The sequence below is a fragment of the Caballeronia udeis genome (assembly GCF_044909315.1).
In the GTDB taxonomy this organism is placed as follows: domain Bacteria; phylum Pseudomonadota; class Gammaproteobacteria; order Burkholderiales; family Burkholderiaceae; genus Caballeronia; species Caballeronia udeis_A.
In genome coordinates this window covers 171,853-287,195 of record NZ_JBIYEB010000003.1, presented here as the reverse complement: position 1 = coordinate 287,195, position 115,343 = coordinate 171,853, and the positions used below count along the sequence as shown (strand labels likewise).

105 protein-coding genes and 1 pseudogene (1 of these 106 running past the window's edge) are annotated in these 115,343 nt (G+C 59.7%); 50 read left to right on the top strand and 56 right to left on the bottom strand.

The window, feature by feature from the left end:
• Window positions 1-7 precede the first annotated feature (7 nt).
• From ABH944_RS06465 to dnaK, 3 genes are all read right to left on the bottom strand, one after another.
• Window positions 8-1,051 carry an NAD(P)-dependent alcohol dehydrogenase gene (locus tag ABH944_RS06465; RefSeq protein WP_404605001.1) on the bottom strand — a complete coding sequence of 348 codons (1,044 nt, stop codon included), beginning with the start codon at window positions 1,049-1,051 and terminating at the stop codon, window positions 8-10.
• Between the two features lie 310 nt (window positions 1,052-1,361).
• A complete protein-coding gene (locus ABH944_RS06460) occupies window positions 1,362-1,901 on the bottom strand; it encodes a hypothetical protein (protein ID WP_404605003.1) in 540 nt (179 codons plus the stop codon).
• Window positions 1,902-2,083: 182 nt separating this feature from the next.
• Window positions 2,084-4,063, bottom strand: a complete 1,980-nt coding sequence (dnaK, locus tag ABH944_RS06455) for a molecular chaperone DnaK (protein WP_404605004.1) — start codon at window positions 4,061-4,063, stop codon at window positions 2,084-2,086.
• A 347-nt stretch (window positions 4,064-4,410) separates the two neighbouring features.
• Between dnaK and ABH944_RS06450 the strand changes: the two genes are divergently transcribed.
• A complete protein-coding gene (locus ABH944_RS06450; RefSeq protein WP_404605006.1) occupies window positions 4,411-4,968 on the top strand; it encodes an Hsp20/alpha crystallin family protein in 558 nt (185 codons plus the stop codon).
• 613 nt (window positions 4,969-5,581) lie between these two features.
• Window positions 5,582-5,878: a hypothetical protein gene (locus tag ABH944_RS06445; RefSeq protein ID WP_404605007.1), complete on the top strand. Its 297-nt coding sequence runs from the start codon at window positions 5,582-5,584 to the stop codon at window positions 5,876-5,878.
• A gap of 135 nt (window positions 5,879-6,013) precedes the next feature.
• On the opposite strand, the gene ABH944_RS06440 is transcribed toward ABH944_RS06445, so the two are convergent.
• Both ABH944_RS06440 and melA read right to left on the bottom strand, forming a co-directional pair.
• Window positions 6,014-7,096: a LacI family DNA-binding transcriptional regulator gene (locus tag ABH944_RS06440; RefSeq protein ID WP_404605008.1), complete on the bottom strand. Its 1,083-nt coding sequence runs from the start codon at window positions 7,094-7,096 to the stop codon at window positions 6,014-6,016.
• 10 nt (window positions 7,097-7,106) lie between these two features.
• Window positions 7,107-8,522, bottom strand: a complete 1,416-nt coding sequence (gene melA, locus ABH944_RS06435; RefSeq protein ID WP_404605009.1) for an alpha-glucosidase/alpha-galactosidase — start codon at window positions 8,520-8,522, stop codon at window positions 7,107-7,109.
• 277 nt (window positions 8,523-8,799) lie between these two features.
• On the opposite strand from melA, the gene ABH944_RS06430 reads away from it, so the two are divergent.
• The 4 genes from ABH944_RS06430 (at window position 8,800) to ABH944_RS06415 (ending at window position 13,308) form a co-directional block, all read left to right on the top strand.
• Complete coding sequence (locus ABH944_RS06430) at window positions 8,800-9,771, top strand: carbohydrate ABC transporter permease (RefSeq protein WP_404605010.1); 972 nt, start codon at window positions 8,800-8,802, stop codon at window positions 9,769-9,771.
• A 64-nt stretch (window positions 9,772-9,835) separates the two neighbouring features.
• Window positions 9,836-10,756: a carbohydrate ABC transporter permease gene (locus ABH944_RS06425; protein WP_404605012.1), complete on the top strand. Its 921-nt coding sequence runs from the start codon at window positions 9,836-9,838 to the stop codon at window positions 10,754-10,756.
• Window positions 10,757-10,831: 75 nt separating this feature from the next.
• Window positions 10,832-12,148 (top strand): ABC transporter substrate-binding protein, encoded by a 1,317-nt coding sequence (locus ABH944_RS06420; RefSeq protein ID WP_404605014.1) that lies wholly within the window; start codon window positions 10,832-10,834, stop codon window positions 12,146-12,148.
• Between the two features lie 8 nt (window positions 12,149-12,156).
• The gene (locus tag ABH944_RS06415) at window positions 12,157-13,308 is read left to right on the top strand and encodes an ABC transporter ATP-binding protein (protein ID WP_404605015.1); all 1,152 of its coding nucleotides are present in this window, start codon (window positions 12,157-12,159) and stop codon (window positions 13,306-13,308) included.
• A gap of 116 nt (window positions 13,309-13,424) precedes the next feature.
• On the opposite strand, the gene ABH944_RS06410 is transcribed toward ABH944_RS06415, so the two are convergent.
• Window positions 13,425-13,844, bottom strand: coding sequence for a hypothetical protein (locus ABH944_RS06410; RefSeq protein ID WP_404605017.1), 420 nt, complete (start codon window positions 13,842-13,844; stop codon window positions 13,425-13,427).
• Between the two features lie 364 nt (window positions 13,845-14,208).
• Here ABH944_RS06410 and ABH944_RS06405 point away from each other — a divergent pair, with 364 nt between their 5' ends.
• The 8 genes from ABH944_RS06405 to ABH944_RS06370 all read left to right on the top strand — a co-directional run bounded on the left by ABH944_RS06405 (window position 14,209) and on the right by ABH944_RS06370 (window position 21,786).
• The gene (locus ABH944_RS06405) at window positions 14,209-14,736 is read left to right on the top strand and encodes a 2,4'-dihydroxyacetophenone dioxygenase family protein (protein ID WP_404605019.1); all 528 of its coding nucleotides are present in this window, start codon (window positions 14,209-14,211) and stop codon (window positions 14,734-14,736) included.
• A complete protein-coding gene (locus ABH944_RS06400; RefSeq protein ID WP_404605021.1) occupies window positions 14,733-15,482 on the top strand; it encodes an SDR family NAD(P)-dependent oxidoreductase in 750 nt (249 codons plus the stop codon). The genes ABH944_RS06405 and ABH944_RS06400 overlap by 4 nt, the downstream gene beginning before the upstream one ends.
• Before the next feature lie 69 nt (window positions 15,483-15,551).
• The gene (locus ABH944_RS06395; protein WP_404605022.1) at window positions 15,552-16,853 is read left to right on the top strand and encodes an MFS transporter; all 1,302 of its coding nucleotides are present in this window, start codon (window positions 15,552-15,554) and stop codon (window positions 16,851-16,853) included.
• Window positions 16,854-16,871: 18 nt separating this feature from the next.
• On the top strand, window positions 16,872-17,600 hold the full coding sequence (locus ABH944_RS06390) for an SDR family NAD(P)-dependent oxidoreductase (RefSeq protein ID WP_404605024.1): 729 nt from the start codon (window positions 16,872-16,874) through the stop codon (window positions 17,598-17,600).
• Between the two features lie 91 nt (window positions 17,601-17,691).
• Window positions 17,692-18,510 (top strand): IclR family transcriptional regulator, encoded by an 819-nt coding sequence (locus ABH944_RS06385; RefSeq protein ID WP_404605026.1) that lies wholly within the window; start codon window positions 17,692-17,694, stop codon window positions 18,508-18,510.
• A 212-nt stretch (window positions 18,511-18,722) separates the two neighbouring features.
• Window positions 18,723-19,463: an ATP-binding cassette domain-containing protein gene (locus ABH944_RS06380; protein ID WP_404605027.1), complete on the top strand. Its 741-nt coding sequence runs from the start codon at window positions 18,723-18,725 to the stop codon at window positions 19,461-19,463.
• A 112-nt stretch (window positions 19,464-19,575) separates the two neighbouring features.
• Window positions 19,576-20,601, top strand: coding sequence for an ABC transporter permease (locus ABH944_RS06375; RefSeq protein WP_404605028.1), 1,026 nt, complete (start codon window positions 19,576-19,578; stop codon window positions 20,599-20,601).
• Window positions 20,602-20,793: 192 nt separating this feature from the next.
• Window positions 20,794-21,786: a sugar-binding protein gene (locus ABH944_RS06370; RefSeq protein WP_404605029.1), complete on the top strand. Its 993-nt coding sequence runs from the start codon at window positions 20,794-20,796 to the stop codon at window positions 21,784-21,786.
• Window positions 21,787-22,049: 263 nt separating this feature from the next.
• Here ABH944_RS06370 and ABH944_RS06365 read toward each other — a convergent pair whose 3' ends face one another.
• The 7 genes from ABH944_RS06365 to ABH944_RS06335 all read right to left on the bottom strand — a co-directional run bounded on the left by ABH944_RS06365 (window position 22,050) and on the right by ABH944_RS06335 (window position 28,856).
• The gene (locus tag ABH944_RS06365) at window positions 22,050-22,334 is read right to left on the bottom strand and encodes a DUF4148 domain-containing protein (RefSeq protein WP_404605030.1); all 285 of its coding nucleotides are present in this window, start codon (window positions 22,332-22,334) and stop codon (window positions 22,050-22,052) included.
• Window positions 22,335-22,532: 198 nt separating this feature from the next.
• On the bottom strand, window positions 22,533-23,918 hold the full coding sequence (phaZ, locus tag ABH944_RS06360) for a polyhydroxyalkanoate depolymerase (protein ID WP_404605031.1): 1,386 nt from the start codon (window positions 23,916-23,918) through the stop codon (window positions 22,533-22,535).
• A 504-nt stretch (window positions 23,919-24,422) separates the two neighbouring features.
• A complete protein-coding gene (locus ABH944_RS06355) occupies window positions 24,423-24,554 on the bottom strand; it encodes a glutathione S-transferase N-terminal domain-containing protein (RefSeq protein ID WP_404605033.1) in 132 nt (43 codons plus the stop codon).
• Window positions 24,555-24,570: 16 nt separating this feature from the next.
• Complete coding sequence (locus ABH944_RS06350) at window positions 24,571-25,644, bottom strand: porin (RefSeq protein WP_404605035.1); 1,074 nt, start codon at window positions 25,642-25,644, stop codon at window positions 24,571-24,573.
• 183 nt (window positions 25,645-25,827) lie between these two features.
• Complete coding sequence (locus ABH944_RS06345) at window positions 25,828-26,544, bottom strand: maleate cis-trans isomerase family protein (RefSeq protein WP_404605036.1); 717 nt, start codon at window positions 26,542-26,544, stop codon at window positions 25,828-25,830.
• 74 nt (window positions 26,545-26,618) lie between these two features.
• Complete coding sequence (locus ABH944_RS06340; RefSeq protein WP_404605037.1) at window positions 26,619-27,968, bottom strand: MFS transporter; 1,350 nt, start codon at window positions 27,966-27,968, stop codon at window positions 26,619-26,621.
• Between the two features lie 285 nt (window positions 27,969-28,253).
• Complete coding sequence (locus ABH944_RS06335; protein WP_404605039.1) at window positions 28,254-28,856, bottom strand: TetR/AcrR family transcriptional regulator; 603 nt, start codon at window positions 28,854-28,856, stop codon at window positions 28,254-28,256.
• A 238-nt stretch (window positions 28,857-29,094) separates the two neighbouring features.
• Here ABH944_RS06335 and ABH944_RS06330 point away from each other — a divergent pair, with 238 nt between their 5' ends.
• The 11 genes from ABH944_RS06330 to ABH944_RS06280 are packed head-to-tail and all read left to right on the top strand — an operon-like array spanning window position 29,095 to window position 37,436.
• Window positions 29,095-30,408, top strand: a complete 1,314-nt coding sequence (locus ABH944_RS06330) for an aromatic ring-hydroxylating oxygenase subunit alpha (RefSeq protein WP_404605040.1) — start codon at window positions 29,095-29,097, stop codon at window positions 30,406-30,408.
• An 11-nt stretch (window positions 30,409-30,419) separates the two neighbouring features.
• The gene (locus tag ABH944_RS06325) at window positions 30,420-30,818 is read left to right on the top strand and encodes a hypothetical protein (RefSeq protein WP_404605041.1); all 399 of its coding nucleotides are present in this window, start codon (window positions 30,420-30,422) and stop codon (window positions 30,816-30,818) included.
• Between the two features lie 31 nt (window positions 30,819-30,849).
• Window positions 30,850-31,266 carry a cupin domain-containing protein gene (locus ABH944_RS06320; RefSeq protein ID WP_404605042.1) on the top strand — a complete coding sequence of 139 codons (417 nt, stop codon included), beginning with the start codon at window positions 30,850-30,852 and terminating at the stop codon, window positions 31,264-31,266.
• Entirely contained in the window at window positions 31,263-31,595 is a 333-nt protein-coding gene (locus ABH944_RS06315; protein WP_404605043.1) for a cupin domain-containing protein, read from the top strand. The genes ABH944_RS06320 and ABH944_RS06315 overlap by 4 nt, the downstream gene beginning before the upstream one ends.
• Window positions 31,592-32,836, top strand: coding sequence for an NAD(P)/FAD-dependent oxidoreductase (locus tag ABH944_RS06310; protein ID WP_404605044.1), 1,245 nt, complete (start codon window positions 31,592-31,594; stop codon window positions 32,834-32,836). Before ABH944_RS06315 ends, ABH944_RS06310 begins: the two co-directional genes overlap by 4 nt.
• 2 nt (window positions 32,837-32,838) lie before the next feature.
• Complete coding sequence (locus ABH944_RS06305; RefSeq protein ID WP_404605045.1) at window positions 32,839-33,414, top strand: nuclear transport factor 2 family protein; 576 nt, start codon at window positions 32,839-32,841, stop codon at window positions 33,412-33,414.
• A gap of 2 nt (window positions 33,415-33,416) precedes the next feature.
• Window positions 33,417-34,355 (top strand): dihydroorotate dehydrogenase electron transfer subunit, encoded by a 939-nt coding sequence (locus ABH944_RS06300; RefSeq protein WP_404605047.1) that lies wholly within the window; start codon window positions 33,417-33,419, stop codon window positions 34,353-34,355.
• The gene (locus ABH944_RS06295; RefSeq protein WP_404605048.1) at window positions 34,349-35,287 is read left to right on the top strand and encodes a dihydroorotate dehydrogenase; all 939 of its coding nucleotides are present in this window, start codon (window positions 34,349-34,351) and stop codon (window positions 35,285-35,287) included. Before ABH944_RS06300 ends, ABH944_RS06295 begins: the two co-directional genes overlap by 7 nt.
• On the top strand, window positions 35,284-35,652 hold the full coding sequence (locus ABH944_RS06290; protein WP_404605050.1) for a non-heme iron oxygenase ferredoxin subunit: 369 nt from the start codon (window positions 35,284-35,286) through the stop codon (window positions 35,650-35,652). The genes ABH944_RS06295 and ABH944_RS06290 overlap by 4 nt, the downstream gene beginning before the upstream one ends.
• On the top strand, window positions 35,649-36,683 hold the full coding sequence (locus tag ABH944_RS06285; protein ID WP_404605052.1) for an asparaginase: 1,035 nt from the start codon (window positions 35,649-35,651) through the stop codon (window positions 36,681-36,683). The genes ABH944_RS06290 and ABH944_RS06285 overlap by 4 nt, the downstream gene beginning before the upstream one ends.
• 54 nt (window positions 36,684-36,737) lie before the next feature.
• Window positions 36,738-37,436 (top strand): hypothetical protein, encoded by a 699-nt coding sequence (locus ABH944_RS06280; RefSeq protein ID WP_404605053.1) that lies wholly within the window; start codon window positions 36,738-36,740, stop codon window positions 37,434-37,436.
• Between the two features lie 128 nt (window positions 37,437-37,564).
• Here ABH944_RS06280 and ABH944_RS06275 read toward each other — a convergent pair whose 3' ends face one another.
• Window positions 37,565-38,434, bottom strand: coding sequence for a LysR substrate-binding domain-containing protein (locus ABH944_RS06275; protein ID WP_404605366.1), 870 nt, complete (start codon window positions 38,432-38,434; stop codon window positions 37,565-37,567).
• Window positions 38,435-38,679: 245 nt separating this feature from the next.
• On the opposite strand from ABH944_RS06275, the gene eno reads away from it, so the two are divergent.
• Window positions 38,680-39,984 carry a phosphopyruvate hydratase gene (gene eno / locus ABH944_RS06270; RefSeq protein WP_404605054.1) on the top strand — a complete coding sequence of 435 codons (1,305 nt, stop codon included), beginning with the start codon at window positions 38,680-38,682 and terminating at the stop codon, window positions 39,982-39,984.
• A gap of 145 nt (window positions 39,985-40,129) precedes the next feature.
• Here the strand turns inward: eno and ABH944_RS06265 are convergent, their stop codons facing one another.
• The 3 genes from ABH944_RS06265 to ABH944_RS06255 all read right to left on the bottom strand — a co-directional run bounded on the left by ABH944_RS06265 (window position 40,130) and on the right by ABH944_RS06255 (window position 42,791).
• Complete coding sequence (locus ABH944_RS06265) at window positions 40,130-41,137, bottom strand: ABC transporter substrate-binding protein (protein WP_404605056.1); 1,008 nt, start codon at window positions 41,135-41,137, stop codon at window positions 40,130-40,132.
• A 69-nt stretch (window positions 41,138-41,206) separates the two neighbouring features.
• Window positions 41,207-41,992 carry an ABC transporter ATP-binding protein gene (locus tag ABH944_RS06260; RefSeq protein WP_404605058.1) on the bottom strand — a complete coding sequence of 262 codons (786 nt, stop codon included), beginning with the start codon at window positions 41,990-41,992 and terminating at the stop codon, window positions 41,207-41,209.
• The gene (locus ABH944_RS06255) at window positions 41,979-42,791 is read right to left on the bottom strand and encodes an ABC transporter permease (RefSeq protein ID WP_404605060.1); all 813 of its coding nucleotides are present in this window, start codon (window positions 42,789-42,791) and stop codon (window positions 41,979-41,981) included. The genes ABH944_RS06260 and ABH944_RS06255 overlap by 14 nt, the downstream gene beginning before the upstream one ends.
• Window positions 42,792-43,176: 385 nt before the next feature.
• Here ABH944_RS06255 and ABH944_RS06250 point away from each other — a divergent pair, with 385 nt between their 5' ends.
• The 3 genes from ABH944_RS06250 (at window position 43,177) to ABH944_RS06240 (ending at window position 46,253) form a co-directional block, all read left to right on the top strand.
• Window positions 43,177-43,470 carry a co-chaperone GroES gene (locus ABH944_RS06250; protein WP_404605062.1) on the top strand — a complete coding sequence of 98 codons (294 nt, stop codon included), beginning with the start codon at window positions 43,177-43,179 and terminating at the stop codon, window positions 43,468-43,470.
• A gap of 13 nt (window positions 43,471-43,483) precedes the next feature.
• Entirely contained in the window at window positions 43,484-45,124 is a 1,641-nt protein-coding gene (gene groL / locus ABH944_RS06245; protein ID WP_404605064.1) for a chaperonin GroEL, read from the top strand.
• A gap of 181 nt (window positions 45,125-45,305) precedes the next feature.
• Window positions 45,306-46,253, top strand: coding sequence for a D-isomer specific 2-hydroxyacid dehydrogenase family protein (locus ABH944_RS06240; RefSeq protein WP_404605065.1), 948 nt, complete (start codon window positions 45,306-45,308; stop codon window positions 46,251-46,253).
• An 80-nt stretch (window positions 46,254-46,333) separates the two neighbouring features.
• Here ABH944_RS06240 and bfr read toward each other — a convergent pair whose 3' ends face one another.
• A complete protein-coding gene (bfr, locus tag ABH944_RS06235) occupies window positions 46,334-46,810 on the bottom strand; it encodes a bacterioferritin (protein WP_404605067.1) in 477 nt (158 codons plus the stop codon).
• Between the two features lie 248 nt (window positions 46,811-47,058).
• Window positions 47,059-47,793, bottom strand: a complete 735-nt coding sequence (locus tag ABH944_RS06230; RefSeq protein ID WP_062092191.1) for a Crp/Fnr family transcriptional regulator — start codon at window positions 47,791-47,793, stop codon at window positions 47,059-47,061.
• A 714-nt stretch (window positions 47,794-48,507) separates the two neighbouring features.
• Here ABH944_RS06230 and gspG point away from each other — a divergent pair.
• A complete protein-coding gene (gene gspG / locus ABH944_RS06225) occupies window positions 48,508-48,948 on the top strand; it encodes a type II secretion system major pseudopilin GspG (protein WP_404605070.1) in 441 nt (146 codons plus the stop codon).
• Between the two features lie 82 nt (window positions 48,949-49,030).
• On the opposite strand, the gene ABH944_RS06220 is transcribed toward gspG, so the two are convergent.
• Window positions 49,031-50,875 carry an FAD-binding oxidoreductase gene (locus tag ABH944_RS06220; protein ID WP_404605071.1) on the bottom strand — a complete coding sequence of 615 codons (1,845 nt, stop codon included), beginning with the start codon at window positions 50,873-50,875 and terminating at the stop codon, window positions 49,031-49,033.
• 379 nt (window positions 50,876-51,254) lie between these two features.
• A complete protein-coding gene (gene lhpH, locus ABH944_RS06215) occupies window positions 51,255-52,262 on the bottom strand; it encodes a trans-3-hydroxy-L-proline dehydratase (RefSeq protein ID WP_404605073.1) in 1,008 nt (335 codons plus the stop codon).
• A 282-nt stretch (window positions 52,263-52,544) separates the two neighbouring features.
• On the opposite strand from lhpH, the gene ABH944_RS06210 reads away from it, so the two are divergent.
• Entirely contained in the window at window positions 52,545-53,459 is a 915-nt protein-coding gene (locus ABH944_RS06210) for a LysR family transcriptional regulator (RefSeq protein WP_404605075.1), read from the top strand.
• A 112-nt stretch (window positions 53,460-53,571) separates the two neighbouring features.
• Here ABH944_RS06210 and ABH944_RS06205 read toward each other — a convergent pair whose 3' ends face one another.
• The 4 genes from ABH944_RS06205 to ABH944_RS06190 form a co-directional block, all read right to left on the bottom strand.
• Window positions 53,572-54,129, bottom strand: coding sequence for a sugar O-acetyltransferase (locus tag ABH944_RS06205; RefSeq protein ID WP_404605076.1), 558 nt, complete (start codon window positions 54,127-54,129; stop codon window positions 53,572-53,574).
• Between the two features lie 179 nt (window positions 54,130-54,308).
• Window positions 54,309-55,856 carry a DUF6351 family protein gene (locus ABH944_RS06200; protein ID WP_404605078.1) on the bottom strand — a complete coding sequence of 516 codons (1,548 nt, stop codon included), beginning with the start codon at window positions 55,854-55,856 and terminating at the stop codon, window positions 54,309-54,311.
• 793 nt (window positions 55,857-56,649) lie between these two features.
• Window positions 56,650-57,804: an epoxide hydrolase family protein gene (locus ABH944_RS06195; RefSeq protein WP_404605080.1), complete on the bottom strand. Its 1,155-nt coding sequence runs from the start codon at window positions 57,802-57,804 to the stop codon at window positions 56,650-56,652.
• Between the two features lie 204 nt (window positions 57,805-58,008).
• Window positions 58,009-58,764, bottom strand: coding sequence for an SDR family oxidoreductase (locus ABH944_RS06190; protein ID WP_404605081.1), 756 nt, complete (start codon window positions 58,762-58,764; stop codon window positions 58,009-58,011).
• Window positions 58,765-59,116: 352 nt separating this feature from the next.
• Here ABH944_RS06190 and ABH944_RS06185 point away from each other — a divergent pair.
• A pseudogene (locus tag ABH944_RS06185) lies at window positions 59,117-59,296 on the top strand (IclR family transcriptional regulator); the annotation flags it as partial.
• Window positions 59,297-59,370: 74 nt separating this feature from the next.
• On the opposite strand, the gene ABH944_RS06180 reads toward ABH944_RS06185, so the two are convergent.
• On the bottom strand, window positions 59,371-59,937 hold the full coding sequence (locus ABH944_RS06180; RefSeq protein ID WP_472975128.1) for a response regulator transcription factor: 567 nt from the start codon (window positions 59,935-59,937) through the stop codon (window positions 59,371-59,373).
• A 152-nt stretch (window positions 59,938-60,089) separates the two neighbouring features.
• Between ABH944_RS06180 and ABH944_RS06175 the strand changes: the two genes are divergently transcribed.
• Window positions 60,090-61,256 (top strand): acetyl-CoA acetyltransferase, encoded by a 1,167-nt coding sequence (locus tag ABH944_RS06175; RefSeq protein WP_404605084.1) that lies wholly within the window; start codon window positions 60,090-60,092, stop codon window positions 61,254-61,256.
• A gap of 58 nt (window positions 61,257-61,314) precedes the next feature.
• Here ABH944_RS06175 and ABH944_RS06170 read toward each other — a convergent pair whose 3' ends face one another.
• Together ABH944_RS06170 and ABH944_RS06165 are read right to left on the bottom strand one after the other, a co-directional pair.
• The gene (locus tag ABH944_RS06170; RefSeq protein ID WP_404605085.1) at window positions 61,315-62,322 is read right to left on the bottom strand and encodes a fumarylacetoacetate hydrolase family protein; all 1,008 of its coding nucleotides are present in this window, start codon (window positions 62,320-62,322) and stop codon (window positions 61,315-61,317) included.
• A 24-nt stretch (window positions 62,323-62,346) separates the two neighbouring features.
• Complete coding sequence (locus tag ABH944_RS06165; RefSeq protein WP_404605087.1) at window positions 62,347-63,000, bottom strand: TetR/AcrR family transcriptional regulator; 654 nt, start codon at window positions 62,998-63,000, stop codon at window positions 62,347-62,349.
• 249 nt (window positions 63,001-63,249) lie between these two features.
• Here ABH944_RS06165 and ABH944_RS06160 point away from each other — a divergent pair, with 249 nt between their 5' ends.
• The 3 genes from ABH944_RS06160 to ABH944_RS06150 all read left to right on the top strand — a co-directional run bounded on the left by ABH944_RS06160 (window position 63,250) and on the right by ABH944_RS06150 (window position 66,373).
• Window positions 63,250-63,780 (top strand): cupin domain-containing protein, encoded by a 531-nt coding sequence (locus ABH944_RS06160; protein WP_404605089.1) that lies wholly within the window; start codon window positions 63,250-63,252, stop codon window positions 63,778-63,780.
• Between the two features lie 265 nt (window positions 63,781-64,045).
• Complete coding sequence (locus ABH944_RS06155) at window positions 64,046-65,269, top strand: MFS transporter (RefSeq protein ID WP_404605090.1); 1,224 nt, start codon at window positions 64,046-64,048, stop codon at window positions 65,267-65,269.
• Between the two features lie 192 nt (window positions 65,270-65,461).
• On the top strand, window positions 65,462-66,373 hold the full coding sequence (locus ABH944_RS06150) for a SphA family protein (RefSeq protein ID WP_404605092.1): 912 nt from the start codon (window positions 65,462-65,464) through the stop codon (window positions 66,371-66,373).
• Between the two features lie 69 nt (window positions 66,374-66,442).
• Here the strand turns inward: ABH944_RS06150 and ABH944_RS06145 are convergent, their stop codons facing one another.
• Window positions 66,443-67,672 carry a LysR family transcriptional regulator gene (locus ABH944_RS06145; RefSeq protein WP_404605093.1) on the bottom strand — a complete coding sequence of 410 codons (1,230 nt, stop codon included), beginning with the start codon at window positions 67,670-67,672 and terminating at the stop codon, window positions 66,443-66,445.
• A gap of 143 nt (window positions 67,673-67,815) precedes the next feature.
• On the opposite strand from ABH944_RS06145, the gene ABH944_RS06140 reads away from it, so the two are divergent.
• The 7 genes from ABH944_RS06140 to ABH944_RS06110 all read left to right on the top strand — a co-directional run bounded on the left by ABH944_RS06140 (window position 67,816) and on the right by ABH944_RS06110 (window position 75,878).
• The gene (locus ABH944_RS06140; protein WP_404605095.1) at window positions 67,816-68,667 is read left to right on the top strand and encodes an amidohydrolase family protein; all 852 of its coding nucleotides are present in this window, start codon (window positions 67,816-67,818) and stop codon (window positions 68,665-68,667) included.
• A gap of 46 nt (window positions 68,668-68,713) precedes the next feature.
• Window positions 68,714-69,625 carry a substrate-binding domain-containing protein gene (locus ABH944_RS06135; protein WP_404605096.1) on the top strand — a complete coding sequence of 304 codons (912 nt, stop codon included), beginning with the start codon at window positions 68,714-68,716 and terminating at the stop codon, window positions 69,623-69,625.
• Window positions 69,626-69,693: 68 nt separating this feature from the next.
• Complete coding sequence (dctA, locus tag ABH944_RS06130) at window positions 69,694-71,052, top strand: C4-dicarboxylate transporter DctA (RefSeq protein ID WP_404605097.1); 1,359 nt, start codon at window positions 69,694-69,696, stop codon at window positions 71,050-71,052.
• Between the two features lie 170 nt (window positions 71,053-71,222).
• The gene (locus ABH944_RS06125) at window positions 71,223-72,263 is read left to right on the top strand and encodes a porin (protein WP_404605098.1); all 1,041 of its coding nucleotides are present in this window, start codon (window positions 71,223-71,225) and stop codon (window positions 72,261-72,263) included.
• Window positions 72,264-72,603: 340 nt separating this feature from the next.
• On the top strand, window positions 72,604-73,623 hold the full coding sequence (locus tag ABH944_RS06120; RefSeq protein WP_404605100.1) for a porin: 1,020 nt from the start codon (window positions 72,604-72,606) through the stop codon (window positions 73,621-73,623).
• Between the two features lie 28 nt (window positions 73,624-73,651).
• On the top strand, window positions 73,652-74,950 hold the full coding sequence (locus tag ABH944_RS06115) for an MFS transporter (protein WP_404605101.1): 1,299 nt from the start codon (window positions 73,652-73,654) through the stop codon (window positions 74,948-74,950).
• Between the two features lie 52 nt (window positions 74,951-75,002).
• Window positions 75,003-75,878 carry an amidohydrolase family protein gene (locus tag ABH944_RS06110; protein ID WP_404605367.1) on the top strand — a complete coding sequence of 292 codons (876 nt, stop codon included), beginning with the start codon at window positions 75,003-75,005 and terminating at the stop codon, window positions 75,876-75,878.
• Window positions 75,879-75,937: 59 nt separating this feature from the next.
• Here the strand turns inward: ABH944_RS06110 and ABH944_RS06105 are convergent, their stop codons facing one another.
• The 17 genes from ABH944_RS06105 to ABH944_RS06025 all read right to left on the bottom strand — a co-directional run bounded on the left by ABH944_RS06105 (window position 75,938) and on the right by ABH944_RS06025 (window position 94,399).
• On the bottom strand, window positions 75,938-77,137 hold the full coding sequence (locus tag ABH944_RS06105; RefSeq protein ID WP_404605103.1) for an MFS transporter: 1,200 nt from the start codon (window positions 77,135-77,137) through the stop codon (window positions 75,938-75,940).
• A 43-nt stretch (window positions 77,138-77,180) separates the two neighbouring features.
• Entirely contained in the window at window positions 77,181-78,947 is a 1,767-nt protein-coding gene (locus ABH944_RS06100) for a thiamine pyrophosphate-binding protein (protein ID WP_404605104.1), read from the bottom strand.
• Between the two features lie 16 nt (window positions 78,948-78,963).
• The gene (locus ABH944_RS06095; RefSeq protein WP_404605369.1) at window positions 78,964-80,004 is read right to left on the bottom strand and encodes a Bug family tripartite tricarboxylate transporter substrate binding protein; all 1,041 of its coding nucleotides are present in this window, start codon (window positions 80,002-80,004) and stop codon (window positions 78,964-78,966) included.
• A gap of 7 nt (window positions 80,005-80,011) precedes the next feature.
• Window positions 80,012-80,905, bottom strand: a complete 894-nt coding sequence (locus ABH944_RS06090) for a substrate-binding domain-containing protein (RefSeq protein WP_404605105.1) — start codon at window positions 80,903-80,905, stop codon at window positions 80,012-80,014.
• A gap of 11 nt (window positions 80,906-80,916) precedes the next feature.
• Window positions 80,917-81,765 carry an amidohydrolase family protein gene (locus ABH944_RS06085; RefSeq protein WP_404605106.1) on the bottom strand — a complete coding sequence of 283 codons (849 nt, stop codon included), beginning with the start codon at window positions 81,763-81,765 and terminating at the stop codon, window positions 80,917-80,919.
• Window positions 81,766-81,904: 139 nt separating this feature from the next.
• Window positions 81,905-82,060, bottom strand: a complete 156-nt coding sequence (locus tag ABH944_RS06080; RefSeq protein WP_404605108.1) for a hypothetical protein — start codon at window positions 82,058-82,060, stop codon at window positions 81,905-81,907.
• A 295-nt stretch (window positions 82,061-82,355) separates the two neighbouring features.
• Window positions 82,356-83,327, bottom strand: coding sequence for a LysR substrate-binding domain-containing protein (locus ABH944_RS06075; RefSeq protein WP_404605110.1), 972 nt, complete (start codon window positions 83,325-83,327; stop codon window positions 82,356-82,358).
• Between the two features lie 39 nt (window positions 83,328-83,366).
• Window positions 83,367-84,980, bottom strand: coding sequence for a tripartite tricarboxylate transporter permease (locus tag ABH944_RS06070; RefSeq protein ID WP_404605112.1), 1,614 nt, complete (start codon window positions 84,978-84,980; stop codon window positions 83,367-83,369).
• 3 nt (window positions 84,981-84,983) lie between these two features.
• The gene (locus ABH944_RS06065) at window positions 84,984-85,466 is read right to left on the bottom strand and encodes a tripartite tricarboxylate transporter TctB family protein (RefSeq protein ID WP_404605114.1); all 483 of its coding nucleotides are present in this window, start codon (window positions 85,464-85,466) and stop codon (window positions 84,984-84,986) included.
• Between the two features lie 30 nt (window positions 85,467-85,496).
• Window positions 85,497-86,483, bottom strand: a complete 987-nt coding sequence (locus tag ABH944_RS06060) for an aldo/keto reductase (RefSeq protein ID WP_404605115.1) — start codon at window positions 86,481-86,483, stop codon at window positions 85,497-85,499.
• A gap of 36 nt (window positions 86,484-86,519) precedes the next feature.
• Window positions 86,520-87,530: a porin gene (locus tag ABH944_RS06055; protein WP_404605117.1), complete on the bottom strand. Its 1,011-nt coding sequence runs from the start codon at window positions 87,528-87,530 to the stop codon at window positions 86,520-86,522.
• A 265-nt stretch (window positions 87,531-87,795) separates the two neighbouring features.
• Window positions 87,796-88,803, bottom strand: coding sequence for an amidohydrolase family protein (locus ABH944_RS06050; protein ID WP_404605118.1), 1,008 nt, complete (start codon window positions 88,801-88,803; stop codon window positions 87,796-87,798).
• Between the two features lie 57 nt (window positions 88,804-88,860).
• Complete coding sequence (locus tag ABH944_RS06045; protein WP_404605120.1) at window positions 88,861-89,847, bottom strand: ABC transporter substrate-binding protein; 987 nt, start codon at window positions 89,845-89,847, stop codon at window positions 88,861-88,863.
• Between the two features lie 80 nt (window positions 89,848-89,927).
• Window positions 89,928-90,641 carry a 4-carboxy-4-hydroxy-2-oxoadipate aldolase/oxaloacetate decarboxylase gene (locus ABH944_RS06040; RefSeq protein WP_404605121.1) on the bottom strand — a complete coding sequence of 238 codons (714 nt, stop codon included), beginning with the start codon at window positions 90,639-90,641 and terminating at the stop codon, window positions 89,928-89,930.
• 36 nt (window positions 90,642-90,677) lie between these two features.
• On the bottom strand, window positions 90,678-91,652 hold the full coding sequence (locus tag ABH944_RS06035; protein ID WP_404605123.1) for a Bug family tripartite tricarboxylate transporter substrate binding protein: 975 nt from the start codon (window positions 91,650-91,652) through the stop codon (window positions 90,678-90,680).
• Between the two features lie 431 nt (window positions 91,653-92,083).
• A complete protein-coding gene (locus ABH944_RS06030) occupies window positions 92,084-93,385 on the bottom strand; it encodes a dicarboxylate/amino acid:cation symporter (protein WP_404605125.1) in 1,302 nt (433 codons plus the stop codon).
• A gap of 150 nt (window positions 93,386-93,535) precedes the next feature.
• Entirely contained in the window at window positions 93,536-94,399 is an 864-nt protein-coding gene (locus ABH944_RS06025; RefSeq protein WP_404605127.1) for an amidohydrolase family protein, read from the bottom strand.
• A 130-nt stretch (window positions 94,400-94,529) separates the two neighbouring features.
• Here ABH944_RS06025 and ABH944_RS06020 point away from each other — a divergent pair, with 130 nt between their 5' ends.
• From ABH944_RS06020 to ABH944_RS06005, 4 genes are all read left to right on the top strand, one after another.
• Complete coding sequence (locus ABH944_RS06020; protein WP_404605129.1) at window positions 94,530-95,459, top strand: LysR family transcriptional regulator; 930 nt, start codon at window positions 94,530-94,532, stop codon at window positions 95,457-95,459.
• Window positions 95,460-95,491: 32 nt separating this feature from the next.
• Window positions 95,492-96,772 carry a LysR family transcriptional regulator gene (locus ABH944_RS06015; protein ID WP_404605370.1) on the top strand — a complete coding sequence of 427 codons (1,281 nt, stop codon included), beginning with the start codon at window positions 95,492-95,494 and terminating at the stop codon, window positions 96,770-96,772.
• Window positions 96,773-96,919: 147 nt separating this feature from the next.
• Window positions 96,920-98,221 (top strand): cation:dicarboxylate symporter family transporter, encoded by a 1,302-nt coding sequence (locus tag ABH944_RS06010; protein ID WP_404605132.1) that lies wholly within the window; start codon window positions 96,920-96,922, stop codon window positions 98,219-98,221.
• 50 nt (window positions 98,222-98,271) lie between these two features.
• Window positions 98,272-99,171: an NAD(P)-dependent oxidoreductase gene (locus ABH944_RS06005; protein ID WP_404605133.1), complete on the top strand. Its 900-nt coding sequence runs from the start codon at window positions 98,272-98,274 to the stop codon at window positions 99,169-99,171.
• Between the two features lie 34 nt (window positions 99,172-99,205).
• Here ABH944_RS06005 and ABH944_RS06000 read toward each other — a convergent pair whose 3' ends face one another.
• Window positions 99,206-100,240, bottom strand: coding sequence for a lactonase family protein (locus ABH944_RS06000; RefSeq protein ID WP_404605135.1), 1,035 nt, complete (start codon window positions 100,238-100,240; stop codon window positions 99,206-99,208).
• A 1,273-nt stretch (window positions 100,241-101,513) separates the two neighbouring features.
• Between ABH944_RS06000 and ABH944_RS05995 the strand changes: the two genes are divergently transcribed.
• Complete coding sequence (locus ABH944_RS05995) at window positions 101,514-102,449, top strand: helix-turn-helix domain-containing protein (RefSeq protein WP_404605137.1); 936 nt, start codon at window positions 101,514-101,516, stop codon at window positions 102,447-102,449.
• 108 nt (window positions 102,450-102,557) lie between these two features.
• Here ABH944_RS05995 and ABH944_RS05990 read toward each other — a convergent pair whose 3' ends face one another.
• Window positions 102,558-102,845 carry a hypothetical protein gene (locus ABH944_RS05990; protein WP_404659317.1) on the bottom strand — a complete coding sequence of 96 codons (288 nt, stop codon included), beginning with the start codon at window positions 102,843-102,845 and terminating at the stop codon, window positions 102,558-102,560.
• Window positions 102,846-103,100: 255 nt separating this feature from the next.
• Between ABH944_RS05990 and ABH944_RS05985 the strand changes: the two genes are divergently transcribed.
• Complete coding sequence (locus tag ABH944_RS05985; RefSeq protein WP_404605140.1) at window positions 103,101-104,195, top strand: hypothetical protein; 1,095 nt, start codon at window positions 103,101-103,103, stop codon at window positions 104,193-104,195.
• Window positions 104,196-104,401: 206 nt separating this feature from the next.
• The gene (locus tag ABH944_RS05980) at window positions 104,402-105,700 is read left to right on the top strand and encodes an MFS transporter (protein ID WP_404605142.1); all 1,299 of its coding nucleotides are present in this window, start codon (window positions 104,402-104,404) and stop codon (window positions 105,698-105,700) included.
• A gap of 116 nt (window positions 105,701-105,816) precedes the next feature.
• Here the strand turns inward: ABH944_RS05980 and ABH944_RS05975 are convergent, their stop codons facing one another.
• From ABH944_RS05975 to ABH944_RS05940, 8 genes are all read right to left on the bottom strand, one after another.
• Complete coding sequence (locus tag ABH944_RS05975) at window positions 105,817-107,727, bottom strand: TolB family protein (protein WP_404605144.1); 1,911 nt, start codon at window positions 107,725-107,727, stop codon at window positions 105,817-105,819.
• A gap of 94 nt (window positions 107,728-107,821) precedes the next feature.
• On the bottom strand, window positions 107,822-108,718 hold the full coding sequence (locus ABH944_RS05970; protein ID WP_404605146.1) for a substrate-binding domain-containing protein: 897 nt from the start codon (window positions 108,716-108,718) through the stop codon (window positions 107,822-107,824).
• A gap of 35 nt (window positions 108,719-108,753) precedes the next feature.
• Window positions 108,754-110,298 carry an acetolactate synthase large subunit gene (locus ABH944_RS05965; protein WP_404605148.1) on the bottom strand — a complete coding sequence of 515 codons (1,545 nt, stop codon included), beginning with the start codon at window positions 110,296-110,298 and terminating at the stop codon, window positions 108,754-108,756.
• Window positions 110,299-111,156 (bottom strand): HpcH/HpaI aldolase family protein, encoded by an 858-nt coding sequence (locus ABH944_RS05960; RefSeq protein WP_404605150.1) that lies wholly within the window; start codon window positions 111,154-111,156, stop codon window positions 110,299-110,301.
• Between the two features lie 74 nt (window positions 111,157-111,230).
• Window positions 111,231-112,217, bottom strand: coding sequence for a DODA-type extradiol aromatic ring-opening family dioxygenase (locus ABH944_RS05955; RefSeq protein ID WP_404605152.1), 987 nt, complete (start codon window positions 112,215-112,217; stop codon window positions 111,231-111,233).
• 63 nt (window positions 112,218-112,280) lie between these two features.
• Window positions 112,281-113,561: an MFS transporter gene (locus ABH944_RS05950; RefSeq protein ID WP_404605154.1), complete on the bottom strand. Its 1,281-nt coding sequence runs from the start codon at window positions 113,559-113,561 to the stop codon at window positions 112,281-112,283.
• 89 nt (window positions 113,562-113,650) lie between these two features.
• A complete protein-coding gene (locus ABH944_RS05945; protein ID WP_404605156.1) occupies window positions 113,651-114,502 on the bottom strand; it encodes an amidohydrolase family protein in 852 nt (283 codons plus the stop codon).
• A gap of 44 nt (window positions 114,503-114,546) precedes the next feature.
• On the bottom strand, window positions 114,547-115,343 hold the 3' portion of the coding sequence (locus ABH944_RS05940) for an amidohydrolase family protein (RefSeq protein ID WP_404605158.1). Its footprint extends 229 nt past the window's final position; only the last 797 of its 1,026 coding nucleotides appear in the window; its start codon lies off the right edge, out of view; it ends in the stop codon at window positions 114,547-114,549.

Genomic DNA, 115,343 nt, shown 5'->3' with positions numbered 1-115,343 from the left:
CCTATCGCTATGGAATCAGCACCGCGCGGCCCCTGACCTTGCCGTGATGCAGGTCCTTGAGCGCCTGGTTCGCCTCGCTCAGGCGATATTCCTTCGTCGCCAGATGCACCAGTCCGCGATCGGCGAGCGCCATCAACTCGACCAACTCGGGATAAGTGCCGACCAGATTGCCGACAATGGTTTTCTCGCTGGTGATCATGTCGATGGTCGGCAAGTCGATCTTCCCGCCGTAGCCGACGATGTAATAGAACCCGCCGTTGCGCGTCATGGCGAGGCCTTTGGCGACCGCGTCACCTTCACCGACGAAATCGATGACTGCCTCCGCACCGTTGCCGCTGGTCAATTCGAGCACGCTTTGCACCTCGTCTCCACCGCCCTTGACCGTATGATCCGCACCGCATTCCTTGGCCAGTTGCAACGCAGTTTCCGAGCGGTCGACCACGATGATTTCCGCAGCGCAAAGCGCCTTCAAGACCTGGATGCCGATATGCCCCAGGCCCCCCGCGCCAATGACAACGGCGAACTGGCCGGGCAGCAAGTGGCGCGATGCCTTCTTCGCAGCGCGGTAAGCGGTTAATCCGGCGTCGGTATAAGGCGCGACGTCCTTGGGCGCCAGAGACTTCGGCAGCTTGATCAGCGAACGCTCGCCCGTCAGCAGATATTCGGCATAACCGCCGTTGGCGTTGATGCCGGGAAAACTGCTGTCGGTCGCATGCATGTCGTCACCGCGCCGGCACGCCAGGCAATAACCGCTTGTCACGAGCGGATGGCAGATCACCGCGTCGCCCACCTTGACACTCTCCACCGCGGAGCCCACTGCCTCGACCCAGCCGGCATTTTCGTGGCCCATGATGTAGGGCAGGACCACGTCGACCTTGCTGCGCCAGATGCCTTCGACAACATGCAGGTCGGTGCGGCACACACCGGCGCCTCCAATGCGCACGATAACGTCGGTGGGCCGCCCGATCTTCGGATCAGCGACGTCCTCGTAACGCACGAACTCGTCACGACTCAATGATTCATCGTACTCATGCAGCACTGAAGCTTTCACGTTTCGTCTCCTTGTCACCGCTTGACGGCTTGCATGGGAACTTGCCGGCCTTTTGTGAAGCGAGCAGGCTCACCGGTTTGTCCAACGCGTTTTTATCGCTTCCGTTTATGCAAGCTCCATGCCGATGACGCGCACCCCATCAAAACAGGGCCTTGGCGCTTGCCGGACAAAAGGAACTGGACGAATGGAGGGCGACCCGGCCAACTCAGGAATTCGAGCCACTGTCGCAGAATCGGACGCTTGATCGGGTAGCTGCGGCCGCACCTGTCGCGAAATGAGACATGTGCACTGCGCACAGCACGGGTCGAGCCTAGAGCGGCCGGGTATCCACTTGCTCGCCTGCCAACAGTCTGCGCGCGAGAGCCAGAGCCTCGTCCCTGGTCGCGACCATGAGCATGGGATAACCCCAGAATTTTTCGTAGATCAGGGTGAACAATTTGGTCGCGAGCCGCTGGGCGGAACTCGGCTCGACATATATCGCAGCCTTGACGAACGTCCGCAACTCACGCTTGTGGCGCTTCATCCAAAGCGATACCTGCTTCATCTCTTCCGGCGAATGCTCGTGCTCGCCTCTATCAAGACCTTCTTCATTGAGCAGGACGAAGGCTTCCTTGCGTGCGAGCAGTGCTTCGAACTCGGAAAATGGCTTGGCCGCGGGGTTCCCGCTGGACGAAGCGATTTGCATCCAGACGAGGGGGAAGTGAGCGGTGTCAATCTGCACGTCAATACTCCTTTGCAACATGGCGAGAAATCGCTGGCAGCCACGCGTGATCGGAGAGGGGATGATCACGGCAAGCAGAACCACCAGCATGGTCGATCTCACGATATCGGGCAGGTGACCGGACGTCATTGCACAAGCTGGCCATAATATTATTCAATTCAGCCAACAAGACCTCGCCTTCACTTTGACACACCACTACGCTCGATTAACGATGATCAACCCGGCGGCGCCCTCCTGGATACGTCAAGTCTCGCGAATCACGTGGTTTGTCGGAGAGGCACTCACACGGCGCGTGCGGCGGCTTCGTCGACTCAGTCCTTCTTCACCTCCTTGAAGTCGGCATCGACCACGTCGTCGTCCTGCTCGGGCGCGGCTTGTGCACCCGGACCGCTTGCTGCGCCTCCTGCGCCTGTGGCGGTGCCCGCCGCACCCGCTGCCGCGCCTCCTGCGCCTTGCGCTGCCGCCATGTCCGCGTACATCTTTTCGCCGAGTTTCTGCGACGCCGTTGCCAGCGCTTCGATCTTCGCGTCGATCGTTGCCTTGTCCGCCGTGCTGCTCTTCAGCGCTTCTTCCAGGTCCTTCAACGCCGCTTCGATCTTTTCTTTCTCAGCCGCTTCAACCTTGTCGCCGTATTCAGCCACCGCCTTCTTCGTGCTGTGCGCCAGCGCGTCGCCCTGATTGCGCGAATCGGCCAGTTCGTGCAAACGACGGTCTTCTTCGGCGTTCGCTTCGGCGTCCTTCACCATCTTGTCGATCTCGGCGTCCGACAGACCCGAGTTCGCCTTGATGACGATCTTGTTCTCCTTGCCGGTCGCCTTGTCCTTCGCGCCGACGTGGAGAATGCCATTCGCGTCAATGTCGAAGCTCACTTCAATCTGCGGCGTGCCGCGTGCGGCCGGCGGAATGCCTTCGAGGTTGAACTCACCCAGCAGCTTGTTGCCTGCTGCCATTTCGCGCTCGCCCTGGAACACCTTGATCGTCACGGCGCTCTGGTTGTCGTCAGCGGTCGAATAGATCTGTGCGTACTTGGTCGGGATGGTCGTGTTCTTGTTGATCATCTTCGTCATCACGCCGCCAAGGGTTTCAATGCCTAGCGATAACGGCGTCACGTCCAGCAGCAACACGTCCTTGCGGTCACCCGACAGAACCTGCCCTTGAATCGCCGCACCAACAGCCACGGCTTCGTCCGGGTTCACGTCATGGCGCGGGTCCCTGCCGAAGAATTCCTTAACCTTTTCCTGCACCTTCGGCATACGCGTCATACCGCCGACCAGGATGATGTCGTTGATCTCATCCAGCTTCACGTCTGCATCTTTAATAGCGATACGGCACGGTTCCATCGTGCGTTCGATCAGGTCTTCAACCAGTGACTCCAATTTCGCACGCGTAATTTTCAGGTTCAGATGCTTCGGACCCGACGCGTCAGCCGTGATGTACGGCAGGTTGATTTCAGTCTGAGCAGCCGACGACAACTCGATCTTTGCCTTTTCAGCCGCTTCTTTCAGGCGTTGCAGCGCGAGCACGTCCTTGCTCAGGTCAACGCCTTGATCCTTCTTGAACTCGGAGATGATGTAGTCAATGATGCGTTGGTCAAAATCTTCGCCGCCAAGGAACGTGTCGCCGTTCGTGGACCGCACTTCGAACTGCTTCTCACCGTCCACGTCCGCAATTTCGATGATCGAAATATCGAATGTGCCGCCACCCAGGTCATATACGGCAACTTTACGGTCGCGTTTTCCAGCTTTGTCCAGACCGAATGCGAGCGCGGCTGCGGTCGGTTCGTTGATGATCCGCTTCACTTCCAGACCGGCGATACGGCCCGCGTCTTTCGTCGCCTGACGCTGGCTGTCGTTGAAGTAGGCCGGAACCGTAATCACGGCTTCCGTCACCTCTTCGCCGAGATAGTCTTCAGCGGTCTTCTTCATCTTGCGCAGCACTTCTGCCGAGATTTGCGGCGGCGCCAGTTTTTGACCGCGGGCTTCGACCCAGGCGTCACCGTTGTCGGCACGCACGATCTTGTAGGGCATCAGGCCGATGTCCTTCTGCACTTCCTTTTCGTCGAAACGGCGGCCAATCAACCGTTTGACCGCGTACAGCGTGTTCTTCGGGTTCGTCACCGACTGACGTTTCGCCGGCGCACCGACGAGGACTTCGTTGTCGTCCCCGTACGCAACGACCGACGGTGTGGTGCGGGCACCTTCCGCGTTCTCGATCACTTTAACGATGTCGCCTTCCATGATCGCGACGCACGAGTTCGTCGTGCCCAGATCGATACCAATGATTTTGGTCATGTTCATTACCTCCTGCCACTGCTGAAATTTAACCCCGTACGTCAAATCAGCGGGTTTGCGCCGCTCTCAGCATCGAAAAACAATACACGCCCCAAGCATTAGGATTTCGCCAGAAAGAGGAGCACGCCTATTAGCAAGAACGTTCGTTCGAAATTTAGTACGAGCGACCACGACAAAGCCTTGTTTTCACGAAACCGCAACGACGCAGATGCCCTCTTGAATTTCCCAAGGCAGCGCCTATCTTTGATTTCGCTCGGGCAGTCGCGGGTGCAACAGGCTTGCTTCGCTATCCCTACGACCTCTCAAGTATGGAGCAATCGCGCGGATAGCGATAAAGGAGATTGATCATGAACCCGGAACTCAGGAACTGGAATCCGTTCAAGTTCCTGCGCAGGCCAAGCCAGGAAAGCGCAGCGTCGCAGTCAGCGGATTCAGCCGGTGGAAAACATGAGTTTCCCGAGTGGCCGGAGCTACCTCGCCGTTTTCTGAACGACCCGTGGCGTGCAATGAGCGACTTGTTTCAGGAACCATTTTTCAACGAGCGGGATCGCTGGTTCGGGGATTTCAGCCCTGCTCGCTTCCGGCCTCGCATCGACCTGGTCGACGACGGTAAAGCACTGCGTATCACCGCCGAGTTGCCCGGCATGGGCCGCGAAGACATACAGACTTCCGTCGAGGCCGGCGCGTTAGTCATCCGCGGTGAGAAGAGGCAGGACAAGCGCACCGAAGAGGACGGCTGCTATCGGCTCGAACGCGCGCATGGAGCATTTATGCGGCGCATACCGCTGCCGGACGGCGTCGATGTCGAGCATATTGACGCGCGATTCGACAATGGCGTGCTTACGCTGAAGTTGCCGAAGACGGAGACGTCCGCGTCCACGGTGCGCAACATCGACATCCAGTAATGGCACGACAAAGCGCGAGCCAAGTCAAGCTAGCCACGGCACTGTGTCGGCGCCTCGCCGGCTGTCCTGTCGGCGCCCATCTACGTAGATTACAGCCCGATAAAATCGCTCAACCCCACCCATGCTGCCAACAGAGGCCACGGCTAAAATCGGACAAAACAGGGGTGTGCCGTCTTGATTAACCGTCTATGCATGTCATGCAGATGGAAGGGAAACAACGTGACCGGTCGCATCCGGGCGATTCGAAAATCCGATCGCCACGTCTGATCAAAGCGTGCCTCCAGCGTATTTCCGACCCTATTTTCAGGACTGAATCAAATTCGCAACGCTTAGAAAGGATTCCTCTGGACTTGTGTACTCCGCCATCCAGATTCCTCTAAACTTTAGCTAGCGTACCCATTCGAAACCATCGCAATATCTTGTCGATAAACCATGGATTCTGGACGCGAGGGTTTGGCGCATTCCTTGCTGCAGGTCCCCGCGCATGAGGAGGAAGCAAGCTTGGAGCACCGTGGCCGCCATTGATGCGGTCGGCAGGCACGAAAAATAATATTCGAATTCCACCTTGCCGGGAAAAGGACTCGGCGACTGCACTCACACGAGGAGTAGGGAGATGAAATCAGCTCTCATTTTGACGGTGATCGGCACTATCTTGCTTGGCTCGGCAAGTATGGCGAACGCTCAGGAAACGCAGCAGACTGCGCCCCCATCTGCACGAGCGAAGATGGTGGAAGACGCAAACATGTCCGCTCAATCCGGTACCGACGTGTCGTATGGTGGCGTCCCGGACACGCGAAGCGAAACGGGAGGCGCCCAGACGGAAGGCGTCCATCCTCCCCTACCCCCCGTATTGTCGCTATCTCCCGCATGCGCCGGGGGAGCTCGATGCGACCTGTTTTCCAAACACTGAGGCCGCCGTCTACCGAGCTAAAGCGATGAACCGAGTCTGATAGAGACGGCATCTGCGCAAGTGAACATGAGCCGATTCGCCCTCGCGGATGCCGAAAAATCCTGTCGACTTGCTGGCCACTTACTACGCACCAGACTATAAAAGCTCGCCCGGACTGAGTATCTTCCCGGTCTTGGCGCCGCAAGAATCGCGAATGACCAGTTGCGCTACGCGGTCGACGTGGGAGCCACGGGTAGCCGACTCCCCGCGCATCTGCGAAAGCAGGACATGCATCGCGTCCCGTCCGTGCCCCACTGGGTCAGAGCGCATGGTGCTCAACGGCGGCGCCGCAAAAGCGGCCAGCGGAATGTCGTCGTAGCCCATCAACGCAATGTCCTGCGGAATCCGGATGCCGGCTTCGTTCAGCGCCTTGATCGCACCAAAGGCTATGGTGTCGTTGCCTGCGAAGAGCGCGGTGAATTTCACCCCTCGTTCAATCAGCCGTTGCGTGGCGAGATAGCCACTCATCGCGTCGATGTCGGCATACTCGACCCAGGCCGGGTCCACGTCGATGCCTCGCGCCTGAAGCGCTTCGCGCCAGCCGTGCTCCCGCTCGCTGACAGCACGATATTCGCGTTGAGCGAAGCTCACGTACGCAATCCGCTCATGCCCGAGATTCAGCAGATGCTCCGTCGCGATGCGGGCCGATTGCGTCGTGTCGTTGCCCATCGTGTGAATATTTTCGTCCTCCATCGCACTACGGCTAAACACCACCATCGGAATGTTCGCATCGCGAAGTCGGTACAGATGCTCGTTCTCGGTGGTGCGCAGGTTGACGACAATAAGTCCATCGATGCTGCGGCTCCGAACCAGATTGACGAAACCTCCGGGCTCCCGGCCTTCGTCTTCCGTCGACTCGATCAGTAACTTCAATCCGTGCCGGTGACACTCTTCATTGATGCTTGCGACCAGCTGTGCAAGGAATGAATCGACATACAGGTGTGATGCCTTGGGAATCACCAGCGCCACGGTTCCCGTCATGCCGCTCGCCAGCATGCGCGCGGCCGCGTTGGGCTCATAGCCCAACTCGCGCGCCGCTTGCAGCACCCGTTCGCGAGTCGCCGCGCTGATGCCTTGATTCATGACGTTATTCAGGACAAAGGACACCGCCGTACGCGACACGCCGGCGCGGCGTGCCACCTGAGCGCTCGTAGGACGATTTTTGCTGATGGACGGCATTGCTGTAGTGTTAGAGATGCAAATACTGGGGCAAATACGCGGCGTGGGCCTGCAGCAATTCGTCGACCATTACGCGGATCTGCTCAAGATCGAGCGTGGCGGCGGTGTGCGGATCAAGCATTGCCGCATGATACACATGCTCCCGGTTCTGCTTCAACACGGCCTCAACAACAAGTTCCTGCACATTGACGTTGGTGCGCATGAGAGCGGCCAGCTGAACCGGCAGTGCTCCAACGCGCGTGGGCTGCACACCGCTTGCATCGACCAGGCAGGGCACCTCGACAGCGCAGCCTTGCGGCAGGTTGTCGATCAGATGATGGTTCCGCACGTTGCCATAGATCACGCTGGGCTTGCCGGTCACCATCGAATGGATAATGGTGCTGCCAAACTCCACGGAGCGGACGATCGTGTCGAGCCCTTCGAGCAGGCGCGCGGCATGTGCCAGTTCACGCGGCATGACGTGGATATCCGCTGCCGCCAGTTCAACCTCAAGCGCACGCACATCCTGCGAGCCGGGATTCTCCAGTTCGCGCTCAATGTACGGCCACGCGTGTTCGAACACCTGGCAACGGCCGGGATATTCATCAAGCGGAATGTTGAATTTCTCCAGCAGTTCCTTGCGGCCGTTCTTGATAAACCAGGGTACGTATTCGCTGAAGTGCTCGCTCGATTCAGTCGGGAAATATCCAAGCTGACGCAGCATTTCATAACGTACGCGGTTCCATGCGGGCATACGGCCTTCGCGCTGGATCTCCCTGAGCTTCGGCATGAGGTCCTCCCCATTGCGCTCGAACTTCAGATAGAAGGCCATATGGTTGATGCCGGCACAACGGTAGTCGATCTCGCCAACCGGAATGCCAAGGTCATTGGCCAGTTCCTGAGCGGTATGTTGCACGCTGTGGCACAGGCCGATTGTCGGAATCCGCGTTGATGCAAGATTCAGCGCCCATGTGATCATCGCCATGGGATTGACGTAGTTCAGATGGATCGCACCCTCCGCACACACGTCCTCCATGTCGCGCAGCATTTCCAGCTGCACGGGGATCGTGCGCAAGCCGCGCATGATCCCGCCGATCCCGAGCGTATCGCCGATGGTCTGTTCCAGTCCGAATTTTTTTGGAATCTCGAAGTCCGTGACGGTCGCCGGGCGGTAACCGCCCACCTGAATCGTGCTGATCACAAACCGTGCGCCCTCGAGCGCGCTGCGGCGATTGATCGATGCCGTAATCACCGGCTTCGCGCCCAACCCCGTCGCGATCCGGTGCGCGACCTTTTCCGCCAGCCGGAGGCGATGTTCGTCAATGTCGTGCAGCGCGATCTCGCAGTTCGACAACTCCGGATACGACAGGATGTCTCCCAGCAGGTTGCGCGTGAACACAATGCTGCCGGCGCCAATCAGCGCGATCTTGAGGCGACGTGAATGCATGGAAACTCTCGAGAAGAAAGGTTTTAGAAAACCAGCCAGTGCGCCGGACGGCAGACACGAACGCCATCCACGTTTCGTTCGCATTCTAGGGCGGAAAAGACAAAAACTAAAGCGAGTTAGTTAGGGGTTTTCACGCATTGTTGTCGACCTCAGAAAACCAGCACAGTAGCGGCTCTAACACGGGTTAGCCAGTTCCCGGAAACCGCCGCGCGAAACTAGCCGGCGAATCAGTTGGAAAACCGCTCGGCAAACCAGCCTGAACCTGAGGAGACACACGATGGATCACCTGTCACCCGGCTTGGCCAGTCAGGTCACGAAAGCGGCGTCAGCGCCGGTGCCCGCGTCGCGTGCGCCGGCAAGATCGTGGGCGCTCGGGCGCAACCGCCGCGCTGAAACACTCACCGCCTGGGCGCTGGTTCTGCCCGCGCTGACCGGTTTTATTGTCTTCTACGGATGGCCCACGCTGCGGGCTATCGAGATCAGCTTCACTGACTGGAATCTGCTGAGACCACCGCGATTTGTCGGGCTCGGCAATTACGCGGCCATGATTCAGGACGGCCAGTTCTGGCAAGGCATGAAGCTGTCTGCTTACTACGTCATACTGAACATTCCGCTCCAGACAGCACTGGGACTTTTTCTCGCCGTCGCAATGGACCGGCTGTCGCGCTCGCTGCTCGTCAGGTCGGTGGTACTCCTTCCCTACCTGCTTTCCAATGTACTCGTCGCAATGATGTGGCTGTGGATGCTCGACCCCCTGCTCGGTTGGGTCAATTCGCTGCTTGGCACCGTTGGCGTCGATCGGCAGCCGTTTTTTGGCGGCGTCGACCAGGCGCTCATCACTGTGGCAGCCGTCAACATCTGGCGATATACCGGCCTCGTGGCCATGCTTTTCCTCGCCGGCCTGCAGAACATCCCTCGTCACCTCTATGAGGCCGCCTCCCTCGAAGGCGCCAGCGAATGGCAGATGTTCTGGCGCGTGACGCTGCCGCTGCTTCGTCCTGTGATGGTGTTTGTGCTTGTCACGAGCGTGACCGGTTCCTTCCAGATATTCGACACCATTGCAGTCACGACCAAGGGCGGTCCACTCGATTCGACCCGGGTGCTCGTCTACTACATCGTCCAGAACGCATTCAGCTACTACAAGATGGGCTATGCCTCGGCCATGTCGATGGCCTTGTGCGTGCTGATGCTGCTATACACCGTGGTCCAGATGCGCCTGATGCGGGCATCCGAAAACGATCTGGCGTGAACCTGCCTGTCCTGTCTGCCCTTGTACCGATGTCAACACCGACCAGCAACCGGAGAGCCCGGCGATGAATGAGACTTTAGTTGCGCAACTTGGCGCCCGGCGTGCGCACCGGAGAATACCGGCGGGGCGGATACTCGCATGGGCGGCTCTCGCCGTCATGCTGGCCATCACGTTGACGCCGCTCTGGATCGTGCTGAAAACCGCCCTCACCCACTCGGACGATCTCTATACGCAGTCGACCCAGTTGCTCCCGGCCAACACTACGCTGGTCAACTTCAAGCGCGTGCTTGGCCTGCTGAGTACGGACGAGAGCCAGGCTTCCGGTGGTTCAGGCGCCGACATCAATTTTCTCCGCGCACTCGGCAACTCGATGCTGTTTACATCGATCATTGTCGTGACGCAGATCAGCTGCAGCGCGATGGCTGCCTACGCGTTCGCGCGCCTGCGCTTTCCCGGCCGCCAGGTCCTGTTCGGCCTTTTTATCGGCTCCATGATGGTGCCGAGCGTAGTCACGTTCATCCCGAACTTCATCCTGATGAAAGAGCTTGGCTGGCTTAACAGCATGATCGGTCTGGTCGCGCCGTTCTGCCTGATGCAGGGATTCTCCGTGTTTTTCCTCCGGCAGTTTTTCCTGTCGATTCCCCGGGATCTTGAAGAAGCCGCTTTGCTCGATGGCGCGTCGCACCTCTATATCTTCGTGCGCGTCATCCTTCCGCTTAGCCTCACGCCGATCGTCACTATCGCTACGCTGACCGGCATCAACATGTGGAACGAATTCTTCTGGCCATACCTCGTGGGCAACGACGAGGTGCATCGGGTGATTCCAGTCGCGCTGCAGGCCTTCAAGTCCCAGACGCCGCAGGGCCAACCCGACTGGACCGGCCTGATGGCGGCCACCGCCATTTCGATCGTTCCAACTATCGTCCTGTTGCTCGCGTTTGGCCGGCGCGTCGTTGAATCGGTGCAGTTCAGCGGCGGCAAGTAACGAACATGACTGACAGCCTCGACCCGCAGCCTGGTTTCGCCGAGCTACCCTGGAAATTATAAAAGGAGACATTTCATGTTGAAAACAAAATGGGCATTCGCATGTGCAGTCACCGCCGCGCTCATGGTTGCCGCCGGTAGTGCGGGCGCCGTGGACGTGAGCTATGCGCTGTGGGACTCGAACCAGTTGCCCGCTTACAAGCAATGCGCTGCCGACTTCCACAAAAAGAACCCGGACATCGACATCAAGATTACCCAGACAGGTTGGGCCGACTACTGGTCAACGCTGTCGACCGGTTTTGTATCCGGCACCGCGCCCGATGTCTTTACAGATCATCTAAGCAAATACACGGAATTCGCCAAGAGCAGCCAGATTGCCGACCTCACGCCCTTTATCAAGCGCGACGGGTTCGACACCAGCGTGTTCGAGCCGACTCTGTATGAAATCTGGGGCCGCGATGGTAAGCAGTACGGCATGCCGAAGGACTGGGACACGATCGCGATGATCGTGAATCTCGACGCAGCCAGGAAAGCTGGCGTGACCTTGTCCGACCTGCAATCCATGACCTGGAACCCGCGCGATGGCGGGAGCTTTGAGCAGATCATGAAGAAGCTGACCGCCGACACCCACGGTGCGAACGCGCTCGATCCGAAGTTCGACCGGTCGAAGGTCGCCATGTACGGCTATCAGAACGCGAGCAATGGCGACATGACCGGACAAACCCAGTGGAGCTTTTTCGCGGTCTCGGACGGATTCAGGTTTCAGGACAAACCGTGGGCGCAGAAGTATTACTACGATGACCCGAAGCTGGCCGCGACCCTCACGTGGCTAGCCGGCTTGCCGCGCCAGGGTGTGTCCGGCAGCTATGCGGATGCGAAGACGCTCGGCGTGGACGCCATGTTCGTGGCGCGCCGCGTTGCGGTCGTAACGGAGGGTTCGTGGATGATCAACTACTTCAGACAGAATGCCCACTTCGACACGGCGTGGGTACCGCTTCCCATTGGTCCGAGCGGAACCCGCGCGACCATGTTCAATGGCCTGGGTGACTCGATCTGGGCCGGTTCGAAGGTCAAGGAACAGGCGTGGAAATGGGTCAAATACTTAGGCTCGGCGGACTGTCAGAGCGTAGTGGCCGCCCAGGGTGTCGTGTTCCCGGCTATCAAGGGAATGGCGCAAAAAGCAGTGGAAGCGCAGAAAGCCAAGGGCATAGACTCATCAGCTTTCCTTACGATGTCGAAGGCCAAGACCTTCCTCCCACCCATTGGCGACAACGCCGCGCAGGTCAACCAGGTGATCACCGACGCAGTGGAATCCGTCTTGATAGGCAAGTCGGACGCTCCCTCCGCCATGAAGACCGCCAACGCGACGGCGAACCAGCTGGTCAAGAACTGAGGCGCATCATGGCAAGCATCGAATTGCAGTCGATCGTCAAAGCGTATGGTGACCAGCCAGCGGTGATTCGCAACGTCGACCTGTCGGTCCGCGAGGGTGAGTTCTGCGTTTTCGTGGGACCGTCCGGGTGCGGAAAGTCGACCCTGCTGCGCATGATCGCCGGCCTTGAAGACATCAGCGTGGGTAATCTGCTGATTGATTCCGTGCGGATGAACGACATCCCGCCGTCGCGACGCGGAGTGGCAATGGTTTTCCAGAGCTACGCCCTCTTTCCCCACCTGAGCGTCTACGAAAACATGGCGTTCGGTATGACACTGGCGAGGGTCGACAAGGCCACGATCCGTGAAAAAGTGACCGCCGCCGCTCGCGTGCTGCAACTCGAGCACCTGCTCGATCGCAAGCCGAAACAGCTCTCAGGCGGACAGCGCCAGCGCGTCGCCATCGGGCGGGCGATCGTGCGCGAGCCGGGCGTATTCCTCTTCGACGAGCCGCTATCCAATCTGGACGCCGCGCTGCGGGTGCAGACCCGTTTCGAGATCGCCAAGATTCATCGCGACTTCGGGCGCGCCAGCACGATCTATGTCACGCACGATCAGGTGGAGGCGATGACGCTCGCCGACCGCATCCTGCTGCTGAATAGCGGCGAAGCGGTCGCACGGGACGGTAGCGTTGCACAGTGCGGTTCGCCACTCGAGCTCTATCACACCCCCAGCAACCTGTTCGTGGCCGGGTTTATCGGCTCGCCGAAGATGAATTTCCTGCCGGCCGTGGTCGTGGAGGGACAGGCCGACCGCGCCCGCGTAAGACTAACGACAGGAGAACTGATCGATGTGCTGGTCGATGCAAGCGCGCTGAAAGCAGGGGTGCCTGTGACTGTCGGGGTGCGCCCGGAGCACGCGGAGCCCGGCACTGAGTCACAGCATATTGTGCGCGAAGTGCAGTGGCAGGAACGGCTTGGAGAATCAACTTACCTTTACCTGGATAGCGGCGTGGTCAACCAGCCTCTCGTGGTGAAGGCGCCGGGTCATACTCACGCCACACCGGGGCAACGCATTGCGCTAACGCTGCCGGCCGCTGCATTGCACCTGTTCGACAACGAAACACGGGCACTGAAGCGATGCGCTCCCAGCGCCGATCTGGCATTGCCGCGCGCAGCCTGAACGCGTACCCCGCCCTTCCGGGCATCCTCGTGGAACGGCGCAGCGGGATTTCCCGGACCTGCGCCGTCACGTTGTTACCGATCGTATAAAGCACGCGACCGAAGGTCGTCCGTCGCTCATTGTTGTTGCGTCGCCGGTTGCGCGTTCAAGCGCGTCAGGTTTTCGTTCAAGCTCGTGCGCAGCGTGGCGATCGCCTTGTCGGGATCGGCCGGCCGCAACTCCGCGCGCGCCAGTTGCTGATAGGCGTAGTTGCGCACGAACGGGTCTTGCGTCTTCGACAACGTGTCCTGATAGATCGCCGGCAGCTGATTCCCGCGCCCCGTCTCCAGATACAGGTGCTTGATTTCACGCAGGTCATGGATCGCCGCGCGCGCCGCCAGGTGCCCGGCGCCGTGGTGATGGCCGTGCTTCCATCCATCGGCATGACCGGCTGCCGCGGGCGGGTCGGCGGGTGCGGCCGTCTGCGCGAATGCCGCTGGCGTCAATGCGGCAAACGCCACTGCTGCGATGACTTGATTCATCCGTGTCTTCGTCATGATGGGCTCCTTGGAAAAGGTCAAACCGAGTTGTCGGTGGCTGCACTCTAGCGCCTAATCACACGCAAACAGGGTCGGCGTAACCTGCGGTAAAAAAAATGCAGCGCGGGTGTTTTCGAAGGCGAGGCATCCACCAAATAGCGCGGTGATAAAGCACTCATACAGCATGCGTTGCGCTTGCTCATCTCTTACGGTCCAGCTTCAAAGACCTCACATCTGCTGCGCGGCACTCGCCCATTGAAGAGATGACATCCTCACTCAGACGTAAGTGATTACCCCAGGATTGACCTGCAGTCCGTCCATCTCGATAATATTCACATGTTGGACGTATCGTCCATAATATGGACAATAAAAAGGATGTGACATGGCTGAGATTCTCAACACTTATCCCCCGATGACGCCGTACCAGCTTCCTTTCCCGAAGGAAGCGCAGAAAGAAGTGGTCGTGCCCATGGCCATTCCCACCGATGAGCGCGTGTGGGTGCCCCAAGCGGAAAACGTGTCGTTCCGTCCGCTATGCCTGAACGCCTCGCAGGGCTACTGGATGAACCTGCTGCGTGTTCGCAAATCAGGAGTGCTGAGCAGGCACAGGCATCCTCAGGCCGTGCACGGCATGGTCCTGAAAGGTCGATGGAAGTATCTCGAGCACGACTGGATCGCTACGGAAGGCAGCTATGTCTACGAGCCGCCCGGCGAGACTCACACCTTGTACGTGCCGGAGGATGTTGAAGAGATGATCACGTATTTCCAGGTGAACGGCGTGATGTTCTATTGCGATCCGTATGGCAACTACACCGGCTACGAAGACGTCTTCACCAAGATCGACATGTGCCGCAAGCACTATGCATCGAACGGACTGGGCGAAGACTACGTGGACCAGTTCATCAGATGAATACCCAACCGACCTTCGCACGCTACGATTTCTCGGGCCGCGTCGCGGTCGTGACGGGTGCGGCAAGTGGGATTGGCCGTGCAATCTGTGATGCGTTCGGTGCGAACGGCGCCATTGCCGTGAACTGGGACCTCGTGCGCGGCGACCTCGAGGCACCGTCCGCGCCCGTTCACTTTCCTGTCGACATAACGGCGCCGGCGTCCATTCAAGATGCGTTGGCGGCAACGCTCGCCCGCTTTGGGCGTATCGACTATCTGGTGAACAACGCGGGATTCGCCGGCACGACGCAACCCCTGGACCAGTGCGACCCCGCTGAATGGCATCGCGTGATCAACGTCAATCTTGTCGGCACGTTTAACGTGAGCCGCAGCGTCGTACCCGTCATGCGTCGGGCGAAGGACGGGCGTATCGTCAATGTCGCGTCGCTTGCGGGCAAGGAAGGAACGCCCAACGCATCGGCTTACAGTGCGGCGAAAGCGGGCGTTATCGCGATGACGAAATCGCTTGGCAAGGAGCTCGCGCAGACAGGCATCCTGGTGAATGGCATTGCGCCTGCTGCTATCGAAACCCCGTTGCTCGCGCAGATGTCGGCAGCACACGTGCGGACCATGATCGATAAAAGCCCGATGGCCCGTCTCGGCACACCGGATGAAGTGGCGCAGCTCGCACTGTGGCTTTGTTCGGAGTCCTGTTCCTTCAGCACCGGTGCTGTTTTCGATCTTTCCGGCGGCCGCGCCACCTATTGAAGCGTACGACAAACCATACGACGCTGGCCCCCAGAAGCCACGCGCCTTTTCGAACGCAGGAGACCGTACATGCCAACAAAATCACAACGACTCAAGCGCACGCAAGTCGTCGCAGTCGTGTTCCTGACCATTGCCGGGATAGTCAATTATCTCGACCGCACGACGTTATCGATTGCCAATCATTCCGTGAGCCAGGAGCTGCATCTGTCAGGCGCGCAGATCGGGCTCCTGCTGTCCGCGTTCTCACTGGCGTATGCGTTCGCGCAACTGCCCGTGGGCGCCCTGCTCGATCGCTTCGGTTCACGCGTGATGCTGGGGCTCGGCATGCTCGTATGGTCGGTCGCGCAACTGGCCGGCGGCTTCATCCAGACGCTGAACCACTTTCTCGCGGCGCGCATCCTGCTGGGCATCGCCGAAGCGCCGCTTTTCCCCGCGGGCGCGAAGGTCGTCAACGAATGGTTCGCGATGCACGAGCGCGGCAGACCGACCGGCATCTTCACCGCGTCCTCGACCATCGCGCCGATGATTGCACCGCCCCTGCTCACCGTGCTGATGCTGTCGTTCGGATGGCGCACGATGTTCATCATCATGGGCGTGCTCGGTGTACTGGTCTCCATCGGCTGGTATGTGGCTTATCGCAACCGGGACGAAGTGCCGCTTGCGGACAGCGAGATCGCGTACCTGAATGGAAACGACAAGGCCGAGCAGCGCCCCAAAGGACTGAGCTTTGCAGAATGGGGCAGCCTCTTCAAGTTGCGCAACACGTGGGGCATGATCTTTGGTTTCATGGGCGTGATCTATATGGTCTGGCTCTATCTCACGTGGCTGCCGGGATATCTGGAAAACGAGCGCCACCTGAGCATCGCGCATACGGGATGGCTGGTGTCTATTCCCTATATTTTTGGCACCATCGGCATGGCGGGCAGCGGCTTCATTGCGGACTACCTGCTCAAGCGCGGCATGGCGCCCATTCGCAGCCGCAAGTGGCCGGTGTGTATCGGGCTGCTGGGCGCAGCGGCATTCACGGTGCCCGCAGCCTATACGCCGAGCACGGCGCTCGCGATCACATACATCTCGCTCGCGATGTTCTTTGTCAACCTGGCGAGCGGCAGCGCGTGGGCGCTGGTGAGCGTGGCCGCACCGCGACATCTGGTGGCGTCTCTTGGCAGCATGCAGAATTTCGGCGGCTATCTCGGCGGATCGTTCGCGCCCGTGATTACCGGCATTGTCGTCGACCAGACCCATTCCTTCGTCAATGCATTGCTGATCAGCGCCGCAGTCGCTTTCGCTGCCGCCCTCGTCTACCTGTTCGTGGTGAAGGAAGTCGCGCCCGCGACCTCATCGTCTGCTATCGAAACACAACTTACCTGAGAATCATCGAGACTCCCAATGACATACCAGCAAGATCTGCTCGAAGGAAAAACCGCTCTCGTCACCGGCGGCCTGTCAGGCATAGGCGCGGCCATTGCCAACCAGCTCGCCGCGTTGGGTGCCACCGTTGTAGCGGCCGGATTGCCGCTTGCCGCCCACTTGCCGGACACGCTCGATCGCTCCGTCAGGAAGGTGGCGCTCGACGTTCGATCGGCCGATGACGTCACGCGCGTGCTCAGCGAATTCGAGCGCCTCGACATCGTGGTGAATTGCGCCGGCGTGATCCGGCGTGGCGACGAACACAAGCCCGAGGTGTTCGAGCAGGTACTCGATATCAATCTCAATGGCACGATGCGAGTCTGCGCCGGCGCGCGGGAATTACTGAAGGCATCGTCAGGTTGCATCGTGAATACGGCGTCCATGCTGAGCTTCTTCGGCGGCGGCTTCGTGCCCGCGTACAGCGCAAGCAAGGGTGCGATTTCGCAATTGACGAAGTCGCTTGCCATCGCTTATGCAGCAGAGGGTATTCGCGTGAACGCCATCGCGCCGGGCTGGATTGCAACACCGCTCACGCAGGCGTTGCAGGACGATGACGGACGCTCGCAAGCGATCCTGGATCGCACACCCATGGGCCGCTGGGGCACGCCGGAGGAAGTCGCCCAGGTCGCGGTGTTCCTGTGCACGCCGGCGGCGTCGTTCATGACGGCGGCGATCGTCCCCGTCGATGGCGGCTATCTCGCCGCTTAAGTCGCCGCCTGAGCACGTTCGACCGCGTTCGACCGCGTTCGACCCCGTTAACACGGGCATAATCGCTCCATTCCTGTCCCTCGTGTTCCAGATGTCTCACTCCGACTCCACCCTCCCCACCAGCGCCGCGCACTCCGATGCGAAGGCCGTTGCCGGCACCGCCGCGTTCTCGAAGTTCATCGCGGTGCTGCAACTCATCGCGGACGCCGACTCCCCGCAGACCGTCGCGAAACTCAGCGTGGAAAGCGGCTATCCGCGGCCAACGGTGCACAGGATCGTCGCGGCACTTCAGGCTGAAGGTCTGGTCGTGGCAGTGGCACGCAGCAATACCTTCAGCCTCGGGCCGCGGCTGGTGAGCCTGGCAAGCCGCAGCTGGGATCGCTCCGACCTGCGCATTGCGGCAGTCGACGCGCTCACCGAACTGCGCAACGTGACATCGGAGACCGTTCACCTCGCCGTGCCGAGCGATCAGGCGATGGTGTACATAGAAAAGCTGGAGAGCCCGCACGCGGTTCGCATGGCGTCGCGCATTGGAACGCGTGTCTCGCTGACGTCAAGCTCGGTAGGCAAGGCGTATCTGGCGAGTCTGCCGGTCGCGGAGCGCGACAAGCTGCTCGCGCATGCCCCCTTCCAACGCTTCACGGACAATACAATTACCGACGCCGACACATTGCGAAAGGAACTCGACCTGACCGCACAACGTGGCTATTCCGAAGACCGCGAAGAGAACGAGCTGGCGATCTTTTGCTATGGCGCGGCGATCCAGGGCGCCGACAAGCGGACGGTCGGCTGCGTCAGCATCAGCATGCCGGTTTATCGGCATCAGGCGGGAGCGCATGAGACTTATACGGTGCCATTAAGGGAAGCTTGCAAGAAGATTGCCGCGAGGCTGGGGCCTGCGAGTCTTTGATTCGCGCGTTTGATTAAATTGCTGCCTGTACGAGCCGCGAGAAATGGTCGCGCGTGCTGACCCTCATTGACACCATCGACCCGAAGATAATCCGCGTAACCGAAGCAGGCTTGCGAAAAGGCACCGTTGTGCTATAAAAAATCTAGCTAGCATGTCTATTGGTCGCCCGGTGGGAGAAATGGGTGGCTCCACTGGAGCGAGCGCGACAGTCCATGAGTCTTCTAGAGCTCAGAGGAATTTCCAAGCACTTCGGTGCCATTCACGCCCTGAACGACGTGACGTTCAGTCTTGAGCCGGGCCAGGTGGTCGGGCTCATGGGAGACAACGGGGCCGGGAAATCAACGCTGGTGAAGGTCATCGCCGGCAACTTCCCCCCCTCGCACGGCAACATTCTCATCAACGGTGAAACGGTGCATTTCACCAAGCCGGTCGACGCCCGCGCCCAAGGCATCGAAGTCGTCTATCAGGACCTTGCGCTCTGCAACAACCTGACGGCGGCGGCCAATGTCTTCCTTGGCCGCGAGCCACGGATCGGTTTCTGGCCCATCCGCGTTCTCGATCACGCGACCATGTACAGGCGCGCCGGCGAACTCTTCAAAGAACTGAAATCCGAGACCCGCCCGCGGGACCTCGTCCGGCAGATGTCGGGAGGTCAGCGACAGGCCGTGGCGATCGCTCGCACGCGCCTCTCCGAGGCGCGGCTCGTCATCATGGACGAGCCGACTGCCGCCATCAGCGTCCGGCAAGTGGCGGAGGTGCTGAGCCTCATCAGACGCCTGTCCGAACATGGAATCGCAGTCATTCTCGTCAGCCACCGCATGCCCGACGTTTTCGACGTTGCCCACCGCGTGGTCGTCATGCGGCGTGGGCGCAAGGTCGCGGACAAGAAGACCGAGGCGTCCTCGGCGGAAGAAGTGACCGGCCTTATCACCGGAGCCATTGCCGCCGCCTGACTCGAACAGCTATGCATGGGGTCGCATCAAACGCTAAAGCGCCAGGTGCGACCGACACAAAAGGTGTGGGGTCGCACTAAGCGCTAAGAGCGACCGACACAGGAGACCCGAATTGAACGAAGCGCCGGAAAGGCCCGCCTCAATACCACCGCTGCTTGATGATCCGCAAGCCACGAGAACCCATACCCGCTGGACAGGGCTGCTCGCGAGCCAGGTCTTCTGGGTAGTGCTCGCCACTATCGTCGCCTGCATCCTGCTCTCGTTCGCAACCTCGACCTTTGCGACGCACCAGAACCTGTTCAACGTCACGCGCAACTTCGCCTTCGTCGCAATCGTCGCGCTCGGCATGATGGCGGTGATCATCACGGGCGGCATCGATATTTCGGTCGGCTCGACCATCGGCCTCAGCGGTATCGTCCTCTCGGTTGTCATGAACGCCGGCTATCCGATCTGGGCCGGCATCGGCATGGGGCTCCTCACCGCCGGGCTCGTCGGTCTCGTGAATGGTCTGCTTATCGCCTACCTCGACATGCAGCCTTTCGTTGTCACGCTCGGCATGCTAAGCGTCGGCCGCAGCCTCGCGCTGGTGTTCTCCGGCAGCCGTACCATTTTCGATTTCGGTCCCGACGGCAGCAAACTCCTGGCGCTCGGCGGCGGCTCGGTCTTCGGTCTCGCCAACCCAGTGTGGTTCCTGATCGTCCTCGCCGTGCTTTTCTGGTTCGCCTTTACATGGACGCGCTGGGGCCGCTATGTCTTCGCGGTCGGCGGCAACCGCCATGCGGCGAGACTCACCGGTGTTCCGGTGCGCCGCATCATCTGCTCCGTCTATGTGCTCGCCGGGCTCATGGCAGGGGTCGCGGCAATCCTCGAAGTCGGCTGGCTCGGCGCAGTGACAACGGGGCTTGGCGAGGGCGACGAATTGCGCGTGATCGCCGCAACCGTGATCGGCGGCACCAATCTCGCGGGCGGCGTGGGCAGCGCATTCGGGACCGTCGTCGGCGCCGCGCTGATTGAAGTCATCCGCAACAGCCTGATCCTGCTCGGCGTCGACTCGTTCTGGCAGGGTACGGTCATTGGTACTTTCATCATCATCGCCGTGCTCTTCAACCGGCTCGGCGGCGAACGGCAAGGAGATTGAAATGTCTTCGGGCACACCGGCCGCAAGGCGCAATTGCCGGACGCCACGCGTTCACACGGCAACGTTCCGCCGGAACGTTAAAGCTCGAACGTGGGCTTTCCTTGCGACTATTATAAAAACGGTGCGTGCAGGCATGGGCACCGTAAAGCCGAGGCTGACAGCGTTGCATGAGATCGGAGTCTGGAGGAAATAATGAAGAAAGCTTTGATGTGTCTTGCCGCGATCGGAGGGCTCGCGATGCTCGCCTCCCCTGCCTTCGCAGCCGATAAGACCCTGGCGTTGGTGGTGAAGGGTCTCGATAACCCCTACTTCGACCTCATGCATCAGGGATGCGAGCGGGCGAACAAGGAACTCAACAAGGAAGGCTACACCTGCTACTACACCGGCCCCGCGACGGCCGCGGACGAAAGCGCCGAAGTGCAGATCATCGACGACTTGCTGACCAAGGGTGTGTCGGCAATGGCGATCTCGCCAGCGAACGCTCCGGCCGTGGCCGAAGTGCTGCGCCGCCGCAATGTGACGATCCCGGTCATCACCGCCGATGCCGATTTGCTGCCAAAGGACGCCTCGCTAAGGAAGAGCTACGTTGGCACCGACAATTACGAACTGGGCGTCAAGCTCGGCGAGCAGTTGAAGTTGCTGATGCCGAAGGGCGGCAATATCTGCCTCGTCATGGGCAATCCCGCAGCCGACAACATCAACCAGCGCGCCCAAGGTACGCGCGACGTGCTCTCAGGCAAGAAGGGAATCGCCAAGCTCGCCGGCGAAAACGGCTGGAAAGAGATCAGCGCCTGCCCGCTCTACGTCAACGACGACGCAGCCAAGGCGAACCAGATGATGCAGGACACGCTAACCGCCAACGCTACCGGTCTCGACGCCTTCGTGCTGGAGGGCGGCTGGCCGCTCTTTGCCCCGCAGGCCTATTCGCAGGTCGTCGCGCCGATCATGGACAAGATCCAGAGCGGCAAGTTCGTCATCGTCTCGGCCGATACGCTCGGACCGGAATTGCAAGCCCTCAAGGACCACAAGGTCAACGTACTCGTCGGCCAGCGACCGGAGGAAATGGGTTATCGGGCAGCAATGGTCATGCGTGACCTTGCAGAAGGAAAGTCAGTGAAACCGGTCATCCACACGGGCCTTGACACTTGCACCTGGAAGAACGCGGACACCTGCCTCAAGCATTGAAGGCGGGCAGGATCCGTTACAAAGATGGATGCGGAAGCCGAGATGGTCCTGATCTGTGCGATTTACAGGGTGTTGACTGACCTGCGGCGAGCAAGCAGTACGTCAGGATAGCTAACTTAATCGGCTTCTTGATTTTTTGGATGACAAACTCGCCGCTCGCGGGTTACCGCGAGAGCGAGTTCTTCTGTATGCCAAAGCATGCGGCAACGCCGCGCGCTCCGACGGCGACGCCAAGCGACCGCAGCGGTCACAAGCCCGATCAATCACTGACTCGGCGGATGACCAGACTGCGTTGACCCGCTCACCGCAGGACCATAGCTGCTGCTTTGGGCTTGCGCTTGAGCGACGACCACCCGTGCCTGTGCAGCCTGAATCTCCCGCGGGTAACTGGGGTCATGGGTGGCCGGATTGTAGCCGGCCTGCTCGATCTGGATGAGCTCGGCTCGCACCTGCGCCCGCGTGACCGGTGCATTCGACTGCTGCGCGAACGACACGACAGGAATGGCGAGTACTGAAGCGGCAATTGCCGTGTAGAGACATGATTTCATGATGACTTACCTCCAAGGACTGCCTTTGTCCTCGTTTCAAACACCCCATGCTGCAACCAACAATTCCATTTTAGTTGTTCGGGGACCGATGTTGGATCGTTGAACCCCCGGACGTGAACCCTTCATCCGCTAATGCACAATAAGGCTGGCTGAGCGCTCACGCGCCAGCCTTCCGATGCCGTGCGGTCCGGGCTGCAATCAGGGATTTGGGACATGGCGTGCTCGCCGGACCTTGCTCCGGGGTACAGTATCTGTGCTGCTATGCAACGAAGCCCGGTCTCTCTTGTTCATCGTCGACTGATAAGACGCGTCGTATTGGCTAATGAGGCCGCGGATGATGGGATAGACATCGGTTTGCCAGTGCGGCCCTGAAAAGAGATCGTAATGATTGCACTGCTGCATCGTGACGCCGCGCTTGTCACGCGTGGCAATACCTGCGCACAGGTCCTGCGCGGCGTGGGTTTGGCCGCGTCCGGACACGTCGTCCAACTCGCCTTCGATGGTGAGCAAAGCCGTAGCACGAATGTCTTGCGGACGCACCGGCAGGCCTTGTACGCACCAGTTGCCAAGAGCCAGACGGAATTCCTGAAACACGGTCTGGACGGTATCGAGGTAATACTCGGCTGCCATATCAAGCACTGCACCATATTCCTCGCAGGACCGCTGATGCGCCTCGGCGCGCTTGAGATCTCCCTGGACCATATCGAGGCAGTAGTTCCAGTGCGAACTCGCGAGCCGCCCCGGATGCATCGCATCAAGTCCGGCCCGCTGCAGAAAACCTGGGTACACCGCGCGACCCGCGCCGGGGTAATGATCCGGCACCGAGTGAATCAGGGACTCCCGAAACCATTGAAGAGGCTGGCTCGCGGCAAACCGGTTGACGGCATTCGCACCGCTACGCGCGTCGATCGGCCCCCCAATCAGGATCAGGCTTCTGGGCGTCGGCTCCTGCTCGCTGGCCAATAGTGAAACGGCGGCAAGCGTCGGCACCGTAGCCTGACAAACCGCAAGCACATGCAGGTTTTCCGCGCCGATATGGCGAATAAACATCTGAATATAGGACACGTAGTCATCCAGGTGAAACGGCCCGTCAGCCACCGGCACGTTGCGCGCGTCACGCCAGTCCGTGATGTACACCTCGTGGCTCGGCAGGAGCGTCTCCACCAGTTCGCGGAGCAGGACCGCATGGTGACCGGCCAGCGGAGCGCAGACCAGCACCACGGGCCGTGTCTTCGTGCGTCCGGCGGACATGGGGGCAGGCTCCGGCTGTGGCAAAAATCGCAGCAGGTCGCAGAATGGTTTTGCCAGAACGCGCTGTTCGGCCACCGGAATCTCTAAGCCTTCCGATTCGATCTCGCTGATGCCGAACGCGGGCTTTTCGTAGGTCTTGCTTAGCCGGTGGAGCAATTCGTACCCCGCCGCAAAACAGCGGGTACCCGACACGCAGGCCAACGGACCCCAGGGGTCGGCGAGCGCGTTCGCGGCGCCGGCGGCCCATAGGGAAAACGGTGTGAGCAGCAAGCGCTGGTATTCAACCATGTGGTACAACCATGGTTGCGTTACCGTTCGTACCATTCGTTCCATTCGCCACCTCCAATGAGAAGGGCGAAAAATCCGACGAACCTCGGGACGGCAGAAAGGAGTAGCCGGCTAACTAACTGTCCGCTTGATGGACACGATGCGGGTTCGCAACGCATCGGCCCACTCGCCAAGCTAACGGCACCCATAAGAATGGTGCGGGCACATGGAGTTCCCGCGAGAGCGCCATAGAGAGGAAAGATGGAGGCCTCTGCTGCAACCCACTCTCCTGACAAATAATTCTAGAAGATGCGGAGAAAAACGCACGGCGAGGGCATATCGGTCCCGGCAGGCCGCGATTGCCCGAAAGAACGGCCTCAACTCGCACTGCAGTCGTCAGCCTTGTTTCAAAAATAGGGTGTGCCTGATCAGGTCAAGAGCACCCTGCGTTGACACACAGTCTTGACATTCAGCCGGTCATCGGCGTCATGGCGCGCTGAAACGCATCCCGTTCGAGGCAAGCGGAATAAATCTGATCGATGCGAGGAAAATCCGCCATGTCGAGTCCCATCATCCGCGCGTATGCTCACCGCCGTCCTTTGCCAGATCCACGCGGAACGACTCGTAAGCAATTCCCTTCAGGTTGAGCGCAATGCGTACGCGCAGCGACGACGAACTCGCCGGGTACTCGAAGAGCTTCATGTCTGCCCTTTTGTTATCAGAAGTAATGCTGCAATCCGATGCGTAAGGAAAGCTGATGATCGTTCGACGAAGGCGACAGCGAAGGCAAGTCTGCCAGCGCACCGCCATTCGTCTTCTGGAACGTAACTTCGGCATAAGCCAATGTCCGCTTGGACAGTTGATACAGATTGGCGAGACCCACGGTGCTGTATCCCTTGCCCGCAAAATCGGTATGGAAGCCACCCAGACTCACCGTATTGGCAATGTTCGTCTGATAATCCACGCCGAGTTCTTCGGTCAGGGCGGTCTCGGTGTCCTGCCGTGTCTGCAGATGCGCCTGATTGACCATGCCGTGAATGTGCCAGCGATCGCCGAGCTTGTAGGTTCCCGCCACCCCGATGATCCGCGTGTTGTCCGCCACGAAAGACGCACCGCCGGCCAGGTTCTGCCCCATGAAGCTCGTGTAGCCCAACTGCGTATTGAAAGCATACGTGCGATGGTTCGTGTTGCTATAGACCGCGCCGAGTTGCAGCGGTCCACTCGCATAGAGCGCCGCCGCGCCAATATATCTGCCGAGCGCGGTGCTTGCATCGCTGAACGAATACATGGTGCGAATGCTGAAGCCGCGATACCCCGGACTCGCATACTTCACCGAGTTGCTAAGGGGCGTCACCGCGGCATTGTCGATATTGCCCGGGTGATACATGAAGTTGTTGAACTGCACTGCACCGTTGGCGTTCGGTGTGAACACATCGTTCGTCAAATCCCATTGCCGGCCAAGCGTCAGAGTTCCCCATTGCTGGCTGGAAACTCCCACATACGCCAGCCGGCTAAACTCATAACCCGATATCGCAAAGCGGCCGGTGTTGGAGAAATAGCCGTTCTCCAGTTTGAAGATGGCGCTCAAGCCGCCCCCAAGATCTTCCGAGCCAACGAAACCGAACTTGTCAGGCACCGCAATGGGCCCCATGACGACCGCCTTTCCGCCATTCTGATTGCTGACATAGCCAATCCCTTCGTCGATACTGCCGTACAGGGTGAGACTACTGGTCTGCGCGTCGCATCGATCGATATAGCCTATGCAGATAGCCGTCACAGCAATGAGACCCATATTTTTTAGCATTACTAACCCTTTGGAAGATATCAAAAGTGAGCGTGTTTAAACACCGGCCTGTAACGACCGGATCAAGGTTCCATGTCAGATGTAAAACTGGATCGGATCGGCCACACCCAGGTGCGCGCGAAAGCACAACGTCTGGCCAGACGTCCTGGGCAATGCGGTCAGGTCAGTGATTCATGCGTCAAAAGCACCGTCCAGCAGGCTTCCGTAATGCTTCGGTTTTTGCGCGATGTTCAGCGTTCTCAGGCAATACCAGAGCAACGCGGCATTGCTGGCAATCACAGGCTTGTTCACGAGCCCTTCAAGCTTTTCGATGACACCGGCGAGCCGGATTCCCGCGCAACTGATAACGAGCGCATCGAACGGTCCTTCGAGCGTGGCCGCCAGTTCGAGCCACCGCTGTGGATGCAGCATCCCCTGATCGTAGGGCGTAGCCTGGGGCAAGCTTTTTTCCAGAACGACACGCAGACCCTGCTTCTCGAAGAACGCGGTTTCCGCTTCCACCACCTCGCGCCTATACGGCGTCATCAGCGCAATGCGGGTGGCGTTCACTTCCGACAATGCCGCCATGACCGCCTGAATTGTCGTGACCGACCGGATGCCGGTCGCAGCCTGCACGCGGCGGTTGATCTCATCCGGTCCTGCAACGACGCCCGCCGCGGTGCAGTTGAGAGCGGTCAGGTCCACGCGAGCGTCTGCGAGCAGCATGGCGTGCGACTCGAGATCGTCGATCAACGCCTTGTCCGATGCAATCGATGTATCGCGAAACGGCAGCCGCGTAGTAAGAAACTGCACGCCTTCGGGCGCCATCATCTGCACTTCATGGTCGCAAAGACCGCCCGATGGATACAGATGCCCAATGCGCGCCACTTCGCCGAATCCACAACTCATGGAAAGTCCTGTGATGACGGTTTGATTTCCAGGGCGCGCCTGGCACACCGCGCGGTACGGTCAGCGAAGACGCCTCAGCTTTTCAGCGATATCGCGCCGGCCGTCATCGAAGCGCTGCTCCAGTGCGGGCTGCGCGTAAGCGCAATGGCCACGGCTGCCACCAGCGCCGAGCCGGCGAATGCGTAGAAGTTCCACTGGACATCGGCGCCTCGGGAAGCCAGGTACGCGCCGACCATCGGACCGCTCATTGCGCCGAATCTGCCCACGCCCACCGCCCAGCCCGTGGCGCTCGCCCGTGCATGCGCCCGGTAATAGTTGGCGATGAAACCGAGCTGCACCATCGCCACGCCAATGCTGCCGAAGCCCGCGAGCGCCACCAGCACGTAGTTCATGATGAGACCGCTCTTGATCGCCAGACTGGAGATGGCAATTGCGCCGATCACATAGCCGCCCACAATAGTCTTGCGGGTGCCGAGAAAGTCGCTGATACGCCCGATCAGGATGCCGCCCAACGCCGACGAGAGCATGAACACCGCAAGGAACGAGAGGCTCGAACCCAGGTCATAGCCCATCTTGCGCATGAGTTGCGGCAGCCACGTGCCAAGGCCATAGATCACCATGACAGCGGCGACCTGCGCCACCCACAAGCTGATGGTGGCGAGCGCGTTCTGCTTCGAGAACACTTCGCGGAACACGGCGCCGACGCTCGGTTTGGGCAACGGGTCCCTGACATTGCGCTCCAGTTCCGCGGGCGCAATGCCAAGCTTCCTGGCAAGCGCCGCCGCTTTCTCGTGACGGCCGCGTGCAATCAGGAAGTCGAGCGATTCAGGCAGCATGTAGAACAGGAACGGCACCGCAAGCAACGGTGCTGCGCCGAGCGCCACGACGAAGCGCCAGCCATGCGAGCCGAGAAACGCCATGCCGATCACCGCCGAGAGCAACGCGCCAAACGAATAACCCGAGTACATCAGCGCGAAGTTGAGGTTGCGCTTTTCAGGCGGCGAAAACTCGATAGTCAATGCCGCCGCGGCAGAAATCACGCCGCCAAGGCCCAGCCCGCCAATAAACCGCGCCACCGAAAACACCCAGGGCGTGGGCGCGCAGCCGGCGCCGATCATCGAGAGCGAGAAGAGCGTCACGCAGCCGATCAGCAACAACTTGCGCCCGACCAGATCACTCACCACGCTGATGAAATACGACCCGATCAGCGTGCCGAAGAGCGCGGCACTGCCCATTGCGCCAATCTCGATGGGTGTGAGTTTCCAGTTGGCATCGGCGAGAAGCGACGGAACGATCGTGCCCATCACCCCTATGTCATAGCCTTCGGCAACAATGGTGAGGAAGCACAGGATGAGTACCAGATACGTCGTTCGCGCGGGCGGATGGAACGCGTGGGACGCTGCGGTATCGGACAAAGCCGCCATGAAGGCACCTCGATATATTTAGCAGAGCAGATGATGTGGAGCAGGATCTGCATGCGCGACCGTTCCGCACGTCAGACCGGACGCGCCGGCTTTCAGGCCGTCGCAAGGTCAGGAACATTGTGTCGATGTGCGGGTCGATCCGCGTGATGATCTAAATACAGAATGACATTCTTTATTCAGGCATGTCAAAAGATTTTCAAAAATCCGCCGGGTTTCCCGGTTTCTTTTGACCACGCTGAAGCTTGCAATATGCTCGGTGCGCGCTAAGTGCACCGCAGCAAAAAATCAGCGCGGAAGCGAATCAGTACCTGACTCGGAACCGCCCAGCAGGAGATCCGTCATCATGCTGGCGATCTGGTCGATGTCGCGCACGTCGCCAATCCGGTGATTGATCACAAAACCGTCGAACGCCATCCAGATCACGTGCGCGAGCAAGTTGCCCTGCACCACCGACGCCCGCTCCGGCGGCAACGAGTCGTGCAGCAATGCACCGATGAACGCATCGACGGAATCGATCAGCTTGAACGGCTTGCCCTGGTTCGGCGGCGCGCTTGCGAGTGCGTCGATCAGCGCATTGGCGAACGTGTGGTCGGTGGACGGAATGTCGGACCAGAGGCCGACCAGGATTCGCTTGATGCGCGCCCTGGGCGTATCCAGGCTCATCACCTCGTCGCGCAGCAGGTCGAGTTGCTTCGTGAGCCAGGGCTGGTAAATCTCGTACAGGATGACAAGCTTCGAGTCGAAGTAGACGTACAGGTTCGCGACTGTTGTTTTGGCAAGGCGGGCGATCTCGGTCATGGTCGTCGCCGAATAGCCCTTGCTGCTGAACGCGGCAAACGCGGCCTTCAGGATCGCCTCCCGCACTTCTGGTTTCTTGACCTGCGGCACTGGGTTCCCTCTAACAGGATGGATCTGCGGGTATCGCGGGTATCGCCAGACACCGGCGTCCCTACTTTTGCGCGCCCCAATTCCAGGCGCTCCAAGCGCGGGCGCCCGCCATTCTAGCAATCCCCTCGCTTCGATCGACGAACAACGCCTCGCGCATAACGCTTGACAAGCCATTTTTTTGAAAACAGAATGCCATTCGTTATTGACGCATATCTGCTTCCCTTTCGAGGACGACCGCATGATCAACACTCCCGCGCCCGAGGGCACGCTCACCGGCCGCTACGCCGAGCTGGGCACTGGACTGATACCCGTCGAGCCGTACATTTCGGCCGACTACTTTGCGCGCGAAAAGGCGCACATCTTCAAGAAGACGTGGCTGCAGGTCGGCCGCGTGGAGGAAATTCCGGAAGCCGGCGACTATTTCGTCAAGACACTGGCTGCGTGCGATACCGAAGTCATCGTTGTGCGGAACAAGCAGGGCCGGATTTCCGCGATGCACAACGTCTGTTCGCATCGGCTCAATCAGATTGCCTACGAGAAGACCGGCCACACGCGCAAGTTCTTCTGCAAGTTCCATGGCTGGGCGTACGACCTGGACGGCAATCTCACCGGCGTGCCCGACGAAAAATGCTTCTTCGGCCTTTCGCACGCGGACTATGCGCTCACGCGCGTAGCGTGCGACGTGTGGCAGGGCTTCATCTTCGTCAACATGGATCCAAAGCCCGCGCTCTCGCTGGACGAATTCATGAAGCCGATGTACGGCGACGTAGAAGGTTATCCGTTCGACAAGATGACGGTTGGCTTCGCGTGGGAAACGGTCGTCGATTGCAACTGGAAGCTCGCGCTCGACGCGTTCCAGGAGGCGTATCACGTGGCCTACGTGCACGGCAATTCGATTGCCGACGCGATCGACAAGAGCGAGGGCGGCAGCATGCCGCCGCTCGACGCGCTGTGCGGCGAGTTTCATCGGCGGCTCTCTCTCGCGGGCAACCAGAAGTCCGTCTATGGCAACCCGAAGGCGGTCACCTCGGGCGGCGCGGCGGCAAGCGAAGCCTTGTCGGATGCGAGCGCGAAGCGGCCCATTGCAGCGGCGGCATTGCGCGCGGGCATTGGCAGTGCGCGTCATGCGTTCCCGCTCGACGCGTTGCCCAAGGGCGTGAACTGGACCAAGAGCCCGAACTGGCTCTTCGACATCAACGTTGTTTTCCCGGACTTCTATCTCTCGCTGCGTCCGAACTATTGCCAGGCGTACAACTTCCGCCCGATTGCGCACAACAAGACGCTGCTCGAGGCGCGGGTCTATTACCCGGAGATGACGACACCCGGTGGCCGCTTCTTCCTGGAATACATGAAGGTCGCGCTGCGCGATGTGCTGCTCGAGGACCTGAGCACGCTCGAGCGTACGCAGCGCGCCGCCGAAACGGGTGTGAAGAAGTTCATGATTCTTCAGGATAACGAATTGCTGGTGCGCCACAGCTATCACGTGATCGAGCGCCTGCTGGCCGAAGCGGAAGCCGAAGCGAAGGTACAACCCGTGGCGGCCGCCGCCTGAGGAGCATGGACATGGAAGAAAAAATCATCGTAATGGCCGGGCGCAAGCCAATTTCAGACACGACGTCCGCAACTTTGCCCGAGGAGTTTGCAGAACTCCAGCCGTTCGTCGAACGCTGGGCGCTGGTGACGGAAACCGAGCGCAACACGCAACGCCATACCGTGGGCATGGACGCGATTCTCGTGTTCAAGGACGCCATGCTGCCGCGCGTGGACGCCGTAGTGCAGTGGCTCGATCAGTTTGCGCTCAACGCGTTGCCCGATGCCGCGAAGCCGCTGATGTACCTGCTGCTCTCGTTCGCGGAGATCGCGCCCGCAGTCGAGTTCTACAAGCAGCCGGCAGTCATCGACGGATACGACCCGCGGCGCTTCGTGGCCGATGAAACGTTCACGATGCACCCCGCTCTCTGATGTAGCGCAGCCTTCATACAGGAACAAAATCATGCCCAGGTGCCGCATCTTTGGTATTGACGACGGTCTCAAGCAGGTCGTCGCCAACGGCCTTTATATGAAGACCTACATCGGCGAATCGATCAGCGTTGCGGTGATCAAGTTCGTCGAAGAGGCGGGTCGCGAACTGCCGGCGAAAGCACACGACCACGGCGAGGAAGCGTCGCTGCAAGTGAGCGGCAGTTGCTCGATCTTCGAAGTTCGGCCCGGCGAGGCCGATGTCGAGCGTGTCATGAATGCGGGCAGCGCGGTAATCATTCCCGCCGGCCTCAGCCACTATGGCGTGAACCGCTTCGAACCGGCCGGCATAAGCATGCGCCTGAACGTGGTCACGCCGCCTCGCGCCGAGTACGGCAGCGGTGACGAAACGCCCTACTATCCGCTCGCGGATCGGGAAGGCTCACGATGACCACCCTCAACACGATGTCCTGCCGGCACGTCTCAAGCGGCGATTGCGTAGACGGCGCAGCACTCTCAGCCGGCATCCAGACGCTCGGTCAGGACGAAACCATCGATATCGAAGCGGGTACGCTCGGCGAGGAAGTCGGCGCGATTCTCTCGGGTCGCATCGACGTTGTTGCCGCAGGCGAGCACTACGTCCTCTGCGCAGGCGAAGCCATCGTGATTCCCGCCGGCGAAGCGCGTCGCTTCACGTGCCTCACCGAGCGCTGCGAGTTGTATCGCGTCACGGTTCGCGCGTACCCCGGCCCGCACAACAACGTGCCGGTGCAGGCATGAACACGCATTCGCACGTGGCGATTGTCGGCGCGGGCCACGCAGGCGGGCGCGTGGCGCAGCACCTGCGCGCGCTCGGCCATAGCGGCCGCGTGACGCTGATCGGCGCCGAAGCGCATGCGCCTTACGAGCGGCCGGCGTTATCGAAGGAAATGCTGCTTGGCACGACAGCCAGCGAAAACCTCGTGCTCGCGCCCAACGCATTCTGGATGGACGACGCGCTCGCGGGCATCGGCATCGAGCGCGTGTGTGCAACGGTTGAATCGCTAGACGTCGATGCACGCCGCGTGCGCCTTCATGACGGACGCCATATCGGCTTCGATCAGCTCGTCGTGGCAACGGGCGCGGCGGCGCGGCGCTTGCCGGTACCCGGCTGCGACCTTCCGGGCGTACAAGTGTTGCGCACACTGGATGACTGCATCGCACTCAAGGCCGCGTTTCCGGCGTGCCGCGAACTCGCCATCATCGGCGGTGGCGTGATCGGCATGGAAGTCGCGTCGAGCGCAACGAAGCTCGGCATGCACGTGACCGTACTCGAAGCGGGCAGCGCGATCATGAACCGCTGCCTGCCGCCGCTCGTGTCTGCTTGGCTCGAAGCGCAGCATGCGGAACAGGGGGTTGCGGTTAAGAAGAATGTGCGCGTGGAGAAGATCGTGAAGACGGGCGAGCGGCTGCAGATCGTAGCCAGGACCGGTGATGAACCTCTGCTGACCGATGCCGATTGCGTCCTGATGGCGACCGGCGCCGACTGCCATCCCGCTTTCCTGCTCGGCACCGGTCTGGCGGATACGCAAGGCGTGCACGTCGATGCCCATTGCCGCAGCCCGCTCGCCCCGTGGCTTTATGCGGCCGGCGATGTCGCCTGCTTGCGCGACGCTGAATCCGGCGTCGCATTGCGCCAGGAAACATGGCGCAACGCAGAGAACCAGGCGCGTGCCGTCGCGGAAATGTTGCTTGGACGCACTGAGCCGTATCGCGAAACGCCTTGGATGTGGACCGATCAGCATGGCCATGCCATTCAGGTGACGGGCACGCCCGACGGCGCGCACGAATGGATCGTGCGCGGCAGCCTGGAAGCGGCCAGCGCGACGCTCGTGGGACTGCGCAACGGCTGCGTGCACGCAGGCGTCACGATCAACCAGAGCCGCGACCGGCGTCATATTGAAGCGCTCGTGACTGGCCGCCACGCGGTGGACAAACTGCGTATGGCCGATACCCGGCATGCACTGAAGACGTTCCTCTGATCATGATGACCATACCGGCTTTGCTTTCACTTGAGGAGCGGGTCGCGCGGCTGGAGGCTATCGACGCCATTCGCCGCCTGAAGGCCCGCTACGCCGCGCTTGCCGACGCCAAGTACACCAGCGACTACACCCGTCAGCCCGACACCGTCATGCACGACGTCGCGCGGCAACAGGCCGAGTGCTTCACGCACGACGCGGTCTGGATCGGCGGCTCGGGCTTCGGCAACGACCTGGCGGGACGCGAAGCGCTGCGCGACTGGTTCTGTCGTTCGCCCTGGCGCTTCGCCATGCATTACTACACGAGCGAATTGATCGATGTCGACGTTCGCACGGGAACCGCACACGCAACCTGGCGGCTCTGGCAACTGGCATTGCGCGATGACGACGCTCACGCCGTGCTCCTCGGCGCGATCACGGAAGAAAAATATGCTGTCGATACCGCGGGCCACTGGCTCGCGAGTGAAATGCGTTTCGTGCAACTGAAGATGATGGAGCCGAGTGCGTTTCCCCTGCCCATCGCGAATGATTTTGGCGCGCTCGCAGCCATGCGAACGCGCGGTACAACCCTCACGGAATGAATATGAACGATTCCCCCACGGCGCCCACGGCGAGCAAGGTCATCGCGTTTGCGCCGGGCCGCTGCGACAGACAAAAAGCACATCGGGCACAGCAAGCACATCACGCGTGCCGCGACGAGACCTTGCCGATTGCCGAGAACATCTGCACGGTGCGCTCGAACGACTGGATCAACCCGGAATACAAGCACCTGGTGCTGAGCGCACCCGCCACCGCGCTGACAGCGGTTGCCGGCCAGTTTTTCCATATCGCGTGCCCGCCCGGCGCCGATGAAGCCGCCTACCTGCGCCGTCCCATGAGCATCTATCGCGTGGAACCGGACGATGAACGTATCGAGTTCCTTTACAAGGTACAGGGCGTGGGCACGCGCGGTCTCGCTCGCCTAGCTCCGCGCGACACGCTCGACGCACTCGGCCCGCTCGGACAGGGGTTCAGGTTGCCGGCCGTCGCGCCGGGCGAACAAGCACACGTGCTGCTGCTTGCGCGCGGCGTGGGTCTCGCGACCATGGCGCCGCTTGCGCAGGAAGCCATCCGCAGCGGCGCGCGCGTGACCGCGATCCTGAGCGCGCGCAGCGCGTCGCTTGTGATGTCCGCCGATTATCTGCGCGAATCGGGCGCGGATGTTCTGGTTGTTACCGACGACGAACAGACCAGCGACGTCGTCCAGATCGAACGCATGATCCGTCGCGTTCACGCCGCTCAGGCAATCACGTTCGCCACCACGTGCGGGTCGAACCGCCTGCTCTCGACGCTGCAGCGACTCACGGCGGAGTTCGGCATTCCCGGCGAAATCGCGCTCGAGCAGCACATGGGCTGCGCAATCGGCGCCTGCTACGCGTGCGTGCGTCCGTTCAGAAAACACAGCGGCTCGGATGAACTGACTTACCGGCGCGTGTGCTGGGACGGTCCCGTCTTCGATCTTCAGGAAACGACATCATGGTAGACCTCCGTGTCAACGTCGGTTCGCTTGCGCTTGCGAATCCGGTCATGCCCGCGTCCGGCACGTTCGCCGAAGGCACGGCGCAGGTCTTCGACCTCAACTGCCTCGGCGCGATCGTGACGAAGACGATCACGCACGATATCCGCGAAGGCGTGCCGCCACCCCGAGTGGCCGAGTTCCGCGACGCGACGCTCTTCTCCATCGGCATTCCCAGCAAGGGCAGCGACTATTACATCAACGAGACGGTGCCCTTTTATCGACGATATTCACCGCCGCTGATCGCGAGCATCTCAGCGAATAGCATCGAGGAGTTCGGCGAACTCGCCGCGAAGATCTCGGTGCCGGGCGTGAAAGCGATCGAGGCGAACGTCTCGTGCCCGAACCTCAAGAAGGACGGGCGCGCGTTCGGCATGGACCCGGAAGCCACGTATCAGGTCGTGAAAGCGATGAAGTCCGCGACCAGCCTCCCCGTCTGGCCGAAAATGACGCCCAACGCGGGCAATGTGGTCGAGGTGGCGCTCGCAGCGCAAGAAGCCGGCGCGGATGCGCTGGTCGTGAGCAACGCCATCCTCGCCATGGCAATCGACGTCGAAACTTTCCGGCCGCGTGTGGCGAACGTCATGGGCGGACTGACCGGAGCGGCGACACGACCCATCATGCTTCGGATTGCGTATCAATGCGTGCAGGCCGTATCCATTCCGGTGATTGGTTGCGGCGGAATCGGCAGCGCGTCAGATGCGCTCGAATTCCTGCTGGCCGGATGCAGCGCCGTGCAGGTCGGCACCGCGAACTTCGTCTCCCCGACCACCATGCCGCGCCTGATCGAAGACCTCGTGAAATATTGCGAGCGGCATGGCATCTCGCGTATTACCGACATTATCGGCGCGCTACGCATGCACGAACCCATCAATCTTCAAAAGGCGTCGGTGCTATGAACACCATCGTGATCAAGAATGAATCGGCCATGACGAACTTTCCTCTCGTGGAGGGCTGGTACGAGATCGGCGCGGTCGCCGAACTCTTCGCTGAGCGCGATTGTTGCGGCGTGGAACTCTCGGGAGAGAAGATCGGGCTCTTTCAGGTCGATGGAGAAGTGCACGCACTCGACGACATCTGCACGCACGGCGCGGCGCTCCTGAGCGACGGTGACATGGAAAACGGCGAAGTGGAATGCCCGCTGCACGCAGGCCTCGTGGATGTCCGCACAGGCCGTGCGCTGGGCGCGCCCATCACGCGCGACACGCGCCATCACGACACAAAGATTGTGGACAACCGGCTTTTTGTGAGGCTGCAAGCATGACGCACACGCCCAACCCGACCGCGAAACGCGCGCGGATCGCGGTGATCGGTACGGGCGGCACGTTCGCCATGCACGGACGGCATCGCTTCGACTGGATCGAATATGCCGACAGCGGCGTGATTCATCCTATTGACGATCTGCTTGCCACGCTCGGCGAACTCGCGCCCGATATTGACCTCGTGCCCATTGCGTTTCGCAGTCTCGGGAGCGTGTCGATTGGACCGGCCGACTGGCTCGAGCTCTCGGCGCTGATCCGGCGCACGGCGGCGGCCGATCCTTCGCTGACGGGTTTCGTGGTCACGCATGGCACGGCGACGCTTGAAGAAACGGCATGGTTCCTGGACCTGACGCTCGCGCTCGATCAGCCCGTGGTTGTGACAGGCGCGCAGCGTCCGGCCAACACCGATGGCAGCGACGCCAGCGCCAACCTGCGCGCGGCGCTCGCGATCGCGGCGTCGCCCGCGTCGCGCGGCGCGGGCGTGCTGGTGACGCTCGGCGGGCTCTTCTTCGCGGCACGCGACGTGACGAAGGCCGCGAGCTTCGAGCTAGGTGCGTTCGAAGCGCCGCCGTTCGGCCCGCTCGGCCGTGTGGATGCGGACGCGAGCGTGGTCTGGCGCCGCCGCATGGCCGGACCCGCGCCGCGCTGTAATCTGCCGGCGGACGTGACAACACTGCCACGCGTCGATATTGCGATGTCCTATGCGGGTGCGGACGGCGCCGCCATCGATGCGTTCGTGGCCGCCGGCGCGCGCGGCATTGTCTCGGCGGGTCTTGCACCGGGCCGGCCGGCGTCAAAGGAAGCGAGCGCGCTCGTGCGCGCGGCGCAGGCCGGTGTAGTGGTTGTGCAGGCGACGCGCGCGCCGCGTGGCACTGTGCCCGTGCAGCGCTTCCTCGCAGCCGACGGCCTCCTGGCCGGCGGCGATCTCGCGCCGCCGAAGTTGCGCATTGCGCTGATGCTCGAGATTGCCGGGCACGACGCGAGTGGCGGTATCGACGTGCAGCGCCTTCAGACGCGCCTGCTCGCCCTTTGATGCGACGTGCGATGAGCGCGGCGCTACTCTCTCTCAGCTATTGACCTGATGATCATGCAATTCTCCTATCTCGTCACCTTCACTCATCCCGACCAGGACGCGCGCATCAGCGCAAGCGATCTGGAGACCATGACCACGCATATCGACGCCACGCCGGACCTTCGCCGCGCGCGCCTGTACACGCCGCAGCACGCCGACGACTACTACACGAACGACGGTCCCTCGCCCATCTTCGCGCTGCAACTCGACTTCGATACCCTCGCGGCGCTCGAAGCATCCATTGCCACCGATGGTCACTTGCAAAGCATTGCACGCCACGATTTTCCGAGCCTCGCGTCGTGCGCGGTCGAACAGCAAGTGATGGCGCGGCGGCCGTTTCCGGTGCTTGATCCCACGCCGCGCGTACCCGATGGCGCTCTGCCCTGCCAGTTCCTGGTCCACTATCCAGGCCGCGCGGAAAATCTCGACGAATGGCTCGCCTACTACCTTACGCATCATCCGCAAATCATGAAGTTCTTCGACGGCGTGCGCGAAATAGAGATCTTCACCCGCGTGGACTGGATCGACGCCATGCCGTGGCCACGGGTTCACTACATGCAGCGCAACAAGCTCATGTTCGACAGCGCCGAAGCCATAACCGCCGCGATGAATTCGCCGGTGCGCCATCAGATGCGTGCGGATTTCGAGCGCTTCCCGCCATTTGAAGGCAGCAACATCCATCACCCAATGTCGGCGCGGACAATCGTGAAGTAAGCCGGGTCTCGATGGTTGTGGTGCAAATTCTGCTGATTTGCTTCGCCCGCTTTGATTCGCCCGGCCGTACACGAAAAATTATTCTGAAGGACCGCTTTCACGGTGGAACAGCCGTGCGAATAGCCGCCTTAGTTTGCGTCTTTATATTCAAGCCGGGTTCGCAGCCAGGACGTGAATTCATTGAGTTCCCTGGGCAATGTACGACCCGCGGCAGGCAAAGCCATCAATCCAAAGGGGAGCTGAACAAATCCCCAAGGCGCCACCAGAAGCCCTTCGTCCAGCTCCCGTCTTACAAGCCGTTTCTCGACAAGGGCGACCCCCAGACCAGACAGCGCTGCCTCGATGCAAAGATGTGTATGGGGAAACTTAAGCTGTCCTCCAGTTCCAATTCTGGCGCCCGCCTGCTTCTCCCAGTGCGTCCATGCACTCGATGTGAAATCGTGCACGATTCGTGTCCCCGTTGTTGCCAAGTTCCTGTATCCGGGTGCGCATACCGGCCCGAACGCGACAGGTGCCAGCAAAATCGCACGGGAACGGTCCGCCTCCGAATACGAAGTGAGATCCCACGCAATGACAAGATCGGCGCCTTCGGTCCGTATCTCTTTAGCTGAAGTCATGGACAGGCGGATACGGACGTCCGGACGCACGCGATAGAAATCCGCAAGGTTCGGCACCAGCCATCGCATGGCAAACGTCGCACTGCATGCCACGTGCAGGCCTGAGCCCTGCACCTGAGCCCGCAACCTGGCATAGCCGTGCTCCAGTTGCTCGAACACGGAGCTGACCAGCGCATGGAGGTCCTGCCCGTGCTGATTCAGCCTCAAACCCGTGCCGTCCTTGTCAAAGAGAGCTGAACCGACGTGCTCCTGAAGCAGCTTCAACTGACGGCTGACCGCGCCGTGGGTTCGGCACAGTTCTTCGGCCGCCTTGGTTACGGAACCGTTTCTGGCCGTTGCTTCGAACGCGCGCAGCAAAGATAGCGGAGGCAGTGTACGCACCCAAGGTTCCTTCGTTAAAAAAACTGACCGAGTTCGCAATAAAAGTCGATTTTCGAATGCTACACCAGTGCGTATCGTCGCATTTAGTGAAAGCAATTTTCGGTCGCTTAGCGTAATGGACTTAAAAATTTCAACTGATTGAAATTTTTGTTCAACGCCGCAGTGAATGCCGATGTATTTGATCGACGCGCAGCAATTGGCCCGAAATCATTTGACAGTTTTTTTATCCAAAAGGAAATCGAAACATGAGCCGGATCACGGAGGTGGCGGGTTACGAAGTCGTGGACAGCCGGGGCAACCCCACGGTTGAAGTAGAGATCACGTTGCACGGTGGCGCGAAAGGCCGGACCACGGTGCCGTCCGGCGCGTCAACCGGAGCGCGCGAGGCCGTCGAGAAGCGGGACAACGACCCTGACCAGTATCTGGGTAAAGGCGTCAGAGGGGCGGTCAATGCAGTCAATACCGAACTGCGTGATGCGTTGCTTGGCATGGACGCAATGTCCCAGCGGGATATCGATTGCGCCATGATCGAGCTCGATGGCACCGAAAACAAGCAGCGTCTCGGTGCGAACGCGATTCTGGGGTGCTCGGTGGCCGCAGCAAACGCAGCAGCCGCTTTCAACGGGACCTCGCTGTTTCGTTATCTGGGCGGGCTACAGGCGTCGGTACTCCCCGTTCCCATGATCAACATCATCAATGGCGGCGCACATGCCGACAATCCGCTCGATTTCCAGGAGTTCATGATTTTGCCGACCGGCGCGACATCGTTTGCCGACAGCGTGCGCATGGGGTCCGAGGTCTTCCATACGCTTCGTGCAGCACTCAAGCGCGCAGGCTTCAACACTAATGTTGGCGATGAAGGCGGCTTCGCACCCACCTTGCGCACCGCTGAGGAAGCGCTTGATCTGATCGTCAATGCAATCGAGCAGGCAGGTTATAGGCCCGGCGTCGATATCGCGCTGGCGATCGACCCAGCTTCCAGCGAGTTCTTCAGCAACGGACGCTATGTGTATCGCGGCGAGGGCATTGAGCGCAGCATCGAGGAACAAGTCGACTATCTGGCCCGGCTGGCGGCCGCGTATCCCATCGTTTCTATCGAAGACGGTACCGCCGAGAACGACTACGCCGGTTGGAAATTGCTGACATCCCGACTCGGCGGACAATGCCAACTCGTTGGCGACGATATCTTCTGCACTAGCGAACAGCTGCTTCTGGATGGCATCAACGCATCCATTGCGAACTCGATACTCGTCAAGATGAACCAGATCGGTACGCTAAGCGAAACGCTCGCGACCATCAGGGCAGCCCAGCGCGCCTCTTACAGCGTTGTGATCTCGCATCGCTCGGGTGAAACCGAAGACGTCAGCATTGCTGATATCGCCGTTGCAACGAACTGTGGACAGATCAAGACCGGGTCGCTTTCGCGCTCGGACCGGACCGCAAAATATAACCAGTTGATCCGTATCGAGCGTGAGTTGGGTTCGCAGGCAACATTTGCCGGCGCGGCGCCGTTCGCAGCTCGCTCATCGCACGCCAAGCATGTCGCCTGATGCAAGGGAGCCGTGGCCTCAAGTTAATAATTAGTATTCCAAATCATCTAGGCAGCGCCCATCTGTGTTGTTTCAGGCGGGCGCTTCGGCTCGCTCTAAACAGTTCGCCTCACGCCATGTCGGATGCCAAGGTCACGCAATACGTTCAATGCGCAGGCACAGTCTGCGCATTGAAGCTCCGGTCAAACTCAACATTGACGTTGATCTTGTTCTTGATATCGCCAGACTTATACAGCGTGTCCGCAATTCGTTGTTCACGCGTTACCAACGCATCATCGAGCGGATAGAACACCGATTTACCGTTTTGCGCCGAGAACTGCGCCCGTGCCGGCGTCTGGTTCATCTTCTGTGCATAGATCGCCTGCACTGCGGGGACGTTATTCGCCCACCACACCCACGATTTCTGAATCCGGGCGAGGAAATCAGCCAGAGCTTTCCTCCTGGCGGGATCGTTGAGAACATCGGTACGCGCCGCAAACACGGACAGCGCGGGAATTTCAAGTTCGTCGCTTTGTATCAGGACGCGCGCCTGACCTTTGTCTATTGCCTCTTTAACCGGGCCGTAGCCACCTGAGTAAACATCGACCTGGCCGGCATTGAACGCCGATGCCGATACGTTGCCGTCGCCGAATCTCACCGCTTTGATATCGCTCGGCTTGAGATCCGCTTTCAGGTAGGACAGGACATACTGCAGATAGTTGAATCCGCCAAAATTGTAGCCCCAGGTCTTGCCTTTCAAATCAGCCGGCGTCTTGATGTTCGCGCTAGTGCGCACGACAGTTACGATGGGTGGATATTGGCTGTCCGGACTGCGCCAGCCCGCGACGATTCGCAGCGGTTCGTTTCCGGCAGTCCACGCGGTCCGCGCGTTTCCTTGCTCGATAATGAGCGAGGTGTCCCCCATCAGGCCCACATCAATTGCCTTCGAATAGAGCGCGGATAACTGCGCGGCCGGCCCGGTCAGCACGGCCCATTTCAGCTTGTATGGCGTGTTGTCGAGAACATGCGACTGCTCCACGATTATCGGCCACGCCGCGTCCTGCGTTCCCACTACCAGTGTCAGGGGTTCGTCCTCTGCCGCAACGGATGTCGATGCCACGCCGGCTAGCGCCAGGAACGCGGCCGACGCCATAAGAAAAGAATGGATGCGCATGATGCCTTGGATTGAAGTATGAGTTGGATGCAACGTGTAGCGTCAGGCTGCGCTCAACGCAGCCCCTGCTCAGGCCGTGCTGACCTCGTTAGCCGCGTTCCTGCCAACCGCCAGCCCGTTCGCCACACCGAGTTCTTCGAGCAGACGTGTTCGCAGCGCGACGGATGCTGCGTCGGTTCGCGAGCGAGGGTGTTGGGCATCAATGCGCACATCCAGGCTGATCTCGCCATTGGTCAGAATGACCACCCGATCAGACAGAAGAATCGCCTCGTCAATGTCGTGCGTGACCAGGACGACGGCGGGATTATGCACACGCCACAAGCGTTCGACCAGTTCGTACATGCGAATGCGCGTTAGAGCATCGAGGGCTGCAAAGGGTTCGTCAAGCAACAACAACTTCGGCTCGAGGACCAGCGCGCGAGCCAGCGCAACGCGTTGCGCCTCGCCGCCTGACAAGGTCTTCGGCCACGCTTCCGCATGACTGCCCAGCCCCACCTCTTCCAGCGCGGAATAAGCGGCTTGCTTTGAGTTTGCAATGCTGTCGTGACCAATCACCACGTTCTGCCAGACTCGCTTGGCAGGCACGAGACGCGGTTCCTGGAACACGACGGATCGCGCCTTCGGCACGAGCACGCGACCCGTATCGGCACGATTCAGGTCCGCCAGGATGCGCAACAAGGTGGTCTTTCCCGCCCCCGATGCACCCAGCAAGGACACGAACTCACCTCGTCGAACAGACAGCGAGACGTCGCGCAGGACAGTTCGGCCTGCGAACGAGCGACTCACACCATCGAGCACCACGGCACGGTCATCGCGGGCATGCGAACGGAAGGCATCTGAATCACGAGATTGCAAAATGAGGCCTCCACGGAAGGGCGATATGTTCGATGGCGCGCATGATCAGGTCCGTGACAATGCCCAAAGCGGCATAGACCAGAATGCCTGCGATGATGATGTCCGCACGCTGGTTCTGGTTCGCATTGACCAGGATGTAGCCAATGCCGCTTTGTGCGTTGATCTGCTCCGCCACGACCAGTGCGAGCAATGCAATGCCCGACGAATAGCGCAAACCAACGAGAATGGCTGGCAAGGCTGTCGGCAAGATGATGCGCCACGCCAGGCGAAATCTCGACAGGCCAAACACTGACGCGGCTTCGAGCAGCTTGGCGTCGACGCCGCGCACGCCGGCGTAGGTGTTGAGGTACATCGGGAAGATGCTTGCGGCTATGATGACGGCGACCTTGGCGCCCTCGCCAATGCCGAACCACGTGATGAACAGCGGGATCAGTGCAATGAACGGGATGGTTCGCAGCATCTGAAGCGGGGCATCGACAATCTCCTCCCCCACCTTCCACAAACCCGCGAACAGGCCGGCAATGAGACCGACGCCGCCGCCAATCAGCAGCCCTGTGAATGCACGCGACAACGAAACCACAATGGCGGATTGCAACTCCCCATCGGCTACCAACTCCTTGAGTGCGGACAGAATCACCGAAGGCGGAGGCAGCGTTTCCGGCGCTATAGCGCCAGTGATCGACAACAATTGCCAGGCCAGCAGGATCAGAAACGGCACACCGATGCGCAGGCCCCTTGCCCGGAATAATTCGAGCCGACGGGTATCGCGTGTCACGGCACTGCGCGGAGGAAGCTCCACGAGTGCATCGTCCGAGGCGTTCGGGCCGGCCGGGTGACATTCGATGGGTGCGGGAGCGAATCAAGCGAAGGCGAGGCTGCTGGGTAGCGAGAGGTCATCGTTCGATCATCGAGGTCGACAAAGGATTTCGATGTTAAACGTGGCGAAACGATTCGCTAACCAAGCGTTAACTGGATGCTTATTCGCAATCAGGCAAACGCGCTTGCAAGAATGGGTTGGCCGTTATTTTTCAGGAATACAGGGCCGCGCCCCGGCCAAATGCCTAACCCCGATAAGGTTTCATGTATTCGTTATTGGATCGGGCCACGACAGATTCCTATACTCGGTTCCCGTTAGCACCCGCTTGTGAAGAGTGCTACTCATTCACCATAACGGAAATCCATCCATGAGCCTACGCCCGCTCCACGACCGCGTGATCATCAAGCGCCTCGACCAGGAAACCAAAACCGCATCGGGCATTGTGATTCCCGAAAGCGCCGCCGAAAAACCCGACCAGGGTGAAGTCGTTGCTGTCGGCCCCGGCAAGCGCGATAGCGACGGCAGGCGTATCGAGCCCGACCTGAAGGTCGGCGAACGCGTGCTCTTCGGCAAATACTCGGGCCAGCAGGTCAAGGTCGACGGCAACGAACTGCTCGTGCTGCGCGAAGAAGACATTGTCGCCGTGGTCACCCAACAATAACGGAGCTTCAAAAATGGCAGCCAAAGAAATTGTCTTTAGCGACAGCGCACGGTCGAAACTGGTCGAAGGCGTCAACATCCTCGCTAATGCCGTAAAGGTAACGCTTGGGCCCAAAGGCCGTAATGTCGTGCTGGAGCGCAGCTTCGGCTCGCCCGTCGTGACGAAAGACGGCGTGTCGGTCGCGAAGGAAATCGAGTTGACCGACAAGCTGCAAAATATCGGCGCGCAACTGGTCAAGGAAGTCGCGTCGCGCACCAGCGACGCCGCTGGCGACGGCACCACCACCGCCACCGTGCTGGCACAGGCCATCGTTCGCGAAGGTCAGAAATACGTTGCGGCGGGTCTCAATCCACTGGACCTCAAGCGCGGCATCGACAAGGCCGTGATCGCCGCTGTCGAAGAACTGAAAAAGATCAGCAAGCCCACCACGACCAGCAAGGAAATTGCCCAGGTCGCGACCATCTCGGCGAATGGCGAAGAGTCGATCGGCCAGCGAATCGCAGAAGCGATCGATCGCGTAGGCAAGGAAGGCGTGATCACGGTCGAAGACGGCAAGTCGCTCGACGATGAACTTGATGTGGTTGAAGGACTGCAGTTCGATCGCGGCTACCTGTCGCCCTATTTCATCAACGATCAGGACAAACAGGTCGCCGTTCTCGACAATCCGTTTGTTCTGTTGCACGACAAGAAGGTGTCGAATATCCGCGACCTGCTGCCGGTCCTGGAACTGGTCGCGAAGGCAGGACGCCCGTTGCTGATCATCGCGGAGGATGTCGAGGGCGAGGCGCTCGCAACGCTCGTGGTCAATAATATCCGGGGAATTCTGAAGACGGTCGCAGTCAAGGCGCCGGGCTTTGGCGACCGTCGCAAGGCACTGCTCGAAGACATCGCCATCCTGACCGGCGGCCAGGTGATCGCTGAAGAAACGGGCCTCTCGCTGGAAAAAGCGACGTTGGCGGAACTGGGTCAGGCCAAGCGCATTGAAGTGGGCAAGGAAAACACCATCGTGATCGACGGCGCCGGAGACACGAAGAATATCCAGGCGCGCGTCAAGCAGATCCGCGTGCAGATCGAAGAGGCGAGTTCCGACTACGATCGCGAAAAGCTGCAGGAGCGCGTAGCGAAGCTGGCCGGCGGCGTGGCCGTGATCAAGGTAGGTGGTGCGACCGAAATCGAGGTCAAGGAGAAAAAGGACCGCGTTGACGATGCACTGCACGCGACGCGTGCGGCAGTCGAAGAAGGTATCGTGCCGGGTGGCGGTGTCGCGCTGATCCGCGTCAAGCAGGCAATCAGCGGCCTGAAGGGCGCCAACGCGGACCAGGACGCCGGCGTGAAAATCGTGCTGCGCGCGTTGGAGGAACCGTTGCGCCAAATCGTCACGAATGCGGGCGAGGAAGCCAGCGTGGTCGTCGCGAGGGTCGCCGAGGGCACGGGCAACTTCGGCTACAACGCGCAGACTGGTGAATACGGTGATCTCGTCGAATCGGGCGTGCTTGATCCGACCAAGGTCACGCGCACGGCTCTGCAAAACGCGGCATCCATCGCCGGCCTGTTGCTCACGACCGATGCAACGATCACTGAGGCGCCGAAGAGCGCGGCTCCTGCAGCGCCTGCGGGCGGCCCGGGCGCTGGCGGACCGGGCTTCGATTTCTGAGGCTTTCCCCAACGACAGGCACGTCGGAGCGTCCAGTTTCAGACGCTCCGACGTTCGCCCCGGATTCACCACACAGCGCTTCGTCAGGTTTTCCACTTCCCGATCTTCTCTTCACGCAGTCCTTACTAATCTTCTCGCTCTCCTCGAACGAGCGTGCCGTCACTTCCCGTTCTGAAAATCCATGGTCACAATTGCCAGCCAGCTCACCGAACCGTTCAATGATGCAGTGCGTACGCTGCTGCCTGATGTCCGGGTAGTGGGCATACCGCGTGGGGTGCCCGCAGAACTACCTGACGGGACGTCGATCCTGATCGCCGCGCCGATCATCATACGAGGCGCACAGGCACCGGAGCATGCCCCCGCCGGATGGCCCTTCGGGCTGCGCTGGGTACAACTCGGTTCATCGGGGATCGACTTTTATCCGCGCTGGTTCTTCGAAGGGCTGCCCGTCACCACCGCGCGCGGCACCTCGTCAACAGCGATTGCCGAATTTGCGCTGGCAGCAATCTTTGCCCACGCGAAACGCCTGCCGGACATCTGGATTCACGACGCGCCGCAATGGGCGTTGACGCCCCTCGCGGCGGTGCAAGGCAGCACGGTCGGCATATTCGGTTTCGGTTCGATCGGACAGGCTCTTGCGCAGAAAGCGCTGGCGCTCGGCGCCCGGGTCATTGCTGTGCGGCGCCAGGGTTCTACCGCGCCGGACCTGCCGGGTGTCACGCTGGTTGCAAATATCGGCGAACTGGTACGGGAAGCGGACCATCTCGTACTGGCGGCGCCGGCTACCGCGGCAACCCGCCATATCGTCAATCGCGAATTGCTTGCTCATGCCAGGCCCGGACTGCACGTGATCAATGTCGCCCGCGGTTCGCTAATCGACAATGAAGCGTTGCTGGAGGCGCTTGCGGATGGCCGTATTGATTCGGCATCGCTCGACGTCACCGAGCCGGAGCCGCTGCCGGCCGGGCATCCGTTCTATACGCATCCGCGCATCCGCCTGTCGCCACACACCTCGGCAATCGGCCCGCACAATTCGGGCGAACTGGCCCGCAAGTTCGCCCGCAATTTCAGCGCCTTTACTGACGGCACGTCGCTGGAAGATCTCGTCGATATCCACCGGGGCTACTAGATCCCACACCGGGTCGAACTTCAGTGCGGGGATGTATCGAAAATGACTTGTTCACTTCGTCACCCTGCGTCCCGACGAACTCAGTCCGGCGAATCCATTCCCGATTGCAGATAGTTCTGAATCCCCACCTTATCGATCAACGCCAGATTGATCTCGAGCCAGTCGATATGTTCCTCGGTATCGTCGAGGATATGAGTGAGGATTTCGCGTGAGATGAAATCGCTAACCGTTTCACAGTAGGCAATGCCTTCCTTGCAGGTGCTCTGCGATATCTTTTCGAGCTTGAGATCGCACTCAAGGATTTCCTTCGTTTCCTCGCCAATGAGCAATTTGTGCAAGTCTTGCAAATTGGGTAAGCCGTCCAGCATGAAGATGCGCTCGATCAACAGATCGGCATGCTTCATCTCGCCGATTGATTCGTCGTACTCGTGCTTGCCGAGACTTTTCAGGCCCCAGTGACCATACATTCTCGCGTGCAGAAAATACTGGTTGATCGCGCTGAGCTCATTTTTCAATTGCGCGTTCAAGTACTCGAGAACCTTGGGATCGCCTTGCATATAGCCTCCCACATCAGATACGACCCGCCTTGAATGCGGCGCACGGCATCTCTCAAGCATCGCGCTTCGCCTGATGCTCTCTAGTGCAAGCATCAACGCAGCTCAGGTGCGAGATCCGTTAGCGCAGCATAGTACATGGCCCGGTCGACACCAAGAATGAGAATTGCAATCGTTCAGATGACCTCTCGTCAAAGCAAAGCCGTCCAGCGGCCCCACCCGACTTGAACTCCAACGCGGTACGACAGCCCTTAACTCACTGCCTCAGCCTGGCGCAGGCGCGGCAGCAACCGGTCGAACTCGCGCTTGACGATGCCGTAGCATTCGCACGCACGGGCTTCCAGGCCTTCCCGGTCGAGCACCTTGATGCAACCGCGGCTGTGATGGATCAGGCCGGCGTCATGGAGCTTTCCTGCCGCTTCCGTCACCCCTTCGCGGCGCACGCCCAGCATGTCGGCGATCATCTGCTGCGTTACCTGAAACTGGTTCGACGGCGTACGGTCAATCTCGATCAGCAACCAGCGGCACAGTTGCTTGCTCAGCGAGTGATGACGGTTGCACGCAGCGGTCTGCGCGACTTGCGTCAGCAGGGCTTGCATGTACAGGAGCATCAGGCGGCGCAGGAAATCCGAGCGGCCGAACTGCTCTCTCAAGGCGCTTGCGCTCATGCGATAAGCAAAGCCCGGGCATTGAACCTGAACGCGCGTCGGCATGGTGTCGCCGCCGGTCAGGATAGGAACGCCGGTCATGCCTTCACGGCCGATTGCCGCGATTTCAACAGAGCCACCGTCTTCCATTGTGTGAAGAAGAGAGATGATGGCCGTCGTCGGGAAATACACGTGATGAATGCGTTGTCCTGAATCGCAAAGCAACTGGTCCGTGCGAAGCTGAACGAGTTCCAGGTGGGGCGTAAGCGCTTGCCATTCGTGTGCGGGAAGCGCACCGAGGAGATGATTGCCGTGCAGGTCGGATTGAAGAGTCAACATTTTTTTCTTCTCTGATTCGTGCGCTATGTGCGCCGTATTTTTTATTCTGGTCCGCGCCACGTCTTGTGATGCATCTGACGGCATCCATCGAAGACATGTTGCGACCAGCCCCGTAAGCAGATCCGCCAAAACCGTTCGCTTTGATTTCGCATTTCGATATTGGCTAGTGCTGCATCCCACATATAGCGAGGACCGTGCCAGCAGGGGTAAAACCCAATGCCATCATGGAGCGTCCTGGAATATGCAGCAGCGCACGGTGGGGATGAAAACGTTTTTGTTTCAGTCTTGAACTGCCCATGAGCGAATCGGCCCTATCCGTCGGATTAATCGCGCAAACGCTTGCGGCTGTCCAATGCCTTACTGGAGGCACATCGGGTTTTTCCCATGCCGTTTGAAACGCTTGTTTTGCGGGCTTCAGGCCGACGTCGCATAAGCAGTTGCAGCCCGTTTTAAAAGTGATACAGAAATGTACGTGCGAAACGGGGCATACGAAGCTCGACAGCACGAGCGAGACCTCCGGCATGCCACCGGGGTCATCCGGAAGATCGCCCCGCCCTATCCCGTTGTCCGGCCGCTCCACAGGCTACATTTGCCCTACACGCTCACCGCGACAAAACCTTACAATAAGCGGTCGGGCTGGTTTCACTCCTCTCTATTCGCGAGGAAGCCCGTACGCTGCCCGACCGTTTCTTCCTGAAAAATAGGTAGCAAATCATGCAAATGGGGACTGAGCGCCGCACGGATATCGCGGCTTTCACAGTAAGAAAAATCATCGTCGTGGTGGCGATACTGGCGCTGCTCGCCACGCTGATCATTTCAAAGATCATGAACGGCCCGGACGAAGCGAAGCGTGTCGCGGCGACACAGGACATCAGCACAATCATGCAGGCGCTGACGCTATACCACCGCGACAACGGCCGCTATCCGAGCCAGGAGCAAGGGCTGCGGGCCCTGACCGAGAAACCTGCTGCCAATCCGGTGCCAAAGGTCTGGAAGGACGGCGGCTATCTCCAGCGTTTGCCAAACGATCCATGGGGCAATCCGTATCAGTATCTCAACCCGGGCGTCCATGGCGAGATCGACGTATTCAGCTACGGGGCCGACTCAAAGCAAGGCGGTGATGGCAACGATGCCGACATAGGTTCCTGGCACTAGCGCGTTATCCCCTTCAGTGATCCGAGTCCCGACTCGGGGCATGCGGCAACATCGGTACGCAAACACAGGCGATGGGTAAAGCTCACGACCGCACGGGCGTGAAGCCGTCGGGACTCCAGTCCTCGCTGCCTACCCCGTGATGGACGAAGAAGAAACCTTCCGGATCGTAGCGATCCTTGATCGTCTTCAGCCGCGCATAGTGGGCCCCCCAGAACGCTTCGCGCCAATCTCCGCGAAAAAAATCAGTCTCGGAAATATAGGAACCGCTTTGCGGCGACAACGCCTTGAGAACGGCCGCAGCCTTCGCGATACTCCCGGCATTGCGCCGCGCCTGTGCCATGTCCGGCGGGGCAATCGGGAGGCCCGCGAACGGCGGCGCGCCGCCTGTCGCTACAATCATCAGGCAGAAGGCGTCGGCGACTTTCGGATTCATGGCGCACTGACGCGCCTGCTCGTTCACCTCCGGCGGTGCGCCCGCGAGTCCTTTGTTGACATGCAGTTCCACGGCCTGAAATTGGGCAGCCGCGACGAGGGCGTCAGCAAGCCGGCCGCGTTGGCCCGGTTCGAGAAGGGCCGCGGGCAACCATTGCGACTCGTAGCCGTGAAGGAATACCGAGGCCTCATCTCCATCGCCCCGCCACCAACCATGGTTATGCGCGGCGTCAGGTCGTGGGTCTGGTACAAGTCCCGGGTTGGCGTCGATATCCCACCAGCGGCGCGCCGGACTGGCGCCGACGTGAGGCGCCTCGTTCAAGGTGAAATCCACCGGTGAGGCGCGCACCCATTCGATGAAAGGCGCCCAGGCCGATTTTGCCTGACCGTCGCTCAGGCCCTGACACACCATCGCCACGTGGATTTCGTCGTTGTGAAAGACGAGCTTCTCGCCCCAATGCGGGTTGAACAGATTTTCGGCATAGTGATCGACCAAGCGTTTAACCAACCGCCGGTAAGCCCCAGGTGATGACGCTTTGACCTCGACCTTGGCCCAGCCAAAGTTCTCGGGCAGGTCGTGGGTCTGTAGCGTGATCCTGGTCACCACGCCAAAACTGCCGCCGCCCCCGCCTTTCAGCGCCCAGAAAAGATCGGGCTCACGGGATGCGTTGACCGTGCGGATAACGCCGTCAGCCGTGACGACCTCGGCTTGGAGCAAACTCGCGGCCGCCAATCCATAGTGCTTCGAGAAGGACCCGAAACCGCCGCCCAGGACGAGGCCGGCAACTCCCACGCTCGTACAGCCGCCGCCCTGGACGTATCGTCCCGCCCGGGTGGTGACGGCGGTGTAGACGTCGATCCACATGCAGCCCGCTTCAACAGTCACAGCCGGCGCCGACGGCGTCGAGCAGCCCAATGGAACGAAAGCGTCATGCAGATCGATGCGGTTCATCGCGCGGGTCCAGATCAGCAGAGAATCCGGCGCGTTCGAACCGCCAAGGTAACTGTGGCCGCCGCCTTTCACCACCATGCGCAAATTATGTTGCCGGACGAAATTGACGCCCGCAACCACGTCTGCGGTAGAACGGGCCGCTACCGCGTAGGCACTCGCGCTGGGTGTCCATGCGTCAAGCCAGCCGGAGATCTGGGTGCCGCCGGGATCGTCACCGAGCGCGATCGGGTTTCGCGCTTCCTTTAGGCGAACAAGGCAACTTTGCGCGCGAGGCGCTTCTGCGCAGGCCTGCCAAATCGTCCTTGGTTGCAACAAGTTTCCGCCAACCGCTCGAGTCAACTCCTCCCACTCCTTCGGTTGCGGCCATGCAGGATCGCCGGGCCGGACGCGGCCCGCTCCAGCCACGGCAGGAAGCGCGTCAGCGAAGGTCGAGACGGTGCTGAGGAACGGCAGGGCCGCAACCCCCTTTAGAAGGCATCGTCTGTCCATAACGTCCTCCTCACCAACGGGGACTTGAACCGCACCGTCCACGTCGGACAGCAAACACCCAAGCCTCGTCCCATGAGGCAACGAGGATCAGGGCGTTAGCGTATTTGAGCAGGGTGAGCAACACAGCCATAGGCGGACCATCCATAGGAGGATGCCAGCCAGCGTAGTTTGACGCCTCTTGAGCGGCAACCGGAATGGGGCGAGCTGGGTCTGCCGCGGGACGGATTGGGCGGCCTGCGCTAGTGCCGCAGGCGCTGCATCACAGGTTCCCGATGTTGCCGGCTGCAGGGGACCTCGGCGCCACTGCGGTGATGCAAGCGGCCATTTGCAGAGGCGTCGACGCCCAGAAGCGGAGAGGCTATTGCAGCGGCTGGTTGAGAAGACCATTGCGCTGATCCACGCGCCTTGTCAGCACGGTGACAGCAAGCGCCGCTCAACGCACCAGGAATCCATACTTGAGCGGATCCCGCTCGTCGATGATCCAGTTTGCGAATCCGCAAACATGGGCTGAGCCTTCGATCTCGGGGATCACGGCAGGGAACTCGCCGAGTTGCGTTTCACCGACAACACGCGCACGAAACACCGTGCCGATGATCGATTCATTCACGAGTACGTCGTCTTGCCCAATCTCGCCACGCAGATATAGTTGCGCCACGCGGCCTGCGGTGCCCGAACCCGTTGGAGAACGGTCCACTTCCCTGTCCGCGAAAATGCAGCAGTTCGCCTGAGTCGATTCGGGAAATCTTGGCGCGCCGTGAATGATCGTGCCGTAGATATGGTTGATTTCCGGAATGTGCGGATGCACGAGCGGAAACGCCCGATTGGCTGCAATCTTCACTTCCGCGCCGAATTGTTTGAGCACGTCGACCGACGACTCCCGAATGGCGAGGCCATGCGGTGCGCCGTCGGTGTAGAAATAGAACGCCCCTCCGAACGCGATGTCGCCTGTCACCGTCCCGTAGGTCGGTGTTTCGACGCTCACGTCGCGCCTGTAAATGAACGATGGCACGTTAATGAATCGCACACCGTTGGCATGCATGCCGTCCCACTTGACGAATGCTTCGATGAAACCACACGGTGCGTCGATACCGACCCGCGTCTCGGGCGATTCACGCTGCACCCAGCCGAGCTCGACCGCAGCGGTCGCCAGTGCGATCACGCCATGCCCGCAGTGGTCGCTATATCCCTCGTTATGCAGGAAGATGACGCCGAAATCAGCTGTGGGGGAAACGGGCGGCGTGAGATAACCCCCGTACATGTCTGCGTGTCCGCGGGGTTCGAACATCAGGGCCTGGCGAATATTATCCGCATGTTCGCGTACCCAGGCGCGGCGCTCCACGATTGAGTTGCCCTGCAAGCGGGGAAGCCCCGACGTGACGATCCGGAACGGCTCGCCGCCGGTATGAACTTCGACAGTACTGATTGTGCGACTGACCTGCATGGTTTTATATCCTCTATGTGATGCCTGCACGCCATTCCGGATGCCATGCGACGTGCACGTTCGTGAATATAGTAGCTCTTTCATGAGGCAAAGCACGGATCCAGCGTTACGCAATGGATGGCCCTCCGAACGGAGTCCGCGAGGTCCGATCACCTTATCCCTTTCCAAGTCCAGGCGTGTCCGGACAGGCAACACGGGGGCTGCGCACCGGAGTCGTCCTGCATGCTATGTTGGCGTTCGACCTAACGTCTCCCGACCATTGAATAACCAGGATGCAGCGCCATGAGATCGTCCAGCGAGAATCTCTCTAGCGGTATCAGCGTATTTGCTGCCGTCGTCGATGCGGGGACGTTCGCCGCCGCGTCCGAATTGATGGGTATGTCGCCACCCGGGGTTAGCCGGGCCATCGCTCGACTTGAAAAGCGGCTGAAGACACGGCTCTTTAATCGGACAACTCGAGCCGTTTCCCTTACTGAAGAGGGCCGGCGATTCTATGAGCAGGTCATGCCGCACTTAAGGGGAATGGAGGAAGCGGCCGCAGCCGCGGCAGGAGGCGCCGCAACAGTGCGCGGAAAGCTGCGAATCAATCTTGCCCCGGTTTTTTCGCGAATCATTCTGGGTCCGAAGCTCGACGAATTCATGGATGCGCATCCTGAACTTCAACTCGAGTTCATCACGAGAGACCAGCTCGGCGACCTCATCATGGACGGCTTCGATCTTGCCTTGCGATTTGGCGAACCTCACTCATCCAGCCTGGTTGCGCGAAAACTCCTCGACACCGCTGTTGTCACGGTCGCATCGCCCTCGTACCTCGCTCGCCGGGGACGGCCGGCGGAGCCTCAAGAGCTGAATCGCGGTGTGCACAGGTGCCTCGAATTCCGGAACCCGGATACTGGAAAACCGTATCCGTGGGAGTTTCATCGAAAGAGTAAAAAGATAGTTATCCAAACTAATGGACGGCTTACCGTCAATGATCCGAGCGCGCTCCTCAACGCGTGTCTGGCCGGCTCCGGCGTCGCGCAGATGCTTCTGCTCGGAGCCGAGCACCTGATCCGGGAGGGACGGCTCGTCAACTTGTTCCCGGACTGGCCGGATGAGCGCTTCCCGCTCTATGCGTACCATCCATCGCGGCACCACATGCCGACCAAGACAAGGGTATTTCTCGACTTTATCGTCGCTTTGACGAGTACGAGTTAGCAAATCGGACCGGACCCGTTGCCGCGCTTCCGTGCGACTCTGGAACGATGCCGACATCGACTGTCTCGATGAACTTTTTTCGTGCCGGAATCGACCTCTTGCGGACGTTCTCTTAGTCAGCAATCGAACGAATGACCCTCGCCGGATTTCCACCGACAAGCGTATTCGGAGGAACGTCCCTGGTGACGACCGACCCTGCCGCGACAACCGAATTCTCGCCTACCGTTACGCCGCCGATGATGGTCGCGCCGGCTGCGATCCAGACGTTTCTCTCAATCACGATGGGCTTTGCAATGACGAAGGCGCGCCGCTGAGAAGGTTCAATGGGATGGCCAGGCGTGATGATGCTCACGTTGGGCCCGATCATCACGTCGTCGGCAATGTCGAGCCCGCCGAGGTCATAGAAAGTGCAATTCTGATTGACGAAGACATTGCGCCCGACACTGATATCGACCGCGCCGGTTGTGTAGAACGGGGGGATCAATAAAAAGCTGTCGTCCACCTTCTTGCCGATGAGATCGCTGAACAAGGCCCGGACTTTGTCCGCATCGTTGAACGTCAGCCAGTTGAGAGTAGCGGTGATCGCCATCGCTCGTTTGACGTTTGCGGACATGGCCGCTGATTCCGGCGTTCCCCGGGGAACTATCTTGGCGCGATCATCATTCGCCATTCGCTATTTTCCTCCGGTTTCGATCGAGGGTGTATTCGGCGCATGACGGCCGTGCCGCGCGCTGAGTATAGCCTGTGACTTTCAACCATAAATGACGGGGAAAAAACTGGAAAGGGCTCGCCTTCGACGAGCCCTTTCAGCGGTACGTGCATTGAATGTGTCGATGATCGCTTGTCGGATCAGCTGCTCGCGCACGTGTAGCTGGCCGCCGAGCTTACGTTGCCAGACCCGGAGTAGTGGGGAACCGAAGGATAAGGACAATCGGGTAACGTCGCCAGGACATTGCCGCTGGCGTCGAATTTCGTCAGCAACAGTTGACCTGGCGCAGTGCCCTGCTCGACCCAGGCGATCATCGCGCCCAGATAGTCGGTCTGATCCGGACCGTTCCCGCCAAGCACGTGACCCACACCCGGTTCCAGGTAGAACCTTGCATTGCTCGCAGCCGCACCGGCCAGTTGAGTGACTGTCAGCCAGTTGCGCAGATGATCTCGCGGGGAGATCAGAGGATCCGCTCCACCGTTGAACGAGATCATCTTCTTGCCCAGCATCAGGTATTGCGCGATCGCCTGCAGGTTGTGATCGGCCCCCGCACTTTGCAGACCGGCAGCGATGATTGGATACGATGTGTCCACGTTAAAGTTCGCCTGCAGACTGCCCGGCGCGGTGGCGGGCAGCAACCAGCCACCGTTGTTTGTCGCGATCGCGGCGAACCCTCCGCCCAAGCCCCCATAGGAACCCACGCCGAACTGGCTGCCGAAATCGGCCCAGTTGTAGCCGGCAAAAAGCAGCGTGCCTCCGCTTGTCGTCAATGGCGCAACGATCTGCCTGACCGTCTGCAACTGTGCGGATGACAGGCAGGTCGCGGCCGGTGCACCTGACGCGCCGCATAACAACGTAGACGGATCAAAGGTACATGCAGCCGGATTCAGGATAACGCCGTTCGTCGTGCCGCATTGCGCCGTCGCCGCGTTGTAGGCGGCGGTCCATTGAGCATTCGATGGCATTGCCGGCGACCCTGCAAGGGTGGCGATATTGAGCATCGCCGTCACCTGGGTCCCCATGTTCATCGACTCGTCGCCGGCAATGATCCCGTCGTAGTCACCAGGCAGATTCTGTGCGACGAGATACGCCTCGCGGCCGCCATTCGACGCGCCGCTAAAGTAGGTGTATTTCGGTGGCGCCCCGTAGAAGGCGGCAACCACTGCTTTCGCGAAGTGAATCGTGATTTCCGTGGACGCGTATGAGTAGTCATTTTTCTCGGTCGCTTTCGTCAGGAACTCCGTCGGGTTGCCCGTGCGGTTGCCTCCGTTCGATGCGGTATAAGCGATGCCGCGTTGCAGCGGCATGATCAGCGGGAATTGCGCGGACGTGGCTTCCACTGTGGGAATACTTCCGTCAAAACCGCCTCCGCCTTCCTGGAGCAGCCGGTTCGACCAGTTGTCCGGTAAATCAACTTCAATATCGAGCTCTGTTCCGCTTGCGCCGGTTGCGCTCACTTTGCAATAGCCCGGGACATTACCGGCAGGTGCGATCCGTGTGGTTGCTGTAACGGAAATTCCATCGATCTGCTTGCCGTTCATGGTGGTGCAAAGTGCCGCGTAGTTGATAACCGCGGCAGCCGATGCCGGCGTGTCGCCGCCGTTGCAGCCGGGCAGCATGACCGTGCAGACTATTGCCGCCAGCAGGAGCCAAGGCCGCGTGTTATTAGTTTCGATCCGACTGTTCACGTTCACGTCTCCAGAGAGATACCGCATTTATCGCTGCCATCGCCGGCAAGTCGAGCCCTTTGCTTTCGTTGGGACGAGCAGGATCGCTGCGCGGCAACGAGCAGTAGATGGGTATCTGAAGAGGGAGACAAATTCACCAGACGACGCGACGGCAGTTAAATTAATAAACCGTCCGGTCGTTCAGTCAATGAACGAGAGACTAGAGATGTTCCGATCGCGTGCCAAGTCGGTGTTAACCCTTTTCATCGTGCCGCACACTCGTTCGACGGTCAGCTTTAATGAGCCTCTCGTCAGTGCGCGAGAAACGCCAGTTCGTCGCTTGGCGTGGTCAGTCCGGTGGACGCGGATTGATCAATCTTGAAGGTTGAATCAACCTAGCCAGCCGATGCGGCCGGATTGAGTGTCAGGGCTTGAGCGCCAGCCCGCTTGTGGACTGCGATTGACTATGTGGGTTCGCACTGAGTCCGAGCCCGTGAGCAAGCGCGGACCTTGACTCAGTGCAAGTCGACACTGTGACTGCCGGTTTCGAGAAAGCCATTTCTTGTTTCGGATGCGTCAAGTCTATTCGTTCGGAGTACTTTTTGACTTTCGACATATTCGAGCGATCGCACTCTGGTCTCGACCGCGAATGTAGCGGCGACCGCTCCGCAAAGAGTCACCACCGACAACGCACAAAACACTGCGGGCACACCAAGGTGCGGCAACACGCGTTCCAGGAATCCGCACTTCAGTCGGATAGGTCCGACGGCGAAACACAGATCGCATCCCGCTCAGGGAAGATTCTTCAACGAACTCATTGCCGGAAGCGCCTGAAAAAGTGACGAATGTCGGCCGCGAGGAGTTCAGGCTCTTCCATTGCCGCAAAATGGCCGCCACGCGGCATGTCGGTCCATTGCGCGACATTGAACACTCGTTCCAGCCATACACGCGGCGGATGGTTAATCTCTTTCGGGAAGTGCGCAAAGCTCACCGGCGGCAATACCCGTTGTCCCAGGGCGAAACGCATGGGTTGCAACCGGTTTTCCCAGTACATTTGAATGGCTGTACCAATGCTCTGGGTGTACCAGTAGAGCGATAGATTGGTAAGTAACTCATCTTTTGAAAATCTGCGCTCGATAACTCCGTCGCAATCGCTCCACGCGCGAAACTTCTCCCCGATCCATGCAGCAAGCCCGGCCGGCGAGTCGTTAAGCGACGCGGCTAACGTCTGCGGCCTGGTGCCGTGCATATGCGCATAACCGCCCTCGAGCGCAGCCCACTCACCCTTCTCTCGAAGGAAATTTTGTTCTGCGACGGTAGGCGGCAAATCAGCGCCGTCAACGGCGGGTTCGTACGATCCCGGCAGAAAGTTAAGATGAATTCCATCGACTACCGTGGCGTGCCGCAAAGCGAGCGCGACCGACACCCCCGCACCCAGGTCACCACCCTGGGCGCCAAATCGCTCGTACCCAAGACCTCGCATCAGCAATGCCCAAAGATCCGCTACCTGAAACGCGGAGGTGCCGGGGGCGGCAGGTGCCGGCGAAAACGCAAAGCCCGGCAGTGAAGGAATAACGACGTCGAAGGCATCGTCCGGGTCCGCACCGAATGCAGCCGGGTCGCACAATAGATCAGCCAACGCGTGAAATTCGAAGAACGATCCGGGCCAGCCATGCGTGATGACCACCGGATAGGGCCGCGGTCCAACACCACGTCGATGGACGAAGTGCACGCGCTGACCGTTCACGTCAGCCATGAATTGAGGTTGCTGGTTCAGACCGCGTTCCGCAGTCCGCCAATCAAAACCGTCGGCCCAGTACTTCACCAATTCGCGCAACCAGATGGTGTCTGTGCCTTGTTGCCACGAACCGGATGGAGTCATGGGCGCCCATCGGCTGTCGCGCAAACGCCGGCGCAACCCGTCGATCTCAACATCGGACACGGAAATCTGAAATGGCTCGATATGCATGGCACCTCCTCTGGAAAGGTGCCGTCAATTCTCCACGATCCAGGTAGCCATGTCGAACGCCCAAACATGGCGGGACTTCACCCGAGCATTACAGCCCTCCAGAATCGTCGGGGAAATGTCCGTTTGAGCGACGGTCCTGGCGAAAGAAGACCGAGGCAATATCGATGGCAACCAGCAGCGGCTCGTCAATCTTCTGGCCGCCACTCACCCGCCAAACACTTCCGCCATCTGTTCATTGAAGCCGTTGACCAGGACGTGTTCACCGGGCCCGGGGTTGCCGCGGAACAGCTTCGCGCCTTCAACCAGAACCTCATCCACATCGGTTCCGAGGACCGCGATCGTTTCGTCGATGAACGCATCGAGCGGCATCGCCTGTTCGGCTTCGCGGCTGTTCATGAGGTCTGTCCGCACCCAAGGCGGGGCAATCTCGAGTACGCGAACCTTCGTGTCCCGCAGCATGAAGCGTTGCGACAGGACGTACGAATGTAATGCCGCCTTGGTCGACGAATACACGGCAGTCGCAGCCAACGGAACGAAAGCCAGGACCGAGCTGGTATAGGCGACGACAGCGTTGTTCCGGGTCTTGAGGTGATCGATCAGCGCAGACGTCATGCGAATCGGCCCGATCAGGTTGGTCGTGATGGTGGACACCATCAACGCGTCGTCGATGTGGCCACCCGCCTGGTCAGGCTGCATGATCCCTGCGTTGTTGATCAGCACGTTGAGATCGGGATAGTCCGCGATCAGTTGTGCCGCCACCCTCTCGATGCTGGCCGGATCGGCAATGTCGAGTTCGATAGCAGCCATACCGGGATTCGCCGCCACGACCTCGTCCAGATGGCTTCGCCGGCGGCCGCTGATGATGACCTTGTTGCCGTGCTTATGGAGCGCTTCGGCTAACCCGCGGCCAATGCCCGAACCGCCCCCCGTGATGAAGATTGTGTTTCCAGTGAGTGTCATGATCGTTTCCTTTCAGATGCGTCAGGGTTTGATGCTTGCTTGCTCAGACGTCAGGTAGCCGTTGTGTCCCCAGGTTGCCCGAACAGTCCGGTAAAGAAGGCGAGACTTAAGACAATCGCAAATGACATTGTCATTGCTGTGGATTATTATCGTCATCCTTACCCATGTCAATGGCGATCAACATTGTATTTTTCGATGGACCTGATTGAGTCGTTGTCGGCCGAACGGAGGATGCGGTCGGTCTCGCCGAACTGATGAAGTCGGCAGGTTTTACGCAGGGGGTTGTCGTTCCACCTTTCATCCCTGGTTGAACCGATACTTCACTCGCTAGCAGCCTCGACGAAAGAAAGCGCCGGTATTCGGCGAGGGCGACAAGTTCAAAGCAGCACTCACCTTCTCCGGCCCGGCGTCGCGGCTCGATGCCGCGCATGCATCGCGCGAACTCGACCGCCTTCAATTAAATGCGGCATCGGAACTGTCTAGAAAATTGGGCGCCAGTGTCGGCCTATGCGAGCGGATATATGGGAGTTGATCGGAGGCACATGGGCCTCTGTTGGTTGAACAGGCTGGCTTCTACCTGGAAGCTTTGAACAGCCTTCAAAATCACTACGTCCGGCCGATCAGCCGCGCCACCAGTTGGCTGACGGAGGACACATTCATCTTGTTCATCAGCCGGGCACGATGAGCGTCGACTGTTCTGGGGCTAATCGCGAGTTCGCGTCCAATCTCCTTGCTCGACTTTCCCATTACAAGCAACTGCGAGATTTCCCGTTCGCGAGTCGTCAGCTCCGCGGTGACCGACCAGCGCGCCGACAGGTCTTCGAACACCCATACCGCCTCCACCAACGGGGCCGCTCGATTCAATGCTTTTCCCGATACATGGCACCAGAACGGGCGACCGGATTTGTGGCGCATGATGCGCTCGTCGCTGTATCGGCCTTGTTCGCGCATCGTTTGAGAAGCGCGCTCCCCTATGTGCTCGAACTCGTGATGCGACGGGTAGAGCTGCTCTAACGATTGGCCGATCAATTCACGCTCGCCGTAACCGAACATGTCAGAAAACGCCGTGTTGTAGTGATTGATGATGCGTTGTCTGGACACGAGAAGACCCACTGGAGCGAGGCGAAAAGCCAGCGTCAGGTCGTGCAGCGCGTCGGGAGTGTCTGAGTCCATCATCGTTGTGTTGATCCAGGTACGTGTCGAGTGGTGTCGGACCGTTTCGACCATATTCAGGGTTTGCCCTTAGCGTAATTTTGCGACTGTCCGCGGTGCGCCGACGCGGGTAAGTTTTGACGGAATCCATCATCCGTACAAGCGAGGGCAAAATGGGCGTTTCCATTGTGGGCTGGGCTCACACACCGTTCGGAAAATTTGACGAACTGGATCTCGAGTCGCTGATTTCGGGCGTCGCAAAAGCAGCAATCGATCATGCGGCCATTTCATCCGAGCGTGTCGACGGAATTTGGCTCGGGAATCTGAACGGTGGTTTCGTTCCCGATGTGTTCTGTTCGTCACTAGTGCTCCAGGCGGATGACGGACTTCGCTGGAAGCCTGCCGTACGTGTGGAAAATGCCTGCGCTTCGGGCTCGGCTGCGATATATGGCGCAATCGATGCCATTCGCTCCGGCGCAGCGCGAATTGCGCTGGTGGTCGGCGCCGAAAAGATGTCGTCCGTCCAGGGAAGCGAGGCAACCCGGATACTCGGCAACTGCTCGTATGTAAAAGAAGAGTCCACGATCGACCACGGTTTTGCAGGCATATTCGGCAAAATCACGCAGGCCTATTTCGAACGATACGGCGATCAACGCGCGTCGCTTGCGAGGATAGCCGCAAAGAATCACTTTAACGGAACCTTCAACCCTTGGGCGCACATGCGCCGGGACCTGGGCTTCGATTTCTGCAATACGGTGTCGGACAAGAACCCCATTATTGCAGGGCCGTTGCGCAAGACCGACTGTTCGCTCGTCTCCGATGGCGCTGCCGCGCTTGTTCTCGCGGACGATTCACTGTTGGCGGATTTCCCTCGCGCGGTAGCATTTCGCGCTACCGCTCAGGTCAACGATTTCCTGCCGATGTCGCGACGCGACCCGGTTGCGTTCGAAGGCCCCCGGCGGGCCTGGGCCCTTGCGATGCAACGCGCTGGAGTGAAGATTGGCGATCTGTCGTTTGCCGAGGTTCACGATTGCTTCACGATCGCCGAATTGCTCAGCTACGAAGCCATGGGGCTCGCACCCGCCGGGCGGGGCGCGTCGGTCATCGATGAAGGAATCGTGACACGAGACGGTGCATTGCCCGTCAATCTATCGGGCGGCCTGAAGGCGAAAGGCCATCCGATCGGCGCTACCGGCGTTTCAATGCATGCGCTTTCGGCCATGCAGTTATGCGCAGAGGCTGGCGCCATGCAGCTTGCAAACGCAGAGCTGGCTGGCGTATTCAACATGGGTGGCTCCGCTGTCGCCAATTACGTCAGTGTTCTTGAACGTAAAAAGTGATGAACGATTGGCAGGGAGGAGTGCTTAGCATAAATTCCCTGCCAAAACAGACCATGTTCTACGAGTGCGGATGGCCGGGACGCACGATGCGATTGCGCAATACCCCGATCCCTTCAACTTCCAGTTCGACGATATCGCCGGGCGAAAGAAAGCGCATCAGCTCAAGCCCGCATCCACCTTCAACGGTTCCGGAGCCGATGAATTCGCCGGGATACAACGTCTCGCTGCGTGAAATATGAGCGATCAGATCTTCGAATGACCAGTACATCGTATTCGATCTGGCGCGCGTCCACTCTTCGCCGTTGACTCGCGCAACCATTGAGAGATTGTAGGGATCGGTGAGCTCGTCGGCAGTGACGAGACAGGGGCCCATCGGATTCGCGGTGTCGAAATCCTTGCCCTTTGCCGGTCCGAGTTGCCCGCCCATCTCGGCGGTTTGCGCATCACGTGCCGTCACGTCGTTGAAGATCGTGTATCCGTAGATATAACTGCGCGCCTGCTCCTTGGGAACGTCAGTGGCGCGCCGGCCGATAAAAAAGCCGAACTCCAGCTCGAAGTCGAGGAGATTGCTGTACGCAGGCCAGCGAACGTCGTGGTCGGTGCCAATCACTGCGAGCCGGTTTGCCTTGTAGTAAATCGGCTGTTCGTAGAACGTCTTCGGCACGGCGAGGATGCCTTCTCGCTCCATTTCCGCGAACTTCGCTTCAGGGTCGGGAAATTGTTGAGCCCGTAGCGTGCGCGCGTTCCGGAAAGCCTGGATCAGATGGCCTTCGAAGCAGAGGCAGTCGCGCATCTGTACAGGGGGCTGAACGGGCGCGTCCAGCACAGCGGCCACGCGCCGCACCCGGGCACTGGCCGGCGCCGCCCGGACAAGTTCGTAGGCGCGCTCCAGCGCCGCATCCGCCCCCTCGGTCATCGCAAGGACGCTGTTGAAGCGCGGATCGGCGACACCGCGAGCATCCGCATGCTCACTGGCCGCACTCAAGTCGACAATGGTTGCACCGTCGTCTATCAGCGCGCCTGCTCGGGGGCCGCTGTCGCTGCGGCGGTATGTCACAAGTTTCATTACATTATCCTAAGTAAATAATGTTTAGCGCCTGCGTAATCCATTGAGCAGTATGGACAACAGATGACGCAGGGTCCCGTCGACATCGTCAGGGTCGGCCTTGCCCGCGCTTAACCTGCTGATGCGGCCAACGTCGACCATTGCATAGACCATTGTTCCGATCGCACATTGATAGGCCCAGTGAATTTCCGCCTCGCTGCGATCCGGCAAGGTAACGCGCAATTGATCGATGAATGCGTTGGCCACCGGATCGAAGATCTGCTGAATAATCCCCCGCTCCGACGAAGAGGGATCGTTGACCTCGCGCGCCATGATGATCCCGAAGTGCTGCCGGCCTTCTGTCGACCTCAGTTTCAGCATGGGAAGCAGGAGCGCCTTCAGGATCAGCTCCAACCGGCGGTCAGGATCCTCTTCGAGTTCGGCCAGGGCCAACCCCGCTTCACGCTGCTCGACAATCGCCGGCGCGCGCGACTCGAAGATCGCCCGATAAACGCCCAGCTTGCCGCCGAAGTGATAGCTGACGAGGCCAACCGGAACCCCCGATTTCAGCGCGATATTTCGCAGTGACACACCGTCAAAGCTAAGCTGCGCGAACAGCTCCTCTGCGGCCGCAACGATCCGTTCACGCGTATTGCCACGTTCTGTTGCAGGCAGTTGTGCTTCGCCTGGCTTCTGCATGTGTTGCTCCCTGAATAGATCGTGCTCGATGCAGACCGATGTCACTTTATCGCGTGCCGCTCACGTGATCAATTAAATTTTTTAACCGTTAAGTAAAATTGATTAAGTGGTTAACCTAGTTGAACAAGTGTTCAAACGGCGCAGAATCCGCCTCATGGAAACGGCGGAGGCCAGGTCATCCGGCCTCTCTGGTTCAATCGGCGGCCGATCGTACGTGGCCGGAAAATCAAACGAATGAGGATAAAGCCCATGGTTTCAAAAATACGTCGCGTCATCACCGGACATGATGCTGAAGGACGCTCCACTGTTCTATTCGACGGTTATGCGACTAACGTCAAGGAGATGGAGTCGATGCCGGGACTGGCTCTCACCGACCTTTGGGAAACGGACGTGTCGCCCGCCGACAATCGTTCCAGCGCAGACGCCGTCGTGCGGCCCGTGCGACTGGAGCCGCCGTCCGGCGGATCCATTTTCCGGGTTGTCGAGTTTCCGCCCGACGGCGCATGGCGTGGTAATTCGGATGTGGGAAAGGCGTTCTTGTCGATCGGCGCGCCGACCGCTCATCACGATGCGTCCAGCGATCCGTTGATGCACAAGACCGCCACCGTTGACTATCTGGTCGTTATGAAGGGTGAGATGCACGCAATCCTCGATACCGGCGAGGTCCTGCTCAAGGAGGGCGATGTTTTCGTGCAGCGCGGAACGGTGCACAGCTGGAGCGTGCGGGGAAATCAGCCATGCATCATTGCGGCCATACTGATTAACGCACACCCGGTTTAGAACGATTCATCGCGGTGACCAATCTCCATTCACAGCGATCGATTTTATGAATCAGGATACCTTAATAAAACCAGGAATTCATAGCACCCGAATTCAACACCATTCATAAGAAAAACTGAGCGACGGATTGAGGATGAAGGCCGCCATATTCCGCGGATTGCGAAGGCGTCGAGGAAGCGTTGCCGGAGTCCATACGCTTCTGCGATCCGGATCACCTCGGCGCTTCCTTCTTTCACCGCTCGCGCAATCGTCAGAGGAGACTATCTTGAAGAACCGCTGGACGGCCCTTGCCGTCATCTTTTTTTCGTTCATCCAGTTCACGTTGAACTGGTTCAACGTGGTGCCGACCTTCTCGGGCGTGGCCGTGGAAATGCATCTGACGCCTGCCCAGATCGGTGTGGTGGTGGGACTATTCATAGCGGGGTACGGAATCGCGCATATCCCCGGCGGCATGATCGCCGAGGCCTTCGGTTTGCGTGTTGCCATGTTGCTGGGGATTGCGGTAGAGACATGCGGAACCGTGTTGTCATCGCGGGCGGTCGGATATGACGTATTGCTCGCCGGTCGATTCCTCTGCGGTATCGGTGGCTCGATCTACCTCGGCAGTGCGATCGGACTGACGGCCGCCTGGTTCCGGAACAGTGAACTGGCAACCGCGAACGGCTTGATAACGGGCGTCGCATTTACCGTGGGCGCCGTATTGGGACTCCACGGCTGGGACCTCCTCGTGGCGGAGCATGGGTGGCGAACGGCGCTGTTGCTCGGTGCTGCGGTAGGCGTCGTCACATTCATTGCTGTGATGTTTCTGTTCCCCTACCCGCCCGACGCCCAGCACGATGAAATCGGCGCGCACCATCTGAACCTCGCGTCGCTCGCCCGGACCTTCGGAAATCGCAATCTCTGGATGCTTGGCGTGACCTTTTCCGGCGGGTACGGCAGCTACTTTACCGCGGCCCAACTGTTGCCTGCCTATGCGACAGCGCACTTGCATCTTGCGCCCGATACCGGGGCGACGATTGCGGTGCTGCTACTGATTAGCGGCATGGTAGGCGGCATATTGGGCGGGTGGCTCGCCGACAAGGTCTTCGGGCCGGTGCCAACAATGGTAGGCGCGTTTGTAGCCGAAAGCATTGCGCTCCTGCTCGTCCCACATCTCGGGCTTGCAGGCGTCATGGTTGCAGCAGCCGTTATCGGTGGGTCGGCAATCCTCGGATTTGTCGTATGGATTGGCTTCCCTGGCCTTTACCGGAGCGAAATCGAGGTCAGCGACATTCCCACTGCTGCCGGGCTGATGCTGACTATCGTCGCAGTTGGCGGTGTGGGAGTGCCCGCGCTATATGGAAAACTGGTGGAGACATTCGGCTTCCTGCACGCCTGGACATTTCTCGCCATCGTCACGCTCATCACGGCATCCGCCAGCTTGGCCGTGCGCCGGCCCGAGTCCGTACAAACTGAGCTCAATAAGCAGCCGGACGTTATTTTCAAATAGTTATTTGCCAACGGCACCGCAGACTAAGGTTGTGCGGCCTGATGCAGTACAGATCTTTGAAATAATGCCTTTATTTTTATGAATAAATATCAGGAATCCTTATTTTATCGGATACCTGCAATCGACCACGAACGCAACGTCCATAGCGCAGCAAGCGGACTCATAAAAAAGACCTGTTGGAGGAGACATCGTATGTCCATTCGCTTGAATTTAAAGGTAGTGGCCGCCGCTGCGGCGGCCACTGGTTGCTGGTCTGTTCAGGTCCAGGCATCTGAAAACGCGAGCCCCTATCAACCGGGTGTAACGACCGGCGCGCCCTCTGGGGCTTTGCCACCGGCCGGTTTTTACGTCACCGAGGACTTCTACATCGCCCGAGGCAATACGTTAGTCGATGGCAGCGGAAATGGCGCGCCTCTTAGAGTGCAGAACGTCGCCACGTCGCCGGCATTGCTCTGGGTGCCAGGTTGGCAACTGTTTGGCGCTCAATATGCAATGGGACTCGTGCAGGTCTATGCGGAGCATGATGTCGACACGACTGCGCTCGGCGGCAAGTCGACGAAGACCGCCGGTTTTTTTAACACGGTGTTGACGCCCGCGATTCTGTCATGGAACCTGGGGCATGGGTTCTTCACGTCTGCGGCAATGACCGTCTATCTGCCCAATGGTCACCACCAATACGCGAACGGTGCGCCCGAGCAGACGAGCTATGCCAACGATTACTGGACGGCCGAACCGAGTTTCGCGATCACCTATCTGGCGAACGGCTGGAATTTCACCGTCAATAACGTGTTCGACTTCAACCGGACCAATTCAACTACTGACTACCACTCGGGCAGCGCCTACTACATGGATGTCACGGCGGCAAAGACGATTGGACGGTGGACCATTGGTGTGATTGGCAACTATTCACGTCAGTTTACTGACGACTATCAGTACGGGCAGATCGTGGGCAACGGCAATCGATTCGAGCATGTGCTTGCAGGGCCGATCCTCTCCTACAATTTCGGCCCTGCCCAGGTCACATTGAGGTATCTGCAAAACGTCAAAACCCGAAACGACGTCGACGTATCTTTCTTTCACGCGTCGGTGTCTTTCAAATTCTAGATCAGTATTTGAGCAGGTGAAAAACCCGAGCCTGTTGACGCAGACGTCGATCTGACATTTGACCTGCGCTCAGAGTCGAGATGCACATTCCTCACGCAGATGCCCGACGAATGCCTGCTGGACGGCGGTGCCGAGCCAGTCGGTACGCAAGGTGTACCCGACTGCCCGGCTTGCCTCGGGCGTCACCAGTTCCAACGCGACCATTTCGCTTCCGGGAGAGGCCTCGCGAATCAGCGCACGCGACAGGAGTGTGATGCAATCGCTTTCCACCAGCATCGCGATCATCATGGCGAGCGAGCTGGTCTCGACCACTAGCGGCGGCTTGACCGGCAGCCGCGCGAAGATCGAATCGATCACCGCGCGTCGCGGCACATTGCGCTGTGGCACGACCCAGTCGTAATCGGCAAGGTCGTGAGCCGCGATGGATTTCTGCCCGGCCAACCGATGCCCCTTGCGTACGGCAACCACGTAAGGATCGGCGAACAGTTCCGTCTCTTGCACGGACCCCGTGAGGCGAGGCTCGCGCAGCCCGCCGATGATGATATCGATCGCGCCGGCGCTTAGCTCGCGCAGCAGCCGCGCGTGAGAACCCTCGTCAACCGTGACGCGTGCAGCAGGATAGCGCTCGCGCAGCCGCTGAATGGCGCGCGCGACGAGGCGTGGCGGCAGCAACGGCAAGACGCCGATCGCCACTTTGCCGGTGAGCTGCCCACGGGCGTAAGCCAGATCCTCGCTCGCCTGCGCGATCTCGCAGAGCGCCAGACTCAGGCAACGCGCGAATTCGATGCCCGCCGGGTTTGCCGACACGCTGTGCACCCGCCGCCGGTACAGCGACATCCCCACGTTCTGCTCGATCTGCCGCGCCGCCCGGTGCACGGCCGGCTGCGAAATGCCCAACGTCTGTGCGGCCTCTGCCGCCGATCCCGCGTTTGCAATCGCGATGTGGCAGCGCACCTGGGTATCGGTCAGGTGGCGGCAAATCTTGCCCGCGTTCGATACCGCCGATTGGCCCGTCAGATTCGCCACCGCACGCTCCATCTGGTCGAGCATGCGACGCACGCGCCGTTGCAGGATCATGCCCTCCGCTGTCAATTCGCTGCCGCCAAAGCCACGTTCGAACAGCTGACCGCCGAAACTCGCTTCCAGCTTGCTGATGGCGAGACTCACCGCGGGCTGCGTGCGGCCGGCGCGGGCTGCCGCCTGTCCTATCCCACCTGCTTCGCACACCGCATCGAACAGGAAGAGACGCCTTAATCGCGTCAGATCGTCATCCGATGACGTACTCCTGACTCCATCCATCGATTCTCCGGAATGGCTATGTGAAAACCCTTAGCTTAACCAAAATTTATGCCTTTCGGCGCACTTCATATTAAGGACCCCGGCTACATCTCGCTTACAGTAACGCCCATTCGATCAATAAGTTTCCAGTCAGGAGCCGGTACATGACCGTCGTCATCGACACGCACACTCACGCAATTTCCCCGGATAAACAACGTTATCCTCTCGCGCCGGTCGGTGGTCACCAGTCGGAATGGTCAGCACAGCGTCCTGTCAGCTTTGAGGGCCTGCTCACGTCGATGGACGAAGCCGGCATTGACCGTGCGGTGGTCGTGCAAGCCTCGACGGTCTATGGCAACGACAATAGTTATGTGGTCGAAGCGGTACGCAGCCATCCCGGGCGTTTCGCAGGCGTGTTCTCGGTCGACGTGCTGGCGAGCGACGCCGTCACGCAGATGCAGCGCTGGCTCGATGCGGGCCTCTCCGGGCTGCGCCTTTTCACAACCGGAAGCACGATGCCCGGCCAGGCGGGCTGGCTCGACGACGAGCGCTCGTTCCCGGTCTGGGAATACGCGCAGCGCCATCACGTGTCGATCTGCCTGCAGATGACTGCGCAAGGCATTCCTGCGCTCCTGAACATGCTCGCGCACTTTCCGGAGATCCGGGTGTTGCTCGATCACCTTGCACGCCCGGACCTCGCCGGCGGGCCGCCGTACGAAGCCGCCGCACCGCTCTTCAGCCTCGCGTCGCATCAGGGCGTGTATCTGAAACTCACGAACCGCACGATCGCCGAAGCCGCGCGTGGCGCGTCAACACCTGCTGCCTTCTTCCCGCGCGTGCTCGACGCATTCGGCGCACATCGTATTGCATGGGGATCGAATTTCCCGGCTGCCGAAGGCACGCTGCCGCAACTGCTCACCGATGCCCGGGAGAGTCTGTCGATGCTGCCCGCCGATGCGCGTGAAGCGATCTTCGGCCGTACCGCGAGCACGATTTATCCGGCGCTAGCCGCTTGAACCGTGCTTGATGCATCCGTCCGGAACAAAACAGGAACACACGACCTTGAGCACCTCTACGCAACCGCTGCGCCTGAAGACTGCGCTGCACACCTATCCTCACACGCGAGCCCTGAAAGCCGGCGAACTGACCGATCCCGCCGTCGAATTGGTATTTGAGGAGGTCGAACCGATTCACCGTGCATTCGCACCGATGGCGCGCCGTCAGGCGTACGACATCAGCGAATTGGCGATCGTCACGTATCTGCAGGCGAAAGCCTACGGCAAGCCGGTCGTGCTGTTGCCGGCCGTCGTCGCCGCGCGCTTCCAGCAAGGCTGCATTATTTATAATGCCCAGCGCGGCAAGCTCGATGTCGGCAGCCTCGCAGGCAAAAAAGTCGGCGTGCGTGCCTACACGCAGACCACCGGCATGTGGGTGCGCGCCATTCTCGCGCAAACCTACGGCGTGCCGCTCGACAAGATCGACTGGATCACGATCGAAGGCGCGCATCTGGAGGAATATCGCGATCCGCCGTTCGTGCGCCGCGCCGAATCCGGCAAACAGTTATTGCCGATGCTGCGCACGGGCGAACTCGATGCAGTCATTCTCGGCAACGATTTGCCGGACGAGCCGGGCCTCGAACCGCTGATCGGCGATGCGGCCGCCGCCGACCGCGCGTGGTACGCCCTCCACCAATACGTTCCGATCAATCATGTTGTCGTGGTAACGAAGGCGCTGGGCGATGCACAGCCGCAAGCCATGCGCGCGGTGTATGACCTGCTGTGTCGCGGCAAGGCTTCAGTCGTTGCAGAGAACGCCAGTAAGCCGGACAAGCTACTGTTTGGATACGACGCACTGCGCGGGCCGCTCGAGGAAACCCTTGCGTTCTGCGAGCAACAGCAGCTGCTGCCGCGTAAGCTGAGTGTCGACGAAATCTTCGCCGACAGTCTCGCCATCCTGGGTGACGCCGCGCGCTAGAGCCGCATCCGTACGTTTCACCATTTTTGAGCGAACCCGAATTCGCCGCCGCTTGACTAGGAGACACCATGAGCTTGCCCGGCAAATCCGCCGCCGCTAAACCCAAGGCACGTCAACCGTTCTACCGCGACCTGTCCTTCCAAGTACTGGCCGGTATGGCACTGGGCATTGTCACGGGTTATTACTTCCCGAAGTTCGGCATCAATCTGCAGCCCGTCGGCGACGCCTTCATCCGCGTCATCCAGATGCTGATAGGGCCGATCATTTTCTGCACAGTGTGCAGCGGCATCGCGGGCGCCAACGACTTCAAGAAGGTGGGCCGCGTGGCGATCAAGGCGCTCATCTATTTTGAAGCGGTGACCTCGCTCGCGCTGGTGCTGGGCCTCGTGGTCATCAACCTGCTCAAACCGGGTGTCGGCATGAACGTGGACATGCGCAGCGTGCACTCCGCCGCCGTCGATGCGTACGTGGTGCAAGCGCACCATGTCGTCACCATGAGCGGATTTCTGCTCAATGTGATTCCGCACACGGCGATCAGTGCATTCGCCGGCGGCGACGTGCTGCAGGTGCTTTTCTTCTCGGTGCTGTTTGCGTTTGGCCTGGCCGCGATCGGCGAGCGTGCACAGCCGGCGTTAAAGCTGATCGATGCGGTATCGGGTTCGCTCTTCTGGATCATCGGCCTGACGATGAAAATCGCGCCGCTCGCCGCTTTCGGTGCAATCGCCTTCACGGTCAGCAAGTTCGGCTTCGGTACGCTGCTCTCGCTCGGCAAGCTCGTCATCGAGTTCTACCTGACCTGCGCGCTCTTCATCTTGCTGATCCTTTGGCCGATCGCGAAAGTCAACGGCTTCAGTCTGCTGCGCCTGATGCGTTACATTGGTGCGGAACTGCTGCTCGTGATCGGCACGAGTTCGTCGGAGACGGTTTTCCCGCAACTGATCGACAAGCTGGAACGGCTTGGCTGCGAAAAATCGGTGGTGGGTCTGGTCCTGCCGACAGCGTACTCTTTCAATCACGACGGCACGTGCCTGTATTTCGCCGCAGCCGCCGTGTTTCTCGCTCAGGCCACCAACACGCCGATGACCTGGCACGACCAGGTGGTACTGCTCGCCGTCCTGCTGCTCACGTCCAAGGGCGCGGCCGGCGTGTCCGGCGCGGCAATTGCCGTGCTGGCAGCGACGCTCGCCGCATCGAACACGATTCCGGTGGAATCGATCGCCTTGATTCTCGGCATTCACAAGGCGATGTCCAGCGCGTTCGTGCTTACAAACATAGTCGGCAATAGCGTGGCGACCATCGTGGTGGCGAACTGGGAAAAGGCGCTCGATCGCGTCGCGCTACGCCATGAACTGAAAACCGGCTTCAGGCAGGTGGACCCGCCCTCGGGGCGCCTCAGCCAGACGAGCAGCGCTCAGGCAGGAAACTAACGACAAATGCGCAGAGGCCGGCAGCGCAGATGAACGACCGTTGCTGTCTCAGCTCGAAGCCGGTCATCGGATTTTGAAAACAATACACTTGATTAGTTATACGAAATTTATAGCTGATCCTCGCCGTCACCAAGTGTTCCACATATAAGACATTAAATCGGAGACATATTATGAAAAAAAAGGTTTGGAGAACCATTGGATTTGGATTGTCGGCCGCAGCCGGTACGCTGGGTGCAATGTCTGCACATGCGCAAACGAGCGTCCAGATATACGGTACGGTAGACGGTGGCATCCGTTACCAGACGAATACCGTAAAAGGCGGTGGTACCGTGTTCACGATGAATTCGAACGGCTACTACAGTTCGAACAAGCTCGGCTTCCTGGGGAAGGAAGACCTGGGTGATGGCTGGAACGCGCACTTCCAGCTGGAGAACGGCTTCAACCTCGGCAACGGACAATACGACAACACCACCGGCATAGAATTCAACCGGCAGGCGTTTGTCGGCATCGGCAATTCGAAGTACGGGTCGATCGACCTCGGCCGCCAGTACACGATCTCGCACGACATCATCAGCATCTACGATCCGTTCGGTTTCCACTACACACCGATCCTGCCATTGACCACCGCCTCGGACGGCACGCGCAACAACAACGACATCAAGTACAAGAACAACTTTGGTCCGTTGCTGTTCGAAGCCGACAATTCGCTTGGCGGTGTTGCGGGCGATTTCAGTAGTGGAGCAACGCGCTCGGTCGGCGCGAGTTATGCCGCGGGTCCGGTGAGCTTTGGTGGCGTGTATGGGCATCGCAGCATACTGACCGGCACGACCTACATTGGCGACAGTTATTACATGGGCGGCGCCGGCTACCGGATCGGCCCGGTACGCGTGTCGGGCGGCTTCATGTCCGAGGATCTGCAGAATCCGGTGGGACCGCACCAGGTGACCAACAACGCCTTCGGCGGTCTCGCCTGGAACATCACCCCTTCCATCGTTTTCGATGGAGGCTATTATCAGACCACCGTGTCGAACGACAAGGCCAGCCGCCGCGGGATATCGATCATTTCGCTCGCCTATCTGCTGTCCAAGCGCACCACGCTCTACAGCGAAGTCGATTACACGTCGTATAAGCACGCCGTAGTCAGCACGCTGAACCCGGCGGGCACGCCCAGTCAGACAGCCGTCACCGTTGGTATCGACGTCCTGTTCTAGTACGCCAGGCTCGCACCCGGGTGCTACGCCACCCGGTGCCCAGGTCTTTACAAAACGGTTAACCCATCCGCGTGGTTATTCAATAGACGGGGGGCGTGGATAAATCCATGATTCCCGCTAATCTGAATCGGCCCACTTCGGAAGGACGAAGCGGACATCCGCAAACACGATACAGAGACCGCGCGCGGCGTTGCCAAGCTTTTCTAACCACCGTTTTGACATGTCATACCGCTTGTCGGGGCGCTGCTGCACACGCCACGTCTGGCTCGCCCCGCCGCATAAAAGGAGACAACTCTCTTGCCGTTTGAGCACGGAGAGACAACATAAGCGGATCAACCAGATGAAAACGAATCGTTGGCGCCCTTGCGTGCTGGCAATAGGGACGATCGCGTGCGCCGCCCATGCGCAGTCGTCAGTCACTCTGGCAGGTAATGTTGATGGAGGAGTGCGATACATCAGCAACGGCAAGGGCAGCGTGACGACCATGAATTCGAACGGACTGTTCACCGCGAACCGGCTGGACTTCCTCGGTCAGGAAGATCTCGGCGGCAACTGGAATGCGCATTTCCAGCTTGAAACCGGCTTCAACACAGGTACTGGCGCACTGGACAACACAACGGGCCTGCTCTTCAACCGGATGTCGTTCGTGGGCATTGGCAGCCCGTATGGCTCGCTGGACCTGGGGCGTCAATATACGCTCGGCCACGACGTGCTGCACGATTTCGACCCGTTCTATTTTGGCTATCCGTCGATCATCCCCCTGACACCGGCGGTCGATGGAACACACTTCAGCAACGACATCAAATACTCCGGCGTATGGGGGCCGTTTCACGTCGGTGCCGAGGAAGCCCCGGGCGGAGTGGCGGGCGATTTCAATGCCGGCACCGCGCATGGCGTCGGACTGCAATACAAGGCCGGCTTCTTTAATATCGGCGGGACGTATATTCATCGCACCGTGCTGGTCGGCACAGCGTATCAGCCGGATGACTACGTCGCGTTCGGCTCCGAGCTGAAGTTCGGCACGCTGCGTTTTGCCGGCGGCTACATGAACGAGACCACGGACAACGCGGCACCCGCGACCGCTGCGCGCACGGAAAACTACTGGGGCGGCGTGACATACAACCCCACCTATGACGTCAATCTCGGTGCCGGTTATTACGTGACGAACCTGCCGACCAGCAAGGGACGGAAGAACCTGGGCATCCTCAGCGCGGTCTACCTGTTGTCCAAACGTACACGCCTGTATGCCGAGAGCGACTACACGACCTATCACGGCAGCTACATCAGCAACGCGGCACTGAATGCAGCTCACGCGTCGCATCAGCTGGCGTTCTCAGTCGGCATCAACCAGCTCTTCTGAGCCTGTCCGATTTGCGGAGAAATATAGCGTGGAAGATTTACAGCCCAAAGCAGAACAGGTGAGCGCCGGCCAAACCCGTTCAGGACAATGGCGGTTGTTGCGATCGCACTGGCAGGTCATTGCGGCGGCAACTGCCGGCTGGGCGCTCGACTCCTTCGACTTCGCAATGCTGCTGTTCCTGCTGCCGCATCTGGGCCGCGTGTTCGACGTGGGCTTGCCGGCCATGACGTTGATCGTGACCGCGACGGGACTGGCGAAAATCGTCGGCACGATAGGCTGGGGTTTGGCAGCCGATCGCTTCGGCCGCAAACTCGTGTTCATCGCAGCGGTTCTGTGCTTCTCGTGCGCGGCGGGGCTCAGCGGTCTGGCGTGGAGTTATGCGTCGTTCATGGCGTTGCGGATTCTGTTCGGTATCGGCTTCGGCGGCGAATGGACCGTGTCGGTTTCGTTGCTGATGGAAACCGTGCCCGAATCCATCAGGCCGTACGCGTCCGGCATCATGGTCTCAGGTTACGAGATTGGTTACATGCTGGCGGCGGCGACGTTCCACCTGCTGTTCCCGGTGTTCGGGTGGCGCTGGATGTTCATGATCGGCGTGCTGCCTGCCTTGCTGACGATCTTCATACGCAAAAATATCGCCGAATCGCCTGACTGGATACGCGACCAGCAACGCCACTCGCGGCGCAGTGCGTTCGAGGCATTCGAGTTCAATCCCGCAGCTCTCCAGGCATGGATCTTTTCGGGCACGATCAACTTCATGCTGTGGTCAGTGCAGGTGCTGTATCCAACCTTCCTGATCTCCGTGCAGCACATCGACGCAAGCCGTATCTATCCGTTCCTCGCGGCCTATTCGGTCGGATCGTTGACCGGCAAGCCGCTATGCGGCTATGTTGCCGCCCGGCTCGGCGAACGCCGCACGATCGTCCTGTTCCTTTGCATGGTGATTCCGCTGACCGTCCTCTATACGCTCGTGTCGAACGTATGGCTGCTGGCCGCGGGTGCTTGCCTGATGGGTCTTTTTGCCAGCGGACTGTTCGGCATTCTGCCACTCTACCAGGCGCTGCGCTTTTCGGTCAAAGGCCGCGCGACCGGCATCGGTATCAGCTACGCGATGACGGCGGCCAGCTCGATCGCGCCGTATGCGATCGCGCTCCTGTCACCGTCGATCGGCTTGAGATCGGCCATTGCACTGTTCGTCGCCGGCAGCGCGCTGCTGCTGATTGCGATCGCCGCGTGGAATACCACCCGCTGGATGCCGGGTGGCCCGCGTTCCGCTGTCGATGCGCAGGAGAGCGAACGGAGCCCGGGCACGCATGCGCGGACCTGATCGACCCGGACGCGGACGAATCCACCCGATGGCCGCGTCGCGTATTCAAGGAGTGCGACTGTTGAATCAACCTGCCACGCCGTCACCGGCATTTCGTCAGCCCGATTTCACGCTGCCACTCGGCGCGTGCGATACGCATTGTCATATCCTCGGTCCCGTGGCCCGTTTCCCCTATGCGGATTCGCGGCCCTACACGCCGGCTGAATCCGGCAAGACGGTGTTGAGCGCATTGCATGAGCGGATTGGCGTCGATCGAACGGTGATCGTCCAGGCGACCGTGTACGGCAGTAACAACCGCATCGTGCTCGACGCCATCGCCGACCGGCCGCAAACGCGGCGCGGTGTCGCGCTGATCGACGCCGGCACGTCCGACGCCGATCTGCAGGCGCTGCACGATGGCGGCATCCGCGCCGTACGATTCGGTTTTATCCGGCATCTGTGGGTGCCGCCCGACCCTACGATGTTTCACAGGCTCATGGAGCGAATCGCGTTGTTTGGCTGGCATGTGTTGCTGCACGTCGACGCAACCGGACTCGACGACTTGCAACCGTTGCTCGATGCCCTGCCCGTTCCGTTCGTGATCGACCACATGGGACGTATCGATGCAGCCGGCGGCCTGGCACAGCCAGGGTTCGTGCGGCTGCTCGAATGGGCGAGACGCGATCACTGCTGGGTCAAGGTGTCCGCGATCGACCGCCTGTCCGCGACAGGCGCGCCGTTCGCGGATGTGGCGCCGTTCGTCCGCGCGTTGATCGACGCGTCACCCGATCGCCTCTTGTGGGGAACCGACTTTCCGCACCCGAACCCTCGGCATCCGGTGGCCGACGACGCGGACCTTGTCGATGTCCTGCCGCTATGCGGCGACGCCGACGCAATGCAGAAGCTGCTGGTGGACAATCCGGCGCGTTTGTATGGTTTCATCGACTGAGGCGCACGGACGCCGGTGCGTGTCCGGCATCGGTACGCGGCATCGGTATTGCGCGAAGCTCAGTGCAAGGTTTCGCGTCTGGCGAGCGGCTTGAACAGGCGGCTCCATGCGACGCTGACGAGGATCGTCGCACATCCGCCGAGCACAACCGCGCCGACGACGCCGAATGCCGTGGCCGCCGCGCCGGATTCGAATTCGCCGAGCTGATTGCTCGCACCGACGAAGAGCGTGTTCACGGCAGCGACACGGCCGCGCATGCTATTGGGCGTTTCCAGCTGGACCAGCGTCTGCCGCACGACTACGCTGATCGTGTCGGCCCCCCCTGCGATCGCCAGCAGGGCCAGCGATACCGGAAACGATCGCGAAAGCCCGAAGGCGACAATGCAGGCGCCGTAGACACCGACAGCCATCAGGAGCTTCTTGCCGACGCCGCTGCCGATGGCATGCCGGGACAGCATGAGGCCGACGCAAAGCGCGCCTACGGCCGGCGCGGAGCGCAGCAAGCCCAGCCCTTGCGGACCGACATGGAGAATCTCCTTCGCGTAGACAGGCAGCAGCGCCGTGGCGCCGCCGAACAGGACAGCAAACAGGTCGAGCGAGACGCCGCCGAGCAGCAGCGGGTTGCTCCAGACGAAGCGCAAGCCGGCGAGGATCGTCTCGGCCGTGACAGGCTCGCGCGGCGGCGGGACATACTCGTAGCGTATGAACGTGCACATCGCCGCGCTCATGCAGAAGAGCGCGGCGCAGGTTGCATAGACTGCGTTGACGCCGATCGCGAAGAGCAAGCCGCCTACCGCCGGCCCCGCGATCACGGATACTTGCTGGCCGACGGTGCCAAGCGCCGTCGCCCGGGCCAGCAACGCCGGTGGAACGAGCATCGGCAGCAGCGCCTGCTGCCCCGACATCTGGAACGGCCGGATCGCGCCGAGCATCAGCGAAAACCCGAGCAGCACATCGCGTGTCACGATGTGCGTGACGGTCGATACGGCCAGGAACGTGGCCACGGCGGCTTGAGCCGCGAGACAGAGCGCAACGAGCCGGCCGCGATGCATGCGATCGGCGCAATGGCCGGCGACGAACGTGGTCGCCAGCGCGGGCACGAACTGGAACAGTCCGACGAGGCCGAGATCCCACGCGCTGGACGTGAGGTCGTACATATGCCAGCTGATCGCCAGCATCAGCATCTGCTGGGCGGCGATGGAGCCGATGCGAGCCGACAAGAAGCGCGTGAACGACGCGTGGCGCAGCAGGGCGCTCATGCCGCCCGCAACGCGTGCGGTGGTGATCCATAGCGTGGCGGCATCATGCCGGCATCCGCCCCGGGGACTGTAGACGCATCGCGCTGAACCGCAGATCGGGGGTCGCGACATCCCGGTCGGTCACCAGTTCGAGAAGCGCAGGACGTCCCGCCGACAATGCGCGTTCGAATGCCGCATCGAACCCGGATGTCGTCTCGACACGCTCCGCATACGCGCCAAACGATTCTGCAAATTTCACGAAGTCCGGATTCGTTAGCTCTGTTCCCGATTCCCGCCCTGGATAATGCCGCTCCTGGTGCATACGTATTGTTCCGTAAATGCCATTGTTGATGACAATCACGATGACGTTCGCCCGGTAGCGCATCGCGGTCGCGAGTTCCTGGCCGTACATCAGGAAGCAGCCGTCTCCGGCGAACGCCACCACCAGACGATCCGGATGCGCGATCTTTGCAGCGATCGCCGCCGGTACGCCGTAGCCCATCGCACCACTGGTCGGCGCGAGCTGCGAGGCAAAGCCTCGATAACGGTAATAGCGATGCACCCACACCGTGTAATTGCCCGCGCCATTCGTGATGATCGCGTCGTCGGGCAGGCGTTCGTTGAGCTTCTGCATGACCTGGGCCATGTCGACCGTGTCGGTGCGTTGCGATTCACGCGGGGTCGTGTGCCTCACATAGTCGGCACGCGCGTTCGCAAGCCATGAGTCGCGGCCCGCCACACGAGGCAGACGCAACGCAAAGAGCGCCGCGGCGAACTCTGCCATGCCGGCCTGAATGGCGAGCTCGGCCTGATAGACGCGACCTAGCTCTTCAGCGCCCGTGTGGACGTGGACGAGACATTGACGCGGTGTGGGCACTTCGAACAGGCGATAGCCGCCCGTCGTCGATTCACCCAGACGCGGTCCGATCGCCAACACCAGATCGGCATGGCGGACGCGCTCCGTGAGCCGCGGATTGATGCCCAGACCGATATCGCCGACATAATTTTCGTGCCGGTGATCGTACAGTGCCTGGAAGCGGAAGGCAGCCGCAACGGGCAGCGCGTGATTGCGCGCAAAGGACGTGAGATCGTCACGCGCCTTCTCGGTCCACGCTCCGCCCCCGACGATCAGGAGCGGCCGCTCCGCGCGCATGAGCAAGGCCTGCAAACGCTCCATGTCCTGAGCGCGGGGCGCCGCATGGATGCCGGTGCGCGGGGGCAAGTCGGCGACGTCCGCCTGTTCGACCAGCATGTCCTCCGGCAGGGCCAGCACCACCGGGCCGGGCCGGCCTGACATCGCCGTGCTGAACGCCCGTGCGACATATTCGGGGATACGCGCCGCGCTTTCGATCTCGGCTACCCATTTGCAGAGCGGGCCGAACATGCGCCGGTAGTCGATTTCCTGGAACGCTTCGCGCTCTTCGTGACCACGCGCGACCTGCCCGACAAACAGGATCATCGGCGTGGAGTCCTGAAATGCGGTGTGCACGCCCACGCTCGCATGCGTCGCGCCCGGGCCGCGCGTGACGAAGCAGATGCCCGGGCGTCCGGTCAGCTTGCCGTATGCATCGGCCATGTTGGCCGCGGCGCCCTCGTGACGGCACACGATATTGCGCACGCTCGCCGTATCGTGCAACGCGTCGAGCACTGCAAGAAAGCTCTCGCCGGGGACGCAGTAGACCGTATTGACCTGCTGCGCGACGAGCGCATCAACCAGGATCCGGCCGCCTCTGCGCTGTGTCGCGGCGTGATCTGCAAGCGGTGCGTCGACGCTGTTCGTGCTCGTGCTCGCGCCCGGTTGCGTCGCGGATCGATCCTGCTGGATTGTCATGACTCTTTTCTCTCTGTCAGCGGCGCGGTATGCCCGCCTGCTCGATCACCCGCTGCCACTTCGCCGTGTCGGTCTGGACGAGGCGGGTCATCTGATCGGGTGTGTCCGCGCGAGCCTCGGCGCCCAGCGTCAGCATCTTACGTTTGACCTCGGGATCGGCGAGTGCCGCCGCGGTTACGGATGCGAGACGGCTCACGACTGCGTCGCTCGTTTTCACGGGCACGCTCAGTCCGCTCCACGACGTTGCATCGAAACCGGGGAAGCCGCTTTCTGCGAGCGTCGGCACCTGGGGTAAGCCGGAAAAACGCGAAGGCGACGTCACCGCAAGTGCCCGTATCGCGCCCGACGACACCTGCCCGAGCACGGAGGGAATGACCTCCACCACGGCCTGCACGGAGCCGCCCCGCAACGCCGTCAGCACTTCGCTCGTGGTTTCGAACGGCACGATCTGGACGTCGATGCCAGCCTTCAGCCGGAACAACAACGCAACGAGATTCTGCGTGCTGCCAGTCGACACCGTCGCGATGTTCAGTTTGCCTGGATGCGCTTTCGCGTCGGCGATCAGGTCGGCGACATTCCGGTACGGCGCGTGGCCGTCGACCAGAATCGCGGGAGTGAAGAACGAAACGGTCGACACGTGCCGGAAATCGCTTAACCGGTAAGGCAGGCTGCGAAACAGCACGGATGAAATGTCAGCACCGTTACCGCTGAGAAACACCGTGTAGCCGTCGGGCCGTGCATTCGCCACCATCGTCGCCGAGTTCACGAAACCCGCGCCCGGGCGGTTCAACACAATGACCGGCCGGTTGACGATCTGCGTGAGCTTCTGCGCGAACAGGCGCGTCGTCAAATCGCCTGCCCCCCCAGCCGCGAACGGCACCACGATGGTCACCGCATGCGACGGATAATCGCTGTCTGCATCTGCAGCACGCGCTCGAGGCACAACGAAGACCGACAGCATGCAGCAGGCGACGAGTGCCGCCGCTTTACGCGCCCCGCACCCGCCCGTTGCCGAAAAGCGCGTGCGCCACACGCTCGAGAAAGCGACACCCGTCATCACCGGCTTAGGCTCCCAGAACGCGCGTGGTGTCGTCGAACAATTCGTCGACGCCAAGACGGTGGTCGATCAGTCCCTGGTCGACACAGTAGTCGATCGCTACCTCGATGTTTCGCCGGTTCGCCTCGAGCCCGAACGCCGGTTCGGGTTTGCCGCCTCTTTCGCCAGCAACGCGGCGGCTTTCTTCCAGCAGGCGAAACACCTCACATGCTGCTTCCGGGTGGGAGTCCATCAGCGACTGTTTCGCGACGATCATGTGATTGATCTGGATAGCGTGATTGCGTTCATGCCACGCCTTCGCTTCTGCGGCCGGGTCGGGGAAGAGCGTCTTGATGCGCGGGTCTTTCTTTGCCCCGTCACCGATGATCGCCGCGTCAATCTCGCCGTCGAGCAGCATCTGCAGCAATTCCTTGTCGTCCGTTGCGCGCTTGACATTGGTCGGATCGACGAACTCGGCGACGTGCGGCTCTTCGAACGTTGTCCACTTGACACTCGCCAAGTCAAGTCCAAAGTCGTTCTGCAGGATGCCGCGCACCCAGGTTGCGGTCGTGACCGAGTACGAGCGCATGCCGATGCGCTTGCCATTAAGTTCGTACGGCGACAGATGTCCTCGCTCCGCGTTATAAACGATGTACGGATGCTGGAAGCGGCCGATCATCACGGCCGGCAACAGCACGAGCGGCTTGCCGCGTGCCTTCGCCATCAGGAACGTGATGATCGCCAGTTCGGCGATGTCGAACTCAAGGTCGCGCACGACGCGCTTGAAAGCATTGTTCGGCCGCGGCACGTCGGCAAAATCCAGTTCGACAATATCCGAGCGGACCGTGCCGTCTTTCAGGGCCTCCGTGCTCAGATAGGTACCGAGCAGCATGTGCAGGGCAATACGTTGCTTGGCGTTCACGGGCTGCTCCTTTATGCGAGGACCGGATAGAGTTGGTAAGCGGTGCGATTGAAGATCCATTCCTTGTCTTCCTCCGGCAGCCATTCGACCGCTTGCATGTTGTCAGTGACAATCTCCTTCAGCGATCCCGGCGATGCCGGGAAATTTGAGCCCCACGCAATGCGTTTCGCACCAAACTCCTTGACGATGCGCGGGAAGAAAGATTCAGGCGTCGCCTTGCCGGCACGCGCATGACGGATGACCACGCTGCTCAGTTTGAGATATATGTTTTCGTGCTTCGCGAGACTGAACAGCGGTTCGGCGTCCGCATAGGGCGCGCCTTCTTCAAGCTTCGGACTCAGCAGGTGATCGATGATGATGCGAACCGTCGGGAAGCGTTCGATCAGCACGTTGAGTTGCGGGATGCCCTGGATTCGCGCCTGCACGCAAACCGGCAGATTCAACTCTGCCGCGCACTCCCAGCCGGCGAACGAGCGCGGGTCGGCAAGCCAGTCGCCCTGCCCTTGCATCGTGCTGCCGGCCGTGAACAGGCGCAGGCCCGTCATGCCACGCCCCACCCAATAACAGATCTTCTCGGTGGCATCGGGCGCAAGCATGTCGACCGAGCAAACGCCCGTGAAGCGATCGGGATGCGCGGCAACCGCATCGGCGCAGTAAGAGTTGTCAAAGCCGTAGCACGTCGACGAATGCACGATTGCCGCTTTCGCTACGCCAGCCTCATCCATGGCGGTCAGCAACTGCTCATAAGAGGTCGGACGCTCCTGAGACCAAACCGACTGTTTGCCACCCAAAGGATCCCGTGGATACTTTCTCTCGTCAGTCGAGATGACATGAGGATGGATATCGACAATTCTCGTCATGATTATTTGTTATCCTTATCAAATTAACAAAACAGCCACTCCTCACCCCATGCACGGGACGTTGTGGTCCAGTGCATCGGAAACCGGAGATATGGCTATGGGAAGGAAGGAAAAAAGAGCGCCGTTTTTGGGCGAAGGATCAGCGTCGCGTACTGCTCAGGTCGCCTACTCCATAGATATCGTTCAGGACGATCAGATAGTCAGGAAGATTGCGTACAAACGTCTTTCTCGCATCCGTCGCGGCACGGCAGGTCGTTTTCGTCCAAAGGAACAGATTCGTGATCCGGATACGCATGGTGTCTCCTGTCTTTATGCTCTTTCGGCGCGTTTCCCGCGTCCGATTGATTGACTCCCGCGCGGCCCCCTCATGTGGGGTTTAAGTCGAGGCGGTGTCGTTATCATCGTGCCGTCCGTACTTGCCGTCTATTGAAATAAAGGGTGGGCGCGTTAACCTGCGGGTTAAGTTGCGGCGGCCTTTTCAGCCGTTAGCGCATGAGGTAATTTTCTTTGTGCAGCGGACAAGCGGAGACCCCGCTCGCCGGGATCGGACTATCTCGAACGGACGGGTGATGCGAACATCTTTCGACGCTTCATACGTCCGCGTCGAGGACAGGCGCCACATCGGGCGATGCCGTCCCTGGGCACACTCTCTCCAGACAGCGCAACAGCAGGGCCGCACTCGGCGCAAGTGGTTTGTCAGCTCGCCAGATAGCACCAAGCGGCCGCGTCACGAGGCTCAGATCAAGTGGCAAAACGTGGATCGGACTCACGTCTGCGTATGGATACAACATGTCCACCGTATGAAGGGCAATCGCGTCGTTGATCTGGATGTAAGCGCGTATGAGATGGGTCGACAACGTCTCGATGTAGTTCGACGGCATCGGCAAGCCGTGTCGCGCAAACGTATTCTCAATCGGCTCACGCAACAATGAACCCGGCGGCGGCAGTATCCAGGGGAATCCCTTGAGGTCGCCCCATAGCAGTTTCTTCTTACCCGCCAAAGGATGATTGGGTCCTGTCACAAGCTTGATCGGCGTGTCGAGCAAAATCTGCTCCTGCAAGCCTACCGTGTCGGACCGGTTCGGCAGGCGCCCAACAATCAGGTCGAGATCACCGCGGCGCAACTCCTGCAATAACGAAGTCATTCGTCCTTCGGAGATCGACACATTCGTGTGCGGCGATTCCTGTTTGAGAAGCGCAAGAGCCCTCGGCATGATCGTGGAGATCAAGGTCGGTAACGCACCTACATGCACCTTGCCCGCACTGCCCGTCTGCAGCGCCTTGATTTCTTCGGCCGTCTGATTCAGATTGCTAAGTACGGCACGTGCATGACGAACGACGCATTCACCATAAGCAGTTGGCCGCAGGCCGTTTACCGTGCGCTCGAAGAGCTTCACACCGAGCGCACTCTCGATCTCGCCTAGCGCTTTCGACACCGCTGGCACAGTGATATATGAATTCGATGCGACCTGTCGCAGATTACGAAAATCGTTGACGGCGACCAGCAGGCGCAAATGGCGCGCCTTCATGTTGACGGTCAGATACCAGTCCAGTTGACTCATCGTGTCTCCGGGTTCGTGCCCGCCCGAACCGTTGGTGCGCTACTTGTCGTGGCCTCGTCCTGCCGGAGCGGTGATCGCGCGATCCCGATAGGCCGGCCGCTCACTGTGCTGCGATTCCTCCATTGTCGGCGGACGCGGCAGCATGTCGGCACTACGCTTGCCGGCCGCCCGGCCGCGCACCGCAAACCACGCCTGCAGGAGCAACAGCAGCAACGAGACACCGAGGAACGCCGCACTGATCGGCTGGTCGATGAAGGTCCCGAGACTACCGTGCGATAGCAGCAGCGCGCGACGAAAATTCTGTTCGACCATGGGTCCCAACACGTAGCCGAGCATGATCGGCGCGATAGGAAATCGCAGTGCAACAAACACAGCACCCATCAGGCCGAAGACCAGCACCTCGCCCACCTCGAACAGCATGTTGTTGGTACTGTAAACGCCTACGGTAATAAAGAATAGCGCGGCCGGAAAAAGGAAGCGATAAGGCACCCGCAGCACACGTACCCATACCTGGATCAGCGGCACATTAAGCAATACGAGCAGCACATTCCCGATCCAGAAACTCGCAATCAGGCCCCAGAATATATCCGGGTGATCTCCGATCAATTGCGGCCCCGGCTGGATACCCTGAATAAGCAATGCTCCAAGCAGCAAGGCCATCACCGGATCGCCGGGAATGCCAAGGCTCATGGTCGGGATGAAATCGATCTGCGTCTTCGCGTGAGACGCAGCCTCCGGACTTGCGACGCCTTCGATCGCGCCGTGGCCGAACCGCTCGGGCCGTTTCGAGATCCTCTTCTCGAGCGCGTACGCAATGAACGTGGTGATCGTGGGCCCGGTACCGGGCATCGCGCCGAACAAAGTCCCTACCGATGTACCGCGCACAATGGGCCAGAACGCCTGGCGCAGTTCAGCGCCACTTGGGCGCATGTCCCGCACGCGCAGCTTCATTCCGGTTCCGACCACATGCATGCGGTTTACATTGCGAAGGAATTCCGCCACGCCGAAGAGGCCAAGTGCAAGCGCGACGAGTTGAATACCGTCTGCAAGCTCCGTGAAACCAAACGTGAAGCGCACGGTTCCCGACGTCGAATCGGCGCCGACCACGCCCAGCAGTAGACCAACGACCGTCATGGCGATGCCCTTGACGCGGGAGCCGCTTGACATCGTGCCGCCGGCGATCAATCCCAGCAGCATGATGGAAAACAGCTCGGGCGGACCGAACTTGAACGCAACGCTCACCAGCAGCGGCGACGCAAACACCATCACGACGATGCCGAATGAAGCCGCTGCGAACGATGCGACCATGGTAATGCCGAGCGCTGTACCGCCCTTTCCCTGACGTGTCAGTGGATAACCATCAATGCACGTAACGGCGTGCGGCGGATGGCACGGGAGATTCAGCAGGATCGCACCAATCGCGCCGCCATACTGCGATCCGTAGAAGATGCCCGCAAGCATCAGGATTGCCGGCACGGCGTGCATCGAATAGGTGAGCGGAAGCAGGATGGAAATGGCGGAAAGCGGCCCCATGCCCGGCAATACACCAATCAGATTGCCGACCAGTACACCGACGAATGACCAGATGAAATTGTGCGGCTCGAGCGCCACACCGAAACCCTGCCACAAAGCGGCAAGAGATTGCCCGATCATGCATCACCCCCACGTGAACAATGGAAACTGCACCTGCAACGCCCACCAGAACACGACGACGCAGACAATCGACATGGCGGCAGCCAACAGCAGCGCGCTGAACCACGAATTTTCCCGGTCACCAAGCGCCGAGATAAACACGACGGCGAAGGTCGCAGGCAGAAGGCCGCCATATTTACCAAGCACAACGAACGCGACCACACTGCCGAGAATGCAGAACCAGCCGCGCCACTCCAACGGTTCCTTCTCGTCTTCTGTGGCTTCGTCAGGTGCAAGGTGTGCCGCACCCGCGATCCAGATACCGAGCAGCACGAGGATCGCGCCAAGCGAGACCGGAAAGAAGCCGGATCCCATCGCGGTGAGCGAGCCAATCTTGTAGCTCGAGCCTTGAACGATCGCGCCGAGACCGATCAGGATCATCAGTACGCCACCGTAGTATTCGCGTGCATGGACGCTGAACCACCTTCGATCACTCGTCGTCTTCATATGGCTGTCTCCTCCCGGCGTATCGTCTCATCAACCAAACCCGGCAATTTCATGCGGCACATAGGGCGCCTGCAATGCGGCAATCTCGTCTTGCGAAAGCTGGACATCGAGAGCCGCGACCGCGCCTTGCAGATGCTGCAATTTCGAGGCACCGATGATCGGCGTCGTCACCCCGCGCTTGTCCAGAAGCCATGCGAGAGCAACTTGTGCATGCGGCAGCCCGCGCGCGTGGGCTACTGCGCCAAGAGCGTCGACTACCTTGTGATCCTGTTCTTCGCTGGCCGAGTAGATCTTCCTGGAGAACGCATCCGTGCGATCGCGCACGGTGGCCGGCGTGCTTTGCCATGGACGCGTGAGCTTGCCACGCGCGAGTGGACTCCACGGCATCACCGCGATGCCCTGGTCGTTACACAACCCGAGCATTTCGCGCTCTTCTTCCCGATAGAGCAGGTTCAGATGGTTCTGCATCGATACGAATAGAGTCCAACCGTTCAGACGGGCAACGTAAAGGGCCTTGCTGAACTGCCACGCGAACATCGACGATGCACCGAGATAGCGCACCTTGCCAGCCTTGACGACATCATGCAGCGCTTCAAGGGTTTCTTCGATCGGCGTCGTGTTGTCCCATCGATGCATCTGGTAGAGGTCGATGTAATCCGTACCGAGGCGCCGCAAGCTGGCATCGACCTCGGTCATGATTGCCTTGCGCGAGAGGCCCCGGCCGTTAACATCCGGGCGCATGGGCCAATAGACTTTCGTTGCGATCACAACTTCGTCGCGCCGCGCGTACTCGCGAATCATCTTGCCCAGAATCTGCTCGCTAGTGCCGGCTGAATAGCTATTGGCCGTATCGAAGAAATTCACACCCGCTTCAAGCGCTGCCCGAAAAATGGGGCGAGCGCTTCCTTCGTCCAGTGTCCACTCGTGCGTGCCGGACTGCGGATCACCAAAGCTCATGCATCCCAGACACAACCGCGACACCTGCAAGCCGGTGTTGCCGAAATTGATATATTTCATATGCTCACACTCCTGACTCGGAAGGACCATTGCTGGTCAGAACAGGTGGTTGATACCTATCGAGAAAGCCGACTGGTGAGGAATGCCGCTCGCGTTGAGCGTTTTGTTCGTGATGTAGCTGCCGCCAAACCTGGTGTAATCCGCTTCAGCGTAAAGGCGCGTCTGCTTCGACAGTGAATAGGTAATGCTCGCAATGCCCTGACTGCGTTTCCCGCTCGAGTTGGGTAAATCGGTGATGTAGACGGCGCCGCCGAGATGCACGAACGGATTCAGATCGTACGTAATACCGCCCCAGTAGTTCAATGTGCGGACGTCGGCCGCGGGCGCGGTCGAGTCCTGGTTTTCGTTCATGTAGCCGCCGGCAAAACGCAAAGCACCGAATTTCAACTCCGCGCCTGCCGTAAAATAGTTGTCCGGTTGGTACGTAGTACCGACCTGTATTGTTCGATATTCGTATGCGCCGCCGACATTCAGCCATCCCCACCGATACTGGACGCCCAGGCCCCGAGCAGAACCGGCATTGAAGTCGCCCGCAACACCGCCGAATGAATTCTCGGCGCGGAAACGCAATGGCCCATATTCACCGATGTATTTCACATCGTTGTTGAAACGGAACCCGTCGGTCGCCGGGGTCACCGGCGTGATCGCGGGGTACGCGAAATTGAACGGATCGTAATCGAACACCACGTCGTGAGCGATTGTGTACTGACGGCCAACGTTCACCGCGCCAAACCAACCACCAAGGCCCACATACGCACCCCGGTTGAACAGGACGCCAGTCGTATTGTCGAGCGCGCCGTTGCCGAGATTGAAGCCGCTCTCCAACTGGAAGTGAGCGTTATATCCACCACCCAGATCTTCCTGGCCGACGAAATCTATGCGGTTGGACGTGAACAGGCCATTGGAATTCATCGAAAACTGGCTTCCAGCCTTTGAATTCGTGTAGCGTATGCCGCCGTCTATATCACCGGCGAGCGTCACACTCGACTGCGCGTGGACCACGCCGGCGATTGGGGCTATGGCGAGAAGCAGCGCCATCTTTTTCATCGTAAGGTCTCCATTGTATATTCTGGATATTTCAAAAATTGGGATCAGCCCAACCAGTGAATATCTTGTCAACCAATTTCTCTTTGAGCCCTGATCTGGGTTCAGATTGACATTTCATCCAGCGTATATATTGGTATCCTTATTATTTTTAAGTTTTTTCATCGTTTGTCTCCATACCTGGGTCGGACCGCGGACCCAATTTTTTTAATTGTATGGGCGAGATTCCGAAGGGAAACTGCACCCATTCAAGACTTTCCACTTCAACTTACTGCTTCATCCTGCTATAGACCTTCTGTGCATTGCCACTGAAAATCTTTTGCTTCTCATCCGCACTCAACCATGCGACCTGGTCGATATAGCGACGGGTATCGTCGAAATAATGACCGGTCTCGGGATCGACGCCGCGCACCGCGCCGACCATCTCGGACGCGAAAAGAATGTTGTCGGCAGGGATCACCTTCGTCAGCAGATCAATCCCCGCCTGGTGATACACGCAGGTATCGAAATACACATTGTTAAGCAGCAGTTCGCTGAGCGGCGGCAGGCCCATGTCCTGCGCGAGCCCCCGATAACGTCCCCAGTGATACGGTACTGCGCCGCCTCCATGCGGGATCACGAACCGTAGCGTGGGAAAGTCCTGGAACAGTTTCGACGTTAGAAACTGCATGAAGGCGGTCGTGTCGCCGTTGATGTAATGCGCACCGGTCGCGTGAAAATTGGGGTTGCACGAGCCGCTTACGTGAATCATGGCGGGTACGTCGAGTTCCACCATTTTTTCGTAAAGGGGATACCACCATTTGTCGAACAGCGGCGGATCGGACCAATGGCCACCAGACGGGTCCGGATTCAGGTTGCAACCAATGAACCCGAATTCCTCCACACAGCGGGTGAGTTCCGCAATGCAGTTGTCGGGGCGTACGCCCGGACTTTGGGGTAGTTGACACACGCTGACAAAGTTTTGCGGATAGAGCTCACTGACGCGATAGATCAGCTCGTTGCAATGTTCTGTCCAATGGCGGCTCGTCGCCTCGTTGCCGATGTGATGGCCCATGCCCACTGCACGCGGCGAAAAGATCGTGCGATCGGTGCCGCGCTCGCGCTGGATCTTGAGTTGTGCGGTTTCGAGGCTTTCGCGAATCTCGTCGTCGCTGATGTTCAGGTCGCCCTTCTCCGGCTCATGGTCCTGCCCGCACAGACAGCCAATCTGATGCTTGCGGAATTCGTCCAGCTGGCGCGGCGCGGTGGTGTAATGCCCATGACAGTCGATGATCATTCCAGTTATTCCTCTTCGTTGAGGTAATGACGGCTGGTGGCGTGATGCGTGGTCAAATCAGGCCGCCTGTGGATCGATAAACAGTTCATCGATTCTGTAGTGTTTCGGCAGCAGCTTCTGCTGATACGAGTACTGGATCAACGCCTCGATCGCAGGGCGGTTCGGCGTGATGCCGAGCGGCAGCGGATCCCCAACGATCTCGGACATGGCCTGGTAGTGCCGATCGGTATCCGAGTTGACAACGCCGCGCTTCAGTTGCTCCAGCCACAACTCTTTTGATTTGACGAACGCGTTGAACAGGGATTTCGCCAGCCACGGATGCTCGGCCAACAACTCGTCCTTGACAACGATCAGGCCGTGTACCGGATAAATGCCCGTGCGCTGGTACCAGTCCCTTTCCGCTGCAAGCGTGTCCGGGAACATCTCGGTATAGCCCGGCGCCTGCCGTGCATTGGATGCGTCCCATCCTTCCTTCGGCTCTCCCGACCGCCCGATACCTGCAGGCCCCGTGAATGCTGCCTGCAGGCTGCCGTCCGCCATCATGCTGACGAGTGACTGCCCTTCTGGCGCATGCACGACGTTCGACGGCAAACGCAGCGACGTCACATGCTCTTCGTCATCGACCACCCACGTCACCTTTGATACATCGACGCCGCAGTCATTCTGCAGAATGCCGCGCGTCCAGATTCCCGTCGACACCGAATACGCCCGCACACCCGCCTTCTTGCCTTCGAGATCTTTGGGCTTGCTGATGCCCGCGTCGTCGCGGTAGACGAACCCACCATGATGAAAGCGGCGGAACACAAACACCGGCAGGGCCTTGAACGGCGCGCCGGCCGCTCGCGCGATCATGTAAGTGGCAGGCGCCATTTCACACACGTCGAATTCGACGTCACGCACCATGCGTCGAAAAGCGGCAATGATCGGACTGATTTCGACGAAGTCGGGCGCGACGCCTTCAATCGGCGCGCGACCGTCCTTGACAGCGGCCGTGTGTCCATAAGTGGCAATGGCGATCTTGAGCGGCAGTTTGTCGTTTGGCATGAGTCGTTTTCGTTCGTTTTCGTTTAGGAATGGACTAGGTGACTAGGGACCGGCAGCAGGATTCGAAATAGCGCGGCGAGTCAGTTGGCCTCGTTGAGCTTCATCGCGTCTTCGTATGTATCGACGTAGGTCAACCCAAGCTTTTCGAGCTGCGGGCGCATCGAGTTGAGATCGAGCGACAGTTCGCCTGCCTTCAGGCGTTCCCGCGAACGGCTTTCCTTCGCGAGGCGCTGCTCCGACGCCTTGGCCACTGCGTCTGCGATTGCACGCGGAACGATCACCACGCCATCGTCATCGGCCACTACGACATCGCCCGCGTGGACCGCCACACCGGCACACACGACTGGCATGTTGACGTTCCCGAGCACGGCCTTGACCGTCCCTTTTGCCGAGATCGCTCGCGACCAGACCGGAAAGCCCATTTCCCTGAGCGGACCTACGTCACGGCAGCCCGCGTCGATCACGAGGCCCGCCGCGCCCCGGCTTTGCATAGACGTGCCGAGCAACTCGCCGAACATGCCGTCGGTGTTGTCTGCAGTCACCCCGACAACCATGATGTCGCCCGGCTGGCATTGCTCGATGCCGACATGAATCATCCAGTTGTCGCCCGGTTGGGCGAGCACGGTCACTGCGCTGCCGGTTGCTGCGGCCCCTGCATAGATCGGCCGCATGTACGGCTTCATCAACCCGATGCGGCCCATCGCTTCATGCACGGTCGCAGTACCGGCAGCACGCAGAACATCGACAACATCTTTGCTAGTCCGGTCAAATTTTCGTACTACTACGGTTTTCATGGGATCGATTCCTGTTGGTCGAAAATTCTCAATTTCTCATTGAAGCGGAATACTCGCCTTCTGGATGACGCCTTTCCACTTGTCCTGATCGGCCTTTACGCGAGCCGTCATTTCGGCCGGCGTACTCGACTGCGCTTCAGCACCGAGGTCGAGCAGCTTCTTCTTCACGTCCGGCGAAGAGACCGCTGTGGCGACGTCCTTCGCCAGCGCGTTGACAATCGCGTCCGGTGTATTCCCAGGCAGACTCAAGCCGTTCCACGACGTCGCCTCGTAGCCTTTCAGACCGCTCTCGGACATTGTCGGCACATTGGGCAAGCCGGAAAACCGTTTGCCGCCGGTGACGGCGAGCGGCGTCAACGCCTTGGACGAGATCTGCCCGATCACGGATGGCATGATTTCGAACGCAGCCTGAATCTGATCGCCGCGCAGTGCGGTGACGACCTGGCTGGTTGAATCGTATGGCACTACCTGGGCGTCGATACCCGCCATCGACTTGAACAGGTCTGCGGCAAGATTCTGCGTGCTGCCGGTCGAGATCGTGCCGATATTCATCTTCCCAGGATGCGTCTTCGCATAAGCGATCAGGTCGGCAACGGACTTATAGGATGAATTCCCGTTGACAAGCAGCACGAGGTCAAAGAACGAAATCGTCGATACGTGCTTGAAGTCACTCATCGTGTATGGCAGGTTTTTGAACAGCTGCGTCGCCACTGCCGTGCCATTCCCTAGCAAGAATGCGGTGTAGCCGTCCGGCTTGCCGTGGGCGACCAGCGTCGCTGAATTGACAAAGCCTGCGCCGGGCCGGTTCAGAATGACGACCGATGCCTTGGTCAGCGCGGTCATTTTTTGCGCAAAAATGCGCGCTGTCAGGTCGCCCGCGCCTCCTGGGCCATACGGTACGACGATCGTGATCGTGCGGCTAGGATAGTCATCAGCGAATGTGTTCATCGATGAAATCAGGCACAGCGCAGCCAAACACAGCCGCAGATAGCAAGCTATCTGGCGAGGCATGTCGTCTCCTTTATTGTGCGCGGCACCGTTTTTGCCGCAACACTTTATTAGTCGCCGGAAGTGGCACTGACAATTGAAAATTGCAAAGCACCCTGTACCCGGGACCTTCGACGAGGCCCCGTGGCGCGGCCCCGCTAAAGGCTTGCTTCCGTTGATTGAATCGTCGCACCGGGGCTCTGCAACGTCTATTGAATAAAAACCGCGACGTGTTAACCGTTTGGTAAAGTCACACGCCGCACCGCGCGAGGAAGGTGGACGGCTTCGCTTCGCCTGACGTTCTTCTTGTGCGTCTCAATCAGGTTGCGCGCCGCCTGCGGAGCGCCGCGGCTTGCGCCATTTTCGTACGTCAGATGCATGCCCATGTTGTCGCGCGCGCAATCGCGCACGGACAACAGGACACCCGGCGTCGTTTCAAGCTCGTCGCTGAACGTTCATCCCGAACGTCGGCGTGACATTTCGGCATTAAGCTTCGAACGGTCAAGCTCGTGCTCCCACGCTGATACAACCAGCGTCGCGACACCATTGCCAATGGTGTTCGCCAACGCGAGCCCGGTTCCCATGAAGCGGTGAATGCCGAGAATCAGCACCATGCCGGACACCGGGATGATCGGGAAAACCAGCAGCGTCGATGTCAGCATCACGAACGCAGCGCCCGCCACGCCGCTTGCGCCTTTTGACGTCAACATTGCAACGCCGACGAGCGTCAGTTGCTGCGTCAGGCTTAGTTCGATGTTGAACGCTTGCGCAATGAACAACACGGCCATCGTCAGGTAGATATTTGTGCCGTCGAGATTGAACGAATAACCAGCGGGAATCACGAGCCCCACGACCGATTTCGAGCAGCCGAGACGTTCGAGTTTTTCGAGCATTTGCGGCAACGCAGCCTCGGACGAGCTCGTGCCGAGCACGATCAGCAACTCTTCGCGGATATAACTCATGAAGCGCAGGATACTGAAGCCCAGCAACCGCGAAATCACGCCGAGCACGACCAGGACGAAGACAGCGAGCGTCACGTAGAACGCGCCGATCAGTTTCAGCAGCGGCAAAACCGCACCAATACCATAGGTACCGATCGTGAAGGCAATCGATCCGAACGCACCGATCGCCGCGACCTTCATGATGATGTGCACGATGCCAAAGAAAGTCTGCGCGAAGTGATCGATCATCTTGATCAGCGGCCGCCCGCGCTCGCCGGTGGCCGCAAGCGCCGCGCCGAACAGCACCGAGATCAGCAGGATCTGCAGCACGTTGCCGGATGCGAACGCGCTGGTGATCGTGTCGGGAATGATGTGCAGCAGGAACTCGACCGTGCTCTGCTGATGCGCGGCCGTGGCGTAGCCCGAGAGTGCTTTCGTATCAATGCTGGCGGGATCCAGGTTAAAGCCCGCACCCGGCTTAAACAGATGCCCCGCGATCAGGCCGATCACGAGCGAAACTGTAGAGACCACCTCAAAGTAAAGCAGCGCCTTGCCACCGACGCGCCCGACCTTCTTCATGTCGCCCATGCCCGCAATGCCGGTGACGACGGTGCAGAAGATGATCGGGCCGATCACCATCTTGATCAGCTTGATAAACGCGTCGCCGAGCGGCTTCATCTGGACAGCAAGCGACGGTACGAAATGTCCGAGCAGCACGCCCAGAATGATCGCGACGAGTACGTGGAAATATAGCGTTTTGTAGAACCGCTTTTTTGTGCTGTGCGGCGGCGATGCCATGACGGCAGTCTCTATCATGACGTTGCTCCACACCAAACGGGGTTGAGATGCGTATTAGTCATCGACGTCTCCTGAATTGAATTGTGCGTCGGAAACCAGTGGTACGATTCCCGCTTCTCCGCCCTCTTTGCGTGGCAGTTCGAATGGTCGTGCGCGAAAGGGATTCGATCAGAATCCGTAGAGCCGCGCCGGGTTTGTCACGAGCAGCTTCTCGCGAAGCACCGCGTCCGGACAGAACCGGAATAGCAGATCGACAAGTTCGCCATCGTTCGGCATGTCCTTGCTGATGTTCGGATGCGGCCAGTCGGTGCCCCACAGCACACGGTCAGGCGCGGCTTCAATCAACGTGCGCGCGAACGGGACGGCGTCGTCGAAAGGACGGCGACCCGCAGATACCCGCTCCGCGCCGCAAACCTTTACCCAGGCCAGCGGGTTGCGCATCAATTCCAGCAGCCGGTGGAACGGCTCCTGATCGAGTCCCGCTTCGGCGCACACGCGGCCCATGTGATCGATGACGAATGGCACCTTGATGCGCGCGATGCGTTCGGCGTACTGCAGGATGTCCTGCGCGTCGAGATGCAGCACGACGTGCCAGCCCAGTTGCTGGATGCGCTCGAGTACGCGGTCGAACACGTCGAGATCAGGCGCACCGCCCAGATGCGCAACGAAATTGAAGCGCACGCCGCGCACGCCGCGTGTGTTGAGGTCGGCAAGTTGTTCGTCAGTGATGTCGCCATCAACAATCGCGACGCCGCGATATCGCCCTTTGCCCCGCGCGATTGCATCGAGCATCGCGGTATTGTCGGTGCCGTGGCAGCTTGCCTGCACGATCACTCCCCGGCTCGCACCCAGGAAATCGTGCAGAGCAACAAGGCGCTCGAACGGCGCATCGGGTGGCGTGTAGCTACGATCCGGCGCGTACGGAAACTGTGCGGCCGGGCCGAAAACGTGGCAATGGGCATCGCAAGCGCCGACAGGCAACCTTTGATTCGGGTGAATGGGATGGGGATCGGGCGGCAGGCAGGATTTCATTGAGCTCGTCTCTATGGTCATGGCCGCGTGGTGCAGCTTTATCGGTTGTTTGAATTGTGGCCGGCACCCCATCTCGCTACAATCGCCATATCAAACTAGCTGATATACGAATTTCACATACCTTACGTTCATGGACTTGAAACAACTGGAGGCGTTCGTGCATGTCGCCGAGCTCGGCAGCTTCACGCGTGCCGCCATTACACTGGACACCAATCAGCCTGCATTAAGCCGGCTCGTTCGGCAGTTGGAAGTTGAATTGCGCCACACGTTGCTTGAACGCAATGGCCGCGGCGTGACGCCCACGCCCGCCGGACAGCGGATGCTCGGCCACGCGAAAGGCATCCTGCAGCAGGTACAGCGTGCATCGCAGGATCTCGATGAATTGCATGGCACACCGGGCGGTCATTTCGCTATTGGCATCACGCCCAGTTTTGCAAGGGTCGCGACGAATCAGCTCGTACGAAATTTTCGGACTCAATTCCCCGGCGCAAATATCTCGGTGGCACAGGGCTTGTCGACTTATCTGATCGAGTGGCTCATGATGGGACGCGTTGACGTGGCGGTTCTCTACGATACATTCGATACCCCATTGATCGAAAAGCGAACAGTCTTCACGGAGGAGCTTTTCCTGATCGGCCCGGGCAACCGCGATACACCCGAACCAGCAACGAGCGCACCCATGGCAACGATCCTGTTGCGGGAAATCACCCGTTACCCGCTGATCATCCCCGGCAGGATGCATGCGATCAGGCGGATGGTCGAATCCGCTGCCGCGGAGCAAGGCGTGAGATTGCGGATCGAGCTCGAGGTCGATGCCGTGGCTTCAATTCTCGATCTTGTCAGCGAGGGCATTGGCCACGCAGTCCTATCGCTGAATGCGACCACGAGCGACGCGCTTAAGAGGCGCTTTGAGGTGACCCGCATAACCGAGCCGACACTCTATAGCCGCCTTGCGATTGCCACCAGTAGCAAGCACACGCTGTCCCAATTGGCGACTCAGGCGATCGCGATGCTCGAATCGACGGTGTTGCCACTGTACGGCAACGCTTTGGGTACGTGATCCAGACCAGGCCCGCTTCGACAACCGCTATCTTGACAGATCCGACATCCCGGCCAGCCGGCCTTCTCAGTCTCGCACAACTACGCGTGTTTGCGATCGTCGTTGAATGCGGCAGCGCAAGCCGTGCGGCTGAGCAGCTCTTTCGCGCGCAATCCTCGGTGACGCGATCCGTGCGGGAACTCGAGGAAACACTGGATCAAGAACTGCTTGAGCGCCGGCCATCCGGGATGTTGCCCACTTCGGTCGGGCGGGCAGTCTACGAACGTAGCCGGCGCATCTTCGGGGAATTGCAAGAACTCGGCCAGTGGTGCGCGGCACGCCAGTCTCGCGTGCGCACCGTCCCGCCCCGCGCGATTCCTTCCTACCTGCTGAACACACGGCGCCTGGAGCTCCTCGTAGCGCTCGTGCGACATAAGCACATGCCGAGCGCAGCCCGGGCGATGGGCGTAAGTCAGCCTGCCATCAGCAGCGCAGTGCGCATTGTCGAGAGCGGCGCCGGGTTCGCGCTATTTCACCGCACCGCGCGAGGCATGCAGCTCACCAATGAGGGCGAGACATTCGCGCTCGGGATGCGCCGGGCCCTCAACGAATTGCGCCACATCCCAGATGACATCGCGGCGATACGCGGCATTATCTGCGGTCATGTGACAGTCGGGGCCTTGCCGTTCAGCCGCACATTAATCCTCCCGGAGGCGATGGCGCGGGTAAGGCGAGCCTACCCTGGCGTACGCATAACCACCGATGAAAGCGCCTACGAGATGCTGGCGGCAGGAGTGCGCGCGGGGGACATCGACTTCATTCTTGGCGCCTTGCGTGCCACCGATCCCGCGAGCGGCTTATACGCCGAGCCCCTCGTGTCGGAGAGCATGGTGGTGCTGTCACGACCGGGCCATCCGCTCGCTGGAAAACGCGCCCTCAAATTGAAGCAGTTGGCTGACGCCTCGTGGGTTTTGCCCCGCAGTCATACGCCGGCTCGCTCGATTCTCGATGCCCTCTTCGTCCGGATGAAGCTCAGTTCGCCGGTACCGGCAGTCGAAACGGCGGACCTCGCCATCATTCGCGGCCTTCTGCTACGCACAGACATGGTTGCGGTGCTGTCGCCGCAACAGGTCCACTACGAGCTGGAAACTGGACAACTAATCATTCTGGATGTAACGCTACCGGAGGCCGACCGCGAGATCGGCCTGACGATGCGCGCAGCAGGTGACCCGTCACCGGCCGCACGCAAGCTTATCGACGCGATTCGTGAAGTAACCCGACAAGATCCATACCGCCCGCCCCTGTCACCACTCCGCGAACAGCGTCCCCTTTGATCGACAGGCTCGTATAGGCGCACACACCGTCGTCACTCGTAACACGCCAATAAAGAAAACAGGCGGCACATTAAACGCTTCGATGCGGTCAAGCGGCTCCCCGCCCCCATAATTTCACGTAGTTAAAACTACAAGGTGGAGGAGCCGATGGGTATCTTGAGGAAACTGTACGTCCAGGTTCTTATCGCCATTGCGCTTGCGATCGCGCTCGGCCTGGTTGCTCCGCATCAGGCCGTGCTGATGAAACCCCTCGGCGACAGCTTCGTCACCCTCCTGAAGATGATGCTCGGGCCCATCATTTTCTGTACCGTCGTTCATGGCGTCGGTCACATCAAGGACTTTAAAAAGCTGGGCTGGCTTGGCTTTAAAACCCTTCTCTACTTGGAGGTGGTTAGCACCCTGGCGATGCTGGTTGGATTCACGATCATCAATATCGTCAAGCCGGGCGACGGACTACACGCAAGGTCGCTGAACCCGACCGACGCAGTGGCCGAAGTCATCAAGACGGGCAGCGCAGGCGATTTCTCGCTCACTCATTTTCTCACCTCAATCATTCCCCGCACACTGTTCTCAGCTTTCACGACCGGCGACATCCTGCCGGTGCTGTTCGTTTCGCTGCTGGTCGGCTTTGCACTGAGCAGTTGCGCCAAGCCTGACTGGATGGTCTTCCGGCTGATCGAGGAAGCGCAGACAATAGTCTTCAGGATTCTGGGATTCATCATGCGGCTCGCGCCTATTGGCGCGTTCGGGGCCATGGCGGCAGCGGTGGGCAGTTATGGCGGCGTCACGCTGCTTTATTTGCTGCGCTACGTTCTCAGCTATTACGCCAGCACACTATTTTTTATCTTCGTGGTGCTGGGGACCATAGCGGCGATGGCCGGTTTCTCGATCCTGACTATCCTTGCGTTAATCAAGGAAGAAATAATTTTGGCGATGGGCACCGCCGCTAGCGAAGTGGCTTTCCCACGTCTCGTCACCAAGCTTGAACAGGCCGGCTGTGACGAAGCCGTCGTCGGCTTCGTGCTCCCGGGAGGCTACAGTTTCAATATCGACGGTGCCTGCCTTTACATGGCGTGCGGCGTCGGCTTCCTTGCTCAGGCCACGGATACTCCGCTCTCGCTCTCGCAACAAATCTCCCTGCTCGCGGTAATGCTGCTTACATCGAAGGGCGGCGCTGGCGCGGCTGGCGGCGCACTCGTCAAACTTGCAGCCACGCTGCAATCCTCACGCGCTTTGCCGTTGTCGGCCGTAGGCTTGCTTTTCGGCATTGACCGGGTGCTCGCGATCGCGACGTCCACCACCAACGTCATCGGTAACTCGGTTGCCGTACTCGTGCTGTCGAAATGGGAGCGCATGTTCGACGAGCAAAAATTCGCCGCTTATATACACCGCCATCAAATGCCTGCAGCCGAACCGGTCGCGATACAGCAGAACGAACACCCGCTTTAACGCCGAGTTCAAGCGCTTCACATGCCACCCTCACTCGTAGAGCATCCACTATGAATCAGAACAGCAACCATCACGTCAAACGCATCGCGATAGTGGGCTTCGGAGAAGTCGGCCCCGTCTTCGCCCGGGCACTGAGCGCCACGGGCCGTGAAGTGTCTGTCTTCGACATCAAGCTGCAGGACAATGCGACGCGTGCGACCGTAGTCCAGCGAGTTCGCGACTGCGGCGCCGAGGTAGCCGAAAACCTTGCGTCGGCACTGCGTGATGCACAACTCGTGTTCTCTGCGGTCACAGCAAGCCAGGCGGAGGCGGTCGCCATGGCGTCGGCCGAATATCTGACGGCCGGGCAGACCTTCCTCGACCTCAATTCGGTGTCACCCGCCGTCAAGCAGCGCAATAGCAAGCTGATCGAGCGCAACGGCGCTGACTACGTCGAAGCCGCTGTTATGGCGCCAGTCCCGCCACAAGGCATGCGGGTGCCAATACTGTTGGGCGGGCGCATCGCCACGCAAACTGCGGAGATTCTCAACAGCCTGGGGATGCGCACGGATGCCGTGGCGCAGGAAGTCGGCCTGGCTTCCGCCATCAAGCTGTGCCGCAGCATCATGATCAAAGGGATGGAAGCGCTGTGTGTCGAGTCGATGCTGGCGGCGGCGCAGTTCGGCGTGGACGGCCGCGTACTGGCATCGCTCGGAGCAAGCTTTCCGGGCATGGGTTGGGATAGCGGCTACGAGAGCTATCTGATTGGCCGAGTGGTCGAACACGGACAAAGGCGCTCAGAAGAAATGCGCGAAGCCGGTCTGATGCTCGACGGGCTGGGAATGTCAAGCGCGCTCGCAAATGCAGTCGCTGACGTGCAGCGGGAACTCGCCGCACGTACGGCGCCATTGATCGGATCGCTAGACGCGAAAGGCAGCCTTCCCGAGTGGCGAAGCCTGCTGTCCCATTGACCGTCGAATCAACCCTACCCTGAAGGTTAGTTCTTCATTTCACAAAGACAACGCTGACAGGCGCAGGGATATCAATCGATTGCCCTGTGTCCGACAACATGCCCGACACAGGATCAATGCCGAACACATTCACTGTACCGCTAGCCTGGTTTTCCACCAGCATCCATTTTCCCAACTCATCAATTGAAAATCCCCATGGTCTCTGACCGCCAGAGGGCGTGCGTTGAACCAGGGAAAGCTCTCCTGAGTCAGGACTGACGCGATAGACGACCAACGCATTTTCTCCACGGTTTGCAACATAGACAAAACGCCCATCATGACTGACCACAACCTCGGCTCCGCTCTTCGCCCCCTGAAAATCCTGGCTGCTTGTCGGCAACGACTGCACCAGCGTCAAATGCCCTTGCGATGCATCCCAGCGTAAAACCATGATCTCCGCAGTCAGTTCGGTTAGCAGGTAAACATACTGACCATTCAGACCAAAAGCCAGATGGCGAGGGCCACTGCCCGGAGGAGTAGTGAAGGAGCGCGGATTAACCGCGTCATCTGGAGACAACGCATGAGTCGCCCGGTCAAAGCCATAAACGAAAACACGATCGGCACCCAGATCAGGAACCAGTGCGTATCGGCCTGACGGATCGACCGCGACGCTGTGTGCATGCGCGCTCGCCTGCCGGCGGTTGGGACCGGAACCGGCCTCCTTGACCGTGGACGTCCGTGGGCCTACGCTTGCGTCGGAATTGACTACGATGCTCGATACAGATCCACTGCTGTAGTTGGCACCGAGCAAGGTCATCGAGGGTATATCCAACCACAAGTACGTGGTTCCGTTGCCTCCTGTGGCGACCGCGTTCACCTTGGTAAGCGCACCGGTCCCACGATCCACCGCATAGGCCGTGACACTTCCTTCTTCCGTGTTTTGATCATCGACCGAATAAAGCATCGGCAGTTGGGGGTGCGCCACGAGCCACGTGGATCTCAGCCCCTCCTCAACCGGGCCGATCATCGTCAGCTCGCCAGTGTGCGCGTCGAAGCGCAGCGCGAGGATCTGGCGTCCCTGCGTGCCCACGTACACAAGTCCCGGTTGTGCACTAGCCGGTAACGCAGTGGCTCTGCTGTGCTTAGTGTAGATTCCTGCTGACAACGCTAGCGCGACAAGTGCCGCCACGACGCCCAAACGGATCGACATATTTCCCCGGAAAGACTGCATCATGGTTGATGAGGATGGAGGACGATGATATGAGACGAATGACTACTGTTTGCCGCCGGACTGTTCATCAATCACAAGCGGAAATCAGGTGTATTCCACCGCCCTCCTCACCCGTTCGGTAAAGAAGGCCGGCGGTTTCGGCGTGGTCGCCGGCGTATTGAGCGCCCAACTCGATCAAGTGTCTGGCCGCCGCAACTATCGCCCGAGTGGGATAGGATATTCGATACCCGAGCTCCCGTCCCTGCACAAAAATGAGATTCACCGGCATTTTTTGTTTCTGATCATATATGGCAAGGATGCCGACCAGCCCGTGGCAAGGCGGACCGGACGAAAAATCCCCCGGTGCACTCAGAATTTATACACGATCCCAAGGCCGATGCCGTGCGTGTCGACAGAGGGCGCAACTGCGACTCCCGAATACGCGGTGCCGTTCAGGGCGTATTTCGCGCGATTCCGGTTTTGAATAAACCGAGCGCAGCCTAGACCTCCGTCAAATTTCAAATAGTATGAAAATCACATGTACTTCGTAATCCTCTATTTTTTACCTCAGAATATTTCGTGGCAGGCAATGTTGATGACCGTTCTCATACCGCGTCATCAAACACTGACCTGGAAATTGGGCCCGCGGTACCGGACTAAAGTTCGCCCACCAGCGACTAGATGAAAACCCCAATCCCTCGAAATATTGTCTTCTTGCAGTAAGAATATTTGATGCTCAATCTCGCGTCCCTACACAAAATTTAGATTCACTGTCATTTTTTCGAGCGATGCAAGCCTGCAGAAGGCGTGTCTGGGTGTCATGATTCGTCGAATCCAGATTGTTATGCACCCGGCCATCCATCGCCGTGGTGCGGCACGTGTCATGCTTGCAGCCTCGGCTTCCTTCGTTTCCTGTCAACCAAGCCCGGCGATCATTGAGTGAAAGCTGATCCGGGCCTAGAATGATGACGATCATCGATCAAATCGACCGGGTAGTCCCGCACCCACGAAGTTGCCGGAGCGACCTGCCGCTGTTTGATCGATGAGAGAGGGTTCAAACGGACCAGGGCCAGAAAATCTTTCTGCGCATGCCCGGTTTTCAATGACCGGTCTTCACCAAATCGATCCCGTTGATCCTCGCCAAGGAGACTTCATGACACATAGTGCGATGACAAAATATCAACGCCACCCGAGCAGCAACGCGGGGCTGACAACAGTTCCGAAGGTACGTTTGTATGTCGAGCGTTCAGAAGAAGAAAAATGGTTTGTAAACATCGGGCATGTCACCGACCGGGGCCGCTGGCGAACCGAGCCTCACGCGCATCCAGAGTATGGCCAGGTGATCTTCGTTCGAAACGGCCGCGGTGTAATGAACCTCGAGGGAAGCAATGTGCCCTTCGAAGGCCCGTGCGCGTTGCTGTTGCCCACAGACTGCGTGCATGGTCTTGACTATGAGATCGATGTGGACAGATGGGTCGTGACAATCGAGGTAGCCTATTTGACGCAGGTCAACAGCAAGCTCCACGAATTCATTCAGTTATGGGCGTTACCCCGGATGATTCCACTCTCTTCGGCTACTGTGGCAGCAACAGAGTTTTTCAGCTTGATCAGGAGACTTCAGCAGGAGCTCGAGTCCAAGGCGATCGGCCATGTTGTAGGCACCGAAGCACTGCTCACCTCGCTCTTGCTCATGCTGGTTCGTGGAACCTGTCTTGACCAGATTGACAACGAAGGTGCAACACGCAACGAGGTCCGGCTGGCGGACCGGTTTCGTGAGCTGATCGATCAGCACTACCGGCAGAATCTGCCGCTGCAGGATTATGCGTCAATGATGGCCGTGTCCCTGGTGCAACTGCGTACGGCATGTGCCTCGGCAACAGGGCAAAGCCCCACCAAGATGATCCATGCACGTATCATCGCCGAAGCCAAACGGAACCTCATTTTCGGGGATATGTCCGTGGAACAGATTGCGTTTGGGCTTGGCTTCTCGGACGCCGCGTATTTCACACGATTCTTCCGTAAAGAAGTCGGTCAAGCGCCAAGCCAGTTCCGGCTCACTGCTCGTGACCAGCCTCATCGCACGAAATAAGCCATGATCCAAGACGGTGTCTTCGCTTTGTCCTGACAGCCTGCGAAGGCTCCGCTTCATCGTAAACGCTTTCTCGGCTGGCAGTCCGTTTCGGCCACAACGTGAGTTTCACCAATCAGCTCTTTTGGCCGATCCTCGCGCTGCTCGCCCGTGGCCCCATCCTGGCACTTCGGTTTGACCGGCAATGCCGATAACAACGCCCCCTTGAGCGCGCACGACCGGCTCAGGCCACTGCGGGGCGTTTACCGCACGGTCCACTTCACCGGCGATCTGCCTCAGGCGCTCCCATTCCTGCTTCTTCAATAAGTTGAATTGCGCCTGCAGCTCAACGAGGATCAGGTCGTATCGGCCTTCAACCGCCAAGGCAAATCCGTCTGCGGACACCGATGACCGCATGCTCGCGCCACGCGTCGAAAAATGCCAGTGAATCTAATTTTTGTGTAAAGGCAGGCGCGCGAGCTTCAAATAATATCCTTAGCACCGCGACAGATTGCCCTGTGTTGAATTACTCGACCAGTTGCCGACGGTGCGCCGAATCGAGAGTCGGAAAACGACCACGCCTCAACTATCTACACGAATCCAATTTGGACGGAGACATGGAAAGCATCTTCAATCAGGCTCACAGCGCCGAGCCAGGCGTTGCCGTGGCCCTTGGCTGCACTGGTACCCCGAACGGGTCTGACAACGATACGCCGAGCATCCGGCGCCCTTCTCGTCCTCGGGAAAGTTGAGCAGGGCATTGCTGATAACAAAATCTATACGGACGGAGACATGAAAAAAATATCGGCAGCTTTTCGCAAGCCACTTCTTGGCGCAACCCTGTTCTGTTGCCTGAGTGAATTCAGTTACGCGGAGGTGTACACGGCACCTAACGATTCAGCCACGCCGCAAACCCAGCAATCCCAGACGAACGTTGCGGCCCCGCTCACTGCTCCGGATTTGAAATCGGGGGAGAACGCCGGCGTACCGCCTGTATCGTGGAACGATACTTATATCGGGTACCGTTATGGCAGTGATTTCCATTATCCCGGTGTTCCCGACAAAGTTGCCCAGAACATTGGTTATCTCACCACGACCGGCGGCTTCAGGTTCGGTAGCTATGCGTTCAACGTGGATTACCTGGTATCGAACTCCGCAAACCCGGAGGCCGGCGGCCCGTCCTCGGGTGGGGCGCAGGAGGTGTATAGCGTCGGCCGGGTCGAGTTGAGCGCAGGAAAGATCCTTGGGCGGCCGGTGGGCATCGGCATCATCCGGGATGTCGGCCTGACTGGCGGCTATGAATTCGGCACCAAGAACGATGCCTACGGAGAGCGTGCCCGGATGATTGTGTTCGGGCCGACTATTGAATTTGCGTTGCCGCGAGGGTTCCTGAACCTGACCGCGGGTCTCCGAACCGAGAGCAACCATAACGGCATTACCGGTGTAGATGTGCATTTCAACACTGCGTGGCACATCGAGAGTTCGTGGCTTTTCCCGTTCCGGGTGGGACCGTTGCCGCTGGTGGTGCGCGGGTTTGCCAGTATGACCGGGCCGAAGGGCAAGGATGGTTTTGGAGTTCAAACGACAACAGAATTTCTCACCCGTGTTTCTCTCCTGGCCGATCTTGGTTCATTCGCCGGTCACCCGCGTGCTGTTTATGCGGGCGTCGGTTACGAGTACTGGCATCACATGTACGGCACACCGACCAGCGAAACGACAGGGACGATAACGTCAGCGCCCATGCTGATGGCCGAGATTCATTTTTAATAAGTTATCCTCCTGAATTGTATAATTGGCGACCCGCTTGACCGGTCGCCAATTATCGTTTTAAAAATGCGTTGATGCCTTTGCCCTCCCTGTTAAATGCGTCTAAAGTCGTATCATCTCTCTCGGTACCGGCCAGTGGGCCTGACAACACGCTGGTCGTGGCGCCGTCTGTAAAGCGGTTCCCTTCGCCGGCATGAGAGAAATCAATGGAGACAAATCAATTGAAACGATCTGCGGCTCAGAATCCATGGAGCGTTCTCGTGCTTCTCGCGCTGGGGCTGTTGATTTCTTTCGTCGACCGCACAAGCCTGTCCTCCGCGCTAGCCGACAAAAGCTTCATTCGGGAATTTGCGCTGACGAGCGTGGAGCGTGGCTGGCTCAACTCAGCTGTCTTCTGGTCCTACGGCCTCTTCCAGATGCCCATGGGATGGCTGGTCGATCGCTATGGTGTGAAATGGCCTTACTCGGTGTGCTTCGTGCTTTGGTGCATGGCGGCGGCCGTCACAGGCATGGTAACGACGCTCTCAGCCCTGATCGTGATGCGTCTGCTCATCGGCGTGGCCGAGGCCGTTGTGGTCCCGGCTACTTATCGCTACCTTGCAAACAACTTCGAGGAGACTCAGAAAGGCACGGCTCTCGGCATTTTTTCGATAGGCGGCAAGATGGGCCCCGCGCTCGGCGCGCCGATTGCTGCGTGGATGATTGTCGCGTATTCGTGGAAGGTGATGTTCATCGCAACCGGCTTGGTCGGACTGATCTGGCTGGTGCCATGGTTACTGGTTGTCCGAAACGACTATCCGTCCAGAGAGGAACTCGCGGCTGCAATACACCGGGCCTCCTCCGTGCCTCTCAGAAACCTGTTATCTAGCCCGGTCGTCTGGGGCGGGTTGATCAACAACTTTTGCTACAGCTATTTCGCTTTTTATTGCATGACCTGGATGCCGGCCTATCTGGTCGAGCAGCGTGGGCTTTCTCTTGAGAAATCGGGCATCTATACCTTCTTTAGTTTTGTTGGAATCGCGATCGTTGCGGCGCTCGCAGGGTGGACTGCGGATCGGATTATCGCCAGCGGCAAGGATGCCGTTGTGGTGCGCAAGTGGTTCATCGTCGCCGGCTTTATTGGGGGAACTACCGTTCTGTTCGGAGCCTATGCGCCGTCGCTTGAAATGGCCCTGTTCTGGAACGTGCTCTCGCTTTCGCTGCTTGGCCTTGTCACGGCGAACAACCTGGCCCTGTGCAAGCTGACCCTGATTCCCAAGCAGGCGGTTGGATTGAACACGGGATTGCAGCAGGTCGCCACCAGTCTCGCGGGAGGTATATCGGCTAGCCTCTCAGGCTGGTTGCTCCATCTTGGAGGCAGCTACGAGCTGCCCATGATGGCGATCTTCGCTTTCCTCCTGGTCGGCGCTACGAGCACTGTGGTTTTGCTCAAGCGCAAATGGGCGCCGAAGGTCAACGACATTGCTCAAAAGGCTCCGCGGGTCGAAACGCAGACTTCTTCCTAGGGACCTTGTTTTCGTTCGCACTCGGGGTCGGACGGGCGCAAGGTACTCGGTACACGATAAAAAAAGGGCGTCGCGCTTTCGCACAAACACCCCTGCTTACCCATGCAGCGCCAGCGTTACGGATTAGGAATGTACAACGGCATCGCCTCCTCCCACAGGGTATCCGTGATGGGATGCTGATCCGTCCCGTCGGCATTCATCACCCAGTTCTGGCCGTCGGGTTGAAAGCTGTTGTCGTACAGCGCGAGTTCATCCCTGAAACCATAGACGCCCGAACTGTACGCAATGCGGCCATCCCAGGTCCAGACAGCATGCCCCTGGTTCGCCCCCGGTGTCGTCAAACGCGTCAGGCCAGTGCCATCTGGCTTGATCGTGTACACGTCATAGTGGAATTTGTTTGGATCGCTTGGGTTGATTTCCTTGCGCGTGAACACGATCTTGCTGCCATCCGGCGACCAGTCCGGCAGGTTGTCGGCTGCAGTGGTCAACACCGTCGTGACGCGTGTATCAAGGTCCAGAATACGCAAGCCTTGCACCTTCGGGCTCCATACCCGGTAGACGATCCTCTTCCCGTCAGACGAGTAGCTGGGAAAACCCGCATTCATGGAACCATCCGTCAAGACCTCCGGGCGACCGTTCATGCTGCCGTCCGCCTTGATCCGCACGATCCGGCCCGGCCCGGCACCTCGCGTAAAGAACCAGTCACCCACACCAAAGGCCACCCACTCGCGATCCGGCGACCAGGTAGGCTGGAATGCACCGGCCAAACCCTGCTTGATCATGACTGGATCCAAGCCACTGCTGGCCGGATCGTAAATGCGCGTATAGCCCGACAAATCCGGATTGGTGACGGCGATGGAAGAGTTAATCGCCTTTTCCGTGTAGACCAGTTTCTTGCGATCCAGTGACAGCTGCGGGAAGACGTCAATGTATTTGTAGTCCCATGCGGGGTCGAAGCTAAATAGCGACGTTCCATTTGCATGTGCCGGATGCATCGTTATTTTTTCGTAGACCATCCGGCCCCCATCCGACGAATAGCGAGGCGAGCGGATACCCGTGTTGGCAGTCAATCGAGAAGATCCAGCGGTGGTATAGATCCCCTCGGTGTCACCGCCCTTGACGTGATAGGCGACGTTGCTCTCGCTCAGGTATTGCGGGAATACCTTGAAGCCAGGGGTCGATGTCAATACCGTCCTATCGAGACTGGCTACGTCCACGGACACCAGTTGCGAGCTGACCTTGTTGATTCCCTCCGGACGATGTGCGCCCCAGGTCGACTCCACGGGTGTTTCATAGAAAGCCACGCGCTTGCCGTCCGGAGACCAGGTAGGTGAACCTTCGTCATAGCCGGGATTGCTGGCGACTTTCTTCCAGCCGGAGCCATCGGGCCTGATGATATATATGCTGCTTTCCTGCGTGCGTTCCCAGCCTCCCGGCAGGTTGTGGCCGCGCCATTCAGAGCCCGTGTCTGAAGAAAGTGCCAGCCACTTGCCGTCCGGAGACCACGAAGGCCTGAAGTAACCATGGGGCCTGGAGGGATCGAATTCCAGCGAGCCCGTGACGTTTTTCAGCGCGCCGGTCTTAATGTTCAGTGTCCAGATATTTGTTGTACCGAAGTCCTTCGTACCCCTTCGTGATGAGACGAATGCAATGGTGTCAGGGTCGGTCGGTGAAAAAACGGCGGCATCGGAAACTCCAATGTGATCGGTGAGCCGCTGCAGGTCCGTACCGTCCACTTTGACGCGATAGATATTCGACTGGCCCAGGCCGTCACGTTCCGATGTAAATACGATCCACTGCCCATCTTTCGAGAAGGACGCGTGATAGTCGAAACCATCGGTTGAAATCAAGCGGTGTTCATCGGTGCCATCTGCATTGGATACGTACAACTCGGATGTCACAGGGCCGACGCGATCGAGCAACAAGGTGCCTTTCGTCGCCGCCCCCGCTCCAGTCGGAATTAACATCCAGGCACTCCCGATGGCTATGCCAGCCAGGAGTTTCTTCAAAGAGTCAATCGAATACACAGCGGGATATCTCCGTTATTTATGCGTAGGTGAGCGGTGTGAAACCGCCCGACCGCTCCATCTTTCCTTACCATTCGTTCCCGCGAACCATCATTCAGCCCAAATTGCCCGTGACGTCGTCGAACAGCTCTTCGACCGTTAGCCGATGCGGAATGATCTTCTGGTCAAGCGCCCAATCGATTGCCAACTGAAGCCCTTTGCGGTTCTCCTCGAACCCGATCGGCGGAAAGACGGCAGGCACGCCACCTTCGGTCAGCGCTCGGCTTTCGACGATCATCCGGTACAACTCGCGAACGATGTCGGGACGCTGCTTCGAAATTTCTTCATGCACCACGAACATGTGGTTGATCGGCACGACATTCTCACGCGCAAACCAGTCTTTCGCTGCTGCCTGTGCATCGGGAACGAGGGTGCGCACACGCGCGTCTTTGGGCATATCTTCACCGAGCAAGGCTGCACTCAATTCACCGTCGAGCATCATCTGCGGAATCGACGAGCCGGCGGGCAAGCGCACGCAGTTATTCGGATCGCGATACTCGGCCAGATGTCCGTCACCGAGCGTCATCCACGTCACCTTGTCGAGATCGACACCGTGTTCGTGGCGCAGAATGCCGCGGATCCAGAGCGCAGTCGTTTGAGTATAGGTACGAACGCCTACCTTCTTACCTTCGATATCCTTTGGCTTAAGCTCGCCAAAGTCGGCGTTAAAGCCAGCGCAATGATGCTGGAACCGTCCGGAAATCGGCGTCGGCAACAGGATATAGGGCTTGCCATAAGCCTTGGCCTGCAAGAAGGTGACGATGGCCAACTCGCCCGCGTCGAACTTGTTTTCGCGCACCATCGCCTTGAAGCCGTTGTGCGCGGGCGTCGGTCCGCAATAGTCGAGCTTGACGATCTCCGAACTCACCCGGCCGTCCTTCATCGCCTTCGTTACCGGATAGTCAGCCAGATTGGTGCGCAGGGTTGGCACCTCGGTTAGTGTCGTTGTCATTGATGTCTCTCCTTACGCCTGAAGCTTGAATAGAATTACAACCTGACCTCGATGAGGCACGGGCCTGCCTCGTGCACCGAGTCGGCCATGGCCTTGTGGAAAGCCTCGGCTGTCTCCACCGCAACCGCTGGCACGCCCATGCTTTTCGCCATCGCCAGCCAATCGATACGCGGGCGATCAATATCGATCATGGCCAATGCACGCGCGCCTGGCGCCCCGGCCCCCATGTTGGCGTACTCAGCCTTCAAGATCGCGTAGCTGTTATTGGCAAAGATGATCGTCGTTATGTTCAGGCCCTCTCGTGCCTGGGTCCACAGCGATTGGATGGTGTACATGGCGCTGCCGTCACCGACCATGCAGAACACGCGCCGTTCGGGACAGGCCAGCGCTGCGCCAGTGGCAACCGGGGTTCCGTAGCCGATCGAGCCGCCCATGTTGTTGATGAGGTCGTGACGCGCGGCGCCAACGGTCAGCCCCATCGTCTCGCGGCCTGTGGTCAGCGATTCGTCGACGAGGATGCAGTTCTCGGGCAGCGCGGCGGCCAGCGCCTGCGCAATCGTGGCTGGAGTCAATGCACCGGTCGGTGGCGGGGCGTCCGAACGCGGCTGAATCACGGCTACCGACTTTGTCTCGCCGAGCGCCTCAACCAGCATCTCGAGACCGGCTACACCGTCCTCGCCAATTTCGATCAGCGAATGAACGCGAGTACCGGGCGACTTGAGCAAGCTCGGTTTGTCAGGATAGCTGAAGAATGCGATCGGCTCGGTCGTCTCCACCGTGATGATGTGTTGAAAACCTTTCAGATAGTCGACGGCCAGTCCCACTGCATAGGGAATACGTTCGAGCGTGACCCGCCCTGCTCCGCGTTCGATCCGTGAGCTGAAGAATTGCGTCGCGATGCGGCAGCCGGTCGCCGCCTTGAGCTTGCCCGCCAGTTCGAGCGCGCGGCCGCGTGTCGAACGGCCGGCCAGGATGATGAGCGTTGGCTCGCCGGAACGCAGCACCTGCGCAATGTGATCGACGCGCGCAGCGTCCGGGATCTTCGCACTGGCGACCGTGCGCGGCAGCAAGATTTGTTCACCCGCGTCTTGCCACGAGGTGTCCCCGGGCAGGATGAGCGTCGCAATTTGGCCCGGATGTTCGCTAGCCTTGCTCACCGCGGTTGCAACGTCCCAGGCCACCGCGCGTGGCGATTCAACGCGGCGCACCCAGTGGCTTAGTGGCCGCGCGAGTCCCTCGATATCGGACATCAGCGGCGGATCGTATTTCAGGTGCGCTGCAGAATGCTCGCCCACGATGTTGACCATGCCGGACGATGCCCGTTTGGCGTTGTGAATATTGGCGAGCCCGTTTGCGAGTCCCGGCCCGAGGTGCAGCAGCGTGGAGGCCGGCGTGTCTTTCATCCGGTAGTACCCGTCCGCCGCACCTGTGCAGACGCCCTCGAACAAGCAAAGGACACTGCGTATGCCCGGATTTTCAAGCGCCTTCAGGAAGTGCATCTCCGAGGTGCCCGGATTCGCGAAACATATATCGACGCCCTGATCGGTGAGCGTCTGGACCAGGCTTTCGGCGCCGTTCATTTAATACCCCGCCATCTCGCGTGCCGCACCGACCACGCCATAGCTGCGTTGCGGCGCCGCCATCAGGAAGCGGTATCCCTCTTCAAGCAGCCGCTGATGATTCTTCGCAGTGACATGCGGATTGCCGACCACCACCTTGTGCTTGTGGCAGGTCTCGACAATCTGGCGCATGGCGTCGAGTACAACCGGATGCTCATACTCACGCGGATAGCCCAGTTGCTGGCTGAGATCGCCCTCGCCAATGAGGATGAAACCGATACCCGGCACATTCGACAGGATGTCGTCAAGGTTCTCTATCGCCTCAGTGCTTTCACACATCAGCCCGACCAGAATCTCCCCCTGCGGTGCCAGGGGCCAAACGTCCGCCTTTTTGTAGTACTCGGCCATGCTCAATCCCCAGTAACGTGCCGCGGTGGCTGGACCGTCACCACGCACACCCTTGGGCTCATACAGCGGCACGTCCCTGGGCCGCGCATAGCGGCAGGACGCCACGGCGTTATAGGCCTGCTCGACCGTCGCTACATGCGGCCACACCACGCCATAGGCGCCGCGATCGAGCACTTGCTTCGCGAAGGCCTGGTTCATTTCGACACCGTTGGCCGGAATGCGCGCGATAGGCGTGACACGCGGCGCGACCGAACCGGATTCGGCGATCTGCTTGCGATTGAGCATGTATTGCAACGCATCGCCCAATGCCGATACGTCATAGGGGTTGTGCTCCATCTCGAAGACGATGCCGTCATAGGGTGCATCGCTCATCTCGATGGCTGTCTGCTTGTCCAGTTTCGAAAATGCGGTAAAGGCCGGCTTACCGGATTCGAAAGCGCGAATGATGCTGTTGAGGCGAGTGTCGCTCATGGTCTTTCCCTCTCATTGATTTATGTGCACATCTCTCTCGTTGATCCTGTGCACAGCGGTTGTACGTGGCCTGTTCAGCCGGCCGCTTTCCAGTACATGAAGCCCATGCCTTCGCCGGTACCCGCAGGTGTGCGCCAGCAGGGAACGTAGTCCACCAGCGTCATCTCGGCGCCTGTTTCCTGCACCGCCTTCATCACGCTGACGTAGAGCTTGATTTCAGACGTACCCGACTGATACGAGCGGTCATCCACCGCGGCCAGGCGGTCATAATCGTAGTCAGCCAGCATCTTCAGGATGCTGTGATCGAACTCTTCGTCGTTGACGAAGTGGGACAAACCGCCCGAGGCGAAAATACCCACACGCACATCTGCAGGCCATGCGTTGATGGCATCGCGCAGCACGCGCCCAAATTCAATGCAGCGTGACATCGACGGCTGCGTCGGCGGATAAAAGCAATTCATGATGATCGGGACGTGCGGCGGCGGATTGTCGTCCATGATCTGGTGATACACGAAGCTGTACGCATGCGGCGCCACCGGATAGTCGGGCAGTGGCTTCATCCACACGTTATCGGGCCACGCAAAGAGGTCGGTCAGGTCGAAGCCTTCACCCTGGAAGTGCCCGATAAGATAGGCCGCCAGCTCCGGATGGCACTTGTGCGTGACATGATGGTCAGGCGCATAGACTGGCCGCTGCGGCGGGCCGTTGTGCACTTCCTCGCCGCTATAAATGGCAATCGAGGGCGAGAAATCGGTGAAGATCTCCTTCTGGTCCTTGCCCAGAATAATTGCGACATCAATGTCTGCGTCGCGATAGGCGGCGGCCATCTCGTCCAGCGCGCTACGGCAGCGCGCGGCGCGCGCAGTGCGCTCCTCGAGCGTCAGGAATTTCTCGAACGCTGCTCCGCGGTGCGCTTCCAGTTCGGGATAGGTCCAGGTCCGGTTGCGATACCACAATTCCGGATTGTTGCGGTCTCGCTCGCCGTTCTTCAGCCAGTCTTCCGGTGCTTGACCCAGCATGCCGCTGTGCGGCACCGCCATCCCGAATACGATCTTCGCCATATATGGTTTCTCAGTGAATTGATGTGTTCAACAAGGCCTGCTATTGCGGCCATGCGGTGATTTCTAGGCTTGCCGCAGCGAACCCGGCGCTTCGGTGACCCTCGGCGCCCATTCAGGACGGAACATGGTGGCTGTCGCCGTTGCGCCGATCAGCAGGAAGACCAGGATCACCATCATCGGTACGTCGTAGCTTCCGCTGACATGGAGAAGCCAGCCGGACAGGCTCGCCGCCACACCACCCGCGAAGCTGGTGGCAACCTGCTGCACGCCCGTGACCAATCCGATCGCCTGCTTGGGAATCAAGGTCAGGCGGGAGAGGACAAGGTTGTTCGCAGTCGTAAGGCCAAGCAGCGACAACGAGAGCACATTCCAGAACAGCGCCATCTCGAGTGAGTGGGCATAGGCGCCGAGCAGGACGGTGCATCCGCCCACGAAGCCCGCGATGGTGAATGCCTTGCGCACCAGGACAGCGTTGTATCCGCGAGCGATGATCCGGTCCGCCCCCCATCCCGCGATGGCCGCGACGATTGCGATCCCGGCGAAACTGAAGAAGGTGTAGAGCCCCGACCTCGATATCGAAAGACCACGTTGTTCAACCAGATAAGCGGGCATCCAGGTCATGCAAAAGAAGGTGAAATAGCCGTAGCAAAAGTTGGTGATCATTCCGCCCCAAACGACCGGGCTGGACAAGATGCTGCCGAGGCTGACCGTGCGCGCGCTTCGGTTCGCCGCGGTGAGTTCCGTCCTCGATGGAAGGTCGTCGCGCACCAGCAGCAACCACGGCGCAAGCCAGATCAGCCCGACCAGGCCCGTCGCCACGAACATGACCTGCCAGGAATAATTGACGATGAACCAGGCTCCGACCGGCGCACCGAGTGCGGGACCGAACTTGTTGCCCATTGCCAGAATGCCGACGGCGAGGCCATTCTGGCTTTCGTCGAAGTTGTTGCGAATCCATCGATAGCTCGCCGGAATGACGATGGCCTCGGCCATGCCGATGATCAGGCGCAAAACGACCAGGCTCGCGAGTGCCGTCACCGCTCCCATCAGTGCGGTGGCCGCACACCACAATGCGAAGCTGACCGCGTAGGGCCATTTCACCCCGTAGCGATCGGCCACCCAGCCCATCGGCACCTGGAACAGACCATACGACCAGAAGAAGGCCGAGTTGATCCAGCCGCGATCAACGTTCGTGAGCGCGAAGTGTTTGACGAAACCTACGTCCGCCAGCGTGGAAGAAATGCTGGTGCGATCGACAAACGAAATCAGGACACCGACCGCGAGGAGCGCGAGAATGCTCCATCGGTTGATCGTCCCTGTTCGTTCTGGCTTGTTTGTCTCCATCTGCCTTCTTCTTGGTTTGAACTGACTCTGTTTCTCGGCCGCCCAGGCGTCTTTGGCGCCTTGTGCGGAGTGCACGGATTCGCCGGAACTCACGACAGGGCCGGATACAGCTGCTGTGCCGTCTTGCCGAATATCCACGCACGGTCTTCATCACTCAGGCATTGCAGACTCGCTTGAGCGGTCGCAAGGATGTCCGCGAGCGTCCCCGGCGACGTCGGAAAATTCGAGCCCCAAGCCATCCGTTTCGCCCCGAACGCCTCAACCACGCGCGGGAAGAATGTTTCAGCACTGGCCTTTTCCTTCTTCACATCGCCGAAGATACGGGGGGTAAGCTTCAGGTAGATATTTTCAAGCGGCGCCAGGTCGAACAGACTTTGTGCCGCGGCATAAGGCGCACCATCGGCGACTTCGGGACGTCCCAGGTGATCCAGGATAATCGGCACTTTCGGGAACAGGCCGGCAAGCTTCGTTACCTGCGGCAATCCTATGGGTCCGGTCTGGATGCACATCGTCAGGCCCAGCTCCGCGCACAGCTCCCACGCGGGGAACGAACGTGGATCGTCGAGTTCGCTCGGGTCGAACTCCTTCGTGCTGCCGCCCGTGAACAAGCGCAAACCCGCGAGACCGAGATCGACCCATTCGCGGATGCGCGCCGGCGCGTCAGGCTGCAACACGTCGACGGAACCGACGGCCACCAGGCGCCCTGGATACCTGGCACAACTTTCAACTACGTAACTGTTGTCGAAACCATAGGTGGTCGAGGAATGGACCACAGCGGCCTTGCCGACGCCGGCGTTGTCCATCGACGCAATCAGCATCTCGACGGTGGTCGGACGCTCCTTCGACCATTCCGAGCGCGTGCCGAACAGCGGTGCCGGCGGATAGCGGCTCTCATCGTCGGAAATGATGTGCGGGTGGATATCAACAATTGATGAAGCCATGAGTGTCTCAGTCCTTTTCAAGTTGCATGAAGCAGGCGCCAACGTCATTTGCCGCGCGCTTTCAGGCGTGCATCCAGCCGAGGGTAGACGCGCCGCGCATTGCCTTCGAAGATCTTGAAGCGATCCTCGTCTGTCAGTGCCGTACAAGCGTCGATGTAGCGCTTGGTGTCATCGAAGTACTGGCCGGTGGCTGGATCCCTGCCTCGCACCGCACCCACCATTTCCGATCCGAACAGCACGTTGTCGGTCGGCACGACCTTGGTCAGCAACTCGACGCCCGGCTTGTGATAAACGCATGAGTCGAAGAAGATATTGTTCAGCAGGCCTTCGAGCGGCCGGTCACACATTTCTAGCGACATCCCCCGATAACGTCCCCAGTGGTAAGGAACCGCACCACCGCCGTGTGGAATAACCAGGCGCAGCGTTGGAAAGTCCTTGAACAAGTCAGACTGCAGCACCTGCATGAACACGGAGGTATCGGCGTTCAGATAGTGCGCGCCGGTGCCATGAAAACAAGGGTTGCACGAGGCTGCCACGTGGATCATCGCGGGCACGTCGAGGTCGACCAGTGCTTCGTAGAGTGGATACCACTCGCGATCGGTCATCGGCTTGCCGGTCCAGTAGCCGCCCGTCGGATCGGGGTTCAGGTTGCATCCCACGAAACCCATCTGCTCGACGCAGCGCCGCAACTCGGCAATGGAGTTCTCAGGCGCCACCCCCGGCGACTGCGGCAACTGGCAAACCGGTGCAAAGTTGCCGGGATAGAGTTCCGTCACGCGGTACACGAGGTCGTTCGATACTTCAGCCCATTCCAGGCTCGTACGCTCGTTGCCCAGATGGT

What these genes read in the sequence shown, in the direction of transcription:
- ABH944_RS06160 (WP_404605089.1), top strand. Translation starts at nt 63,250, where the DNA reads ATGGTTTCAAAAATACGTCGCGTCATCACCGGACATGATGCTGAAGGA.
- ABH944_RS06175 (WP_404605084.1), top strand. Translation starts at nt 60,090, where the DNA reads ATGGGCGTTTCCATTGTGGGCTGGGCTCACACACCGTTCGGAAAATTT.
- ABH944_RS06070 (WP_404605112.1), bottom strand. Translation starts at nt 84,980, where the DNA reads ATGATCGGGCAATCTCTTGCCGCTTTGTGGCAGGGTTTCGGTGTGGCG.
- ABH944_RS06290 (WP_404605050.1), top strand. Translation starts at nt 35,284, where the DNA reads ATGAACACCATCGTGATCAAGAATGAATCGGCCATGACGAACTTTCCT.
- melA (WP_404605009.1), bottom strand. Translation starts at nt 8,522, where the DNA reads ATGCATTCACGTCGCCTCAAGATCGCGCTGATTGGCGCCGGCAGCATT.
- ABH944_RS05955 (WP_404605152.1), bottom strand. Translation starts at nt 112,217, where the DNA reads ATGGCGAAGATCGTATTCGGGATGGCGGTGCCGCACAGCGGCATGCTG.
- ABH944_RS06410 (WP_404605017.1), bottom strand. Translation starts at nt 13,844, where the DNA reads ATGACGAAGACACGGATGAATCAAGTCATCGCAGCAGTGGCGTTTGCC.
- ABH944_RS05960 (WP_404605150.1), bottom strand. Translation starts at nt 111,156, where the DNA reads ATGAGCGACACTCGCCTCAACAGCATCATTCGCGCTTTCGAATCCGGT.
- ABH944_RS06460 (WP_404605003.1), bottom strand. Translation starts at nt 1,901, where the DNA reads ATGACGTCCGGTCACCTGCCCGATATCGTGAGATCGACCATGCTGGTG.
- ABH944_RS06345 (WP_404605036.1), bottom strand. Translation starts at nt 26,544, where the DNA reads ATGAGTTGTGGATTCGGCGAAGTGGCGCGCATTGGGCATCTGTATCCA.
- ABH944_RS06295 (WP_404605048.1), top strand. Translation starts at nt 34,349, where the DNA reads ATGGTAGACCTCCGTGTCAACGTCGGTTCGCTTGCGCTTGCGAATCCG.
- ABH944_RS06150 (WP_404605092.1), top strand. Translation starts at nt 65,462, where the DNA reads ATGTCCATTCGCTTGAATTTAAAGGTAGTGGCCGCCGCTGCGGCGGCC.
- ABH944_RS06320 (WP_404605042.1), top strand. Translation starts at nt 30,850, where the DNA reads ATGCCCAGGTGCCGCATCTTTGGTATTGACGACGGTCTCAAGCAGGTC.
- ABH944_RS06365 (WP_404605030.1), bottom strand. Translation starts at nt 22,334, where the DNA reads ATGAAATCATGTCTCTACACGGCAATTGCCGCTTCAGTACTCGCCATT.
- ABH944_RS06210 (WP_404605075.1), top strand. Translation starts at nt 52,545, where the DNA reads ATGAGATCGTCCAGCGAGAATCTCTCTAGCGGTATCAGCGTATTTGCT.
- ABH944_RS06395 (WP_404605022.1), top strand. Translation starts at nt 15,552, where the DNA reads ATGCCAACAAAATCACAACGACTCAAGCGCACGCAAGTCGTCGCAGTC.
- ABH944_RS06385 (WP_404605026.1), top strand. Translation starts at nt 17,692, where the DNA reads ATGTCTCACTCCGACTCCACCCTCCCCACCAGCGCCGCGCACTCCGAT.
- ABH944_RS06075 (WP_404605110.1), bottom strand. Translation starts at nt 83,327, where the DNA reads ATGAGTCAACTGGACTGGTATCTGACCGTCAACATGAAGGCGCGCCAT.
- ABH944_RS06230 (WP_062092191.1), bottom strand. Translation starts at nt 47,793, where the DNA reads ATGTTGACTCTTCAATCCGACCTGCACGGCAATCATCTCCTCGGTGCG.
- ABH944_RS06445 (WP_404605007.1), top strand. Translation starts at nt 5,582, where the DNA reads ATGAAATCAGCTCTCATTTTGACGGTGATCGGCACTATCTTGCTTGGC.
- ABH944_RS06350 (WP_404605035.1), bottom strand. Translation starts at nt 25,644, where the DNA reads ATGGGTCTCATTGCTGTGACGGCTATCTGCATAGGCTATATCGATCGA.
- ABH944_RS06040 (WP_404605121.1), bottom strand. Translation starts at nt 90,641, where the DNA reads ATGAAAACCGTAGTAGTACGAAAATTTGACCGGACTAGCAAAGATGTT.
- ABH944_RS06085 (WP_404605106.1), bottom strand. Translation starts at nt 81,765, where the DNA reads ATGACGAGAATTGTCGATATCCATCCTCATGTCATCTCGACTGACGAG.
- ABH944_RS06450 (WP_404605006.1), top strand. Translation starts at nt 4,411, where the DNA reads ATGAACCCGGAACTCAGGAACTGGAATCCGTTCAAGTTCCTGCGCAGG.
- groL (WP_404605064.1), top strand. Translation starts at nt 43,484, where the DNA reads ATGGCAGCCAAAGAAATTGTCTTTAGCGACAGCGCACGGTCGAAACTG.
- ABH944_RS06340 (WP_404605037.1), bottom strand. Translation starts at nt 27,968, where the DNA reads ATGGCGGCTTTGTCCGATACCGCAGCGTCCCACGCGTTCCATCCGCCC.
- ABH944_RS05980 (WP_404605142.1), top strand. Translation starts at nt 104,402, where the DNA reads ATGGAGACAAATCAATTGAAACGATCTGCGGCTCAGAATCCATGGAGC.
- ABH944_RS06370 (WP_404605029.1), top strand. Translation starts at nt 20,794, where the DNA reads ATGAAGAAAGCTTTGATGTGTCTTGCCGCGATCGGAGGGCTCGCGATG.
- ABH944_RS06440 (WP_404605008.1), bottom strand. Translation starts at nt 7,096, where the DNA reads ATGCCGTCCATCAGCAAAAATCGTCCTACGAGCGCTCAGGTGGCACGC.
- ABH944_RS06330 (WP_404605040.1), top strand. Translation starts at nt 29,095, where the DNA reads ATGATCAACACTCCCGCGCCCGAGGGCACGCTCACCGGCCGCTACGCC.
- ABH944_RS06310 (WP_404605044.1), top strand. Translation starts at nt 31,592, where the DNA reads ATGAACACGCATTCGCACGTGGCGATTGTCGGCGCGGGCCACGCAGGC.
- ABH944_RS06145 (WP_404605093.1), bottom strand. Translation starts at nt 67,672, where the DNA reads ATGGATGGAGTCAGGAGTACGTCATCGGATGACGATCTGACGCGATTA.
- eno (WP_404605054.1), top strand. Translation starts at nt 38,680, where the DNA reads ATGAGCCGGATCACGGAGGTGGCGGGTTACGAAGTCGTGGACAGCCGG.
- ABH944_RS06195 (WP_404605080.1), bottom strand. Translation starts at nt 57,804, where the DNA reads ATGCATATCGAGCCATTTCAGATTTCCGTGTCCGATGTTGAGATCGAC.
- ABH944_RS05995 (WP_404605137.1), top strand. Translation starts at nt 101,514, where the DNA reads ATGACACATAGTGCGATGACAAAATATCAACGCCACCCGAGCAGCAAC.
- ABH944_RS06285 (WP_404605052.1), top strand. Translation starts at nt 35,649, where the DNA reads ATGACGCACACGCCCAACCCGACCGCGAAACGCGCGCGGATCGCGGTG.
- ABH944_RS06380 (WP_404605027.1), top strand. Translation starts at nt 18,723, where the DNA reads ATGAGTCTTCTAGAGCTCAGAGGAATTTCCAAGCACTTCGGTGCCATT.
- lhpH (WP_404605073.1), bottom strand. Translation starts at nt 52,262, where the DNA reads ATGCAGGTCAGTCGCACAATCAGTACTGTCGAAGTTCATACCGGCGGC.
- ABH944_RS06170 (WP_404605085.1), bottom strand. Translation starts at nt 62,322, where the DNA reads ATGAAACTTGTGACATACCGCCGCAGCGACAGCGGCCCCCGAGCAGGC.
- ABH944_RS06125 (WP_404605098.1), top strand. Translation starts at nt 71,223, where the DNA reads ATGAAAAAAAAGGTTTGGAGAACCATTGGATTTGGATTGTCGGCCGCA.
- ABH944_RS06280 (WP_404605053.1), top strand. Translation starts at nt 36,738, where the DNA reads ATGCAATTCTCCTATCTCGTCACCTTCACTCATCCCGACCAGGACGCG.
- ABH944_RS06265 (WP_404605056.1), bottom strand. Translation starts at nt 41,137, where the DNA reads ATGCGCATCCATTCTTTTCTTATGGCGTCGGCCGCGTTCCTGGCGCTA.
- ABH944_RS06005 (WP_404605133.1), top strand. Translation starts at nt 98,272, where the DNA reads ATGAATCAGAACAGCAACCATCACGTCAAACGCATCGCGATAGTGGGC.
- ABH944_RS06430 (WP_404605010.1), top strand. Translation starts at nt 8,800, where the DNA reads ATGGATCACCTGTCACCCGGCTTGGCCAGTCAGGTCACGAAAGCGGCG.
- ABH944_RS06180 (WP_472975128.1), bottom strand. Translation starts at nt 59,937, where the DNA reads ATGGACTCAGACACTCCCGACGCGCTGCACGACCTGACGCTGGCTTTT.
- ABH944_RS06055 (WP_404605117.1), bottom strand. Translation starts at nt 87,530, where the DNA reads ATGAAAAAGATGGCGCTGCTTCTCGCCATAGCCCCAATCGCCGGCGTG.
- ABH944_RS06325 (WP_404605041.1), top strand. Translation starts at nt 30,420, where the DNA reads ATGGAAGAAAAAATCATCGTAATGGCCGGGCGCAAGCCAATTTCAGAC.
- ABH944_RS06120 (WP_404605100.1), top strand. Translation starts at nt 72,604, where the DNA reads ATGAAAACGAATCGTTGGCGCCCTTGCGTGCTGGCAATAGGGACGATC.
- ABH944_RS06010 (WP_404605132.1), top strand. Translation starts at nt 96,920, where the DNA reads ATGGGTATCTTGAGGAAACTGTACGTCCAGGTTCTTATCGCCATTGCG.
- gspG (WP_404605070.1), top strand. Translation starts at nt 48,508, where the DNA reads ATGCAAATGGGGACTGAGCGCCGCACGGATATCGCGGCTTTCACAGTA.
- ABH944_RS06140 (WP_404605095.1), top strand. Translation starts at nt 67,816, where the DNA reads ATGACCGTCGTCATCGACACGCACACTCACGCAATTTCCCCGGATAAA.
- ABH944_RS05970 (WP_404605146.1), bottom strand. Translation starts at nt 108,718, where the DNA reads ATGACAACGACACTAACCGAGGTGCCAACCCTGCGCACCAATCTGGCT.
- ABH944_RS05950 (WP_404605154.1), bottom strand. Translation starts at nt 113,561, where the DNA reads ATGGAGACAAACAAGCCAGAACGAACAGGGACGATCAACCGATGGAGC.
- ABH944_RS06240 (WP_404605065.1), top strand. Translation starts at nt 45,306, where the DNA reads ATGGTCACAATTGCCAGCCAGCTCACCGAACCGTTCAATGATGCAGTG.
- ABH944_RS06035 (WP_404605123.1), bottom strand. Translation starts at nt 91,652, where the DNA reads ATGCCTCGCCAGATAGCTTGCTATCTGCGGCTGTGTTTGGCTGCGCTG.
- ABH944_RS06050 (WP_404605118.1), bottom strand. Translation starts at nt 88,803, where the DNA reads ATGATCATCGACTGTCATGGGCATTACACCACCGCGCCGCGCCAGCTG.
- dnaK (WP_404605004.1), bottom strand. Translation starts at nt 4,063, where the DNA reads ATGACCAAAATCATTGGTATCGATCTGGGCACGACGAACTCGTGCGTC.
- ABH944_RS06045 (WP_404605120.1), bottom strand. Translation starts at nt 89,847, where the DNA reads ATGCCAAACGACAAACTGCCGCTCAAGATCGCCATTGCCACTTATGGA.
- ABH944_RS06165 (WP_404605087.1), bottom strand. Translation starts at nt 63,000, where the DNA reads ATGCAGAAGCCAGGCGAAGCACAACTGCCTGCAACAGAACGTGGCAAT.
- ABH944_RS06025 (WP_404605127.1), bottom strand. Translation starts at nt 94,399, where the DNA reads ATGAAATCCTGCCTGCCGCCCGATCCCCATCCCATTCACCCGAATCAA.
- ABH944_RS06100 (WP_404605104.1), bottom strand. Translation starts at nt 78,947, where the DNA reads ATGACAATCCAGCAGGATCGATCCGCGACGCAACCGGGCGCGAGCACG.
- ABH944_RS06095 (WP_404605369.1), bottom strand. Translation starts at nt 80,004, where the DNA reads ATGACGGGTGTCGCTTTCTCGAGCGTGTGGCGCACGCGCTTTTCGGCA.
- ABH944_RS06250 (WP_404605062.1), top strand. Translation starts at nt 43,177, where the DNA reads ATGAGCCTACGCCCGCTCCACGACCGCGTGATCATCAAGCGCCTCGAC.
- ABH944_RS05945 (WP_404605156.1), bottom strand. Translation starts at nt 114,502, where the DNA reads ATGGCTTCATCAATTGTTGATATCCACCCGCACATCATTTCCGACGAT.
- ABH944_RS05990 (WP_404659317.1), bottom strand. Translation starts at nt 102,845, where the DNA reads ATGCGGTCATCGGTGTCCGCAGACGGATTTGCCTTGGCGGTTGAAGGC.
- ABH944_RS06205 (WP_404605076.1), bottom strand. Translation starts at nt 54,129, where the DNA reads ATGGCGAATGATGATCGCGCCAAGATAGTTCCCCGGGGAACGCCGGAA.
- ABH944_RS06105 (WP_404605103.1), bottom strand. Translation starts at nt 77,137, where the DNA reads ATGAGCGCCCTGCTGCGCCACGCGTCGTTCACGCGCTTCTTGTCGGCT.
- ABH944_RS06300 (WP_404605047.1), top strand. Translation starts at nt 33,417, where the DNA reads ATGAACGATTCCCCCACGGCGCCCACGGCGAGCAAGGTCATCGCGTTT.
- ABH944_RS06405 (WP_404605019.1), top strand. Translation starts at nt 14,209, where the DNA reads ATGGCTGAGATTCTCAACACTTATCCCCCGATGACGCCGTACCAGCTT.
- ABH944_RS05965 (WP_404605148.1), bottom strand. Translation starts at nt 110,298, where the DNA reads ATGAACGGCGCCGAAAGCCTGGTCCAGACGCTCACCGATCAGGGCGTC.
- ABH944_RS06065 (WP_404605114.1), bottom strand. Translation starts at nt 85,466, where the DNA reads ATGAAGACGACGAGTGATCGAAGGTGGTTCAGCGTCCATGCACGCGAA.
- phaZ (WP_404605031.1), bottom strand. Translation starts at nt 23,918, where the DNA reads ATGGAACGAATGGTACGAACGGTAACGCAACCATGGTTGTACCACATG.
- ABH944_RS06425 (WP_404605012.1), top strand. Translation starts at nt 9,836, where the DNA reads ATGAATGAGACTTTAGTTGCGCAACTTGGCGCCCGGCGTGCGCACCGG.
- ABH944_RS06400 (WP_404605021.1), top strand. Translation starts at nt 14,733, where the DNA reads ATGAATACCCAACCGACCTTCGCACGCTACGATTTCTCGGGCCGCGTC.
- ABH944_RS06080 (WP_404605108.1), bottom strand. Translation starts at nt 82,060, where the DNA reads ATGCGTATCCGGATCACGAATCTGTTCCTTTGGACGAAAACGACCTGC.
- ABH944_RS06390 (WP_404605024.1), top strand. Translation starts at nt 16,872, where the DNA reads ATGACATACCAGCAAGATCTGCTCGAAGGAAAAACCGCTCTCGTCACC.
- ABH944_RS06415 (WP_404605015.1), top strand. Translation starts at nt 12,157, where the DNA reads ATGGCAAGCATCGAATTGCAGTCGATCGTCAAAGCGTATGGTGACCAG.
- bfr (WP_404605067.1), bottom strand. Translation starts at nt 46,810, where the DNA reads ATGCAAGGCGATCCCAAGGTTCTCGAGTACTTGAACGCGCAATTGAAA.
- ABH944_RS06315 (WP_404605043.1), top strand. Translation starts at nt 31,263, where the DNA reads ATGACCACCCTCAACACGATGTCCTGCCGGCACGTCTCAAGCGGCGAT.
- ABH944_RS06305 (WP_404605045.1), top strand. Translation starts at nt 32,839, where the DNA reads ATGATGACCATACCGGCTTTGCTTTCACTTGAGGAGCGGGTCGCGCGG.
- ABH944_RS06355 (WP_404605033.1), bottom strand. Translation starts at nt 24,554, where the DNA reads ATGAAGCTCTTCGAGTACCCGGCGAGTTCGTCGTCGCTGCGCGTACGC.
- dctA (WP_404605097.1), top strand. Translation starts at nt 69,694, where the DNA reads ATGAGCTTGCCCGGCAAATCCGCCGCCGCTAAACCCAAGGCACGTCAA.
- ABH944_RS06190 (WP_404605081.1), bottom strand. Translation starts at nt 58,764, where the DNA reads ATGACACTCACTGGAAACACAATCTTCATCACGGGGGGCGGTTCGGGC.
- ABH944_RS06420 (WP_404605014.1), top strand. Translation starts at nt 10,832, where the DNA reads ATGTTGAAAACAAAATGGGCATTCGCATGTGCAGTCACCGCCGCGCTC.
- ABH944_RS06020 (WP_404605129.1), top strand. Translation starts at nt 94,530, where the DNA reads ATGGACTTGAAACAACTGGAGGCGTTCGTGCATGTCGCCGAGCTCGGC.
- ABH944_RS06030 (WP_404605125.1), bottom strand. Translation starts at nt 93,385, where the DNA reads ATGATAGAGACTGCCGTCATGGCATCGCCGCCGCACAGCACAAAAAAG.
- ABH944_RS06060 (WP_404605115.1), bottom strand. Translation starts at nt 86,483, where the DNA reads ATGAAATATATCAATTTCGGCAACACCGGCTTGCAGGTGTCGCGGTTG.